Origin of the sequence: Xanthomonas sp. WHRI 10204, assembly GCF_040202875.1 — a bacterium.
Taxonomy (GTDB): domain Bacteria; phylum Pseudomonadota; class Gammaproteobacteria; order Xanthomonadales; family Xanthomonadaceae; genus Xanthomonas.
Map to the genome: position 1 here is coordinate 173,015 of NZ_JBEGDW010000005.1, position 115,343 is coordinate 288,357.

The following is a 115,343-nucleotide window of genomic DNA, read 5'->3' on the forward strand; positions in this document are numbered from 1 at the left end:
TGCAGCGCCGCACCTACACGCGTTAACTCAGCGACGGCCGCGCACGGATGCTGCCGATAAATGCGCTACGCGCGATGCCGTGGACGATGACAGCTTCGTACGCGATGCCTGGGCGCAGCGCCGTCAACAGCAGATTGCAGACGACTGATCGCAGCCAACGCGATGCGTGCGCGGTAACTCAGCGCATGCGTTCACGCGCTGGATCAGCAGCTTGCCAGTCACAGCAAGCAGCCTGCGGCTCCCAACGACCTCACCAGCGCTCTCGCAAAGATCCGCAGCATCACGCAGCACGCTTACGGCGGCTGGGCTTGGGATTGGGCTTCGGCGTAGCCGCCTTGCCTGGCTTGTTGGCCTTGCGTTGCTTGCTGCGCGAGTCGGTCAAAAAGCGCAGCGTGGCCGCTTCCCACTGGCGCTCGCCGCGCACGCCGCTGGCCATCGCCTGCAGTTGCCCGGCGCGCCAGCCTTCGAACACGCAGGGGTCGATGTAGGCCTTGCGACACACCGATGGCGTGTTGCCCAGCGCATCGGCTACCTCGCGGATGACATCGTTCTGCACCTGCATGAGCGCGCGTTCGCTGCTGCGCTCGGGCAGCGGCAAACGCGCCAGGCGCTGCAAGGCGGCCAGCGTGCCGCCCCAGGTGCGGAAATCCTTGGCGGTGAAATCCTCGCCCATCGCTTCGCGCAGATAGTCGTTGACCTCGCCTGAATCCACGGGCTGCAGGGTGCCGTCGTCGTCGCGATACTGAAACAGCGATTGCCCCGGCAGCTGCTGACATTGCCGGATCAGTTTGACCAGGTGCTTGTCGTCCACTTCGATGTCGTGATCCTGGCCGCTCTTGCCGCGGAATTTGAGCCGTGCGCGCCCGCCTTTCAAAAATTCCATGTGGCGGTTGCGTAGCGTGGTCAGCCCGTACGAGCGATTGCTGCGCGCGTATTCGGCATTGCCCACGCGCACCAAGGTGTCGGCCAGCAGCGCGACCACAATGGCCAGCACTTTCTCACGCGGAAAGCCGGGCAGCGCCAGATCGCGTCGCAAACGCCGCCGCAGTTTGGGCAGTGCCGTGCCGAAGGCGATCACGCGCTCGAACTTGCCTTCGCCACGCACCTGCGCCCAATCGGCGTGATAGCGGTACTGCTTGCGCCGCCGCGCGTCGCGCCCGGTGGCCTGCAGGTGACCGTTGGGTTTGGCGCAGATCCAGACTTCGGTATAGGCCGGCGGAATGGCCAACGCGCGGATGCGCTGCAAGGTATCGGCATCGGCGATGCACTGCCCGTCGGCACTGCGGTAGCTGAAGCTCTTGCCCGCCTTGCGCCGGCTGATGCCTGGCTGCTGATCGTTGACATAGGTCAGCCCCGCCGCCCGCGCGGTGGCCTTGGCCTGCGCCACCGCGGCCACGGTGGCGACGGCGGCCGTTGCGACGACCGCACCGGTGGCGGCGGTGGCGAGCGTGCCGGCGGCACTGGCCGTGGCGGCGACATTGCGAAGAACACGTTTGGCTTTCATTGCGCACGGATCGAAGGACTGGCACCGATTGTTGGGCCGCGCAGCGCTAGGCCGCGTCAACGCAACGACAACGCCGTGTGGGCAAGCGATGCCCGCGGCGCAACTTTGTGCTTATGCTTGGGCATCCCCCCTTTGCTGGAGTCATCGATGCGCGCTGTCCTGCCTATTGCCCGTCTGGCTTGCACCTTGGTCGTGCTGACTGCATTGACTGCCTGCAACAAACCGCAACCCGATGAGCAGGAAGCCGTCGCGGCCAACGCACAACAGGCGGCCGAACAAGCCTCCGCGCCGGTGCCCGATGCAGCACCGGAAGCGCCGCCGATCGGCAGTTGCGACGCCACCCAGGTGCAGTCGCTGGTTGGCCAGCCCATCACCGATGCGGTGGGCGAGCAGGCCCGCAGCGACGCCGGTGCCAAGTCGGTACGGGTGCTCAAGCCCGGCCAGATGGTGACGATGGAATTCAACGGCGAACGGCTCAATGTCGAAGTGGACGCCAAGAACATCATCACCGCGGTGCGGTGCGGCTAAGGGCAGCTAACAAACCGACTGTGCGCACCGCCAGGCGGGCGCGGGCGGTGCTCGGTGCGGCATGGTCCACGCGTACAAGCCAGTTCTGAGCGCGCCGTCCACACCCACCTGACGACTGCTCGCTACGTTTTGTTAGCCACTCTGAGGCTGCGCTGGCGCCTGTCGCCCGACAGGCGTCAAGCCAGCTGGCACAAGGGATTGCGACAGGCCTCGTTGCAGCTGTAACGGTGTATTGCGGCACCGCATCAACTGTGGTCTAGTCGATCATCCGGTGACCTCTTCGAAACGCTCCACGGATCGAGCGGTGCAACGTCGTCGCCGCTCTCCCAAGATCGCAAAGAGGCAGACATGGCCCCCCGCACTCGCCAAGGGCTCAACGACTACGGTCTCTACAACAGCGCGCGCGACGAACGCGACGCCTGTGGTTTTGGCATGGTCGCCCAGCTGGACGACCAACCTTCCCGTTCGCTGGTAGACACCGCGATTGCGGCGCTCTCGCGCATGACCCACCGCGGCGGTGTGGCGGCCGACGGGCTCACCGGCGATGGCTGCGGCCTGCTGATCCGCAAACCCGATGCATTCCTGCGTGGGCTGGCCCGCGATGCCGGCATCCCGCTGGGCACGCGCTATGCGGCCGGTGTGGTGTTCCTGCCGCTGGACGAAGCCGAGGCAGCGCGCTGTCGCACCGAACTGGAAGCGCAGCTGCACACTGCCGGCGTGCAGTTCCGCGGCTGGCGCGTGGTGCCCACCGACGACAGCGTGTGCGGCCAGCTGGCGCGCGACACCCTGCCACGCATCGAACAGGTGTTTGTGGATGCCGGTGCCGAACAGACCGAAGACGGCTTCACCCTGGCGCTGTTTCTGGCGCGCCGCCGCGCCGAGCAGGCGCTGCGCGAGGTGGAGAACTTCTATGTCACCACGCTCTCGCCCAATGGCATCAGCTACAAAGGCATGGTGCTGCCGGACAAGCTGAGCACGTTCTATCCGGATCTGCAGCGCAGCGATCTGTCGTCCAGCGCGATTGTGTTTCACCAGCGCTTTTCCACCAACACGCTGCCGCGCTGGCCGCTGGCGCATCCGTTCCGCCTGCTCGCGCACAACGGCGAGATCAACACCATCGAAGGCAACCGCCGCTGGGCGCAGGCGCGCAGCAAGGTGTGGCAGACCCCGCGCTTCGATATCGCCGAGTTTGATCCGGTGATCTCCATGCACGGTTCGGACTCGCAGAGCCTGGACAACATGCTGGAGCTGCTGATCGCCGGTGGCATGGACCTGCTGCAGGCGCTGCGCATCCTGGTGCCGCCAGCGACCCAGTCGCTGGAGTTCAAGGACGCCGATCTGGCTGCGTTCTACGAGTTCTACGGCCTCAACACCGAGCCGTGGGACGGTCCGGCCGGCATCGTGGCCTGCGACAGCCGCTATGCCGCCTGCATGCTCGACCGCAACGGCCTGCGCCCCGCGCGCTGGATGCTGACCTCCGACCGCCACTTCCTGGTGGCCTCCGAGGCCGGCGTGTGGGAGCTGCCGGCCGAGCGCATCACCCGCAAGGGCAAGCTGGGCCCGGGCGAGATGATGGCGATCGATCTCAAGCGCGGCGACCTGCTCGATTCCGATGCCATCGACCGCATCAACCGGGCGCGTGCGCCGTACAAGCAATGGCTGCAGCAGGGCGTGACCTATCTGCAGACCGAGCTGATCGACCCCTCGCTGGTGGAAGAACCCTTCAGCGAGCAGACCCTGCGCAGCTACCACAAGCTGTTCCAGCTCAGCACCGAGGAAGTGGAGCAGATCCTGCGCCCGCTGGCCGAGACCGAGCAGGAAGCCACCGGCTCGATGGGCGACGACACCCCGATGGCGGTGCTCAGCCGCCAGACCCGGCCGCTGTACGACTACTTCCGCCAGGCGTTCGCGCAGGTCACCAACCCGCCGATCGACCCGCTGCGCGAAGGCATCGCGATGTCGCTCACCACCCAGCTCGGCAAGGAGACCAACATCTTCCATGCCGGTGCGGAGACGGTGAACCACGTCATCCTGAATTCGCCGGTGCTCAGCCAGCGCAAGCTGCGCCAGCTGCTGAAGATGGAGCAGTACGTCGCCCGCAATCGGCTGATCGACCTGTCCTACAGCGTCGAAGAAGGCCTGAAGGCCGGCCTGGAACGCATCTGCCAGGAAGTGGAAGCCGCCGCCCGCGACGGCGCGGTGATGCTGCTGCTGTCCGACCGCTACCCGGTGCCGGACCGGCCGATGGCGCATGCGCTGCTGGCCACCGGTGCGGTGCATCACCACCTGTGCAAGGTGGGCCTGCGCTGTGACGTCAACCTGATCATCGAAACCGGCACCGCGCGCGATGCGCACCACATGGCCTGCCTGCTCGGCTTCGGCGCCACCGCGGTGTACCCGTATCTGGCCTACCAGACCCTGTTCGACCTGGGCAGGCGCGGCATCCTGCAGCTGAGCAAGGGCGGCGAGCAGTCGCAGATCGGCCGCCGCTACCGCAAGGGCATCTACAAGGGCCTGTCCAAGATCATCTCCAAGATGGGCATCTGCACCATCGCCAGTTACCGTGGCGCGCAGCTGTTCGAGATCGTCGGGCTGGACCCGGACGTGGTGGAGCTGTGCTTTGCCGACACCCCCGCACGCATCGGTGGCGTCAATCTGGCGCGGCTGGACACCGAGGCGCGCGAGCTCACCGCACGCGCCTGGAACGACCAGCTCAAGCCGGAAGTCGGCGGCCTGCTCAAGTACGTGCACGGCGGCGAGTACCACATGTACAACCCCGACGTGGTCATGACGCTGCAGCGCGCCACCCGCACCGGCGATGCCGACGACTGGCAAAAATATGTGGACGCGGTGCACTCGCGCCCGGCCTCCACGCTGCGCGATCTGGTCCAGCTCAAGCGTGCCGACACCCCCACCCCGCTGGACGAGGTGGCCCCGGCCGAAGATGTGTTGCGCCGCTTCGACACCGCCGCGATCAGCCTGGGCGCGTTGTCGCCCGAAGCGCACGAAGCGCTGGCCATTGCTATGAACCGCCTGGGCGGGCGCAGCAATTCCGGCGAAGGCGGCGAAGACCCGGCCCGCTATGGCACCGAGAAGCGCTCCAAGATCAAGCAGGTGGCCTCCGGCCGCTTTGGCGTGACCCCGGAATACCTGGTCAACGCCGAAGTACTGCAGATCAAGGTCGCCCAGGGCGCCAAGCCCGGCGAAGGCGGCCAGCTGCCCGGCCACAAGGTCAACGAGCTGATCGCCCGCCTGCGCTATGCCAAGCCCGGCATCGGCCTGATCAGCCCGCCGCCGCATCACGACATCTATTCGATCGAAGACCTGGCCCAGCTGATCTACGACCTCAAGCAGGTCAACCCGACCGCGCTGGTGTCGGTGAAGCTGGTCGCCCATGCCGGCGTCGGCACGATTGCCGCCGGCGTGGTCAAGGCCGGTGCCGATCTGATCACCGTGTCCGGCCATGACGGCGGCACCGGCGCCAGCCCGGTCAGCTCGATCCGCTATGCCGGCGTGCCGTGGGAACTGGGCGTGGCCGAGTCGCACCAGGCGCTGGTGGCCAACGACCTGCGCGAGCGCACCATCCTGCAGACCGATGGTGGCCTGAAGACCGGCCTGGACGTGGTCAAGGCGGCGCTGCTGGGCGCCGACAGCTTCGGCTTCGGCACCGCGCCGATGATCGTGCTGGGCTGCAAATACCTGCGCATCTGTCACCTCAACAACTGCGCCACCGGCGTAGCCACCCAGGACGAGCGCCTGCGTGCGAACTACTTCACCGGTCTGCCGGAGCGCGTGGAGCACTTCTTCCGCCTGCTGGCCGAAGAAGTGCGGCAGTGGTTGTCGTACCTGGGCGTGCGTTCACTGGATGAAATCGTCGGCCGCACCGACCTGCTGGAACAACTGGAGGTCTCCCCGCGCGCAGGCGTCAAGGTCGATCTGTCGCGCCTGCTCACCCATGCGCGCTACGACGGCAGCCATTGCGCCGCCCAACGCCTGTACGAATCGCCGGACAGCCTGGCCACGCAGATGGACGGCCTGCTCGCCGATGCCATCGCCAACAAGACCGGCGGCGACCATCGCTTCTTGATTCACAACACCGACCGTTCGATCGGTGCGCGCCTGTCCGGCACCATCGCGCGCGCGCACGGCAACCACGGCATGAGCGATGCGCCGTTGAACCTGCGCTTCCGCGGCACCGCCGGGCAGAGCTTTGGCGCGTTCAACGCCGGTGGCCTGCAGCTGGAGCTGGAAGGCGAAGCCAACGATTACGTCGGCAAGGGCATGGCCGGCGGCCGGCTGGTGGTGCGTCCGCCGCGTGGCGCGCGCTTCGAGGCGCGCAGCACCCCGATCGTCGGCAACACCTGCCTGTACGGCGCCACCGGCGGCGAGCTGTTCGCCGCAGGCCGCGCCGGCGAGCGCTTTGCGGTGCGTAACTCCGGCGCGCTGGCGGTGGTGGAAGGCGCCGGCGACCATTGCTGCGAATACATGACCGACGGCGTGGTGCTGGTGCTGGGCAAGGTAGGCCTGAACTTCGGCGCCGGCTTCACCGGTGGCCTGGCCTACGTGCTGGATATCGAACGCGACTTCGTGGACCGCTACAACCACGAGCTGATCGACATCCACCGCGTCTCCGCCGAGGGCTTCGAGAACCACCGCCAGCATCTGCATACCCTGATCAGCCGCCACCGCGAGCTGACCGGCAGCATCTGGGCGCAGCAGATCCTGGACGAGTTCCGCGACTACATCGGCAAGTTCTGGCTGGTCAAACCCAAAGCAGCCAGCATCGAGTCGCTGACCGAGTCGCTGCGGCGCGCCGCCTGAGTTTTTGCTCGCCTTCTCCCGTACGCGGGAGAGGGGGTGGGGGTGAGGGCAGTGGCCTGCAACCCTCATCCGCCCCTTCGGGGCACCTTCTCCCGCACACGGGAGAAGGACGCCTGCAATCGCAATGCTGACAGCACATCGTCAGAGTCATCGCAGCACTCTCCTCTCCCGCCTGCGGGAGAGGGGTCGGGGGGTGAGGGCTTATGGCCCGCAACCCTCATCCGCCCCTTCGGGGCACCTTCTCCCGCACACGGGAGAAGGACGCACGCAATCGCAATGCTGACAGCGCATCGTCAGAGTCATCGCAGTACTCCCCTCTCCCGCCCGCGGGAGAGGGGTCGGGGGTGAGGGCTCAGGCCCGCAACCCTCATCCGCCCCTTCGGGGCACCTTCTCCCGTACACGGGAGAAGGACGCACGCAATCGCAATGCTGACAACACATCGTCAGAGTCATCGCAGCACTCCCCTCTCCCGCCTGCGGGAGAGGGGTCGGGGGTGAGGGCACAGGCCCCGCCGACCCTTATCCGCCCCTTAGGGCACCTTCTCCCTTACACGGAAGAAGGGAATCAGCCACGGATTTTCTTATGAGCCGCAAGCAAGCCTTCCAATTCCTCGACCTGCCGCGGACCATGCCCACCCGCATCCCGGTGGAACTGCGCACGTCCGGCGACTGGGGCGAGTTGTACGGCAAGTTCGACAAGGCCGACGCGCAGTACCAGTCCGGCCGCTGCCTGGACTGCGGCAACCCGTACTGCAGCTGGAAGTGCCCGGTGCACAACGCCATCCCGCAATGGCTGCAGCTGGTGCAGGAAAACCGCATCGAAGAAGCCGCCGCGCTGTGCCATTCCACCAACCCGCTGCCGGAAGTGTGCGGGCGCGTGTGTCCGCAAGACCGTCTGTGCGAAGGCAGCTGCACGCTGGAAGAATTCGGTGCGGTCACCATCGGCGCGGTCGAAAAGTACATCGTCGACACCGCCTTCAAGATGGGCTGGCGCCCGGACCTGGGCAACGTGCAGCCCACTGGCTGGCGCGTGGCGGTGATCGGCGCCGGCCCGGCCGGGCTGTCGTGTGCGGACAGGTTGGCGCGCGCCGGTATCGAAGCGGTGGTCTACGACCGCTATGAGCAGATCGGCGGGCTGCTGCAGTTCGGCATCCCCAGCTTCAAGCTGGACAAGTCGGTGATCGGCAAGCGTCGCGAGATCCTCGAAGGCATGGGCGTGCAATTCCGCCTGGGCGTGGAGATCGGCAAGGACGTCAGCATCGAGCAGTTGCTGGGCGAATACGATGCCGTGTTCCTGGGCACCGGCGCCTACCGCTACACCGATGGCGGCCTGCCCGGGCAGGACCTGAAGAATGTGCTGCCGGCGCTGCCGTTCCTGGTGCAGAACAGCCGCATCGTCAGTGGCAACGACCCGCACGGCCGCCCGATCGCCGGCTGGGAAGACCAGATGGCCCTGCCCGACCTCAACGGCAAGCGCGTGGTGGTGCTGGGCGGCGGCGACACCGGCATGGACTGCGTGCGTAGCGCCATCCGCCTGGGCGCGGCCAAGGTCACCTGCGCCTACCGCCGCGACGAAGCCAGCATGCCCGGCTCGGCGCGCGAAGTGGCCAATGCGCGCGAAGAAGGCGTGCGCTTCCTGTTCAACCGCCAGCCGCTGTCGATCGAATCCGGCGCCGACGACGAAGCCATAGGCGTCACCGTCGTGGAAACCAGACTCGGCGAACCCGATGCCAACGGGCGCCGCAATGCGGTGCCGGTGGAAGACAGCGAATCGCTGCTGGAAGCGGACGTGGTCATCATCGCCTTCGGCTTCTCCCCGACCCTGCCCGACTGGCTCGCCTCGCAAGGCGTGGAAGCCGGCAGCAACGGCCGCATCGTCGCTCCGGCCGATACCAACAACGGAGACCGCCTGCCCTACCAGACCACCAACCCGCGCCTGTTCGCCGGTGGCGACTGCGTGCGCGGCGCCGACCTGGTGGTGACGGCCGTGGCCGAAGGCCGCGATGCGGCAGCAAGCATCGTGCAGCTACTGGGCGTCAAAGCGCAGGTCAAGGAGCCGGCTGCGGCGTGATCATTGAGGTATTGCAGTGAGCCTTTCGACATTCTCGGCAGAAGAGATTGCAGGCAATCAGTTGCTTGCAGCAATTCGGCTATGGCAAACGAAAGATTATTTATCCTCGCTCACGCTTGCCGGCGCTGCAGAAGAAATTCTGGGTAAGCGCCTTCGCAAGCTCAATCAAGATCCTTCATTCGATCAGTTGCGTAGCCTCGTCGTGGCCGTCGCCCGCTCGGAAGGTGAAACCAATCCGGATCTAGAGAAGATCACTGGTAACATGCTCAACAACACCCGCAATACGCTCAAACATTATTGTGGAGATGACTCGCTCACGTTTGATCTCCGTTCTGATTGCCTTGAAATGCTTAAGCGTGCAATTGCGAACTATGAAGCTCTAACGGGTACATTTCTAGCTGAGGCAATGCTTGTGTGGGAGAGCGAGCGTGAGAACTAAGAACTTATTCAAGTATTAGCTCGCAAGAAAACCCAAATAGCGACTTGCAGTGGATTTGGCATCGCTCAGAAAATATCTACGCTTTCAGTAAACTCGGCTATATGTCCGCGCAATGGCCGCAATCCAACAGGCTCCAGTACGATCGCCTGTTGCTCAACAATTTAGATATGGTGGTCGTTCGTTTATTTATTGGCGAAGCACTGATAACGCTTGCGCCGAAGAACGACGCAAACGCTAGCATTAGAACCTAACGCAACAACCAATCAGGCCGCCTTATCCAGCGTAGCCATGTCGATCACGAAGCGGTACTTCACGTCGCTCTTGAGCATGCGCTCGTAGGCCTCGTTGATCTGGTCGGCGCGGATGGTTTCGATGTCCGAGACGATGTTGTGCTTGGCGCAGAAGTCCAGCATTTCCTGGGTCTGGCGGATGCCGCCGATCAGCGAGCCGGCCAGGGTGCGGCGCTTCATCACCAGGTTGAACACGGCCGGCGACGGGTGCGATTCCTCGGGCACGCCCACCAGCACCATGGCGCCGTCGCGCTTGAGCGCATTGATGAATGGGTCCAGGTTATGCGGGGCGGCCACGGTGTTGAGAATGAAATCCAGGGTGTTGTATTGCGCCGCCATCTGCGCCTCGTCCTTGGAGATCACCACTTCGCTGGCGCCCAGGCGCATCGCATCGGCGCGCTTGTTCTCTGAGGTGGTGAACAGCACCACGGTGGCGCCCATCGCCTTGGCGATCTTCACGCCCATGTGGCCCAGGCCACCCAGGCCGACCACACCCACCTTCTGCCCCGGGCCCACCTTCCAGTGCGCCAGCGGCGAATAGGTGGTGATGCCGGCGCACAGCAGCGGCGCCACGGCAGCCAGGTTGTCGGTGTGCGAGATGCGCAGCACGTACTTCTGGTCGACCACGATATGGTCGGAGTAACCGCCGTAGGTGTTCTCGCCGCCGCCGAACATCGGGCCGTTGTAGGTGCCGGTGAAGCCGGCTTCGCAGTACTGCTCCTCGCCTTCCTGGCAGGAGGCGCAGCTGCGGCAGCTGTCGACCATGCAACCAACCCCAGCCAGGTCGCCGACCTTGAAGCCGGTGACGGCGCTACCGACGGCGGTCACACGGCCGACGATCTCGTGGCCCGGTACCGCCGGATACCGCGTGTTGTGCCACTCATTGCGTGCGGTATGCAGGTCCGAGTGACACACGCCGCAATAGGCGATGTCGATCTGCACATCGTCAGGGCCGGGCGCGCGGCGTTCGAACGCGAACGGGGCAAGCGGCTGGTCGGCGGCTTGGGCGGCAAAGGCGTGGGCTTGGCTCATGGGAGGCTCCGGGCGTGATGTCATTCGCATATGCGAACAACAGAAGAAAATGGAAGCGGTAGCTTAAGACAGGGGCCCGTCGCGCTCCTGCGACAGTGCGTCTTGTGTGTCGTGTTGCGGACGCTACCGGAGCAGCATCATGCGCTGCGCAGGTGTTCGATCCCGATCAAATCCATGTTGCACGGCGTGAATGGGGCGCTAACGCCTGAGCTTCTAGGCTCATCAGATACCCGATCGCCCTGCACCATCCCAGCTGGCCGTGCCCTCCCCCCGCGGCCACCCACGTCGATGCCGAAGGAGGCTTCCATGTTCCGCGCTCCCAAAAAATTCCCCAGTCTGCGTAGCGCTGCGCTCGCACTGACCTTGCTCGCAGCAATGCCGCTGGCGCACGCCAAAGAGCCCAATGGTCCGAAGAAGGAGTCCACTGGCCTGAAGTATGTCGGCGTCAATCTGTCCGGCGCCGAGTTCAACTCACGCAAGAAGCCCGGCACCTTGTTCAAGGACTACACCTACCCGGCCGCCTCGGATTTCAGCTATTTCGCCGGCAAGGGCATGAATACGATCCGCCTGCCGTTTCTGTGGGAGCGTCTGCAACCCGAACTCAACGGCGAGCTGGATGCAGCGCAGTTGGGGCTGATCAAGAAATCGCTCGAAGCGGCCAAGGCGAACAAACAGTTCCTGATCCTGGATCTGCACAACTACGCCAAATACAACGGCAAGCGCATCGGCACCGACGAGGTGCCCCCTGCCGCACTGGCCGATCTGTGGCGCCGGCTGGCGCTGGAGTTCAAGGACGACAAGGCGGTGATCTTCGGGCTGATGAATGAGCCCAACGGCATCTCCGCAACCGACTGGGCCACGGCTGCGCAAGGCGCGATCAACACGATCCGCAAGACCGGCGCTCGCAACCTGATCCTGGTGCCGGGCACCGCGTATACCGGCGCGCACAGCTGGCGCAGCAGCAGCTACGGCGTCTCCAACGCCAAGGCGCTGGCCATCCTCAAGGACCCCGGCAACAACCTGGCCTTCGAAGCGCACCAGTATCTGGACAACGACTACAGCGGCACCAAGCCGCAATGCACCAGCGACAGCGTGGGCGAAGAAAAGCTGCGCGGCTTTACCGACTGGCTGCGCGAGAACAAGCAGAAGGGCTTTCTGGGCGAATTCGGCACCGCCAACAATCCGGTCTGCGACAAGGCGCTGGAAGGCATGCTGACCTACATGGAAAAGAACAGCGACGTGTGGCTGGGCTGGACCTGGTGGGCCGCGGGCGCCTGGTGGAAACCGGACTACTTTTTCACCGTGCAACCAGGCAAGGACGGCAGCGACAAGCCGCAGATCAGGATTCTGAGCAAGTACGCACGCCGCGCGGGCAAGCACTGACGGCAGCGATCTAAATCAATAAGACGCGGGCGACGCTGGTAGGTCGCCCGTTTTTTTTGCGTCGCAGTGCAGTGCCCACGGTTACCGCTGGATATCGGGCGGGACTGCGGCTGATTGATGACAGCCATGCGGTGGATGAACATTGGCGCGATATGGACCTCGCCACGCCGCTGCTGCAGGTCCGGTTTCGGTGGATGCAGCTGCCGTCGTCGCCGAGAGCGTTGTCTCGAAGATGGATCCATCGCCATCGACCACGATCATGGCAGTGGATCGCGCGCTAGCCGCGCAAGGCACAATCGCCCTACTCCGTGCTACGCAATTGCAGTGCTCGACGCATGCAGGCACGTCTGCGTCCGCGCGTTGCGTCATGCGTGTCCGTGCACGCCAGCATTGGCGCGGTCGCTGTCATCGCATCAACGCCGATGCATTGATGCGACCAATACCATTGCGAAGTTGCAGCAGAGCCGCTGATTCAAGGCATTCTCGCAACACGCGCAGTGCATCGACAAAAACAGCTTGCAACTGCGAAGCACCGCACAGCTTGATGCAGTGATACCTCGCATCCGTAGTTGCGCGCGGCAGATACGCATAGGCTGAGGTCGATGCGTTGTGCATGCGAACAACTGCGATGCAACGCATCTCCCCCCGTAGATGCTTCAGGAGTTCCCCATGTCCCCCTCCCCCATCTGGCCACGCCAGCTGCTGTGCTGTGCGCTGGCCGTGCTGTTGCTGGCGGCGCTTCCGCGTGCGCAGGCACAAAGCGGTGCGTTGCGTCTTGCAGGTATCAATCTGTCCGGCGCAGAAATCGCCTCGGCAAAACGCCCCGGCGTCGTCAATGTCGATTATCGCTATCCCACTCCCGGCGAATACCAGCACTTCGCCAACACCGGCATGAACGTAGTACGCCTGCCCGTTTTGTGGGAGCGGCTGCAGCCGAAGCCACAAGGCCCACTGGACCCCGCACAACTTGCACTGATCCGGCAGGCCGTGACCAACGCCAAGGCAGCGAACATGGTGTTGATCGTAGATATCCACAACTACGCCAAATACTACGGGCAGAAGATCGGCACCCCGCGCGTGCCGATCAGCACCTTCACCGATGTGTGGAAGCGGTTGGCGGTGGCCTTCAAGAACGATAACGCGGTGATCTTCGGGCTGATGAACGAGCCCTACGACATTGCGCCGCAGAATTGGGCCGCCGCCGCACAGGCAGCGATCGACGGTATCCGCGCTACCGGCGCCAACAACCTCATCCTGGTACCCGGCGCACTGTGGTCCGGAGCACACAGTTGGTATTCCACCATCGCCGGGCAATCCAACGCAGTTGCGCTGGCCTCTCTCCGCGACCCGCTCAACCGGTACGCCATCGAGGTGCACCAATATCTGGATACCGATTCCAGCGGCACCAGTGCCGGTTGTGTGAGCGCTACCATCGGTGCCGAACGCTTGCGCAGCTTTACCGGTTGGTTGCGTACCCAGCGCAAGCGTGGATTCTTGGGCGAATTTGGCGCCTCAACCAACCCCACCTGCATGCGCGCGCTGGATGGCATGCTGCGGTATCTGGAGGCAAACCGCGATGTCTGGCTGGGTTCCAGCGCCTGGGCCGCCGGCGCCTGGTGGCGTGGCGATTACCCCTTTACGTTGCAGCCCGATCGTAACGGACGCGACAAACCGCAGCTGTCCATCCTGAGTGCGCACGCACGTCGCATCGCGCGCTGATTCAACCCTGCGTGCTTTACCAGCGGTGCCGTTTTCGTAACGGCACCGCTTTTGTGGATATCGGAAATGACCGCGCCACCGAGATGGCGCCATGCAACTGGCACATTGCCAAATTCCGCCAGCATCTCGGCACATACCCGTGCGTATCGCGAGAATCACGGCACTTTAGTGATAACCGATATGCACGCATAAACGTGCTCTTCCATATTAAGTGCGCAGTGGTTCGCACTTCCTGGCGTATTCATTGATTTACCGCTCTTTGGCACACGTGATGCATCGCAACACGCAGATGCAGCGCACCTTGCGCCGATCGCACGCCATTGGGGCGGCGACGCATCTTACCCGCCCAGGAGTTGCTTCATGTCACGTCCATCTTTTCCACTACGCCACCTTGCTGCGTGCGCCCTGTGTTTCATGTTGCTTGTCGGGACGTCGTGCGCGTACGCGCAGACACGCGCACTGACGTATGCCGGCGTCAATTTATCCGGTGCCGAATTTGCGTCATCCAAAAAACCCGGCGTGCTCAATAAAGACTATATGTACGCCTCGGCCAACGATTACAGTTATTTCGCCGGCGTCGGAATGAATACGATCCGCTTGCCGATCTTGTGGGAGCGTCTGCAACCCAGCGCGCGCGGCGAGCTGGATCCGGTGCAGCTGGCGCTGGTGCAACAGGCGGTGGCGCGTGCCAAGGCCTCGGGCATGTATCTGGTCATCGATATCCACAATTACGCCAAATACTACGGTTACAGGATCGGCGGACCGGAAGTGCCGGTGGCCACCTTTACCGATCTATGGCGCCGTCTTGCAGTGGCATTCAATGGCGACAACGCGGTGATCTTCGGGCTGATGAACGAGCCCAACAACATCTCGTCCAGCGAATGGGCCGGCACTGCGCAAGCGGCCATCGATGCGATTCGCAGGACCGGTGCCAATAATCTGATCCTGGTGCCCGGCGCCTTGTGGACAGGTGCGCACAGCTGGTATTCGCCCACCAGTGATGGCTACTCCAACGCCACTGCGCTGGCGGCCATCAATGACCCGCTCAACCGGTACGCATTCGAAGTGCATCAGTATCTGGACGCCGATTCCAGCGGCACCAGCAGCGTCTGCGTCAGCTCCACGATCGGCGCCGAGCGTTTGCGCAATTTCACCGAATGGCTGCGCACCAATCGCAAACGTGGCTTTCTGGCCGAATTCGGTACTGCCAACAACCCTGTCTGCAATGAGGCGCTGCAAGGCATGCTCGGCTACATGGAAAGCAATGCGGACGTGTGGCTGGGTTGGACGTGGTGGGCGGCAGGTTCGTGGTGGAATCTCTCCTACGCCTACAACGTGCATCCGAACAAGGACGGCACCGACAAACCGCAGATGACGATCCTCTCGCCGCAGGCCGCAAGCGCAACCCGTGCACCCGGCACCGCCGCTGCACGTGTAGCCGCACCTGCACCTGCAGCGCGCACCACGCGCTGAACACACGACACGACAAGCCGCCGCAAGGCGGCTTTTTTATTGGATGACTTGAACATCGTGGTCGACATCTGCAATGCAATGCCTGCGCACCGGAATCAAAATGTAAATCCAACGTGCAGAAGCGATGAAGAGCGATCACCACTTTCAGTTAACTGAATTTCTCTAACTGGATTTTCCATGTTTTCACCCAGCCACGATCCCAAGGCGGCGAGCATGGCGGCACTTCACAGCAGGAGCCTCTCATGGCACATCGCATGATGACCACCGCATTGATCGGCGCGCTGACGCTTGTTTCGCAGGGTGCGTTTGCGCAGGACGCCGCCAAGCCCGCCAAGGCGCTCACCTCCAACGAGGTGACCAGCATGTTGACCGCCAAGGGCTACACCAAGGTGCACGACGTCAAATTCGAGCATGGCGTGTGGACCGCCGATGCCCGCAGCGGCGATGGCAAGGATGTGGATGTCCACATCGATCCGGTCACGGGGCGCGTCTATGGCGACCAGACCGCATCGCGACTGAGCGAAGCCGACGTCCGCGCGGCGCTGTCCACTGGCGGCTACGCAGACGTGCACGATCTCAAGTTCAAGGATGGCCTGTGGAAGGCCGACGCAAAGCACAACGGGCAGAAGGTCGAGTTGCACGTGGATCCCGACGATGGGCATGTGGTCAGCGTCGACAACGATTGAGTGTGCTTGAACGCGTGTACGTCGGGCGGGCTGGGCAGTGCGCTGGTTGAAGTGCACAGTGAGCAGCCGTTGCAGCCGGCATCGAATTTGATGCGACATTTAGCGGCGTCGCGGGGTCTGCTGGCCAACGCGCTGTCGCCACCCACGAAACACGACTAAAAACGGAGGGCCTCCAATTGGAGGCCCTTTGTCTTGCACGCAACTCGCTTCAGCTGCCAGCGCCGGCACGACAGCGCAGGCAGCATCCCTCACCGCACGAACAGCGAGCTCCTTGCACGCCTCACCGCGCAGGCGCGGCGTTCTTTGCATCCGCCTCCTTGGCGTTGCTTGGCTTGGCATTCTTCGGATCGGCGTTGCCTGCGACCGGCTGCGCTGCCGCGGCGCCAGCGCCCGGCTTGCCGGCCAGCATGCGGTCGCGCGCGGCCTTGAACGGATTGCCGGGGTACCAGTTGGGCCAACGGTCGCCCGCGGCCACGTCCTTGCCGACGCCATACACCGCTTGCAGATCTTCGATGGTGCCGTCGAGCTTCCAGGTGGCCGCATCGTACTCATCGCCGGGCGCGTGATAGCGATTGCGGCCGTAATCCTGGGCGGCCGCACGTCCGGCTGCGGTGCCACCGTCGCGCAGGTCTTCGCCGCCATCGGCATACAGCGCCGGCACGCCGGCCTTGGCGAAGTTGAAGTGGTCCGAGCGGAAGTACGAGCCGCTTTCCGGCGTGGCCTCAGCGTGCAGCGTGCGGCCCTGCATCGCGGCGATCGGTTTGAGGATGTCTTCCAGTTCCGAGCTACCCATGCCCACCACGGTGACATCGCGTGCGCGCCCGGCCACCGACATCGCGTCCAGGTTGATCACCGCAGCGATCTTGTCCAACGGGAAGCTCGGGTTGGCCACGTAATACTTGGACCCGAGCAAGCCGGATTCTTCCAGCGTCACCGCCACGAACACCACCGAGCGCGCCGGCTTGGGGTCCTGATGCGCAAAGGCATCGGCGATTTCCAGAATGCCGGCCACGCCGGTGGCGTTGTCCACCGCGCCGTTGTAGATGTTGTCTCCGGTTTCGCCCGGATGCTTGCCCAGGTGATCCCAGTGCGCCATGTACAGCACCGCCTCATCGGCGTGGCTGCTGCCGGGCAGCACACCGACCACGTTGCGCGAGGTCTTTTCGGCGATGCTGCTCTTCAGATCTACCGACCAATTGGCCTTCAACGGCACCGGCTTGAAGCCGCGCTTGCTCGCGTCCTTGTAGGCCTGTGCCAGGTCCAGCCCGGCGTTGGCGAACAATTGCTTGGCGGTGTCGGCGCTGATCCAGCCCTGCACCGGCAGGCGCGGGTCCGGGTCGTCCTTGGCAGGCAGATCGTATTGCGGGCCGGACCAGGAGTTTTTGACCACGTCCCAGCCGTAACTGGCGCCGGGCGTGTCGTGCACGATCAACGCCGCCGCTGCGCCCTTGCGCGCGGCCTCTTCGAATTTATAAGTCCAGCGCCCGTAATAGGTCATGCGCTTGCCGTCGAACAACTTGGCATCGCCGGTATGGAAGCCAGGGTCGTTGACGAACATCACCACCGTCTTGCCTTTCCAGTCCTGGCCGGCGTAATCGTTCCATTGCTGCTCGGGCGCATCCACGCCGTAGCCGACGAAGACCAGCTCGCTGTTGTCCAGCTTGACCTCGGGCTGGCCGGTACGCGTGCCCACCACGATGTCGGTGCCGAAGGCGAGGGTGCGGGTCTGCTCGCCGCTGCGCAGGCTGGGGGCGGTGGCCGCGTCGGCGGTGGTTTCCACCATCGGCACCTCCTGGAACCAGCTGTCCCCATTACCCGGCTGCAAGCCGATGCGCTGCATCTGGTCGCGGATATAGGTCACGGTCTTTTCTTCGCCGGGCGTGCCCGGGCCGCGTCCTTCGAAGTCGTCCGAGGCCAGCGTCTTGACCAGCTCGGCAAAGTCGCCGGTGCTCAGCTCCGGCGAAAACGCGTGCCGGCTGACCGGTGCGCTGGGCGTGGCATCGGCCGGCGTTTGCGCCGCCGGTGCGGACGGCGCGTCGGTCGATTCGCGTTTGCAACCGGCCAGGGCCAGGGTCGCGGCCAGACACAACAGGATCTTGCGGGGCATCGGAACTCCTCGTGCAACGGAGTCCCGATCTTAGAACGTGCGCGTGGTGAGCGCGTCAGTCCTTGGGCGCCACGTCCGACTCGAAGCTGCGTGCGGTGGCACCGGTGACCGCGCCGATCTTGGCGGTGCGATGCACGTACAGATCCACATCGCGCTCGAAGTTGAGCGGCCCATCGACCACCGCCTTGGGGCCGATCACCACGCGCGGTTTGCGCGAGGGCTTGAAGGAAAAGCTGAAGTTCGGCTTGGTCACCTCGATGCCGCCATGCACATGCGAGCCCACGCCAACGGTGATGTCGCCGTTGACCGTCTCGATGTCCTTGCCGAGCTCGGTTTCGACCAGGCCGATACTGCCGTTGACGGTTTCCACGCCACCGCTGACCTGGCTGCCGCGCTCGACCAACACGCTGCCGTTGACCGTTTCCAGGCCCCCGGAGACGGTGACCTTGCGGCCCAGGGAAATCGCGCCGTTGACCGTGGACACGCTGCCGGTGCGGGCTCCATCGCCGATCGTGATACCGCCGTTGACGGTTTCCACATCCTGGGTCTGCGCACCGGCGCCGATCTCGATGGAGCCGTTGACCGTTTCCAGGCCGCCGTAGGTCTTGCCGGCCTCGGCGCTGATGCGGCCGTTGACCTTGCTGATGCCTTCTTCGGCCCCGGCGGTTGAGCAGGCCAGGGACAATGCCAGGAGAAGATACTGGAGCTTCATGCTGAACCTCGCGCGGTGGCGTCTGTCGTGGGCGTGGCGGCGATCACACCATGCTTGGCTACAATCGCGCACCTGCCTGAAGTCACTGGACCTTTCGTTGCCCCCTTCGCCTGCACCGCTGCCGCGTCTGCCGCTCGTCTCCGCCACCGGCGTCGGGCGCAGCTGGCTGGCCACGACCGCGTTGGTCTGCATGCTGCTCGGCAGCACCGGCGCGGGCGCGCAGAACCAGCGCGAGACCGAGCGCAAACTGCAGCAGCTGCGCGATGAGCTCAAGACCATCAGCGCCGACCGACGCGAGCTGGAAGGCAAGCGCGGCACCGCGGCGCAGCAACTGCGCCAGGCCGACGAAAAGGTTGCCAAGACCTCGCGCGCCCTGAGCGAAACCGAAGCGGCGATGCGTGCACAGGAACAGCATCTGTCCACGCTGCAACAGGACCGCGCGCAATTGCAGCGCGGCCTGCAGAACCAGCGCGTGCAGCTGGCCGCATTGCTGCGCGCCGCCGATCAGGTAGGCCGCAACGCGCCGTTGAAGGTCTTGCTGTCGCAGGACACGGTAGGCGATGCCAACCGCATGCTCGCCGATCACCGCTACGTGCAGAACGCACGCGCGCAGCGGATCCACGCGCTGACCACGCAGCTGGATGCGCTGACCAAGGTGGAACAGGACATCGCCACCCGGCGCCAGGCGCTGGATGCGGCGCGCGCGCAACAAAAGGCGCAGGCCGCCACCTTGCAGAAGGACCGTTCGCAGCAGGCGGCTACCGTGGCGCAGCTGGACGATCGCTACAAACAACGTGCCGAGCGCGAAAAGGCGCTGGGCCAGGATGCCAAGTCGCTGGAGCAACTGCTCGCCAATCTGCGCGCGGCCGCGGCCAAGGCCGAAGCCGAACGCCGCGCGGCTGCAAAGCGCGCGGCCGCCGAAGCCGCCGCACAGGCCAAGCGCGGCAAGACCGATCGCCCGGAGCGTCCGGGCAAGACACCGCCCAAGGTCATCGCCAGCGCACCGGCGCCCAAGGTCGGTGGGCTCAGCTGGCCGGTGGCGGGCAATCTGCTGGCACGCTTCAACGCCACACTGCCCGACGGTCACACCAGCAAGGGCGTGCTGATCGGCGCGCCCAAGGGCAGCACGGTCACCGCCGTGGCCGACGGCACGGTGGTGTTTTCCGACTGGATGACCGGCTACGGCATGATCCTGATCGTGGACCACGGCAACGGCTACATGAGCCTGTACGCGCACAACGACACCTTGCTGCGCGATGCCGGTGCGGCGATCAAGCGCGGCGAAGCGGTGGCCAAGGTCGGCAGTTCGGGCGGGCAGGGCGTGCCGGCGCTGTACTTCGAATTGCGCCGCAATGGGCAGCCGGTCGACCCATCGAGCTGGTTGCAACGGCGCTAGTCGCTGCGTGCGGTGAGCGGGTGCCGACGCGGCGCATCGCGGAGCTCGCAGCCGTGATGCCGGTCGCTGCCGCGGTCGATGATCAGTGTCTGTGCGTCCTCGCAGCGCGCCACGGTCACCGCTGCGGCCAGGCGCTGCTCACCAGCACGTGGCGGCGACATCGCAGCGATGCAGCGCGTTTCGCCGCTGCGGCTTTGCCGGCCACCCCGGCAATGCTTTCATCGCGGCACTGTCCGGCTGCACATCGAAGCAGCGCATGGCGCCGCAGTTGGCGGTTGGCGGCCGGATGCGAGCAGACACCCGTGCGCTGCACGCTCGCCGCACTCGAGTTGCAGATGCCCGGCCGCACCAATGCGTCACACATCCGTGCTTCGGTCGCCAGCCAGCTGGCCGCCACCGAACTGCCCACGCAACACGCGCGTAATTCAACGCGGATTTACCGCTGCTTCGCGCATAATCCGGTCAGCTCCGTCGTGCGGAGCGTCTTATCTCTTTGTCGGAGTGCTTCATGCGCGTAGCCGTCCTGTCCGTTGCCCTGTCGCTGGCCTTGTTCGCGTCGCCTGGTTGGGCGCAGACCGCCCGTCCCGCCGCCGCCCAGGCCGCTGCGGACGATCCGGAAGCCAATGAAGCCGCTGTCTCCAAGGTACCGCTGGACGAAATCCGTCGCTTCGTGGCGGTGTACAACGCGGTCAAGCAGGCCTATGTCGACCCGGTCGAAGACAAAAAGCTGATGCACGCCGCGGTGCGCGGCCTGCTCTCTGACCTGGACCCGCACAGCACCTATTTCGACAAGGAAGATGCCGAAGCCTTCGACGAACAGGCCACCGGTGCCTATGACGGCATCGGCGTGGAGCTGCTGCAGCAGCAGGACAACACGCTCAAGGTGATCGCACCGATCGACGACACCCCGGCGGCGCGCGCCGGCATTCGCGCAGGCGATGTGATCGTGGCCATCGACGGCAAGCCGATCGACGCCAGCAAGGCGATGGAACCGCTGCGCGGCGAATCCGGCAGCAAGGTCACCCTGACCATCGTGCGCGACAAGGCGCCCAAGCCGTTCGATGTGACCCTGCAGCGCCAGACCATTCGCGTGGCCAGCGTGCGCAGCAAGCTGCTGGAGCCGGGCTACGGCTACATCCGCATCAGCACCTTCCAGGCCGATACCGGCGCCGATTTCCAGAAGAACCTCAAGCAGCTGCAGGCCGGCGGGAAACTGCGCGGGCTGGTGCTGGATCTGCGCAGCAACCCGGGCGGTCTGCTGACCTCGGCGGTGCAGGTGGCCGACGATCTGCTCGACAAGGGCAACATCGTCAGCACCCGCGGGCGTATCTCGATCAGCGACGCCAAGTTCGATGCCACCCCGGGCGACCTGCTCGGCGGTGCACCGGTGGTGGTGCTGGTGGACGCCGGCTCGGCCAGCGCCTCCGAAGTGCTGGCCGGTGCGCTGCGCGACAACCAGCGCGCGCGCATCATCGGTAGCCGCACCTTCGGCAAGGGCTCGGTGCAGACCGTGCTGCCGCTGGATAACGGCGACTCGGTCAAGCTCACCACCGCGCGCTATTACACCCCCAGCGGCAAGTCGATCCAGGCCAGCGGCATCGTGCCGGAAGTGATGCTCACTCCCGAACCGCAACCCGGCGATGCCGACGTGCCGGCCAGCCTGGCCGATTTCAGCGAAGCCACCTTGCCGGGCCATCTGCGCGGCGATGCCGAGGGCGAAGAGGGCTATAGCGCCGGCGATGTATTGCCTGGCGATGGCCCGATCACCGCAGCGCTGGCCGAGCTCAAGCAGCCCGGCTCGGCCGCCAAGGCGCAAGCCGCGCTCAAGGCAAAAGCCCAGTCCGCACAGAAGGCGAGGGCGGCCACCAAGGCAGCCTCCGAGCCGAAGCCGGCAGCAGCGCATCCGGCGAGCACCGACAAGGCCAAGCCAACTGACCCAGCCAAGCCGGCAGCGCCTACGGAAAAAACCAAGCCAGCCACCCCGGCTGACCCGGCCAAGCCCGCAGCACCTGCCGACAAGCAGACACCTGCCGAACCGGCCGCGCCTACGGATAAGCCGGCACCGGTCGAACCGACCAAGTAAGCGCAGCCAGCAGGGTGCGAGCGCGGGTCGGCTGGATGATGCCGGCGACGCGCTCGTCACACGCGGCGCGCACGACGATGGTGCGCGCGGCGTGTCCGATCAAGCTTGTCCATGCATTGCATGACGCGCGATGCGTGCTGCGTGCTGCGAATTTGAAGCCGCATCCCTCAGTGACTCCAGTGCAGTGACTCCAGTGCAAAGCACGCGCTGTGCGCGCTCGCGTCGCTATGTCTACGACGAACGTCATTGTCTAAGTCAGTGACAGCACCGATCGCTCGCACGGCGCCGGACGCTGTTCGATCCGGTGATCGCTATAGCGCAGGCAACCTCGCTGCACACCACGCCCAGATCTTCGCGGGTAAACGAATGCCGCGTATGTGCGTCATTCAATCACCCGCTCGCTCAGACATGCGTTGATTGGGCGATCATCGCTCTGTGAGGATCGACCAGTTGCATGGGTTGCCTGCGACATGCAGCGCCGTGTCGGGCGCCGGTTCAGAGCAGCTAACAAAGGGACTGTGCAGCCGCCAGGCGGCAGGTGCTCGGTGCGGCATGTACCACGCGTTCACTCCGGTTCCTCCGCGCCGTCCACGCCCACCTGACGCCTGCTCGCTACGTGTTGTTAGCCGCGCTTCGTCCTACGCAATACAGCGCCTTTGCAAACCCTCAATGCGTTCGCGTGCGTGTCGCTGCGCCATTCGCGTGCATGGGTCTTCGCGCATGCGTGGTCCGACTCACCACGCAGAACGCGCTAGCGCATCATCGCCAGCACTTCCGGATTGACCAGATTGCGCGGGGTACCGGCGGCAAAGGCCAGCACATTGTCGAAGGCCGCTTCGAAATACAGCGCGTAGCTGTCGCGTTCCACATACCCCAGGTGCGGTGTGGCCAGCAGGCGTGGGTGCTGCAGGAGCGGGTCGCGCGGGTCCTGCACCGGCTCGCGCTCAAACACATCCACCGCCGCCTGCCCGGGCCGGCCGGCATCCAGTGCGGCCAGCAATGCGCCGGGTGCGAGTAATTCGGCGCGGCTGGTGTTGACCAGCAAGGCATCGGTGCGCATGTGGCCCAGATCCTGCGCGGTCACCTGATGGCGCGTCTGCGCAGTGAGCCGGCGATGCAACGACAGCACATCGCTGCGCTCGAACAGCTCCTGGCGACTGGCCGCAATCGCGTACCCATCGCGCGCCGCCTGCGCGCACGATGCTTCGCCGCCCCAGACCAGCACCTGCATGCCGAACGCGCGCCCGAACCCGGCCACGCGTTGACCGATGCGCCCATAACTCCATATGCCTAGCTTGCGCCCATGCAGCGACCGGCCCAGACCGGGGTCGCCCACCGCCTGCCAGCGGCCCTGGTGCAACGCGCGCTGATACTCGGTCAGGCGGCGGCTGGCCGACAGGATCAGCGCCCAGGTCAGCTCGGCCGGCGCCACCGGCGAGCCGACGCCCTCAGCCACCGCCACCCCGAACTCGGTGCACGCGGCCACATCCACATGCGTGCCCACGCGCCCGGTCTGGCTGATCAGCTTGAGCCGCGGCAACCGGCGCAACAGCGTCGCATCCACGCGGGTGCGCTCGCGGATCAGCACCAGCGCATCGGCTTCGACCAGGCGCTCGGCCCATTCGTTGGGATCGGTGGCCAATGCACCGAGCACCTGCACATCGTGGCCCTGCAGCCGCTGCAGACAGGGCAGCTGACGCACTGCGCCCTGGTAATCGTCGGGCACCAGAATGCGCATCAGCGTGGCTTGGTCGGCACCGGAAAGGCCACCACCTTGTCGCCGGTGGTGGCATCGCGGATCACCGACTGGCCTTTCTTTTCCACTTCTTCGATACGCACGATGCTCTGCATCGGCAGGTGCAAGGTCTTGGTATTGCCGAACTCTTCGCGCAGGCGTTCTTCGGTGGGATCCACCACCAGGCCGTCGTGCACGTCGAACACCAGCTCGCCGATCTGGTTGAAGCCCCACAGATGGCTGCCGGTCACTTCGTGCGCGTAGAGCTCGTACACCTTGCCGTGATTGAGAAAGGTGACTTTGTACAAGGGCTTGGACATGCACCGATTATAGGCGCGCCATCGCGATGGACGCAGCGTACGCGCGTTGACCCGCCACACGCCTGCTTCCCCGATGCGTCGCTTGCCGCGCTAAAACCCGTGGCGCTTGCGCAACCGTCGCGCGATGGCCGCACGCACATACAGCCCGTAGACGATGCCGAACAGGAAGCCGGCGATGTGCGCCGACCACGCCACCATGCCGAACGCCGGGCCGATGTAGGCGAACACCACCTGCAGCAGTGCCCAGGCACCGATCAGCAGCGGTGCCGGCACGCGGATGAATTCCAGAAACAAGCCCAGCGGCAGCACCACGCCCAGCTTGGCGCCGGGGAACAAGGCCAGGTAGGTGCCGATCAACGCCGACACCGCGCCGGAGGCGCCGATGATCACCCGGTCCGGTGTGCCGATCGCAAAGATCGCCGCCAGGTTGGAGGCCGCGCCGCCCACCAGAAACAGCAGCAGCAAGCGCCACGGCCCCAGGATGCGCTCGGCCGGCAGCCCGAAGATCAGCAGGAACACCAGGTTGCCGAGCAGATGCGACCAATCGGCGTGCAGGAACAATGCCGTGAACAGCCGCAGCACGCTGCCATCGCGCAAGGTCGCCCACCAGTCGCCCAGATTGGAGACGCCACTGGACAGCGCGCCCCAGTCCAGCCACAGCGTATTGCGCGCTTCGCCCGGCCGGCTGATCGACCATAGATAGGCCAGCCACACCGTGGCGAACAACAGCGGCACCGCCCAGCGCGGGGTGGGTTTCTTGCGGGAGGGGAGGGAAACGAACATCGGAGACGCACAATAGCCGGTCCACGGGCCTGAACCCAGCCCCAACCCAACCGCGTGTTCAGGACGCAAGTCGTTATTGTTCGGTTAATCGTGGTGGGTATACTGCGTACGGCGTCGTATGTCGGGGGGGGGTCTCCGGCGCGCTCCAGGCACTGGATTGGTGCTGGGCGCGGGCGCTGAACCGACCATTGCAGTCTTTATCCGGAGAGCTACAACTCATGTCTACCGCTTCCACTCTGAGCCGCGCCACCCTGCTGGCTGTTGGTATCGCTGGCGTTCTGGCCGTTGGCCAGGCGCACGGCGCCGCATTCCAGCTGAAGGAAAACAGCGCCAAGGGCCTCGGCCGCGCATTCGCAGGTTCGGGCAGCGCCCCGGACGACGCCTCGATCATCGTCAACAACCCGGCCGGCATGCGCCAGCTGGACGGTCGCCTGTTCCAGGCCGACGTCAGCGCCATCCACTTCTCGGCCAAGTTCAAGCCCGAGAGCGGCAACTACGCCAACGGCGCCCCGGTGTCCGGCGGCAACGGCGGCGACGCTGGCACCATCGCGCCGGTCCCGGCGATGTATTTCCACGTGCCGTTCGGCGAGAACAACAACATGCACCTGGGCACCTCGCTCACCGTGCCGTTCGGCTTCAAGACCGAATACGACCGTGACTGGGTGGGCCGCTACCACGGCACCAAGACCGAGCTGCAGGCGATCGACTTCAACGTCGCGTTCTCTTACGACGTGAATCCGTACGTGTCCTTCGGCGCCTCGGTGTTCGCCGAGCGTCTGGATATCGATCTGGGCAACGCGGTGGATTTCGGCAGCATCCTTGCCGCGCGCCGCGTGCCGGGCTTTGCGCCGGGCAGCGCCGACGGCTACTCGCGCATCAAGGGCAACAGCACCGAAGTGGGCTTCACCCTCGGTGGCTTGTTCAGCATCGATGAGAACACCCACATCGGCTTCAGCTACCGCTCGGAAGTGGAGCACAAGATCACCGACGGTGATGCCGACTTCACCACGCCGGGTAATGCCGCTGCCGTGTTGGGCGTCGCCGCACCGGGCACCTTCATCGACACCAAGGGCCGTGCCACCGTCACGCTGCCTGCCAGCGCCACCGCCAGCTTCACGCACAACGTGAACGAGCAGTGGTCGATCATGGCCGACGTCACCCGCACCGCCTGGAGCAAGTTCGACCAGGTGACCGTGGACTTCGCGTCCAATCAGCCCAACAGCGTGCTGGACTTCTCCTACCGCGACACCACCTTCGCCTCGATCGGTGCCGACTACCGCATGAGCGAAACGCTGACCCTGCGTGGCGGCCTGGCCTACGACCAGACCCCGACCACCGCCGAGCACCGTGACGTGCGCGTGCCCGATGCCAGCCGCAAGTGGGTCTCGCTGGGTCTGAGCTGGCGTCCGTCGCAGCAGGCCGAATACAACTTCGGTTACACCCACCTGTTTGTCAGCGACCCGACCAGCGACACCCGCAGCGCCACCGGCGACCGCCTGGCGGGTAGCTACGATGTGCAGGGCAACATCCTGGCTGCCTCGATCAACTACAAGTTCTGATCGTCGCAAACCGCGTTGTGTGATGAAAAACCCCGCTTCGGCGGGGTTTTTCTTTGGGCGGCTGTGCGTTGGGATGGTGCGTGAGCACACTGGGCGGCTGGGCCGATAAGCTGCATCGACAGAAGCGTTGCGCGGTGATCTTGTTGCTGGCCGTTCGGGGCTACGTCATCTCCGCAATCACAGCGCGATGCCGCCGACCTAACAAAGCGACGGCGATCAGTGATGGGCGACATTCCGCCGACGCAGCACGGTGATCGAAGGCGCGCGGACTTCCGAGCGTCAATGCAGGAGGCCCGACGCATTGGAAATCCTTTGATCACGCTGCTTACCGCAGCGCGTCTACATTGCTATGGTCGTGCGCATGAGCCAACCCGACTTTATCCAGATCACCGACAACGCCGTGGCGGCCGCCGATTGCGCGGCGATCGTGCAGCGCATGCGCGACAGTCAGCAGCTGCATCCGGGCCGCATCGGCGGCGGCGTGTTTCCCGAACTCAAACACAGCCGCGATCTGCGCATCAGCGGTGTGGCCGAGTGGGCCGAAGTGGAAAGCCGCCTGCAACAGGCGGTGTTCGACGGCGTGCTGACCTATCTGCGCCAGTATCCACAGGCGCTGATTTCGCCGTTGATGCTGCAGGTCACCACCGCCGACGGCACACCGCATCGGCTGGTGGCCGAGGACATCGCGCAGATGAGCGACCAGGCGCTGGGCGATCTGGCGCGCACCTGCCTGCGTCCGGGCGCGATCAATTTGCAGTGGTATACCGCCGACCAGGGCGGCTACCCGTATTGGCATTGCGAGCTGTATCCACGCGATGCCAGTGCCGACACGCTGCATCGGCATCTGCTGTGGACGCTGTATCTCAACGAGGACTTCGAACAGGGCGAAACCGAATTCCTGTTCCAGCAACGCAAGGCCCGCCCGCGCACCGGCAGCCTGTTGATCGCCCCCACTGCCTTCACCCACACCCACCGCGGCAACCGCCCGGTCGGCGGCGACAAATTCATCGCCACCAGCTGGATCCTGTTCCAATCGGCGCAGGCGCTTTACGGCGGGGAATAGGGAATCGGGAGTGGGGAATCGCAACGGCACCAGCGGCGCGTCGTTGCTGTTGCCTGTCGGCTTTCATTCCTATGGCTGATTGCTACTGCCAGAACAGCTATGTGGATTGATACGCGCTGCCGTAGTGACGACAACACTTCATCGTGATCAACCAGATCGCCCCAGACATCGCAAACGTTTCATATCAGCCAAGCGGAACTGATCGGTAGAAGCGCCGTTGCCGTTGCGAATCCCCAATCCCCACTCCCCAATCCCGGCAGCTAAAACAACTGCCCCTGCGGCGAGTCGGGCACCGGCTTGGCCGGCGGAGCAGGGCGGCGGAAGGCGCTGCAGTCCAGTGCCGGCATCGCGCGCGTCTCGAATCCTGCGCGGCGATGCGCGAGCGCAAAGCGGCGCGCCAGCAGGTCGGCATACACGCCTTGCCCACGGAAGCGGGTGCCGAAGCTGCTGTCGTAGTCCTTGCCGCCGCGTAGCTGCTGGATGGTGCTCATCACATGCGCGGCGCGCTGCGGGTGATGGGTCTGCAGCCAGTCGCGGAACAAGGGCGCCACTTCGTGCGGCAGCCGCAGCAGCACATAGCCGGCACTGCTCGCACCCGCGTCGGCAGCGGCCTGCAGAATCGCTTCAAGCTCATGGTCGTTGATCCACGGGATCACCGGCGCGGCCATCACGCCCACCGGCACGCCGGCCTCGTGCAAGGTGCGCATCGCGCGCAGACGCGCATGCGGTGCGGAGGCGCGCGGCTCCAGCTTGGCCGACACCTGTGGGTCCAGCGTGGTCACCGAAAAATACACGTTGACCAAATTCTCGCGCGCCAACGGTGCAAGCAGATCCAGATCGCGCGTCACTAACGCATTTTTGGTGATCAGCGTGAACGGGTGCCGCGTTTCCCACAGTACTTCGATCAATTGCCGCGTCAGTGCGCGCTTGCGCTCGATCGGCTGATACGCATCGGTATTGATGCCCAGCGCGATCGGGCTGGGCACATAGCTTGGCCGCGCCAACTCACGCCGCAGCAGGTCCGGCGCGTTGATCTTGGCAAACAGCTTGGTCTCGAAATCCAGCCCGGGCGACAGATTGAGATACGCGTGCGAGGGCCGCGCAAAGCAGTAACTGCAGCCGTGCTCGCAGCCGCGATATGGGTTGACCGATTGCGAGAAGCCGATGTCCGGCGACTGGTTGCGGCTGATGATGCTGCGCGCGGTTTCCTCGGTGACCTGCGTGCGCAGCACGCCCGCAGCGAACTCCTCGTTGTCCTCCACGTGCCAGCCATCGTCCACCGCCTGCTCGGTGGTGACCTCGAACCGTCCGGGCAGATAACCGGTCGCACCCCGGCCCTTGATTGCGCTTGCCATCGGCGCATCGTACGGCCGGCAGGTCTCATACGCCGCGACCAGGCGTTCGACACAATGAAGCTTTCAGGCCGGTGTCGATGCACCACCGCATTGGCGCCACGGTCATCGCAGCACGGCGGACGCGCCGTAGAATTCGCGCATGCTCGCACTTGCTCAGGGCGCGTGGGATTGGCTGGCCAACATTCCCCATCTCGAAGCGCTCCTCCTCGCCGCCTACGTGCTCTACCTGCTGTGGATCGCCAGCTGGATCGTGCTGCAGAAGCGCGAGCCGGTGGCCACGCTGAGTTGGGTACTGTCGTTGGCCGCGCTGCCATACCTGGGGCTGCTGATCTATTACTGGCTCGGCCCGCAAAAAGTGAAGCGCCAGCGGCTGCGGCGCGGGCGCTCGCGTTCGGGCATGGAAAGCTACAGCAGCGTCTGTCCGCCGGATGCCGATTGCACCGAGCTGGCCAAGATCGCCCAGTCCACCACCGGGCTGGCGCCGAGCAGCGCCACCGAAGTGCATTGGCTGGTGGATGGCGCGGCGACGTATGCGGCCATCATCGAAGCGATCCGCAGCGCCCGTGACCACATCCATCTGGAGTACTACATCTTCCAGCCTGACCACAGCGGCACCGCGATCTGCGACGCGCTGATGGAACGAGCCCGCGCCGGGGTGAAGGTGCGCCTGTTGATGGACGCGATCGGCTCCTCGGCGATGACCCGGCGCGCGCTGCGCACGCTGCGCGATGCGGGCGTGGAAACCGCCTGGTTCCATCCATCGCAGTTCCTCAAACCCTTCAAGCGGCCGTGGCTGAACCTGCGTACCCACCGCAAGCTGCTGGTGGTCGATGGCCGTATCGGCTTCACCGGCGGCATCAACGTCACCGACGAAGAGAACGAGCAGGTGCGCAGCGATGCGTATCGCGACCTGCATGTGCGCCTGCAGGGCCACGTGGTGCGCAGCCTGCAGCTGGTCTTCCTGGAAGACTGGCTGTATGCCACCCGGCAGGAGCGCGCCGCCTTCCACGGCCAGCAGCTCTGGCCTGAAGACGTGCCCACGCGGGCGCAGGGCACGGTGGATGCACAGGTGCTGGTGTCCGGCCCGGATTCCTCGTGGGAAGCCATCCACCGCCTGATGGTCGCCGCCATCCACGAGGCCAAGCACCGGGTCTGGCTGGTCACGCCGTATTTCGTTCCCGGCGAGGCCGCGCGCATGGCGCTGACCTCGGCCGCGCTGGGCGGCCTGGACGTGCGCCTTCTGGTGCCGCGCGTCAGCGACTCGCGCCTGGTCACCTATGCCGCGCGCTCGTATTTCGACGAACTGCTCGAAGCCGGCGTGCGCATCTACGAGTACGGCCCGCGCATGCTGCACACCAAGGCGCTGCTGGCCGACGACGAGGTCTGCATTGTCGGCAGCGCCAATTTCGACAGCCGCAGCTTCCGGTTGAATTTCGAGCTGTCGATGCTGTTCCGCGACCAGGCGGTGTCCGCCGAGCTGGCCGGGATGATCGACACCGACATGCAACAGGCGCAGGAAGTGCGCTTTGTGCATCGCCGTCCGCTCTGGCGCTCGCGCCTGCCCGAAGCCTTCGCACGGCTGCTGTCGCCGTTGCTCTAAGCCGCGCCCGTCCCACGTGGAACCAGAGCGGGCGCGGCGCTACACTGCCGCCACTCATTGGGGAGCTCGTCATGCACTGGCTGTTTCTGCTTATGGCACTGGGTGCGCTGGTGCTGGCTTTCAGCACGCCGCACGTGTGGTTGCTGGTGGTGTCGCTATTGGTGGCGTTGCTGTTGCTGCTGTTGTGGACCCGCGGCTGGTTCGCCGCGCGCATGGACGATACCCAGCGCGACACCAGCAGCATGATCGACCCGGCCGAACTGCGCCGGCTGCGCGAGCTGGCCGAGGCCCGCAAGGCCGCGTCGCTGGCAGCATCCCGCGACGGCGAGCCGCAAGCGCAGAGAACGATGTCGTGACCACCCAGCTCAGCGTCAACGTCAACAAGATCGCGGTGGTGCGCAACTCCCGCGGTGGGCACGACCCGGATGTGGTGCAGGCGGCCCGCACCTGCATCGCCGCCAGTGCGCACGGCATTACCGTGCATCCGCGTCCGGATCAGCGGCATATCCGCGCCGATGATGTGCTGGCACTGAGCGCGCTCACGCGCGAGCACGGCGTCGAGTTCAATATCGAAGGCAACCCGTTTGCACCGCCGCGCGCCGGCTATCCGGGGCTGCTGGAGCTGTGCGGTGCCACACGCCCGGAGCAGGTCACCCTGGTACCCGACAGCGATGGGCAGCTGACCTCCGACCACGGTTTCGATTTTGCGCAGGACACCGCTCAGCTGTGCGAACTGATCACTGCGTTCAAGGCGCTTGGCAGCCGCGTCAGCCTGTTTGTGGATGCCGGCAATCCGCGTCTTGACCAGGCTGCCGCACTGGGTGCAGACCGTATCGAGTTGTACACCGGTCCGTACGCGCACGCACATGCCAGCGGGCAGCCGCAGACCGAACTGGCCCTGTTTGCCGACGCCGCGCGACGTGCCACCGCCGCAGGCTTGGGAATCAATGCGGGGCATGATCTGTCGCAAGCCAACCTTGGCGATTTTCTCGCCGCCGTGCCCGGCGTGCTGGAAGTGTCGATCGGCCACGCGCTGATCAGCGAGGCCTTGTATGCAGGCCTGGATGCGACCGTGCGGGCGTATGTGCAGCTGCTGCGCGGCGTCGGCAGGCAGGCGTAGGCCACTGCGCGCGGGTTTCGTAGCGGTATTTTCCTATTCGGTGTTTGGTTTGCCAACGTTGCGCGGCGCACTGGCTGGTGGCGGTAGGCGATGCACATTGCAGCGACGCTTGCGTGCACCTTCCAAAAACTGCCAACAGAACGTGGTGAGCAGTCGGCAGATGGGTGTGTACGGCGTACTCAGAACCGCAATGCACCCGTGGTACCTGCCATACCAAGCACAAGCCGCGCCAGCTGGTTGGCTGCGCAATCGATCGTTTGCCGCGCTAGTCTGTTAACCGCTCTAGGTCTGCCAAATGCTCACGCAACGCCATCCTGCCGGTTGGCCGAAGACCGGCCAGGGCAGGGTGGAACGCCCGCTGGCGCCACAGCGGACGATGGACACCCCGCTACTGCTGCTGAGCATCAACCCACACAGCGTGTAACCGCCGGCCCATCACGCTGCCAACGATGCGCTACGGCAGGCCAGTGAGATAGGCAAGCGGCGCTGCACTTCCTCCACATTCATCGCAATGCGGCTCACGCAGCGCATCGAGAGACGCCGCGTAAGCCTGTTGGTGGCCTGCACCGCACGGCGCAGGTACCTCTGCGCTCTATTGCACGAAAGCGATGCGCTCTACCTGCGCGTTCTTGGCTGCTGCCAGCACCTTGGCCAGTACCGCATATTCGGCCTCCTGGTTGGCAGCGATACGTAGCTCCGGCTGATTGCCGGCTGTCTCGCGCATCTGTTCGATCAAACGCGGCTGCAGATCCTGCAAGCTCACCGGGCTGGCATTCCAGAACACCTGGCCGTCGGCATCAAGCCGCAAGGCGATCGGTGCAGTCGGCTCCAGCGGCACGCGCGGCTGGCGGGTGGGCTGCGGCAGATCCAGCGTCATCGTGCGCGTCACCATCGGCGCGGTGACGATAAAGATGATCAACAACACCAACATGACATCCACCAGCGGCGTGACATTGATCTCCGCCAGTGGTCCCCGAGTCCCTGCTGTACTGAAAGCCATGACTGCCTCCGGTGCTGTGATCGTGGGTGCTGCATGGCCGAGCATACACCTGGAAAGACGCCATGGAATAGGCATCGAGTAGGTCTCAGCACTAACGGCCTTGAACGTGGGAGCGGGGTGTTTCTGCGAAGAACCACGTGTCCAAGCGGACGCACAGCCAATGGCATAAACGTGTGCGTTCGTGGTCCGGCCGCATGCAATGTGTTGTTGTTAGCTAGCTTCTAGCTGATCGCCTAAACGTGTTGATCCGTGATGCGTACATGTCTGAGGCTGCTCTCTAACTGGCTTTTATTTGGCTCTGCGTAACGCCAGACGTCTGTACATGCATGCACCGTCCTGCCCGCATGATGGGTAATCGCCACCACCTCAACGAGCGTTGCGGATGAAGCAAAGGGGATCTCGAAGCGAGAAAGTCGGTTCGGTTCGCACGTATCTGCAACGAATAATCTTCTGCATCAAACGCTGCTGCAGATTCTCGGTATCTCGCATTGCAAGGCGAAGTGTCCATCTGCTGTTCGCACGCGATCGCGTCGGTGAGATCGCAGATTCGCAGGCACCTGCCCACAGGAGCAGGCACAAAAAAACGCCACCGTTTCCGGTGGCGTTGCAGTCGCGTCATGACTGTTGTGTTGCGGTATTGCAGATGCGTTTACTGCTGCATGAAACCGATTTTCTTCATCTGCGAGTTCTTCGCAGCGGCCAGCACCTTCGCCATCACCTCGTACTCCGCATCCTGATTTGCATCGATGCGCAGTTCCGGCTGATTGGTCGGATCGGCCTGGACCACTTCTTCCATCTTCTGCTGCAACTGATCAACCGGCGTCGGGCTGTTGTTCCAGAACACCTGGTTGCTGGCGTCGATACGCAACTCGATCGGCGGCGGCGGCTCAGTCGTCTGCGGTGGCGGGTTCAGCACCCGCTGCGGCAGATCCACGGCGATCGGATACGTCATGATCGGCGCGGTCACAATGAAGATGATCAGCAGCACCAGCATCACGTCCACGAGGGGCGTGACGTTGATGTCGGCCATCGGCCCACGGCCTCCACCAGTACTAAATGCCATGGCTTACTGCCCCTTCACTTTGGTTGCAACAAAACCGACGTCCAACATGCCCTGACCCTGCGCGATCTTGGTGATCTCGTTGATCGTACGCATTTTGGTCGTGCGGTCGCCGCGCAGGTTGAGCGGCGGCTGCGGGGTCTGCTGTGCTGCAGTGGACAGGCGCGACTCCAGGGCTTCCTTGGAGATCGGCTCGTCGTTCCAGTACAGCGACCCATCTTCCTTGACGGCCAGAGTGATCGGCGCGGCGCGTTTCTCCGCATCTTCCTTCTGGATCAAGTTGGCCTCTGGCAGCTCCACCTTGACCTTGTGGGACATCAGCGGTGCCGTAATGATGAAGATGATCAGCAGCACCAGCATGACGTCCACCAGGGGCGTCACATTGATGTCGGCCATCGGGCCACCGCTGTTTCCACTACTGAAGGCCATAACGGGCTCCGTCTAAATCGTTGCGAAGGCGTTCTTTACTACCGGATTAGCGAACGCGCGAACCGGTGGCGAAGAAGTCGTGCAGGTCGTGTGCAAAGGTGTCGAACTTGGCGATCACCGAGCTGTTGACCTTGGAGAAGAAGTTGAACGCGAACACGGCCGGGATGGCGACGAACAGACCGATCGCGGTCATGATCAGCGCTTCACCCACCGGGCCGGCAACGGCGTCGATGGAGGCCGAACCGGTTGCGCCGATCTTGATCAACGCGCCGTAGATGCCCCACACGGTACCGAGCAGACCGACGAACGGCGCGGTCGCACCGACGGTGGCCAGCAGGGTCATGCCCGACTGCAGCTTGGTGCTTTCGCGGGTCACGGCCTGACGCAGGGCGCGGTCGACAAACTCCGAACGGCTCAGGCTCTCGCCCAGACCACCGGTGCTGCCTTCGGCACGCTGGTGGTGAGCAGCAGCCTGGGCTGCGTCCAGCGCGATCTTCGAGAACGGCTCGGAAGCCGGCTGTTCTTCCATGGCGCGAATCGCGTCCTGCGCATTCGGGGCATCCCAGAACGCGGTGGTGACGCGGTCAGCCGCGCTCTTCAGGCGGGTGGCGCGGAAGATGTTGATGACAGTCCAGTACCAGGAGGCGGCGGACATGGCGATCAGGGTGATCAACACGACCCAAGACACGGCAAAGTCGCCCGGGCTCGAGGTCATTTCGGTGATCAGGTGCTCGAAGCCCATCTGCGAAAGTGCGGCCGACGGATTGGAGCCCCCTGCAGCGGCGGCGATAAAGAATTCCTGCAGCATGACGCTTACCTTTGTTGTGTGTGGTGATGAAGGGTGGAGCGAAAGGAAGACAGGATCCTGGGCCGGCCGTGGCCGGCCCGTGGGATCAGTTCAGAGCAAAGTTGACCGGGACGCGGACACGTCCGGCGGCTTTCTGCCCGTTGACAGTGGAGGCGTTGAACTTCCACTTGCGTGCTGCGTCCATCGCGGCACGGTCAAGGTCGCGGTTGCGGCTGGACTTTTCGACCGACACATTGGTCACGTTGCCGCTCGCATCCACATCCACGATCAGGATGACCTCACCTTGGACGCCGGCACGGAACGCTGCTGGCGGGTACTTCGGCGGGTTCATGTTCTTGGACGAGATATCGACACTGGCGCCGATGTCACTCGGCGGTTGCGGCGGAGACGGTGGGCTCGGCGGCGTGACGATATCGCTAGGACGCGGTTCGGGAACATCGACGACCGGTGCTTCCGGCGGCGGCGGAACCGGTGACGGCTTCGGCGGCGACAGATTCTTGACCGGCGGTGGCGGCTTGTCTTCCGGCGGCGGCGGCGGCGGCGGCGGCGGGGGAGGAGGCGGTGCATCCACCAGGGTAACCATGGTGGTGCGCTCCTTCTCTGCCGGAGCCTTCGGCGCCACTGCAGGAATCAGCAACATCATCAGTGCAGTGAGGTGCAGGGCAATTACAAAAGCAATACCGATAATGCGGGCCCAGCTCAGACCCTGGTTCCCGGCATCATAGTCATGCCTGTGGATAACGAGTTGTTCCGTCATGCGCCAATGGCTCTTTCAGTGGGGGCCCGGATCACTGTGATGATCCCCAGGTTTTCGGACGGCTTTGACACCGCAGGAACTCCCAAGCTTATACCAATCCCGAGTCCTGTAACCACTAAAAACACAGGGATTTCGGGGGTTTATTTTCTTTTTTTACTTCAGGTTGATGATCTTCTTGGCGTCTTCGGGTTTTTTAACGCCCTTGGCGATCGCCTGCTGTGCGGCCTGCTTGGCCTCCGGGATGCGACCTTCCGAATGCAGCACCTTGGCCAGATTCAGATAGGTCTCGCCGTCCTTGGAAAGCGGTGCGGCTTTCTGCCAGTTCTCGATCGCCTTCGGCACGTCTTCGCCGTAGTAATAGGACTGAGCCAGCGCAAGGTATGTCTGATAATCAGGCTTGAGGATGCCTTTTTGCATACCTTCATTGATCACCGCGATGACATCCTTTTCCTTGTTCTCGGTGTTGGCGTAGATGGAATACAACTGCTTGTATTCCTTTTCTTCGGTCAACTGCCCGGCGGCGCGCAGCTTGTCCATGACGCCGGCGGCCTTGTCCATCTGATCGGCCTGCATGTACATGCTGGCCAGATTGAGCTGGGCCTTCTTGTCGTTGGGCGTCTTGGCGGCCAGCGCCTCGGCGGCAGCCACGGCTTCACCGGTCTGGCCGGCTTCGGCGTAGGACGCCATCAGGAGCTGGTTCCAGGTGTCCTTCGGCTCGGGCGAGGCGGCGATGGCCTGCTTCAGCACCGGAATCGCTTCCTTGTAGCGCTCGGCCTGGTACAGCGCCTGCCCCTTGAGGATCAGGTCTTCCGGACGCTGCGACTTGCTCTCGTCCAGATACTTGTCCAGCGTGGCCAGACCTTCGGCCTGCTGATCGTCCTGCATCTGCAACTGCGCCAGCATCAGCATCGACTGGAACTGGCCGTTGTTGTCCAGCGCATTCAGGCCAATGGCCTGCTGCAGGTACTTCTTGGCGCCAGCGGTATCGTCCAGGTTGTAGGCGGCCTGCGCAGCGAGCTGGGCGGCGAGCGCCTTGTCGGCTTCGTTGGCAGCGCTGTTGGCCAGGATTTCATCGGCCTGGCTGCGCACGCCCGGGTAGTCCTCGCCCTTGTTGAAGGTTTCGATCAGCTTCTGCAGCTTGCTGCTCAACTTGGACGACGGCTTGATCGTCGGTGCCTGACGGGTCGACTGCGGGTACAGCTCTTCGGCCTTGCCGTTGCCCTTGGACTTACGCGCGGCGCGCTCGGAAGAGCGGTCCGACTGCGCGACCGCATCGGTGACGACAGCCCCGCCCAGGGACGCTGCGATGAACAGGGACAACAGGGCTTGCTTGCGGTTGAGCAGTTTCATGTTTCACCTCGGACGAGCCGCCGTCGGGCGGTACGAAAAGCGGAATGGAAGCTGTACGAAAAATCTGAGCCGGCAAACTTAGCAGAAAGTCTCAGTTCCCGAAAACGGTTTCCATGTTGTGGTGCGTCAATCGGGACAGGAGACAGTTGCTTAGGGCGGCTAACGGTAAGACATCGGAAGTGAGCGTGCGGTGGGCACTGCGCGCCGATGTAAGAGGCGGATACAGCGCCAACCTTGGCGATTTTGAATGCCCGATAGCATCGATTGCAGCGTCACCGCGGCAGGACCTAGCCGCATCGTGGGGCGCGTCCGGCCTGCCGTGCCTGCTGGTACACCGGTTCGAGCTGGTTGACGTCGGCCTGCAGCTCGCGGATGCGGTTGGTTGGGTCGGGGTGGGTAGACAGCCATTGCGGCTGACGGTTACCGCTGGCAGCCATCATGTTCTGCCACAGCGTGACCGCCTGAGCCGGATCGAAGCCGGCCTGCGCCATCAAGCGCTGACCGACCACGTCGGCTTCGCTCTCCTGGGTCCGCGACCCGGGCAGCAGGAACACGGTCTGCGCGGTCATGCCGCCGACCTGATTCACCGCGCTGGCCGCGCCGTCGCCGTAGGCCGCACCAGCGAGTGCGCCAATGATGCCCAGGCCGGTCTGTGTGCCGAGCTGGCGGGTGATGCGCTCCTCGTGGTGGCGCGAGATCACGTGCCCGATTTCGTGTCCCAGCACGGCGGCCAGTTGGTCCTGGGTCTTGGCAACGGTGAAGATGCCGGTGTTGACCCCGACCTTGCCGCCGGGCAGGGCAAAGGCGTTGGCCTCGTCGTCGACGAACAGCGCCGTCTCCCACTTGGTGTCGCGCCACTGCGGTGGCAACTGCGCCACCAGTGCATTGACCACGCACTGGACGTAAGCGTTCTGCTTGCCGTCGGTGCTGACTTTTTCCTTGGCCTTGGTCTGCGCGAACGACTGCGCGCCCAGCTGGTCGAGCTGTTCTTGCGACACACCACCCACCACCTGTCGGCGGCCGGTTGGCGACGTAGTGGTGGCACATGCCGTCAACGCGAGGACGGCAACAACGATCAACAACCTGGCTTTCATTCGATCCCCCTGAATCATACGGACCATTTTGGCAGGCTCGTCTTAACTTTTCGTCAAACGGCCTGGATCGGCCAGCAAAACGTGGCAAACAGCCATCAGATAAACGCCAATGACGCGCTCGGCATCGCGATGTGCGGGGGGGACGGACGGATCGCAGGCACTGACCGCAACGGTCTGACGCCGGACGAGTCGCAGCGCTGGCTTACCCGATTCCGAAAAAGTACAGGGCAGCCAGAGCAGTGGCGTTGTTGATGCCGTGCGCGGCGATGGGCGCCCACAGCGTGCCGGTGCGCCAATACAGCCAGGCAAATGCCGCGCCCATGCTGCCGTAGATCAGCCAGAGCTGGGCGATGGCGGCCGGGCCATTGCCGCTGATGCCGGGGACTTCATGCACCAGCGCGAACAGTGCGCCGCTCAAGACGATTCCCAGCCAGGGGCGGCCGGCAGCCAGCAGGCGGCCAAACAGGACGCGACGGAACAGGAGTTCTTCGTAGGCTGGAGCGATGACCACCGCAAACAGCGCCAGGGCCAGCGGCCACTGCTGGATGGCTTCTTCCATCAGTGGCAGGTTGGTGGGTACGGGTTTGATGCCCAGTGCCGAGGCGGCCACGCTGACCAGATTGCTGAGCACAAAGACCGTGGCGGCGATCAGGGCGGTCCAGCCCCAGGTGGAGGTCCGTCGCGCAGCAGCCCGCGAGGCCGCCTGTTCGACAGACGTGGCGCGGCGACGCCAGTAGTACAGCAGCACCGCTGGGGTGGCGGTGCTGACCAGGGCGGTGAGCAATTGCACCATCACCCCGGGTTGGCCGATGGCGGCCATGACGTCGGCAGAGGAGGGCGTCAGACCCTGCGCCTTGGCGGCCTGCGCATAGCCGATGCCACGTATCGCACCCCAGATCGCAAAGCCGGCCACGCTCAGGCTGAGCAACAGGCCGACGGCGATCAACACGTCGATCGCGAAACCGAGCAGCACGGGCGGCAACGGAGAGCGGCCGGTCGCGGGGGGCGGTGCCGCTAGGGTGGAAGGGTCTGTGCTCATCGTCGTCCTGCGGACACCGGGCCGCCGGCACAACGCTGCTGCGTTGCGCCGGTGCGACGCGGGCGGCTCAGATATCCAGGTTGGACACCTTCAGCGCATTGTCCTCGATGAAGTCGCGACGCGGTTCCACCACATCGCCCATCAAGGTGCTGAAGATCTGGTCGGCGGCCACGGCGTCCTCGATGCGGACCTGCAACAGCCGGCGCGTGTCCGGGTTGACCGTGGTTTCCCACAGCTGCTCGGCATTCATTTCGCCCAGGCCCTTGAAGCGCTGCACCTGGCGGCCGCGCTTGGCCTCTTCCAGCAGCCAGGCATGTGCCTGCGCAAAACTGGTGATCGGATGGGTCTTGTTGCCACGCACGATCTGAGCGCCTTCGCGGATCAGGTCGTTCAATGCCAGCGACACTTCGCGCAGCGGACGCAGCTCGCCGCTTTCGAACGCGCCCATCGGCAGCACCTGGGTGAATTCCTCGCCCATGTGCCGGCGGATGGCAACCAGGGTTGCGGCGGTGTTTTCCGTGGCCGGATCGAAGCGCAACTGGTAACGCGCGGTGCCCAGGGTGCCGCGGTTGAGCACCGCCTGCAGCGCATCCAGGGTGGGATGCACATCGCCTTCGGCTTGCAGCTGCACCACATCCAGCGGCGGCAGGTCGATCAACGCGGTCAGCAGGGCCGGGTCGTAACGATGCGCGTTGCGGGCAATCGCCTCGTTGGCGCCGGTGTACAGCAGCAGCAGCTTCTCCAGCGCTTCGCCAGTGATCGGCGGCTCGTCGGTGGCGGGAATCAGCGCCGCGCCTTCGACCGCATTGCTGGCCAGGTAGGCATTGAGCGCCGCGTCGTCCTTCAGATACAGCTCGCTCTTGCCCTGCTTGAGCTTGTACAGCGGCGGCAGGCCGATGTAGATGTAGCCGCGCTCGATCAGCTCCGGCATCTGCCGGTAGAAGAACGTGAGCAGCAGGGTGCGGATGTGCGAGCCGTCCACGTCGGCGTCGGTCATCAGGATGATGCGGTGATAGCGCAGCTTGTCCGGGTTGTACTCGTCGCGGCCGATGCCGGTGCCGAGCGCGGTGATCAGCGTGCCGACCTGGTCGGAGGCCAGCATGCGGTCGAAGCGCGCGCGCTCGACATTGAGGATCTTGCCGCGCAGCGGCAGCACCGCCTGGTTCTTGCGGTTACGACCTTGCTTGGCCGAGCCACCTGCCGAGTCACCCTCGACGATAAACAGTTCCGACAGCGCCGGATCCTTTTCCTGGCAGTCGGCCAGCTTGCCGGGCAGGCCGGCGATGTCCAGCGCGCCCTTGCGGCGGGTCAGATCGCGCGCCTTGCGGGCGGCTTCGCGCGCACGCGCTGCATCGACGATCTTGCCGGTGATGGCTTTGGCTTCATTCGGATTCTCCTGCAGGAACTCCTGCAGGCGCGCACCGAAGGCGTTTTCCACCGCCGGGCGCACGTCCGAGCTGACCAGCTTTTCCTTGGTCTGCGAGGAGAAGCTGGGGTCGGGCACCTTCACCGACAGCACCGCGATCATGCCTTCGCGCATGTCGTCGCCGGTCAGCGCGACCTTGGCCTGCTTGGCGATGCCGTTCTGCTCGATGTAGTTGCTGAGCACGCGTGTCAGCGCGGCGCGGAAGCCGGCCAAGTGGGTGCCGCCATCCTTCTGCGGGATGTTGTTGGTGAAGCAGTACATGGTTTCCTGGTAGGCGTCGGTCCATTGCAGGGCCACGTCCACCACGATGCCGTTGTGCTCGCCGGTCACCGAAATCACGTTGGGGTGCAGCGGCGACTTCAGCTGCGCCAGATGCTCCACGAAGCTGCGAATGCCGCCTTCGTAATGGAAATCGTCGCGACGGCCTTCGCCGCGCTCGTCGATCAGCGCGATCTTGACGCCGGAATTGAGGAACGACAGTTCGCGCAGGCGGCGCGCCAGGATGTCGTAATGAAACTCGACGTCGCTGAAGATCGCCACGGCCGGCTTGAAGCGCAACGTGGTGCCGCGCTTGGTCGAAGCTTCCAGCTGCTTGAGCGGGTACTGCGGCTCGCCCAGCGCGTATTCCTGCTGGTAGTGGAACCCGTCGCGCCAGATGTCCAGCCACAGGTGCTCGGACAGTGCGTTGACCACCGACACGCCCACGCCATGCAGGCCGCCGGAGACTTTGTAGCTGTTGTCGTCGAACTTGCCGCCGGCGTGCAGCACGGTGAGGATCACCTCGGCCGCCGAGACGCCTTCTTCCTTGTGGATGTCGACCGGCACACCGCGGCCGTTGTCCGACACCGCCACCGAGCCATCGACCAGGATTTTCACCACGATGTCGTCGGCGTGGCCAGCCAAGGCTTCGTCGACGGAGTTGTCGACCACTTCGAACACCATGTGATGCAGGCCGGTGCCGTCATGGACATCGCCGATGTACATGCCGGGGCGCTTGCGGACGGCTTCCAGGCCACGCAGCACGGTGATCTTGCTGGAGTCGTAGGTGCCGTTGGGAGTAGGCGAGGTGTTCTGTTCGTCGGTCATGCGTGTGCCGTTAGCTCCACAACACGGAACGGAAACGGCAGGAGCCGCATCGCACCGTGGGAAAAGGGGGATAGCCCGTCAATTATACCAGTCGGCCCGCTCTGGCCGTCGGGCTTAGTCAGCCGCGACTTGAGACGCGATCGTTCCGTGTTCCACGTGGAACCGGTGCAGAAGTTCGCCGGCATCGGCCAGGCCGGGCGGTGTCTCCGTCGCCGTGATCAGCACTTGTGCCGGTGCAGCGGCCAGACGCTGCAACACGCTGGCCTGGTGGTGCCGATCAAGCTCCGAGCCGAGGTCATCCAGCGCTATCACTGGCCACTCTCCGCGTTCGTGGGCGAAATCCTCCGCTTGCGCAAGCAGACAGGCCAGCGCGGTCAGCTTCGCCTGGCCTCGCGATAAGGCATCCTTGCCGGGAAGGGCGTCGAAACGGGGTACCCAGTCGGCGCGATGCGGGCCTTGCGAGGTGTAGCCATTCTGGCGGTCGCGTTCGCGCGCCAGCAGCAATGCATCCGCAAGCGAGACCTCATGGCGCTTCCAGCCTGGTGAAAACTCCAGGGCGGACAGGCCCAACGATGGCGCGATCGCAGTGGCGACCGGAATCAGGCGCTCCTGCAGGCGCTCAAGGTAGCGCAACCGTCTAGAGGTCAAGGTTTCTCCCGATTCGGCAAGCTCGTGGTCCCAGGCATCCAGCATGCGCGGCTGCGCCCCCTGTTTGAGCAGGGCATTGCGCTGTTTGAGCGCTCGCGCATAGCGCCGCCAGAGCGCGAGGAAGTCAGGTTCCACGTGGAACAAACCCCAATCCAGGAACCGGCGGCGCGGCTCACCACCACCGCTAATCAAGACGTGGCTTCCCGGCTCGAACGTGACCACGGCCAACGCGGCGCAGAGCGAACCAAGCTGCGCGACATCTTCGCCATCCAGCCGCCCCGTCCATTCCTGCCCGCTATGGCGAAGCCCGGCACGTCGTGTGCGTTCTGCGGCCTCACCCATGCGTTCGCGCCATTCGACGAACACTTCCAGATCGCTGGCACCTTGCTGGATCAGTCCATCGCGCACTCGCCCACGAAAGCTGCGCCCATAGGCCATGAGATGCAATGCCTCGAGCACGCTGGTCTTGCCTGCTCCGTTGTCACCGGTCAGCAGGTTCAGGGAACTGGCGGGGTAGAGGTCGACTGTCTCGAAGCGACGAAGCCGATGTATGGACAACCGCACTACGTGCATCGATCAGTCTGCTCCGGGCTGTGATCCGGGTCCCCGGCCGGTCCGCAGCATACGTGATTGGTCCACCAACCGCGCGGTGGCACCGAGAACGCGCGACAGGACTTCCTGGGGATAAGTTGGGGACAAAATTAGCGGTTAGACGGCTGGTTAGTCTTATCCACAGGTTGCAGGGGGGAAGACGGGGGTTAAAACACAGGGTTTCGCGCCTATAAAAACCATTTAAAACAACAACTTGACCTACTTTCAGGCGAAATCTGGCCCTACCATCACCACCAAGCTCTTAAGTTATTTCTATTTTTTAAAGCAAAGCTTGATGTGCATAAGTCCAAAACTGCCGTTTCGAAACAGCAAGGTGAGCGTTGCTGAGTGAACCTCGGTACGCGCCAGTGTTCCCCGCTGAACGGGTTTATTTTCTAGGTCCGAATTCACGAAAGACACGTCAGGCCAGAAATTGTCCGGTCTCGCGGAGAAATGAGATTAATGACGGCTGGCGCTGCTAGTCATGTTGCCGACCTCACGCAGCCGAGAACGCCAAGTTACTTTTTGCAATGCATCTGCACTGCATCGCTGGCAACCGGCTCCCCATCGGATCAATGACCCATTGTGGTAGCAGCAGGGCAGTAGACATCCGCAGCGCGTCCTTGCACGAACTGCGACGCAAGGATCTGCCAAACGCGGGTGCGACGCTCGCTGATGGCGGTCAGTGCTCTTGAGCCGCCCATCGGCATGTCCCCACACGCGCCGTGGCAGCTGTGAGCCGATTCAAGCACCAAGGCCAGCTGTGGATCCACGAGACGGCAACGGGGATGCGGGGATCTTCGCCACTGACGCGTTGGCAAGAGCCCCGAATCCATCCCCGCCGCCTGGGCCTCTGCTAAGCACCTAACCACCAGCTTCTGACCGGAACACTGACAAACGCTGTCCCACACCCCGGCAAAGCCTCACTGCGTCTTGCCTGCGCGCTTGCGAGCACGAGACACAAAAAAGCCCGACTCTCGCCGGGCTTTCGTGTTCCACGTGGAACGCAACGTCAGAGACGCAGCGGCATGACCACATGGCGGGACTTCTCGCTGCTCGCCTCACGCACCAATGCAGACGAATTTGCGTCGCGCAGCTGGATCACCACATGCTCGTCGCGCAGTGCCGACAACGCATCCAGCAGGTAATTCACGTTAAAGCCGATCGCCAAGTCGTCCACCTTGGTGTCTGCCTCGATCTCTTCCTGCGCCTCTTCCTGCTCGGGGTTGTGCGCGCTGATTTTCAGCTGCCCCGGAGACACCTCGACGCGAACGCCACGGTACTTCTCGTTGGACAGGATGGCAGCGCGCTGCAACGACGCACGCAGCGCCTCGCGGTCGACCTTGACCTCACGGTCGGCGCCAATCGGAATCACTGCTTCGTAATCAGGAAAACGACCATCGATGAGCTTGGAGGTGAAGGTCACATCGCCACGCTTGACGCGGATATGACTACGACCGACTTCCAGTTCGACCTCACGGTCGGCCGCTTCCAGCAAGCGCAGCAGCTCGGTCACGCCCTTCCGCGGCACGATGATCTGGCGCTTGGCGCCGCCGGACTTCTCCAGCTCGGTTTCGCACAACGCCAGACGATGTCCGTCGGTGGCCACGCAGCGCAGCAGGCCATCACGCAGGTCGAACAGCAAGCCGTTGAGGTAATACCGCACGTCCTGCTGGGCCATTGCGAACGCCGTGCGCTCGATCAGCTCCTTCAACGCTGCTTCCGGCACGGCAACGCGTTCGGTCGCTTCGACTTCGTCCACAGACGGAAAGTCATTGGCTGGCAGCGTCGCCAGCGTAAAGCGGCTGCGCCCCGCCTGCACGGTGACCTTGTCGCCGGTCTGCGAGATGGTGACGCGGCTGCCATCGGGCAGGGCACGCAGGATGTCGAACAACTTGCGCGCCGGGATCGTGGTTTCACCATCCTGCGCGTCTTCCACCATCGTGCGCGAGATCATTTCCACTTCCAGGTCCGTGCCCGTCAAGGACACCTGGCCGTCCTTCACCTGCACCAGCAGGTTTGCCAGGACTGGCAGGGTTTGACGGCGTTCGACCACATTGACCACCTGGGCCAACGGTTTGAGGAAGGCTTCGCGCTGCAGTGTAAAACGCATGTGGTTCCGTGCCCCTATGCTTTAAAAAATAATGGATAAATCAAAAGCTTGGTGGTGATGGTAGGGCCGTTTTCAGCGGATAACCACCATAACTCTCTGTTTCCAAAAGAATTTCAGCACCTGAAAGCCGTTGGACTAGTGCCCCTGGTCTGCTAGGAAAACCTGTGGATAGTTTTCCGCCCGGATTGCAGGGCAACGTTATCCACAGATTCTCCCGCATTTGACCCCAACTCATCCACGCTTTTTTCCCGGCATGCCGAGAAGGGCGTCAACGACTCACTCGCTGAGCTTGCGAATCAGCTTTTCCCAGTCCTCGCGCAGCTTGCCGTCGGCCTCCATCAGCGTGCGGATCTGCCGGCAGGCATGCAGCACGGTGGTGTGGTCACGCCCGGCAAACGCGTCGCCGATCTCGGGCAGGCTGTGCTCGGTCAGTTCCTTGGCCAACGCCATCGCGACCTGGCGTGGGCGTGCCAACGAACGGGTGCGCCGCTTGGAGAGCAGGTCCTTCATCTGCAGCCCGTAGTAGTCCGCCACGGTCTTCTGGATGTTGGGGATGCCGATCGCCTGCTGCTGGGCCCGCAACAGGTCGCGTAGCGTCTCCTGGGCGAACTCCACGGTGATCGCACGGCCGGTGAAGTTGGCGCGCGCCACCAGCGTGTTGAGCGCGCCTTCCAGATCGCGCACGTTCGAGCGCATCTTCTTGGCGATCAAAAACGCCACATCGTCGGGAATGTCGGCACCGCGCTCGCGCGCCTTGGCCAGCACGATCGCCGCGCGGGTTTCGAAATCTGGCGGATCGATCGCCACCGACAGGCCCCAGGCCAGACGCGACTTCAGCCGCGGCTCCAGACCCTCGACTTCGCGCGGGTAGCGATCGCACGTCAGGATGATCTGTTGGCGGCCGTCGAACAGCGCGTTGAAGGTGTGGAAGAACTCTTCCTGCGTGCGGTCTTTGCCGGCAAAAAACTGGATGTCATCGATCAACAGCGCATCGATCTGCTGAAACTGGCGCTTGAACTGGTCCATCGCCTTGTCCTGCAGCGCTCGGATCATCGCGCTGAAGAACTGCTCCGAGCGCAGATACATCACCTTGGCGGCCGGATTGGCCTGCCGCAGCGCATTGCCGGCCGCGAACATCAGGTGGGTCTTGCCCAGCCCGGTGCTTCCGTACAGCAGCAGCGGGTTGTGCGCACGATCGCCTGGCTTCTGCGCCGCCTGGATGGCAGCCGCCAGACCGAGCTGGTTGCTACGGCCTTCGACGAAATTGGCGAAGGTGTAGTGCGAATCCAGGTTGCCGGCAAACGGCACGATCGGTGCGGCGACCGGCACGCTGGGCGTGGCCATCGGTGCCGGCAACGGATCGGGCGCACGGGGGCGCGAGCCCACTGCCAGCGCCACCTCGCCATTGCCAGCGAAATACGCCAGCAATTCGCGGATCCGCGGCAGGTAGCGTTCACGGACCTGGTCGACGATGAAGGCGTTCGGCGCGTACAGCACAATGCTGTCGCCGCGGTCTTCGGCCTGCAGGGGTTTCAACCAGGTGTGGACATCTTCGGGCGGGAATTCAGCTTCAAGACGTTCCAGACAGCGGGGCCAAGCATCCATCAAAGTGTGATCATCTGTTGCTGGCTGCGGCGCGCAGCAAGGCGCCGTGCACGCAGCCCGGAAGTGAAAAGAGGATGGGCCAGACTAGCACCGCAGTCAGGCTTTTCCCAGAGTTATTCACAGGTCCATCCACAGGGCGTGCGCAGGCTCACGGTTGGTAAAGCAACGGGGGAGTTGACCCGGCCCGGGGCGGTCCTATAGAATTTCCGGTTCTATTCGTCTCCATCCATGCAGAGGGCCCCATGGCCACCAAGCGTACTTTCCAACCCAGCAACCTCAAGCGAGCACGCGACCATGGCTTCCGCGCACGTATGGCAACCGCCGACGGCCGCAAGATCCTGGCTCGCCGCCGCGCCAAGGGCCGCAAGCGCCTGAGCGCTTGATTGCCGCGCCGCTCTCCGCGGCCGAGGCAAGTCCTACCGTGAACGCATCGAACCCGTGCAGGCGATTTCCTCGCTCTGCGCGGGTTCGTACGCGTGCGCAATATACGGTCGTCTTCGATACCGCGCGTCGCACCTCGGATCCGCTGCTCAGCCTGCATTGGCGCACCGGCGATACGCCGCCGCGCTTGGGCATGGCGGTGTCGCGCAAGGTGGACACGCGTGCGGTCGGACGCAATCGCATCAAGCGCGTCCTGCGCGATGCCATGCGGCATCTGCTGCCCGAGCTGGCCGGTGGCGATTACGTCATTGTGGCCCGCTCCGCAGCCGCCAAAGCGACCAATCCACAGATTCGCGACGCCTTCGTGCGTCTGCTGCGCCGTGCCGGCGCATTGCCCCCACCTGCTGCGCCCGGCACAATGCCGCCCGCCAGGACGATGCACCCATCCTCCCTTTCCCCGACAGAGCCGGAACTGTAGTTCCGACTGAGCGAGTTGCTGCCCGATGAACCAGACCCGTGTTTTCCTGATCTTTGCCTGGCTGATGGTCGCGGCGCTGCTGTGGATGGAGTGGGGCAAGGACAAGGCGGCCGCCAACGCACCTGCCGCAGTCGCCACGCAATCGGTACCGGCTGCGCGCGACCTGGATGCCAGCGCGCCGGCGGCCAATGTGCCCGCCGCCCAGGCTATCCCGCAGGCAGGCGTCCCGGGCGCCGCACCGGCGGCAACCAGCACCACCACGGCCACGCCGGCAGCCGCGGGCGCCGCGCCGGTGGTTACGCTGACCTCGGACGTGCTGCGCCTGAAGCTGGATGGCCGCAGCGTGCTGGATGCCGAACTGCTGCAGTTTCCGCAGACCAAGGACGGCACCGCGCCGGTCGATCTGCTGACCGAAGATGCTGTGCACCCTTACAACGCCACCAGCGGTTGGGCCAGCGAACATTCGCCGGTGCCTGGCGTAGGCGGCTTCCGCGCCGAACAGCCGGGGACTGCATTCGAGCTGGCCAAGGGTCAGAACACCCTGGTGGTGCCGTTCGTCTGGAACGGTCCCAATGGCGTGTCGATCCGCCGCACCTTCACCCTGGAGCGCGGCCGCTACGCGATCTCGATCAAGGATGAAGTGATCAACAAGAGCGGTGCGGCGTGGAACGGTTATGTGTTCCGCAAGCTGAGCCGGGTGCCGACCATCCTCAGCCGCGGCATGACCAACCCGGATTCCTTCAGCTTCAACGGGGCGACCTGGTATAGCCCGCAAGAGGGCTATGAGCGTCGTGCGTTCAAGGATTACATGGACGATGGCGGCCTGAATCGCCAGATCACCGGTGGCTGGGTCGCGCTGCTGCAGCACCACTTCTTCACCGCTTGGATCCCGCAGAAGGATCAGGCCTCGCTGTACGTACTGAATCAGGATGGCCCGCGCGACGTGGCCGAACTGCGTGGCCCGGCCTTCACCGTGGCGCCCGGCCAGACCGCCAGCACCGAGGCGCGCCTGTGGGTGGGCCCGAAACTGGTCAGCCTGATAGCCAAGGAAGACGTGAAGGGTCTGGACCGCGTGGTCGATTACAGCCGCTTCTCGATCATGGCCATCATCGGCCAGGGCCTGTTCTGGGTGCTGAGCCACCTGCACAGCTTCCTGCACAACTGGGGCTGGGCCATCATCGGCCTGGTGGTGCTGCTGCGTCTGGCGCTGTATCCGCTGTCGGCCGCGCAGTACAAGTCCGGTGCCAAGATGCGCCGCTTCCAGCCGCGCCTGGCGCAGTTGAAGGAGCGCTATGGCGATGATCGCGCCAAGTACCAGCAGGCGACGATGGAGTTGTTCAAGAAGGAAAAGATCAATCCGATGGGCGGCTGCCTGCCGCTGCTGATCCAGATGCCGATCTTCTTCGCGCTGTACTGGGTGTTGGTGGAATCGGTGGAGCTGCGTCAGGCACCGTGGCTGGGCTGGATCCAGGATCTGACCGCGCGCGATCCGTACTTCATCCTGCCGGTGCTCAACATTTCCATCATGTGGGCCACGCAGAAGCTGACGCCGACCCCGGGCATGGACCCGATGCAGGCCAAGATGATGCAGTTCATGCCGCTGGTGTTCGGCGTCATGATGGCCTTCATGCCGGCCGGCCTGGTGTTGTACTGGGTCGTCAACGGCGGCCTTGGCTTGCTGATCCAGTGGTGGATGATCCGCCAGCACGGCGAGAAGCCGAGCAAGATCATCCAGGCCAACGCCAAGTAAGTCTAAGAAAGGTTCAAGAAGGCCCGCCGCAAGGCGGGCTTTCTGCATGCAAGCCCCTCTCCGTTTGTCGCCATTGCCAAGGACGCCGTCGTGAAGCCATCGCCGTTGCATCGCCTGTTGCTGTGCGCAAGTTGCGCGGGACTGCTGGCGCTGGCCGGCTGCGGCAAGCGCGATGCCGGTACCCAGGCATCTGCTTCGGCTCCGCCGGCCGGAGGCACTGCCACTGCCGCCGCACAAACGGGCGACGCCGCCAAGGCGCGTGCGCTGATTGCACAGCTGCGCGAACAGCTGGATCGGCACCGCCGCATCATCGTGTTGCTGGCCGACGAGAACAAACAAAGCCCGCGCGATCGTGCTACTTCCAGCAGCGTGGGGCAGCAGCTGTTCCATGAAAATCTGGAACAACGCGAACGCATAGCCGCCGCGTTTGAAGCCGTGCTGAGCTCGCGCGACTCAAGCCGCTTCGCTGCGATCGCCACGGTGCTGGACGAAGTGGAATCGGCGCCGGATCTGTTCGATGCCGACCGCCTGGCATTTCGCGAGGTGCTGCGCGAGCTGCATGCGCGTATCGGCAAGGATTCGGCGCTGCCGGCAGTCAAACTGCATCAACGCATCGGCGAGGATCTGGAAGCGCTGGACGAGATCGAGCGCAGTTACAACACCGAACTGACGCAGATTTTCAGTCGCTTCGATCGCACCCGGGCCATCGTGCCCAAGCGCGAAAAGTGGGACGACTACGTGGCGCATTTGCGCACCTTGTACACACGCGAAAAGATCCTGCGCGATCATGGCGTGGTGGAGCCGTATCCGTTCTCCGCGCGCGATAGCGACAGCGAAGTGTTCGGCCGCGATCTGCCGCCCAAGACGGTGGTGCTGACCTTCGACGACGGCCCGCACAAGGCCTACACCGAAGAAATTGTGGCGATCCTCAAGCGCTACGACGTGCCCGGCGTGTTCTTCGAAGTAGGGCGGAATCTCGGCAGCCTGGATGCCGATGGCAAGCCCAAGCTGGCGCCATTGTCCAAGATCAGCCATACGCTGATGGAGGAAGGCTATGCGGTGGGCAATCACAGCCTGACCCATGCGCAGTTGTCCAAGACCACTGGCGATGCATTGCGCAGCCAGGTGCTGGATACCGACACGCTGTTGCGTGCGGTGGATGACAAGCGTGCTCCGCTGTTTCGGTTTCCGTATGGCGCGCGCAATGCCGAAGGGCTGCAGCTGCTGGGCGAAGCCGGCTTGAAGTCGATCATGTGGAACATCGATTCACTGGACTGGGCCGACCCGGTGCCAGAGTCGATCGTGCAACGCGTGCTCGACCAGGTGAACAAGGAACAGCGCGGCATCGTGCTGTTTCATGACATCCACGACCGCGCGGTGAAAGCCTTGCCGCAGATTCTGGACCGGTTGATCGCCGACGGGTATCAGTTTGCCGGCTGGAACGGCCGCGATTTTTCGGTGGCGCGTGCACCCAGCGCCGTGGCCGACGCAACGGTGACCACCGGCTATGCCAAGTCGTGGGCGATCGTGATCGGCATCGATGACTACGCGCACTGGCCCAAGCTCGAATATGCGGCCAACGATGCGCAAGCGATCGCCAGCACCTTGACCGGCCCGCTGGGCTTTCCGTCGTCGCAAGTGATCGTGCTGAAAAACAGCGAAGCCACGCGCAACAATATCCTCGCCGCCTTCCATGACCGGCTTGGGGAAGGGCGCGCGCAGACCAACGACCGCGTGTTCGTGTTCTTCGCCGGCCACGGCGCCACGCGCCGGCTCGCCTCCGGGCGCGACCTGGGCTACATCATTCCGGTCGACTCGGACCCGGAGCATCTGGCCAGCGATGCGATTGCGATGAGCGACCTGCAGAACATCGCCGAAAGCCTGCAGGCCAAACACGTGTTGTTCGTGATGGACGCGTGCTACAGCGGGTTGGGTCTGACGCGCGGCGGGCCGACCTCCAGTGCGTACTTGCGCGAGAACGCGCGCCGCATCGCGCGCCAGATGCTCACCGCCGGCGGTGCCGATCAACAAGTGGCCGATAGCGGGCCGAACGGGCATTCGGTGTTTACCTGGGTGCTGCTGCAGGCGCTGGCCGGCAAGGGCGATCTCAATGGTGATGGCTTGATCACCGGGACTGAGTTGGCTGCGTATGTCGCACCAGCGGTGTCGGCGGTATCGGCGCAGACGCCGGCATTCGGCAGCCTGCCGGGATCGCAAGGCGGCGAGTTCGTATTCCAGGTGCCCAGCGGCGAAGAATTCCTGACCGCCGATACCGCGCAGTTGTCGGCCGATGCGATCGCACTCAACGGACGCGTGGATGCCGCGCGTCCTGCTGCTGCGACTACCGGCGCTACGGTGGCGGCTGCGCCGGTCACGGTCAAGACCTTGCAAGGTGGTGAAGCCAAGCTGGTCTTGCCGACCGCAGTGAAGAGCAGCGATCGCCAACGTGCGCAATTGGCCAACGAGCGCGGTTTGCAGTTGTACAAGGAAAAACGTTACGCCGAAGCCGCCGAACAATTTGCCGAAGCCTTGAAGCTGCGCCCGGATTTTGCGCTGGCTGCGAACAATCTTGGGTTTGTGTATTACCGCCAGGAGCGCTTTGCCGAATCGGCGCGCTGGTTGGAAAACACGCTCAAGATCGATCCATCGCGCGCGGTGGCGTATCTCAATCTTGGCGATGCCTACGCCAAGGCCGGCGATCGCGATAAAGCGCGCAAGGCGTATTCCACCTATCTGGAACTGCAGCCGCAAGGCAGCGGTGCGGCGCAGGCGCGCGCGCAGTTGCAGACGCTTTGATGCACAGTGGCGGGCACACCATCCAGGACAGGCCTGCGCCCAGATGGACGCGTGCCAGCTAACGCCCGAGCATCGGCCACACGGCTGACGGCTGTGCAGGCATTTTGATCGTCACCCATTTGGTTCCAATCCACGCAAGAGCAGTGCCCATGTCCTCTTCCACGTCCACCATCGTTGCCATCGCCAGTGCTGCCGGAACCGGCGGCGTGGGCATCGTGCGGCTGTCCGGGCCGCAAGCGGTGCAGATCGCAACGCAGCTGGGCATTGCGCCGTTGCAACCGCGGCATGCGCACTACGCGCGCTTTCGCGATGCGCAGGGCGAGGTCATCGACGACGGCATTGCGCTGTGGTTCAACGCGCCACGCAGCTTTACCGGCGAAGACGTGGTGGAGCTGCAGGGGCATGGCAGCCCGGTGGTGTTGCGCCAACTGGTCGCACGTTGCGTTGCACTGGGCGCACGCCAGGCACGCGCTGGCGAGTTCAGCGAACGCGCCTTTCTCAACGGCAAACTCGATCTGACCCAGGCCGAAGCGATTGCGGATTTGATCGCTGCCGGCGATGTGCGTGCGGCGCGTGCCGCGCGGCGCTCGCTGGACGGTGTGTTCTCGCGCCGCGTCGATGCAGTGAGCGACAGCCTGACGCGCTTGCGCGTGCATGTGGAAGCGGCGATCGACTTTGCCGACGAACCGCTCGATACATTGGGCGGTACGCAGGTGCGCGAAGGATTGCAGCAGGCGCGCACATTGCTGGCGCAACTGCTGCGCGATGCAGAACGCGGGCGCAAGCTACGCGACGGCCTGCATGCGGTGTTGATCGGCCCACCCAACGCGGGCAAGAGTTCGTTGCTCAACGCGCTGGCCGGCAGCGATCGCGCCATCGTCACCGATGTGGCCGGCACCACGCGCGACACCTTGCATGAAGCGATCCAGCTCGATGGCTTCGAATTGACGCTGGTCGATACCGCCGGACTGCGCGATGGCGGCGATGCAATCGAACGCGAAGGCATGCGCCGCGCGCGTGCCGAATTGCAGCGTGCCGATCTGGCGCTGGTGGTGCTCGACGCACGCGACCCGCAAGCCGCGCGCGAGGCGATTGGCGATGCCATCGACGCCGTCCCGCGGCAGCTGTGGATTCATAACAAATGCGATCTGCTGGACAACAGCGCACCGCTGCTCGATACCAATGCAGTGGCGGTTTCGGCAACCACCGGCCAGGGATTGGAACAGCTGCACACCCGCCTGCGCGAGCTCGCGTTAGGCGATGGCGTTGAAAGTGTGGACGGCGAATTCTCCGCACGCACCCGGCACGTGGATGCATTACGACGTGCCGAGCAACATGCGGATGCGGCCGATCTGGAACTGGGATTCGAACAACTCGAACTGGCTGCAGAAGAGCTGCGCCTGGCGCATGCAGCGCTGGGCGAGATCACCGGCAAGCTGAGCGCCGATGAGTTGCTGGGCAAGATCTTTTCGAGTTTTTGTATCGGTAAGTGAAGCGCCTCTGCGCGATGCGCCGCCAAGAGCCTCGTGAGCCGACAAATAAAAATCCGGCCTTTTCAGGCCGGATTCGTAACGCACACAGTGATGCGACACTTTAAAAGTCGTAGCGGGCAGTCAACCGGAACGAGCGCGGCGTCTGATAGTTCTGATCGTTCAGATAGTTCGGGCTGATCACATCACGCGAGGCTTCACTGAACTCGTCGTACTCGGTGACTCGGTCGTTGTTGAACAGATTGAACACGTCGAGCTTGATGCGCAGCTTGTTATCGGCCCAGTTGGGCACATAAGCGGCGGCCAGATCGAAGGTCCAGGTCCACGGCGTGCGGCCTTCGTCGCCACGTTGGCGTAACACGCGGGTACCGTCTGCGTTCAAGCAATAAAAGCTCGAGCCGCTGTAGCCGCTCAGGGTGCCCTGGTCAGGCTGCGGGATGTCGTCCAGCGGGATATAGCCCTGACAATTGATCGGGCGCCCGGACTGAAGCACCAGATTTCCGCCAAGCTGCCATTCCGGCGTGATCGTATAAGCACCGAACAGCTTGAGCGTGTGCTGACGATCGTTCGGGGTCGGCCCATAGGTGCCATCGGTGAACAGGCGGTGGTCGAAGTCCTGGGTGAGGCCGGCGTCCTCCTGTTCCAGCGTGGAATTGACGTAGCCTTCCACGTTGCCGCGTGTCCTGGCGAACGTATACGAGCCCTGGAAGTTGAACTTCTCGCCAGTGCGCTCCCAGAAGAATTCCAGAGCGGTATGCAGGCGGCGATATTCCGGCAGGCCAAGATACGAGGCCGGCAAGGTCGCCAGTTCCAGTTCGCCATCGCCATTGAGATCGACGTTGATGGTCACATCGCTGCCGGGATTCAAGAAGTAGCAGCTGGGCACCGAGCCCGGATCGAAATCCGGAAAGCCATTATCCGCCGCCCAATCGATCCACGGATTGGTGGTGCAGGTGTCGTCCATCCCGGACTTCACTTCGCGGCGGATCATGCGCACACCGGCCATCCAGTTTTCCGTCAACTGCAGTTGGCCACCGAGGATGATCTCGTCCTGGTACATCGGCGACAGGTTGGTGGACGCGACAGAGGCCGGATTGGGCGCAGTGAGCGAGCCATTGGTCTGGGTCTGGCCGATTTGCGCGCCTTGGCCCACCGGCGTGCCATCGGCTTCGCTCCAGCCATTGACGAAGTACCAGTTGGACACAGTCGATTCGGCGCCGGTGGCACGGATACTGGAGTTGGTCGCCACCGGAATGTAATAGCGGCCTGCGGTACCGAACAGCTTCAAGCTGGAATCGCCCAGCACATCCCAGGAGAAGCCCAGGCGCGGGGCCATTTTGTAATCGGATTCGATCCAGGCAATGCCATCGCCGTTCTTGTTTTCGAACTTCTCACCGCGCAAGCCGAGCACGGCGAGGAAGTTTTCGGTGACCTGCCAGTTGTCTTCCAGATAAAACGCGCTGTTGGTGTTTTCGTAGGTGGAGCTGCTGCTCTGGAACACGCGCGAACGTGCATACAGCGCGCCGCGCGGCACCAGCTGGCCGTTGACCGTGCGGCCGGGCCGGCCTGCAAACGCGCCGGTGGCCACCGAAGTGCCGGGCACCGTGTAATACGCCCAGTTGATGCCACCGGCGTAGGTCTGGCCACGGTGGCTGGATTCGTACTTTTCCTGATCCACGCCGAAGCGCAACCGATGATCGCCCAGCACCCATTCGCCATCGACACGGAACGCTTTGCGGATGTCTTCGTCCGGCTCGGCATTGCGGTCGGCGATGGTGCTGATCGTGCCCGGGTTGCAGCCGATGTAACGGTCGACCACGCTGGTGGTCAGGCCGAAGCTGTAGGCCCATGGGCACTCGCCGCCCGCAGGATTGGCTGGCAGGCGGGAGTCGATCAGATTGCTCAGGTAGCCGTATTGTGCCGACAGCGTGAAGTTGTCGGTGAAGTAGCCGGTGTACTTGAGGATGCCGATCTTGCCGCCGTTTTCCATCTCGTACTGCTCGATCGGCACCTCGTGCCGGCCAACGTTGTAGCGGTTATCGCCGTTGGCGTCGGTGGCATATTCGTACGTGCGGTATTTGGTCTTGGCCTGGTTGTAGATGCCGGTGAATTCGACCAGGTTACTGTCGTTGATATACCAATCGAGTTTGACCATGCCCTGCGGGGTCGTGTCACTGACGCGCCGGCTGGTCAGCGCGTAGAAGTTGTCTTGACTCTCCTGGCGGCCTTCCACCATTGCAAAGAAGAACAAGCGGTCCTTGATGATCGGGCCGCTGGCATAGGCAGAGTAAATGGTGCTGTCGAACTGATCGTCGCTGCGGTACTGGTACAACGGGTCTGCCGCATCAGGATCGCGCTCGCGGACGTTTTTACCTGCCGCAGCACCCCAGTCCGGCGCCCATTCCACGCTACCGCCGTAGTGCCATTCGTTGGAGCCTGCCTTGGTGACGATGCTGACGATGCCGCCCAGCGAGCGGCCGTATTCGGCGCCGTACCCACCGGTTTTGACCTGCAGCTGGCCGATGCTCTGGAACGGCAGATTGGCGAACGACAGGAACGTGCGCATGTTGGTGACGTCGAAGCCATTGATGTAGTAGCCGTTTTCGGCAACCGACGATCCGCCGAACGAGGCAAGGTTGCCCGCACCCAGCCCGCTATCGCCGCGGACCGCGCCCGGCGCGAGCAGCGCGACCGAAGAGACGTCACTGGCCACCGGCAGCGAGACCATCTGCTCGGCAGTGAACACGGTGGTCGATTCCACCGAAGAAACGTCGATGGGGTTGAACGCCTGCGCGCCCACCACTTCGATCCGGTCAAGCGTTTTGGCCTGACTGCCGAGCATCACTTGCGAGCCGCTGCCAACCTTGACCTCGACCTCGCGGGTCACTCCATCGGAGGTGATGATGTACTTGCCCGGAGGCAGCTGACTGAAGGTGAATCTGCCATCTGCGGCGGCGGTCGCCGAGCGGCTCACGCCCGTCTGCGGGCTCTGGATGGCGATGGTACTGCCGGGCTGCCCACTACCGAAAATGGAGCCAACCGCGCTCTGCGCCTGCACCCCACCGATGACGCACATGCCCAGCGCCAGGCTCAACGCGCTGCGCTTGATGTTGCGCGATAACGAACTACGAACCCCTGGACGCGTCATTCCTCTCTCTCCTGATGAATTCGGTCACGGATACTGCAGACGTGGGACTCGACTGCGAGCGCAGTCGAGGGGGAGCTGGGTTTCAGGACACGATGTCGACAACCTGAACGGATGTCACATTCCTGAAGCCTGTCTGAAGATTAATCGAAGATGTACGGAAATGTCATCATCCGGCAACGATTGCCAAATTCGGTACTTCTGGGCCGAGATTCGCACGCGCAGATGCTGTACCGGAATGAAGTATTCAGCCGTGAGGTACCAGCGCTGGACAGGCGGCATCGCTACAGGGGGCCGGGTCGTCGAAGCGGAGCGATGCCAGGACCCCGGGACTTGTAGCGTCAGGCGTTGCAAGACAGGCGTCGTGCTTGCCCAGGCGGTGTGTGGATGCCGGATCGCCACGGTCACTGCATGATCAAGAAGGCGTAGCGCGCCGATAAGGGCTGCAAGGCCGCTTCACGACTCCGTTGAGAACGCGCAGGTGCTGCTGCACCCCGGGTTATTGGAGCGCCTGCCGCAAGGCCTACGACGCTGCCCGGCCTGACGCCGGTTCTGCGTGCTCGGGGCGGTAGGGGCCTGCTTGGATCCGCGTACCAGTGGCGCATAGGCTCACGCTAAGGCGCAGTTTTCCGCGTTCCTCGTGCATGACGCGGCTCTTCGCTTTGTTGGTGTCGCACGTGCATCGGCCGCAGGTCGGTGGGCTGTCGCCGGCCGACGTTCGGTAAGACCGCTGCGCACAGGCCAGCGCACTTCAAGCCGGCATGGCCGTTCCAGTCAAACAGGGCAACGTACGCTGTTGCCTACATCGCGCCCGGCAACACTGTCTGCAAAGCCGCTGTTTCCGCTGCGCATGTGGCCGAATCCGCAGGCTTGGCCTTTGCGATTTCGCGGCGTGCAGCGATCAGATCCTTTTCAAACCCCGGGTTGTCGTGCAGTGCGGCGACGGTGGCTGCGCCCATCATTCGGCCTTGCAGGACATCGCTTTGCCAGTGCACGTTGCAGACCAGGCGGCTGTCGCCGAAGGCGCGGCCGCGTGCCAGGAGCGCGTTGCGTTGGGCGGGAGCGATCTCGGACAGGATCAGGCTCCAGGTCCAGCCGATAGCGGTGTGACCGGACGGGTAGGAGCCGTTCTTGCGCAGTGCCGCATCGTCAGCCGGGGTGCACATCGGCTGCGCGTTGCGCATGAACGGGCGCGGGCGCTGATAGCGCGCCTTGGCGGCGCTGGTACTGCTGCTGGCGTCGCGCATGCTGCGCTCGAGCAGGCGCAGCAGATGCGGCGTGCTGGTCTGATCGATCTGCACGCCCAGCGCGCAGCTGAAATGGCTGGCGGCGTCGGGAAAGCTCAGGACCGCGTCGCGCGCAGCCAGGTCCCAGCGCGGTGTGCCGCGCAGCGCGAGCATGGACTTGGCGATGGCTTCGTCGTTGGCGAGCGCGGCGCTGCCGTCCTGCGGCGGGGGCGGAACCAGCTGCAGGCTGTCGGGCAGCTGCTGTTTTTCCAGGTATCCACGCGCGTCGGTGGCAAGCACCGAGTCCACCGGCTTTGCCGGTTGCCGGGCACTGGCCACACCGCTGCCGATCACCAAGGCAGCAATGGCGACGCTTGCCAGCGTGCGTTGCGAATGGCGGGCGATGCGGTGGGCCATGGACGATTCCTCGAAAGCAGTACGACGGGAAGAGTCGCGCAGATTACGACGTACAGATGACACGCGCATGCCAGCACAACGCAGCGACAGCGCGGCATGCGCAGTAGCTGTCTCGGCACTGTCATCTCAGCGTCGCATCGACGCAAGACAGCTGTCGCACGCTTGCCGTCATCTTTTGACTCGTCCCCCACGCCACTCATGCCCAAGACCCATCTCTTAAGTGCCGCCGTTCTCACCGCGCTTGTGTTGTCGCCGGCCGCGCATGCCGCCGATACGCCGGCCGACGTGTCCGCCGACACCGGCTCCACCGTGCAGCAGCTCGATGCGGTGTCGGTGATTGGCCAGGGCGAAACGCGTCAGGTGCAGCGCATCACCCAGCAGGACATTCCGGTGCTGCCGCCGGGCACCAGCATCCAGAAGCTGCTCAACCGCATGCCGGGCGTCAACGTGCAATCCAACGATGCCTTCGGTGCCAATGAAGAATCGCAGACGATCAGCCTGCGCGGCTTCAACGGCACGCGTCTGGGCTATACGCTCGACGGTCTGCCGCTGGGCGATAATGCCTATGGCAACTACAACGGCCTCAACATCAGCCGCGCGTTGATCGCAGAAAACTTTGGTGGCGTGGAGCTGGCCTCGGGCATCGGTGCGTTGGGCACGGCGTCCACCAGCAACCTCGGCGGCACCATCCAGTACTACTCGGCCGACCCGTCCAGCGTGTTCGGCGGACAGGTCTCGCAGACGCTGGGGTCCGATGCCAACCGTCGCACCTTCCTGCGCGTGGATACCGGCGATTACAACGGGTTTTCTGCGTATCTGTCGGGCATCGAAGCCACCGCGGACATGTGGGCGCGTCCGGAATCGCCGACCACCACGCGGCAGTTCAACGCCAAGGGCGTGTACCAGTTCGACGGCGGCAAGCTGACTGCTTTCGCCGATACCTCGCGCACCTCGCAGGCCGATTATTCCTATCTGTCCAAGAGCGGCATGGCACGTGGTCTGGGCTGGGACTGGAATCTGTACGCACCAGATTGGAACCGTGCACTGGCGGCCGCGTACTGCGCACCGGCCACGCGCAATGCCGCGCGTTGCGGCTTCAGCGGTGGCGTGGATAACGTCGACGATGCGTACTACCAGAGCCGTGCGCTGCGCGACGACGATCTGTTCTATGTCGCCGGCGACTTCCAGCCCAACGATGCGATCAGCCTGCACACGCAGGTGTATCACCATGAAAACAAGGGGCAGGGCCATTGGTGGTCGCCGGGCCAGGCCTCCAATCCGGGCACACCGCAGGCACTGCCGATCTCGATCCGCAGCACCAATTACTGGATCAACCGCACCGGCGGCATCGCCTCGCTGGGTTGGGATCTGGGCCCGCATCATCTGGAGGCCGGGCTGTGGTACGAGCGCAATCACCACGATGTGGAGCGCAATTTCTACTGGATCACCGGGCCGGTGGACGACGACAAATTTCTGCAAAATCCCAATCGTCGGCTGTTCTCGCAGAACTACGTGATCACCACCCGGCAGTTCTACGTGCAGGGTAATTTCAAGTTTCTCGACGAGCGCCTGAGCCTGGATCTGGGCATCAAGAGCCCGAGCACCGAAATGACCGCACGCGAGACACCGGGCATCGCGGTGGAAGCGCCGGTGGCGACCGGGTCGATCAAGGCCAGCGAGTCGGTGCTGCCGCAGATCGGGCTGGGTTATCGGCTTGCCGAAGGCCAGGAAGTGTTTGCCTCCTACGCAGAAAACATCGCTGCGTTTCAGGGCGGCGGCGCCGGTGGTCCGTTGCTGGTGACGCAGGCTTCGTTCGATGCCAGCGTCGGTGCGCTGGAGCCGGAAAAGTCGCGCACCATGGAAGCCGGTTACCGCTTCGTGCGTGATCGCTTCGAGGCCTCGCTGGTGGGCTATGACGTCACCTTCGACAACCGTCTGCTCTCGCTCAATCCCTGCGCCAGCATCCAGCAGGGCACCACGCCGGCCTGCACCACGCGCTTCTTCAACGTGGGCTCGGTGAGCAGCCGCGGTGGCGAACTGACCGTGATCTGGAAGCCCACCAGCTACCTGCAGTGGTACAACTCGGCCTCGATCAACCGCTCCACCTACGACGACAACTACGTGCAGAACGGGGTGACCATTGCCACCGCCGGCAAGACCACGGTGGATACGCCCAAGCGCATGTTCGCGAGCGAAATCGCCTTCAATTACGCCGGTTGGAACGTCAACCTGCGCGGCAAGTACACCGGTGAACGCTTCTACACCTACACCAACGATCAGGGCTTTGGCGGTTACACGTCATTCGATGCCGGTGCCGGCTATGAGTTCGGCCAGGTCAGCGTGCTGCAGTCGCTCAAGCTCTCGCTCAACGTCACCAACCTCACCGACAAGCGCTACGCCTCCAACCTCACCGCGTTCGCCAACAGTGATCCGAATGGGCGGCAGTTGGCGTTCCACGCCAGTGCGCCGCGGCAGGTGTTTCTGACGCTGGATGCCAAGTTCTGAGGACGGGATTTGGGAGTGGGAAATCGGGAATCGTAACAGCGGGTCTGGTTGCTGCTTTATTGATTTCCGATGTTGATCGACGTGAATAGTCTTAGAGTGGCTGACACCACCTAGCGAGTGATTGTCGGGCGGGTGCGGACGATGCGGAGGAAGCGGGATGCACGGGCGTGCATCTCTGCTTGATCGTCGGCCAAGCTGGCCTGGCGATGACGCGGTGGTGTTGATGGCTGCTTTTTCGTTGGAGAGAGGCATGATGCAGTTCCACCGTGCGTTGGTGTTGGGAGCGATGATGGTCGGCATGAGCGGGCCCGCGTTGGCCGAGGCACCGTTGGCCAAGACGGTGCAGATCTTTGCGCACCGTGGCGCCAGTGCGTTGCGCCCGGAACACACCTTGGCCTCTTACGCCAAGGCGATCGTCGATGGCGCCGATTTTGTCGAACCGGACTTGGTGTCGACCAAAGATGGCGTGCTGGTGGCGCGCCATGAAAACGAGATCGGTGGCACCACCGATGTGGCCAGTCACCCGGAGTTTGCTGCGCGCAAAACCCGCAAGACCATCGATGGGCAATCGATGGAAGGCTGGTTCACCGAAGACTTCAGCTTGAACGAGTTGAAGACGCTGCGCGCGCGCGAGCGGTTGCCGCAACTGCGTGGCAACCGCTGGGACGGGCAGTTTCAGATCGTGACCTTCGATGAGATCATCGATTTCGTCGCGGCCGAATCTGCCGCAACCGGGCGCACGATCGGGCTGATTCCGGAAATCAAGCATCCGAGTTATTTCAGTGCGCTCGGTTTGCCGATGGAAGACAAGGTGCTGGCCGCCTTGCACGCGCATGCGTATACGCGCACGGCGCCGGTGGTGATCCAGTCGTTCGAGACCGGCAATCTGCGTTACCTACGCGGCAAGATCGGGCGGCAAAGCAACATCGGCCTGCTGCAGTTGCTGGGTGGCACGCAGATGCCGTTGCCCGATGCGGGCAAGGGCGACGCGCCCGGCACCTATGCGCAGTTAATGACCCCGGCCGGGCTCAAGCAGGTGGCCAGCTACGCCGATGCGATCGGGCCGGACGTCCGCGCCATCATTCCGCTGGATGCGCAGCAACGGCTGGGCATGCCGACCAGCCTGGTGCGCGATGCGCATGCAGCCGGATTGCAGGTGCAGCCGTATACATTCCGTCCGGAAAATTACTTTCTGGCCGCCGATAACCGCAGTAGCGGCGCGGTGACCGAGCGTAACGACGCAGGTGCCTTGGCCGAGCTCAAGGCCTATCTGGACACGGGTATCGATGCGTTCTTTGCCGATGATCCGGGTCTGGCGCGGCGTGCGTTGCGCGGGCAAGCGCCGCGATAGGTAGCGCGCTAGTAGGAGCGTGCCTGCGCGCGACGGGCATCACCGGGATAGCTGCATCGCGCGCCCATTCGCGTGCGATGCGATGACGAGGCACTTCGTGTTGCAGCAACGCTCTTACGTTGCGTGATCCGCGGGTACCCACCGTGCCGGGCATCGTCGGTAACGCCCCGTCGCGCGCAAGCACGCTCCTACGTAACGCGGTGTAGCGGCCCGATTAGTTGGATGTTGACCTTACGAGAGGCGCTACTTGCCTTCGCGAGACGTGCAGCACCACGTTTGTAGGAGCGTGCCTGCGCGCGACGGGCATGACCGGGAAAGCATCAGCGCGCTACAACCCGTTTGTACGCAATGCGATGACGATGCATTTGGCGATGCAACACCGCTCTTGCGCTGCATGACCTTCGGGTACGCACCTTACCGGGCATCATCGGTAATGCCCTCGCGCGCAGGCACGCTCCTACGTGATTGGGCAGAACGCCATTGATTGGTCTGATGTTCGCCTGACGAGATGCGCCGTGTGCCCGGCGGACGCTCGCGCGGTCGGAAATGCAGCGACCACGGTTGTGGGAGCGTGCCTGCGCGCGACGTGTGGCGGTTCTGGTAACGCCCCGTCGCGCGCAGGCACGCTCCTACGGGAGCTCAGCATCGTTTCGATCATCGTTTCATGCAGGTACTAGGTACCTGGCGGGCGCTCGCGCGGCGGGAAATGCAGCACCACGTTTTCCGAGCCGTCGTCCTGGCGTTGCCACAGCACCGGTACCTGACGTGGCGGCGGCGGTTCCAGCATCGCGTGCTCGGCGTCGCGCACTTCCCAGGCGGCGTCTTCGTCCTCGTCTTCCCAGCTGTAGCGCGGCTTGGCCTGCTGCGGGTCGCGCAGGCGTAGCAGCAGCGCGGCGATCAGGCCGGCCACCGCGCCGCCCAGATGCGATTGCCAGGACACGCCGGCTTCGTGCGGCAGGATGGTCACCAACATGCCGCCATAGAACAGGAAGGCGATCATGCTGGTGGCGATCGCCGGGCGGTCGCGCCGTAGCAGGCCCAGCACAAACACCAGAAACATCAGGCCGTGGGTGACGCCGCTGGCGCCCAGGTGGCGGCTGCCAGGCTCGCCCAACAGCCACGCGCCCAGCCCCGAGCCCAGCCACAGCAGCGGCAATGCCATGGCGGTGGCGCGCGGGTACACGCTGCCGGCCAATGTGCCCAGGATCAGCAGCGCTGCCGCATTGGCGCCCAGATGCGCGAGCGAGCCGTGCAACAGCGGCGCAGTGAGGATGCCGATCAGACCGTCGGCCTGCAGTGGCGCGACCGCCCAGGCGCGCCAGTCGAACATGCCTTGCGCGGTGAACACCGCCACCAGCAGCAACACGGCGGCCAGGCTGATGTTGAAGGCGCGCAGGACCCGCGAGCGGTCCACGCGGCTCTGGGTGGTGGTATCGGAGGCAACAGAATGCGGTGTCATACAGTCACGGATGGCGGCGTGGTTTTGCCTTTGCAAGCCCCGTTAGCGCGGGATAACCGGATCCGGCGACGGGACAATCCCGCCGCCTGCCGGGCTGATGCAACGCCCGGCAGGCAGGCCGCGGCGGCAAATTCACCGCAGATGATCGGGTGGCAACCAGGGCGCGGCGCCGATGTTCCGGTATCGCCTGTGGTGCGCTGCGGCCCAGCCGAGCAGTGGGCGGCGTAGCCACCAATCAAGGCCGAAGACCACGACCGGGCTCAGTGGCAAGAGACGAAGCGAAACCGCGGCGTCCCTTGCACCACCATCTGCAGCAAAGCACGCCTCCGATTCCCGATTCCCGGCCCGTCAGTGCCCGGCCGGCTTGGCCGGGCGCAACAGGCTCAGCATGATGGTGGCCACCAGGATCGTGACCACGACCGCCAGCGAGACCAGCACCGGGATCTTGTACAGATCGATGATCATCATCTTGGTGCCGATGAACACCAGGATCACCGCCAGGCCGTACGGCAGCAGGTGGAAGCGGTCGGCCATGCCGGCCAGCAGGAAGAACATCGCGCGCAAACCTAGTACCGCAAACACGTTGGAGGTCAGCACGATGAACGGGTCGGTGGTGATCGCAAAGATCGCCGGTATGCTGTCCACCGCAAAGATCACGTCGATCACTGCAATCAGGATCAACACCACAAACAGCGGGGTGAACCAGCGCTTGCCATCCTTGATCACGCTGAGCAGGTTGCCGTGGTACTGCGGGCTCAGGCGCAGATGACTGCGCATCCAGCGCAACACCGGGTTGGTCTCCAGATCCGGCTCCTTGCCGGCAGAGAACCACATCTTGATGCCGGTCAGCAGCAGAAACGCACCGAACACGTACAGCAGCCAATGGAACTTGGCCAGCAGCATCGAGCCGGCGAAGATCATGATCGCGCGCAGCACGATGGCGCCCAGTACCCCGATGATCAGCACGCGCTGGCGCTGTTCTTCGGGCACGCCGAAGTAGGTCATGACCATCAGGAACACGAAGATGTTGTCGACCGCCAGCGATTTTTCGACCAGGTAGCCGGTCAGAAACTGCAGCCCGATCTGATCGGCCCGCGCATCGCCCATGGTGCCCTGCAGGTACCACCACAGCCCGGCATTGAAGGCCAGCGCCAGCAGCACCCAGCCGATGCTCCACCAGGTGGCTTCCTTGAAGGTGACCTTGTGGGCGCCGCCATGGCGCATCAGCACCAGATCGATCAGCAGCGCGGCGATCACCACCGCCCCGAAACCGCCCCATAACCAGACATTGCCAATGGTTTGCATAAAAGAATCCCGAAAAGTGAAACGACCTGGACAGCCGGTTGGGCTGAGGCCTTGTGACACGGAAATCGTGGATTCCGGGTGACGGACCTTCGCCTGCGCGGCGAAGGTCTCGCTCGCAACCGGCCAGACCGGTTGCCGTTGCACCGGAGCGTCTGCCGGAGCAGGACTCGTAATGACGGCGACAACGTTGGGAGCTACTCCCCTTCTGGAGCCGATTCTGCGTGCCGGGGACGGGCACGTCAATCCAGCCGGATACAATAGGTGAATGAATACTCCTGTCCCCGTCGTCCGACTCAAGAATGCGTGGCGTTCCAGCCACCCGTGGATCTTCCAGAAGCTGGTCGAAAAGCCCATCGCCAAGCCCAAACCCGGCACCATCGTCGATGTGGTCGGCGTGGATGGGGAATGGATCGGCCGCGGCTTCTACAACGGCCACTCGCGCATCGCCGTGCGCATCCTGGAAACCGACCAGTCGGTGCCGGTGGATGCGGGCTGGTTTTCGCGCAAGATCGCCGCGGCGGTGAGCCTGCGCCGCGACTGGCTCAAGCTCGACGGTGTCTCCGATGCCTGGCGCGTGGTGCATAGCGAAGGCGACGGCCTGTCCGGCCTGGTGGTAGACCGCTACAGCGACCTGGTGGTGGTGGAGTTCTTCGCCGCCGGCATGTTCCGCCATCGTGAGTGGATCTACGAAGCGCTGCGCGAGCAGTTCCCGGGTTGCCGCTTCCATAGCTTTGCCGACGAACACGTGCAAAAGCAGGAAAGCTTCGACTTCCACAGCAACACCACCACCGAAGCGTCCGTGATCACCGAGCACGGCATCAAGTTCCGTGCCGACCCGGCCGGCGCGCACAAGACCGGGTTCTTTGCCGATCAGCGCGACAACCGCCAGTGGCTGAGCGAGCAGGTGGAAGGCAAGACCGTGCTGGACCTGTGCTGCAACACCGGTGGCTTTGCGGTGTATGCGGCCGCGCGCGGTGCGGCCGAGGTGCTGGGCGTGGATATCGACGAAGACGTCATCGCCATTGCCAAGGGCAACGCCAAGCTCAACAACGTGCGCCCCAAGTTCGTGCAGGCCGATATCTTTCCATGGCTGCGCGATGCGGCCAATCGCGGCGATCAGTTCGATGTGGTGATCCTTGACCCGGCCAAGATGACCCGCGACCGCGAGCAGGTGATCCCGGCGCTGAAGAAGTACCTGGACATGAACAAATTGGCGCTGGGCGTGGTCAAGCCCGGTGGACTGTTCGCCACTTTCTCGTGCACCGGCCTGGTGGCCGAGCAGGAGTTTCTGGACATGCTGCGCCGCGCCTCGTATTTCTCCGGCCGCACCATCCAGATCCTGAAAGTGGCCGGTGCCGGTCCGGATCATCCATTCATGGCGCACGTGCAGGAATCGCGTTATCTCAAGGCCGTGTTCTGCCGCGTGATGTGACAGCGCTAGTGATGAGGCAGCGGGCGATGCGTAGCGCCCGCTGCGTGGTTGGGCACCGGCGGTGGCATTACAGTCGTGGCCGCCCAATGACGCCGCCGCTGTGTGGCTGCGTTGCACTGCAGGTAAGCGTTGCACGGCGGGTGCTCGCATCTGCCGCCGCCGCGCGTGGCGTGCGCTGTTCCATGTGGTGCAGGTGAGGCGGTACGGTCATCGTCATCGCGCAGCGGATGCAGGTCTGTGCACGATGGCAATGGGTGATGGCTGCGCACTGCAGCCGGGACTTCAACGCAGACATTCACTAGGGAGCGGCAGCCGATGACGTCCAGCGACGAAGACGAACGCAAGGCCTTGCGCCGGTTGCTGCGCGAGATCGAGCGGCCCAATGCCAGCCTGCTGGCCAGCAACTGGCCAGTGTTTGGCGTGTGGCTGCTGTTTTCCGGGGCGTTTATGTATCTGTTCCAGACCGGTACCGGCTCGCCGCTGCACCCGTTGCTGCTGGCGCTGGGCTCCACCTGTCTGGGTGTGTTCGGGGCGTGGATCGTGTTCCGCTCGGTGTGGGCGCGGCAATGGCCGCATGTGCGCGAGCACATCGATGTGGAAAGCCTGCGCGCACGGCTGGCCGAACTCGACGATTGAGCCTGCGTTGGACGTGCAGCGTGCACGGCAGCGTCGATGTGCAGTGCTGGTGTGCATGCGGCCATAGCACCGCATGCAAGCGCACGCCTGCATGCGATCGCTCTCAAACCCACTCGCCACACAGGACCACGCGCTGCTTTCAACAGGTTGCAACTGTGGTGCGGTGACGTGGTCATAACAGCCAAATCAGACGCGAGGCGCAATGCCAAACAAACGGCACGTGCCAGTGACGCGCGCAAGCGGCGTGAGCGTTGCGTGCGTCCACCGATGGCCGTCCCTGGCCTGTGTGTGGAGTCTTCTTGCGCTGATGCGCAGCTACTTGCTGCAGCTGCGCAAGATCACCAGCCGGCTGGCCGCGCGGTGATTTCCGGCACCGCCTGGCGCAGGTCTGCACCAAACTCCGGGTTGGTCATCGTGGCCGGATCGACAAACCCGTAGAACACGCCCTGGGTGGGCGAGGCGCCTTGCTCTTCGACATCGCCACGCAGCTGTGCGGTGCCGCCGACGTTGATGGCGCCGAACGCACCCGGGCCCATGAACACGGTATGCGCCTGCGCAGTGGCACCGATGGTGGCGCCCGGATGCCACACGGTGAGCCCGCCGAGCACCGCATTGCCCTGCACCGTGCCGCCCATCACCGTGGCGCGGCCATCGATGCGTGCATTGCCCAGCACATTGCCGGCCAGCACGCGTGCGCGTGGCCCCACGTAGGCGGTGGAGGCGACATTGGCGGTGTTGGCGACCCAGCCGCCGCCGTTGGCATGACGACGTCCCACCGGGGTGGGCGTGGGCGCATTGGGCTGGCTGCCGGCTGGCGCGGCATTGGTCAGCGTCACGCTCCACGGGTAGCGGTAGATCGCGTAGTACGACTGGTCCCACTTGATCTGCTGCATGGTGCTGGGCGCGCCCATCACCATCAGATACACCGCGCGGTCGCCGCTCTTCAGCGGCATGCTGACGCTGGCCTTGGCGCCGCGCTGCAGCGTGCTGTAACGCGCCTTGCCGGCACTGTCGATGGCTACCACGCCCCAGCGCCAGTCCGAGTCCGGGGTGGGAATGCTGGACGGATCGTTGAGCAGGCCGGGCAGGCTGGTGACCGCTGCTGCGCTCTGCACCTGGCCCTCGAAGGCGACCTGGATCGTGGTGGCGCCGCTGGCGGGGATCAGCTGCACCAGGTTGTAGCCCCAGCGCTGCGGTGCCCATTCGAACGGCACGCGATAGCGGTTGGCCTGGCCGGCCACCGGGTCGAGCACGGTCATGCGCAACGCGCGGTCGCGGTTGTCCCAGTCCTGGGTGCGCTGCGGGTCGAACGACAGATTGCTGCCGTAGCGCGCGCGATACAGCACGCCCTGGTCGCTGCCGTCGGGATTGGTGTAATCCCAGTTGACGTTGCGCATGGCCCAGTCGCCGAACACATCGTTCAGTTGTGCCTGCGTCCAGCCCATGTTGGTCTTGATGACCGAAAACGGATCGGCGCTGCGACGCGCCGGGTTGTCGATGCGCGGCGCCTTGCTCCACATGTCGTTGATGATGGCGTAGCCGTAGCGGTTCTTCAGATACTCCATGAACTGCCAGTTGCAATAACGGTCGCGCGTGGAGCCCAGATACACGTGCGGGTAGTTCACCAGCATGCTGGAGCAATGCACGTCGCTGCTGTGGAATTCCGGCAGCTGATGGGTCATCCAGTTGGCGTGCGATTCCCAGATCCAGCCGGTGTATTCGGACTCCTGCAAGCCGCCAGCCTGGTACTGCAGTGCGTGTGTGAGTTCGTGCGCCAGACCCCAATGGTCGCGCAGGCCGCCCGGCGCCATCCACATGCCCATGCCGCCACTACTGGTGGCACCGCCGCTCAGGCCAAAACTCGGGTCCAGATGCAGGTTGGCCTTGTACTTGGTGGCGACATTGCAGAACGGCTCGGGAAACTGCAGGCGATTGATGAAGGTGTCCCAGACCATTTCCAGATGCGCGCCGGCCGCACGCACATCCGCGTCGGAGACACCGTTGCCATTCCAGCGGAAGGCGAAATGCGCGGTTTCGTAGCGCACCGGCGGCATGCCGATTTCATTGACGCGCGCCGTCCAGGTGCCGGCGGTGCAGGCCGCACTCGCGGTGGAGGCCGCGCCAAGGCCGGTGGCGATCAAACCAAGGATGAGCAAGCGCCGGGGCAGCGCACGCGATGCGATGGACATAGAGGGATCTCGCCAAAAAGGGAAGGTGTTGCGCACACCCGCACGTCGCGCGCTGAAAGCACGGCGATTTGCGGGTATCGGGAGTGGGGGATGCCGCCAGCGACGGCCGCGCAAGTGTGCGCAGCGCCGACCGCCGCGCAATTGCTTTGGCAGTGTATTTTTTAGAACTGCAACGCGTTCGGCGCTCGTGGTGTGGCGCTGGTTGAACTTGTGCGTGCCATGACCGGGCCATTTGCGTGCACAACGCGAAGCCAGCGCGCGGCCGCGCTGCGGCTATGATCGGATGACCCCACCTGCCTGCGAGCGCGCATGAATCTGCAACTGCGATGTGTGGCCGTGTTGCTGAGCCTGGCTGGCTCGGCGCATGCGCTGGAGTTTTCCAAGGCCGAGTTGACGCGCGCCACTGCGCTGCAAAAGCGCCTGGTCACCCTGGATTCGCATCTGGATACGCCGGCCAATCTGGAGCGGCCCGACTTCGATATGTTGCAGGCGCATGCCGGCAATCGCCTGTCGCAAGTGGATTACCCGCGCATGGTCGACGGCGCGCTCGATGGCGGGTTCTGGGCGGTCTACACCGGCCAGGGCAATCGCAGCGCCGCCGCGCATCTCGATGACCGCGATGCCGGGCTGCAGCGGCTGATGAAGATCCATCAACTGCTGGCCGCACAGCCGCAGCGGTTTGCGTTTGCGAGCACGCCCGCCGATGCGGCGCGCATCAAGGCCGATGGCAAGCGGGTGGTGTACATCAGCATGGAAAATGCCAGCCCGCTGGTCGCCGACCCCACGCTGCTGCGCTTCTATTACGCGCAGGGGCTGCGCCTGATGAGCACGGTGCACTTTCTCAACAACGAGTTCGCCGACTCGGCCACCGACCCCAAGGGTCCGGAGTGGAAGGGCTTGAGTCCGGCCGGCAAGCAACTGGTGCAACAGGCGCAGACGCTGGGCATCGTGATCGATCAATCGCACGCCTCCGATGCGGTGTTCGATCAATTGATGGCGCTATCGCCGGTGCCGATCGTGCTCTCGCACAGCGGCGCGCGTGCGGTGTACGACCATCCGCGCAACATCGACGATGCACGCTTGAAGGTGCTGGCCGAGCACGGTGGCGTGATCCAGGTGAACTCCTACGGTGGCTATCTGGTCGACAGCGGTGCCAGTGCCGAGCGTAAAGCCGCCGAAAAGGCGCTGACCGATCAGTACGGCGGCTGGGAACACGTCAAGATCGCCGACGGCACCGCCCTGAGCGCCGCACTCAAGGATCTGGATGTGCGTTACCCAATCAAGCGCGCCACCGAAGAGGATTTCTTTGCCCATCTGGAACACGTGCTGGCCGTGGTCGGGCCCGACCACGTGGGTATCGGCATGGATTGGGATGGCGGCGGTGGTGTGGTCGGGCTGGAAGATGTTTCCAAGCTCCCGCGCATCACCGCCTGGCTGCAGCGCAAGGGCTATACCGAACCGCAGATCGCCGGCATCTGGGGCGGCAACCTGCTGCGGGTGATGCAACAGGCGCAGGACTACGCGGCCAAGCAGGCCAAGGCGACGTAGGGCGATGCGCCGCACCTTGCAGGTGGCATTGCCGCAGCGCATCGCCGCGGCCGCACCTTGTCCTCTATCGCAGGCGCGTCGTTGGTGAGAGTCGTCATCGCCCCGGATGCGTACAAGGAGAGCCTGTCCGCGCGCGCGGTGGCGACGCAGATCGAAGCCGGGTTTGCCGAGGTGTTCCCGCAGTGGCACTACACCACCGTGCCCATGGCCGATGGTGGCGAAGGCACCGTGGATGCGTTGGTCGCTGCCACCGGCGGGCGGGTGATCGCATGCACGGTCAGCGGCCCGCTCGGCACGCCGGTGCAGGCCTTCTTCGGTCTGACCGGCGACGGCGCCACCGCGGTGATCGAAATGGCCGCCGCCAGCGGGCTGGCCCTGATACCGCCAGCACAGCGCGCGCCGCTGCACGCCAGTACTGCCGGAGTGGGTGCGTTGATCCTGGCCGCGCTGGATGCCGGCGCGCGGCGTTTCATCATCGGCATCGGCGGCAGCGCCAGCACCGATGGCGGCGCCGGCATGGCACAGGCGCTGGGCGCGCGGCTGCTGGACGCGCACGGTGCGCCGATCGGCTCCGGCGGTGGGGCACTGGCGGCGTTGGCGCGCATCGACACCGCTGGCCTGGACGCGCGGCTGCAGCAGTGCCACATCGAGGTGGCCTGCGATGTCGACAACCCGCTGATCGGGCCGACCGGTGCCTCGGCAGTGTTCGGCCCGCAAAAGGGCGCCACCCCGGCGATGGTGCGCCAACTCGACGCCAACCTGCGGCACTACGCCGATGTGGTGCAGCGCGAGCTGGGCGTACGCCTGCACGCGCTGCCTGGCGGCGGCGCGGCCGGCGGGCTGGGCGCCGGGTTGGTGGCGTTCCTGGGCGCGCAGTTGCGTCCGGGCGTGGAGGTTGTCGCCCAGGCGCTGAGGCTGGAAGCGCTGATCGCACAGGCCGATCTGGTGATCACCGGCGAAGGCCGTGTCGACAGCCAGAGCCTGCGCGGCAAGACTCCTGTGGGCGTGGCACGCCTGGCGCAGCGGCACGGTATCCCGGTCATCGCCATTGCCGGATCGCTGGGCAACGGCGCTGAACAGCTACACGCGGAGGGCATCGCTGCGCTGTTTTCGGTGGTGCCTGGCGCCTGCACGTTGGAGCAGGCGTTGGCCGATGCTGCCCGCAATGTCGGCGTCACCGCACGCAACCTGGCGGCAGCGCTGCAGGTGGGCGGCGCGTTGACGCAGCGGTCTGCCGCCGACCGCCGCGAATGAGGGATCACGTGGACCAGGCCAAGCGGGCGCCCCCCCCTGCACAGCGGCCGCAGCGCATCCTGTGCCCCGGCGCACGGATGCGCCGATTGGCACTCATGCACAGTCCGCTAGACTGGGCGGATTGCACGGGCACGAGCGAGCTTGCCGTTGAATCAGCGCGATACCGTTGTGTCATCCACCACCACCAGCGAAGCGCAGCGTCTGGCGCGGCTGGCGTTGTTGCAGGTGATCGATACCGAATCCGAACCGTTCTTCGATGCCCTGGCAGCCGCCGCGCAGGCCATCGCCGGCACGCCCATCGCGCTGGTGTCGCTGGTGGACGAGCATCGGCAATGGTGGAAGGCCAACATCGGCTTGCCGGGCGTGTCCGAGACTCCGCGCGAGCTGGCGTTCTGCGCCCACGCCATTCAGGGCGATGCGGTGATGGAGGTGCCCGATGCCCCGGCCGACCCGCGCTTCTGCAACAACGCCCTGGTCACTGATGCACCCGGCATCCGCTATTACGCCGGCGCCCCCATCGTGCTGCCCGATGGCCTGCGCATGGGCACGGTGTGCGTGATCGACCAGCGCCCGCGTCAGCTGCAGCCGGCCCAGCTGGCAGCTCTGCAACAGCTGGCCAAAGTGGCCTCCGAAGGCCTGGAGCAGCGCCGGGTGATGCTCGAGCGCGCCGACATCAACGCCCAACTGCAGCAGCGTCTGCGCGAGAGCGAAGCGTTTCTGGAGCGTACCGGGCGGGTGGCCGGCGTCGGCGGCTGGGAAGTGGATGTCGGCACCAATACGCTGACCTGGTCCGACGAAACCTGCCGGCTGCACGACTTGCCGCCGGGCTACCAGCCCACGCTGGGCGAAGCCATCACGTTCTATCCGCTGGAGGCGCGCGCGGTGATCACCGAGGCGGTGGAACTGTGCGTGCGCGACGGCACGCCCTGGGATCTGGAGCTGCCATTGATCAGCAGCACCGGCCGCCGCCTGTGGGTGCACAGCACCGGCGCGGTGGAACATGTCGACGGCCGCATGCGCCTGATCGGTGCAATCCAGGACGTCACCGACCGCCATCGCGCGGTGGATGCGCTGGCCGCCAGCGAGCGCAAGTTCCGCAAGATGTTCCAGTACAGCCTGGGGCTGATCTGCACCCACGACATGGATGGCCACCTGGTCAGCGTGAACCCGGCGGCAGCGCGCTCGCTGGGCCGCAGCGTGGGAGAGATGGAGGGCCGCTCGCTGTTCGAGCTGATCCGCCCGGAGCGGCATGACGGCGTGCGCGGCTACCTGTCGCGCATGGTGCTCGACGGCCAGGATTCCGGCGTGATCGAGCTGGTGGCCGGCGATGGCAGCCTGCGCCACTGGAAATACCACAACGTGCTCGACGTGGAGTCTGACGCCACCATCGTCCTGGCCCACGCCCAGGACGTCACCAACCAACATCAGCAGGAAAAACAGCTGCTGGAATGGTCGTTCACCGACCCGCTGACCAACTGCTTCAATCGCCGCTTCCTGGACGACCTGGACAGGCGCGATGCCAGCGTGCGCTGGGGCTGCGTGGTGGTGGACCTGGACAAGTTCAAACTGGTCAACGACACCTACGGCCACCAGCGCGGCGATGAAGTGCTGGTGCAGATGGCCTGGTTTCTCAATGCCCCGTTGCGCCGGCAGGACCACCTGGTCCGGCTGGGTGGCGATGAATTTCTGGTGCTGCTGCACCAGGCCAGCGAGCAGCAGCTGCAAGAGCTGGTGCGCACCTATACGGCGGCCGGCGACGATGCGCCGATCCTGTTCACGCTGGGCACGGCCTTGCGCCAGGAAGGCGAAGCGCTGACCGCGGTGGTCGACCGGGCCGACCATTCGCTTTACGCCATCCGGCGCGCGCGGCGCGGGTCCGGGATCGGCCAGCAGCGTTAGCGGCTGCCCGCGCGGGACGTTCGGGTGGCCGGGCAAGGCCGGTTGTGCGTGGCTGGCGCCCTGCAACGCTGCAGAATCTGCCCCGAAACACGTGCTCCTGAATACGCGATCGCCTATCATGTAACCGTTTTCAACTACATGGATTGGAATGGATACCTTCGATCGCACCCAACTCAGCCCCAAGTGGCAGTTTCGCTTCGACTTCTTCGACCGTCACGGCAGCCCCAAGGAGCCGTCCTACAAGGAGGCACTGAAGACGCTGAGCTTCGGTGACAAGGTCAAGATCGGCATGAATTTCTATGCCTTCTTCTTCGGCTGCATCTATTTCTTCATCATCGGCCTGTGGCGCAAGGCGTTGAGCCTGATTGGCATCAGCCTCGTGCTGGGCATCGTGGCCTCGTTCCTGCCGGCCGCGTTCCAGAATGTGCTGTGGCTGCCGATGTCGTTGTTGACCGGCATGATCGCCAACTACGCCTATTACCTGGACAAGGCCAAAGGCAGCACCAGCTGGAACCCGTTCGAAGGCATGCGCTGGATCTGACGTCACCGCAACACCGCAACACCGCAGCGCCGGCCCCTCCCGCCGTCGCCAACGTGTGGCCAATCCCGGTCCGATGACCGGGCTTTTTTGTGGACGCCGAAAAAGCAGGCGAGGCGTCGCTTGTCTGCGCGCCCCGCACTGATTCAAATCTACCGATTAGCCCTGACCTTCAGTTGTGGCACCTCCGCGCTTATCGCTAAATCCGCCCAATGCAAGGCCGCGATGAGGTCCTGGCTGAAACAACTTCGGACCGGCTCCTCGCGTCAGCGGCGCCGAGAGCGGACATCAAGGAAAACACCGGGAAAACCAAGCTATTTGCAGGACTGCAACAAACATCCAGTTGAGGGTCAGGGCTAATCAGGCAGATCTATGGCATGGCAGTAAGCTATCCAGACTTCAAGCACCGGAGTGTTGGCTATGGATTCTCTTCGCCAAGGGCACCGCATTGCCAAAGTTGTTTCGACCAGCGCTTTGCTGCTGGTATTGGCCGCATGCGCGGAGCCGTCGAATGCCCATCAGGAGAAGGCAATCCAGGATGTCACCTCCGCCGACCTTAAGCGCGAGCAGGACCGCGTCGCCGCACTTGTCGATGCCGCCCCTCCTGAGCGTTCGGCGCCAATGATGACCTGGGACGGCTATCCCGCATTGCAACCAGGGGATGAGCACACCCCAGAGCAGCTTTTGAAGCAGATCGAGGCACTCGCCAAGGCTCTCCATGTCCAAGCAGACTCCGACCCCGCCAATGTGGAGCGCGTGTTGGGAATCGCGCTTCCTCCCGACGCCAAACATGAGCGCAGAGGGGTGACTGGCAGTGTGGGGCAGGGCAGTTACGAGTGGGCGGTGTGGAAGCCATCACCCAAGCACCCTGGGCACCGGGTGGAACTGACACTCACCCCAAACGCCTGCCTTGCCTACGAGGGGCTGAAGAAGCAGATGGAGGCTGATCGGTTCCAGGTGTATGTGCCCACGTTTGGCGATGATCAGCGAATCACGTTCCACAAGGTCGTCGGCCCGTCGCTTGGGCTCTACATTGCCGCGACTCCTGACCGACGGGACGCACCGACCTGCGTGACGATCGTCCGCTTCGAGATGGAGCGCAGCGATGCCTGATACCCGCATCGAGCGCATGCTCCCAGCAGGCCGAAACCACCAGGCAGGATCAGGTCCGCCAGCAGGCGTTGGAACAGACGCAGCAGCAAAATCAGCAGCAGGAGCAGGGGCCAAGGATCACCATGGGCGGTCCTTGAAAGTGCTCACCGACGTGGCTGCCTCTAATTGAGAGATCACCGCCAGCCACGCCCACCTGCAATCGCTTAACGCGCCAAGCGCCTGATCTGCCGCCCGAGCGTCGGCCTGCAATGGTTGCTGGTCGACAACCTGTTGCTGCGCAGCAGTTAGGCCGCCAGTTTCCGTGCCCCGGACATGCATTCCCGGCTCGGCCAACCCAGCTCGGCGCAGGTGCGCACCCTGGATCACTCCCGTTGCATCGCCAGACGGGCACAGCCGCTTTTCGGAATCGCGGTGTTCGGAATCGGCATGCACCACTTGTAGACTCGGACTCCGGTACGCCGTCAGCACGCAACTGGCGAGGATTCACCTTAGTTTTACCGGCTGTTCCTAGTCGTCGTTCGAGCACCGTCGTCATGCTGATCGCCGCGTCTTGCAGCGGTCGGTGCGCGTCATTCCACCTGCGGCCTCGGCCGCTCTCCCCCGAGGTGTCTTGCATGCTCTCTGCCGTTGCATCCGATCGCTCTTTGTTGCCTCTTCCATCAACCTCGCTGTGGCGCCGCGTCGCTGCCCTTTGCCTGTTCGGCATGGCGGTTGCGCCGCCGCTGGCCGCGCAGGACCCGGCGCAGGTCAACACCTTCATCGGCAGCAAGGACGACGGCAATACCTATCCCGGCGCGTCCGCTCCGTTCGGCCTGATCCAGGTCAGCCCGATCGGCGCGCACTACGCCGGCTGGCGCTACGACGACCCCAACATCCGCGGCTTTGGGCATTCGTTTTTGTCCGGCGCCGGTTGCTGGGAGCAGGGCGGGCAGGTGTCGATCCTGCCGGTGACCGGCAGCATCGGCCCGGGCGGCGATTTCGACACCGCCGACGCCAAGACCTTCGACCAGAAACGCTATGCAGCGCGCTATACGCATGCCGGCGAAGTGGGCCAGGCCGGTTATTACAAGGTGCGGCTCACCGACTACGGCGGCATCGACGCCGAAGCCACTGCACTCACCCGCGCCGCGGCCGAGCGCTATACCTTCGCGCCCGGCGCCGACACCGGCCACCTGCTGATCAACGTGGCCCAGGCCAACGACCGCCACGTGGTGATCGGCAGCCAGGTGCAGCTGGTCGGCGACCGTGTGGTGGAAGGCAAACTGGTCACGCAGAGTTTCTGTGGTGGCCACGAATACACCACCTGGTTCCGGCTGGAATTCGATCGCCCGTTCACCGCGCACGGGGTGTGGGGCGAAGACGGCGGCGTGCCCGGCGCGCGTCACGGCATGGGCGGCGAACTCAAACCCAATGGCGCCTGGCTCAGCTTCCCGCTGGGCAAGGGCAAGGACGCGCGCGCGGTGACCGTGGTCAGCGCCATCTCCCATGTCGATGCCGACGGCGCACGCAGCAACCTGCGCGCCGATGGCATGCAGGGCGGCACGCTGCTGAGCCTGGAGCGGATGCGCCAGCGCGCGCAGCAGGTCTGGCGCACCGAACTGGCCAGCCTGCAGCTGGACGGCGCCAGCAAGGACGACCGCAGCGTGGCCTACACCGCGCTCTACCACGCCTTGTTGCAGCCGCTCACCGGCAGCGATGCCGATGGCCGCTACCGCGGCTATGACGATGCGATCCATCGTGTCGAGGGCTGGACCTACTACGAGTACTTTTCGCTGTGGGATACCTATCGCTCGCAGAATCAGTTGCTCGCCTTGCTGCGCCCGCAGCGCGCGCGCGATATCGGCCGCTCGCTGCTGGCGATCCATCAGCAAGGCGGCTGGCTGCCGCGCTGGGGCTACGCCAACTACGACACCAACATCATGACCGGCGATCCGGTGACGCCGTTCCTGGTCGACCTGTGGCGCTTCGGCGCGCTGCAGGGCAACGAGGCCGAGGCCTACGCCGCGCTACGGCAGAACGCCTTCGGCCAACCGCCGATCAACTCGCGGCATTCCGGGCGTTCGGGCAACGCGAGTTATCTCGCCAATGGCTTCGTGCAATACGACCGCGCGTTTCCCTCCAAGGGCATGGACGTGGACCCGCACCACGGCGGCTCGGCCACGCTGGAATACGCCCTGGCCGATTGCGCGCTTGCACAGATGGCCCAAGCCCTGGGCCATGCCGACGACAGCACGCAACTGCGCGCGCGCGGCGGCAACTGGCATCACGTCTGGGACGCCACGGTGCGCGATGCGGACACCAGCTTTGCCGGCTTCCCGCGTCCACGCCTGGAAGATGGCAGCTGGTACGCGCCGTCCAACGACCAGTACAGCCCACGCTCGCAACACGGCTTCCACGAAGGCACTGCCTGGCAATACCAATGGCTGGTGCAGCAGGACATCCCCGGCATGCTGCAGGCCATGCATGGCAGCGACCAGGCAGGCAAACGCCTGGACACCTTCTTCGCCTATGACGACCTGCTCAAGGACCCGCTCAACGGTGCGCGCACGCATTGGGTGGTCGGCCCGTACAGCTATTACAACCAGTACCGCTACAACCCCAACAACGAGCCCGACCTGCACGCGCCGTGGATGTACACGCTGATCGGCCAGCCGTGGAAGACCGCCACCGTGGTGCGCGCCGCGCAGCAGTTGTTCACCAATGCGCCCAACGGCGTCACCGGCAACGACGACCTCGGCACGATGTCGGCCTGGTATTTGTTCAGCGCCTTGGGGCTGTATCCGGCGGTGCCGGGCAGCGGCGAGTTCCTGTTGCACACGCCGCGTTTCAAGCACGCCACGCTGGACCTGGGTAACGGCAAACGTCTGCGTATCGATGCCCCCGGCGCCGATGGCCGCGCGCTGCAGTATGTGCAGGGCGTGCGCTTGAACGGCACGCCGCAGACCAAGGTCTTCCTGGATTGGGCCCAATTGCAGCAAGGCGGCACCTTGTCGTTTGCGCTCACCAAGCAGGCGCCCACGCAAGGCTGGGGCACGCAAGCGGATGCACTCCCAACCTCGTTCTGCGCCACGCCTGCAGCAGCGCCTTGAGCCAAAGCTTCTCCCCTGGTTGCGGGGAGTGCGAGGGAAAGCCCTGACGTTGCCGGAGCATGTACTAAAGCCCCTCTCCTGCGGGGCGATAAGGCACAGCTTGCGCGCCACTGGCGCGCGTGCCTGGGAGCGCCCGCGCTGCTAGCGCGGGCCGGGGCGCGGGTACGGAGCGAAGCCCCTGACCAAGTTGGATAACACCAGGCTTCGCCCGTCCCCTCATCCGGCCCTTCGGGCCACCTTCTCCCGATGGGAGAAGGGAGTGGTCAGCGCGCATCCGCAAGCAGTCGTGCAGCACAGGACTGCTACCGCCAAGACTTTCCCGTCGACGATTCAACCTGGAAGGCGCGTGGCGACGCGTTCGTCATGCATGGCACTGAAAGATCTCTGGGGCGCCCCTCATCCGGCCCTTCGGGCCACCTTCTCCCGATGGGAGATGGAACTACCCAACCTTCGCCAAGCGGCTATTCCGCCGCCCATACGCCAGATAGACCACCACGCCCAACACATTCCACAGCAAGAACCACAGCTGCGTCTTGCTCGGCAGGCTCCAGAACAGATACAGGCAGCCCAGGATCGCTACCGGTCCCACCACCCAGGCCAGCGGCGTGCGGAACGCCCGCGCACGGGTGGGTTCGCGCACGCGCAACACCAGCAAACACGCCGCCACGGCAGTAAACGCGGCCAACGTGCCGGCATTGGCCAACGCAGCGATTTCGTCCAGCCGCGCCACACCCGCCAACGCCGCCACCAGCACCGCGGTGAACAAGGTGATCGCCACCGGCGTGCCGGTGCGGGCGTTGACCTTGGACAAGCCACGCGGCAACAGCCCGTCGCGCGACATCACAAAGAAGATCCGGCTCTGCCCGTACAGGAACGCCAGCAGCACCGTCGGCAGCGCGATGATCGCCACCGCACCGATCACCAACGCCGCCTTGCCGTGACCCAGCTCGCGCATGATCAACGCCAACGGCTCCGGGCTCTTACTGAACACGGTGAAGCTCAACGCGCCCACTGCCGAAAGCGCCACCAGCACGTAGATCAGCGTGCAGCCGATCATCGAACCGACGATACCGATCGACAGATCGCGCCCCGGGTTCTTGGTCTCTTCGGCGGCGGTGGAAATCGCATCGAACCCATAGAACGCAAAGAAGATGATCGCTGCCGCCGCCATCACCCCGCGCTCCACACCGTCCGGCCCCATCGCCTTGGAGAAGCCATACGGCATGAACGGCTGCAGGTTGGCGCTGTTGAAGGCCGGCAAGGCGATCGCCACGAACACAGCCAGCGCAATGATCTTCAGCACCACCAGCACCGCATTGAGCGTGGCGCTCTCCTTGGTGCCGGCCATCAACATGCCGGCCACCAAAAAGGTGATCACCACCGCCGGCAGGTTCACGATACCGCCCGCGTGCGGCCCGGCAATCAATGCATGTGGCAGGTCGACTCCCACCCACTGCAGGAACCCGACGAAATAGCCCGACCAGCCCACCGCCACGGTGCTGACCACCAGCGAATATTCCAGCACCAGGCTCCAGCCCACCACCCAGGCGATGCTCTCGCCCAAGGCGGTGTAGCTGTAGGTGTATGCACTGCCGGCAGCCGGCATCATCGTGGCCATTTCCGCATACGCCAGCGCCGCGCAGGCGCACACGATGCCGGCGGCAACGAAGGACAGCAGCACGGCCGGGCCGGCCTTGTCCGCGCCCACGCCGATCAGCGTGTAGATGCCGGTGCCGACGATTGCCCCGATCCCCAGCGCAATCAGATGCGGCCAACTCAGGCTGCGCACCAGTTGCCGGCCGGCCTCGTGCACGGTGACCTGATCGATGGATTTGCGCCTGAGCCAAGACGACATGCGGACCTCGAAGGAACCAAAAGAATCGCCGAGTGTCGCCCAACGCGCTGCAGCAAAGCTATCGGTGGTGATGCGATTCGGGTTGAGGCGATGCGGCTGCGTGTCCTGAAGCTACGCAAACAGATGACCCATAGGCCGCCACAACGGCACCGCTAAGCCACCCCATTACACCCATGCCGCTGAAACCCGGCGCGCAGTCCGAGCTGCGCGTAATACGCCTCCACCGCAGGCAACTCCGGCCGATCGATCGGGCTGGCAAACCAGCGCTGCGTCGATAAGCCCAGCACGATATCGGCCAGGGTGAAGTTTGCCCCGAGTACGAACGGACCGCCGCGCTGCAGCTGTGCGTCAAGGATGGTCATATGCCGATTCCACTCGCGCACGCTGGCTGCGATCGCCTGCACATCGGTATGCGCCGCATTGCCACGCACCGTCGCCATGAACGCGTAACGCCATGCGTTGTTGAGCTCGGTTGCCTGCCAATCCATCCATTGCTCGACCAGTGCACGTGCAGCGGGCGCAATCGGCAGCAGATCGTCGCGGTGGCTGCGCGCGGCCAGATACCGGCAGATGGTGTTCGATTCCCACAGCACCACAGTGCCATCGCGCATCACCGGCACCAACGCATTGGGATTGAGCGCGCGAAACGCCGACGTGTCCACCGAGGCAAAACCGCTGCCATACGCATGCAGCGTGTAGTCCAGCGCCAACTCCTCGCACAGCCACAGCACCTTGCGCACATTGATGGAGGTCGGCTTTCCGTAGAGTTCGAGCATGGTCTGTCGCAGATTTGGCAGGCTGCTCACCTTAGCGTGTCATCACTTTTTCGCGCAGTGATCCAGGCAAACCCATGCACGAGCTCGACGCCCGCGTCGCAGCTACCGCCGCCCGCCGAGTGCGAACCTGCGCCAACCCACCGGGCACCGCGCCATGCCCCCGCACCGATGCATCCAGTCGCCAAGCCACTGGCGCAGCTGTTGCGACCGGCCCCGTTACACTGCGCGCATGTCATCCGAATCCCTGATCCTTCTCGGACTGCTCGTCGTAGTCCTCGTGCTGCAGCTGCTCGCCCTGCTGCGGCGTCCTTCCACCAGCGGTCTGGAGCTGGCGCTGCGCGCCGAACAACGCGACGGTCGCGGCGAACTGCGCGAGCAACTCGAAGGCCTGTCGCGGCAGCAGGATGCGCGTCTGGAAACCTTCGCGCGCAATCTCACCGAGTTGTCCACCCGCACCGATCAACGTCTGGACTTGCTGCGCGATGCCCTTGGCGAAGATGCCCGCAAGGCGCGCGAAGAAAGCGGCCTGGCCCAGCAACGCACCGGCGAATTGCTGACCCTGCGGCTCACCGAACTACGCACCCAGCTCGAAGGCTTCGGCCAGCAGCAGGAAACCCGCATCCACGTGTTCGGCCAGCAACTGACCGACCTGATCGCACGCACCGACACGCATATGGCCGCGTTGCGCGAAGCGCTGGCCGAGGATGCGCGCAAGGGCCGCGCCGAAGCCGGCGAGTCGCAGCAACGCTTCACCGAAGCGCTGAGCCAGCGCCTGAGCGAACTCACCCAGCGCAACGAACTTCGCATCGGTGAGATGCGCGCCACGCTGGAACAGCAGCTGGCCAGCCTGCAAAGCGACAACGCCAGCAAGCTGGAGTTGATGCGCGCCACCGTCGACGAAAAACTGCAGACCACGCTCAACACACGCCTGGATGCGTCCTTCAAGCTCGTCTCCGAGCGCCTGGAACAGGTGCAGCGCGGCCTGGGCGAAATGCAGCAACTGGCCACCGGCGTGGGCGATCTCAAGCGCGTGCTCAGCAACGTCAAGGACCGTGGTGGTTGGGGCGAAGTGCAGCTGGAAAACATCCTCGAGCAGACGCTGACGATGGAGCAGTACGCGCGCGGCGTGCGGGTCAAACCCGATAGTGCCGAAGCGGTGGATTTTGCGATCCGCCTGCCCGGGCGCGGCGACGACACGGTGGTGTGGCTGCCGGTCGACGCCAAGTTCCCGCGCGAGGACTACGAACGCCTGATCGACGCGCAGGAAAAGGGCGACCTGGACGCGATCAAGCAGTCGACCGCGCAGCTGGAGCGCGCCATCCGCGTGCAGGCCAAATCCATCAGCGACAAGTACGTCAGCCCGCCTCACACGACGGATTTCGCGGTGATGTTTCTGCCCACCGAGGGCCTGTACGCCGAAGTCATCCGCCGCGCCGGCCTGGTCGATCTGCTGCAGCGCGAACATCGCGTGGTACTGGCCGGCCCGACCACGTTCACCGCCCTGCTCAACAGCCTGCAAATGGGCTTCCGCACGCTGGCCATCGAAAAACGCTCCAGCGAGGTCTGGCAGGTGCTGGGCGCAGTGAAGAGCGAGTTCGGCAAGTTCGCCGGCATTCTGGAGAAGGCTGAGCGGCAGATCAGCACCGTCGGCAAGAGCCTCGGCGAAGCCAGCCGCAAGACCCGCACCATCGAACGTCGCCTGCGCGGTGTGGAAACCTTGTCCGGCGACCAATCCCAAGCGCTGCTGGACGCTGCCGACAACGGCAACGACGACGAAATCGGCGACGAGCAAGAGTGATCCACCCGCAGACGCCAGCCAACAGACAGCAAACGTAGGAGCGCACCCGGGCGCGACAGGGCATTACCGGTAACGCCTCATCGCGGCCAGGTCCGCTCCTACACCACCAGCCGCAAGACGCGCACGCCTGCGCAGCGCAGAAGTAGTTCGACCGCAAACGGCGATGCAGCAGCGCCCCTACCCAAGAGACAGCAGACCGTAGGTAGGAGCGCACCCGGGCGCGACAAGGCATTACCGGTAACGCCCAATCGCGGCCAGGTCCGTTCCTACACCGCCAGCCGCCAGCCACGCACCCTCGAACGCCGCCTGCGCAGCGCAGAAGTAGTTCGACCGCAAACGGCGATGCAGCAGCGCCCCTGCCCAAGAGACAGCACACCGTAGGTAGGAGCGCACCCGGGCGCGACAAGGCATTACCGATAACGCTTCATCGCGCCCGGGTGCGCTCCTACAGCAGCAGGGTCGAAGCGTCATCTTTCTGCGCCCTATGCCAAGCACACCACGCAGACATCGGCATCGCGATCCTGCGTACCTGACCTTTCAAAGAGAACTGGTATGTCGACCCGTTGGATCTACGCGGCACTGTCCGCGCTGCTGCTGGCTGCCTGCAGCAACTCACCTGCGTCTCGTGCAGAGGCCGCATCCGCGAGCACGCCCGCATCGCAAACCGCAAACGCCGACGCAGCCGCCTGCACCGCAAAAGGCGGGCAGCTGCACCCGGTGGGCCGCATGCAGATTCCGCGTTGCATCGTGCCGTATGCCGATGCCGGCAAGACCTGCACCGACAAGGCCGATTGCAGCGGCGATTGCCTGGCCACCAGCATCGTGCCGGCCGGTACCGCCACCACCGGCACCTGCCAGCGTGACAGCGATCGCTTCGGCTGCCGTCAGGCTGTAGTGGGTGGCAAAGGCCAGGCGGCGCTGTGCATCGATTGACCGGCTGATATGCGCGCGGGCGACATCGCTCGCGCGCACCCGGCGGTTTATGCTCTGGCGCTTCCCGCCAATCAGGACGCACCCATGACTTCGAGCATCCACGCCATTCCGGTGACACGCATCGATGGTGCACCGGCCAGCCTGGCCGACTACCGCGGCAAGGTACTGCTGGTGGTCAACGTCGCCTCCAAGTGCGGCCTCACCCCGCAATACGAAGGCCTGGAAGCGCTGTACCGCGACAAGCATGCGGCGGGCCTGGAAGTGCTGGCGTTCCCGGCCAACGACTTCAACGGCCAGGAACCCGGCAGCGAGGCGGAGATCGCCCAGTTCTGCCAGCTCACCTACGACGTCACCTTCCCGATGTTCTCCAAGATCGCCGTTACCGGTGCAGACACCCACCCGCTGTACCAGGCCCTGACCAGCGCGCGCCCGAGCGCCACCGGCGATGGCCCGATGCGCGAGAAACTCGCCGGCTATGGCATTGCCGCAAACCCCGCACCGGGCGTGTTGTGGAACTTCGAAAAATTCCTGATCGGCCGCGACGGCGCCGTCATCGAGCGCTTCGCCCCCGATGTGCCGGCCGACGATACGCGCCTGCGCGCAGCCGTGGATGCCGCATTGGCTGCGGCTGCATAAAGCAGGCAGCCGTCCTTCAATGCCAGGCAAGACACGCGTTCGAGCCGGTGTTCTGATGCTGATCTTGATCAGCGTGCTTGCCTGCGTCACCGGTCTGGCGCTGTGGTACCACAGCCGCCTGGCCAATCCATGTCCTGATGGCGCGCTCATCAATGGCGAGCCGGCAACGTGCTTTTACCGTATCGAATGGATGGAAAAGTGGCCAATGATTGCGGTTGTGCTTGTGGTCGGCTTTGCGTTTTGCCTGTTGGCTTCCTGGCTATCGTTCAAAATCCCAAGCCTCCGCAAACGGATGTGACCACGCGCAGATGATGCGTCGATTTTCTTGCGATTGAAGATGACAGTAACCGCCTGCATCGAGCACGTCCTGCCAAACCAGGCACGCGAATCAAGCGCGGCCGCGGCGAGGCAGGCGAAATGATGGAGATCCGCGCGACGCCAACGAATCACCTACGCCTCGCAACGACAGCGCACCAGCAGTAGACGCGGCGTTGGGAGACGAGCACTTGCTGCGCCGGCTGATAACGAGCGACTGGCCTGGCGTCTTTTCGAAGGAACCCTGGATGACCGACGACCTCACCCAGCTTTTTGATCGTGCGACCATCACGCGCACGGCATCTGCCGACGAGATCTCAGACCTCCAAGCGCAGATCGGCCCGCTGCCGCCTTCCTACGCGCTGTTTGCACGCACATTCGGCTACGGCACGACCAACGGCCTTTTCGTCATCGAGATGCCCTTCAGCATGTTCGGCAATGACGGTCTGCTCGTCCGAGGTGTCGAACTCCACGATCAGGTTCATTCGCTGGTCGACCAATACCTGGAAGACGGCATCGCGATCGGCGATCTCGATTGCCTTGAACCCCATGACGACGAAAGCCGTGACATCGCCCACTTCTTCGACGCGCTTCGTTTCTACGGCAGCAGCATCAACGGTGAGTATCTGTGCTGGCGGCGCGATCAGGACGATTTCAAGTTCCATGTCATCGACCGCGCCTGCTTCTCGATCCGTTGTGCCGGAACGAGCCTCATCCAGTTCATCCGCAAAGCGCAGACCAGCGAGATTAAAACGGTGCTTGGTTCCGGTTATCAGGCACTGCCGCGCATCTTCGAAGGCGCCACTGCCGAGGGCTGAGTACAACGTCATCCGGGTCTGCTGCGGACGCGCATTCTCAATCGGTTTCAGATCTAACGGCGGCCAGTCATCTTTTGCGCTCACCGGCGGTGCGCAGCCGCTGCCCGGCACCGGCATACACCACCTGTGCGCTCCGGTGCCGAGCGCACGACTGACGGCTACTTGCCGGGTGGTGTTGGCCGCGCTAAAAACACGCAGCAATCAAGGCGGGCGTGCTGGACACTGGCGCACGTCATCATCTGCATGATCTTCACAACGCAAAAAGCCCGGGATCGCTCCCGGGCTTTCGCGTGCAGATCACACCACAGCGCAACCGATCAACGAATCCACTGCGGAATCGGCATCGCGTCCACCGGCACGGTGCTGTCCTTGTCTTCGCGCAGATAGTCCGGCAGTTCGCCGTCTTCGGTACGTCGGCTGCGCAGGTCGCGCACGATCTGATAGTTGCGGCGCTGCATCCAGGCATCGCGGGTCAGCGCGTATTCGTCGGGAGCCTGGTCGCGCAGCGAATCCAGCGACATCAGCTGCGAACGCGTATCCACCAGCTGCAAGCCCTGCAGGGCAAAGCGCGCACCGCCGTCGTCGACCTGGCGCACCCACGACAGCGGAATATCGCCACCCAGGCCAACGGTGTCGCGCACGGTGCGTGGGCCAAACAGCGGCAGCTCGAAGTAACGCGAGTTACGCCAGCCCCAGGCACCCAGGGTCTGCCCGAAGTCTTCGCTGCGGCGCGGAATGCCGGCGGCGGAGGCCGGGTCGAACAGACCGGCAACGCCCAACGTGGAGTTCATCACGAAGCGGCCCAGCGACTGCACCGCAAAGACCGGGTGGCCCTGCAGCAACTGGTTGACCATGGTCAGCGGCGTGCCGAGGTTGTCGAAGAAGTTGGTCACGCCCAGCCGCGCCGGTTGCGGCACCACCTTGGTGTATGCCGTCGCCAGCGGACGCGCCACGCCACGGTCCACCGCCAGATTGAAGCGATGCATGCCGCGGTTGTAGCGCTCCCACGGGTCGTAGGCGGGGGCGCCTGGCTGCGCAGGCGCGCCATTGGCACCGGCCTGCGGGGTCGTCGCACCGTACAAGGCATCGAAGTCGTCTTCGGCCGAGGTCGGCTCACCTGCAGTTGCAGCACCGGCATCGCTGCCGGCAGCGGACTGCTCGGCAGGCGCGGCGGCCACGCCGGCAGGCAGTGCATCGGGTGCGGCGAAACCCGCAGCGGCCGGTTGCGCGGTCACCCCGGCATCGTCACGCACCGGTGTTGCTGTGCTGGGTGCGGTATCGGCACTGGCCGACGGCGGTGCCGACTTCGGCGCGTGGCTGGCGCAGGCGCCCAGCAACAGGCAGGCCAGCAAGGGGAGGGTGCGTAACTGGGTCATGGCGTGGCGCTCAGGCCTGAAAATCGAGAGTGGGGGACAAGCGATAGGCGGCGCGCAATTCGTCCAGACCGGACGTCTCACCCACCACCGCCGCAGTGCCGTTACCGCGCAACCGCGCGGCCAGTTCGGCCAGCATCGCAACGCCGGCACTGTCCAGGCGTTGTACACCTGTCAGGTCCAGCGTGCGCACGCCATCCAACTGGGCGATCGCCTGCGGCCAGGCCGCAGTGACCGCCGCACGGTCGAGCACGCCGGTCAACGCCAGCGTGTCGCCGTTGCGTTGCACGGTGCTGTTACTTGCCATTGGCCGGTGCCGCGCCAACCTGCAGGTTGCCGCTGCGCAGTTCCGCGGCGACCTTGGCGATGCCCTTCTCGCGCAACGGGCCGTCGAACTGGGTCTTGAAGGTCTGCACGTAGGAAATGCCTTCGATCATCACGTCGAAGATCTTCCACTGGCCACCGCTGTTGCGCATCAGGTAGTCGACCGGGGTCGGGTCATTGCCGGCGCGCAGCAGGTCGGTGGAGACCTTGACGCCGCGGTTGCCCGGCAGCGCGCTTTCGGACTTGGCGCGGAAGGTCGGCTTGCCTTCGAAGTTCAGCAGCGCGGTGCCGTAACGCTGCATCAGGTTCTCGGCCAGCGCGTCGGCAAACAGCTTGATGTCCGCGTCCGAGGCGCCACGGCCGTGCACGCCCAGCACCAGACGGGCCGAGTAGTCGCGGTCAAAGGCCTTGTTCAATTCGCCATTGATGTACTGGCGCAGGGCGGCCGGATTGCCGCGGAACTCGGCGCGGCGCTGGTCCAGCGTGGTCAGGATGCGGGTGCTGCTGTCGATGACGGTCTTGGTGGCCGCGCCTTGCGCAGGCGCGCTGGCGGCGGCGGGCTGGGCCAGTACGGTGGCCGGTGCGCACACCAGCAGGGTCGAGGCCAGGATGGCGGAGAGCAGGGTGGTTTTCATTGGTGGTGAGGTTCCGTAGAGGGAGAAGCGGGCTGGGCAGGCGCGGGCGTCTGACCATCGGTGGCGGCCGGGGCATTGCTGCCACCACTACCGCCACCACTGAACATGTACTTGCCGACCAGCTGCAGCAGATCCACTGCCGGCTGGGTGAAGCCGATCTCTTCGCCCGGCTTGAGCGTTTCCGGGTCGCCGCCCGGCTGCAGACCGATATAGCTCTCGCCCAGCAAGCCGCTGGTGAAGATGCCGGCCGAGGTGTCGGCGGGCAGATCCTTGTATTTGGTGTCCAGCGACAGCGTCACCACCGAATCGAACTTGGTCGGATCCAGGTTGATCTCGGACACCTTGCCGATGGTCACGCCGCCGATCTTCACCGGCGCCTGCGCGCGCAGCTGGCCGATCTGGCTGAAGCGCGCGATCAAGGTGTACTGGCTGGAACCGAAGCCCCAGCGCTGATTGGTCGAGGCCACCGCCAACACCAGCAGCGAAGCCAGGGTCAGCAGCAAAAAGGCGCCAACGGCGAATTCGAGTCGTGGTCCACGCATGGCCATGGGCTATCTCACCTAAACAACATTGCAGAAAGGACGAAGTTGAACATCAGCACCAGCAGCGAGGCGTTGACCACCGCGCGGGTGGTGGCGATCGAGGTGCCTTCGATGGTCGGCTCGGCATGGAAGCCCACATAGGCGGCCACCAGCGCAGCCGTGCCGCCGAAGATCGCCGACTTGAGCATCGCCACGCCGAAGTCGTCCCAGAAATCGACACTGTTGCTCAGCCCCGACCAGAATGTGCCGTTGTCGATGCCCAACACGTGTACGGCTTCGAAGTAGCCGCCGGTAATGGCCAGCGAGCAGAACACGCCGGTCAGCAGCGGCACCGTCAGCACCGCCGCCCAGAACCGCGGCGCCACTGCCTTGGCCACCGGGTCGATGGCCATCAGTTCGAGCGCCTTGATCTGGTCGGTGGCGCGCATCAAGCCGAGTTCGGCGGCGATCGAGCTGCCGGCGCGGCCGATGAACAACAACGCAGTCAGCACCGGTGCCAGCTCGCGGTACAGCGACAGCCCCAGCAGCGTGGACAGCGCGTCCGACGCACCGTAGGTGGTCAGTGTGCGGTAGCCCTGCAGCGTCAGCACCAGGCCGACGAAGGCGCCGCCCACGGCGATGATCGGCAATGAACGCGCGCCGACCTTGTAGATCTCGCGCACCAGCTCGGCGATGAAATCGCGCGTCGGCAGCGAGCCGCGCAGCACGGTCAGCGAAAACAAGCCGGCGCGGCCGAAAGCGCGGATCGATTCAACCATGGCCATCAGGCAGCACTCCGGTCGCGGCGCGGTGCGGCATCGAAGGCGATCGGGCCATCCGGCTGGCCGTGCAGGAACTGCTGCACCAACGGATCGGTGCTGTCCTGCAATTGCGCCGGGGTGCCGGCGAACACGATGCCGCCATTGGCGATGACCACCGCCTGGTCGCAGATCGGCAGCGTCTCGTGCACGTGGTGGCTGACGATGATGCTGGTCAGACCCAGGCTGTCGTTGAGGCGCTGGATCAGGCTCATGATCACGCCCGAGGCGATCGGGTCCAGCCCGGTCAGCGGCTCGTCGTAGATCATCAAGGGCGGGTCCAGCGCCAGCGCGCGCGCCAGCGCCACACGTCGCGCCATGCCGCCGGACAACTCGCGCGGCCAGGCATCGGCGGCAGCAAGCAGGCCCACGGCGTGGAGCTTCATCTGTACCAGCCGCTGCAGCACCGGCGCCGGCAGGCGCGTATGCGTGCGCAGCGGCAGTGCGACGTTATCGGCCACGCTCAGGTCGGTGAGCAAGCCGTTGCCTTGCAGCAACACGCCAACATTACGGCGCATCTCCAACAACGCCCGGCTGCCATGCGGGATCGGGCTACCGAACAAGGTCACCGTACCGGCGACCGAGCGCAGTTCGCCGGTCAACGCTGCCAGCATCGTGGACTTACCGCTACCGGAAGGACCGAGCACAGCGGTAATGCTGCCGCGCGGCACATCGAGCGAAACGTCGCGCAAAATCGTCCGCCCGCCGCGATCGATGCGGACACCGGACAACTGCACGACAGGAGAGGCGGACGCCGTCATCGAAGCCTTTAACAGAATTCCAACGCAATAGAGTAGCCGTCACACGGCTGAACATAACCGAACCGCTGCGTGCAGTATTGTCGCATTCATGCGGCAAGCGATGTGGCTGAGCATGTCGCCATCTGCGTAACAGCGTGTCCCGTAACGCAGGGACTGAAGCACCGCATGTCATCGCTGTTCAACGTACGCAGCAGTAGGGTGATTAGCGGGTATCGCTCGGCACACCTGGCGATACCTGCACCGTCGTGTCGTTTCTCGCGGTCAGGTGTTTCGTCTGAGGTTTCCTGCCGGTTCTTCCGATCTGTCGAGTGCGTCGCGTTGTTGGCATCGCCGTCTTGTGGTGCCAGCGCAAAAGACGCGAGGATCCAGCTCTATCGTCGCCAAGGAATCATCCATGGAGTTGCTGACGCTTGAACACTTCGCCGGGAGTGTCAATGAAACCTTCGCTGCGTCATTGAACGAGGGCGAGGTGCCGTTTGTGTTGGTGGAAGCACGGCCGCTGCAGGACGCACGCAACGCGCAACGCGCGCCGTTCTCGCTGTTGTTCCGCAATGGCTCGGCGTTTCTGTTTCCGCAGCAGACCTATCAGATGCGCCATGCGCGGCTGGGCGAGATCGGCATCTTTCTGGTGCCGGTGGCACGCGAGCGCGATGGGTTTCTGTATCAGGCCGTCTTTAATTGAGCGCGTTCAACTGACCAAGTGATCGTGCGGATGCCACTGCATCTGCAGATGGGTCTGGTTGCTGCTGCCTGCAACGAATCCATGACGGACGTACAGGCGCTGCGCGGCGGGATTGGCGTGCAGCACATGCAACGACAGCGCGCATCCCGCCTCGTGGGCGCGTGCCTGTGCGTGGGCAAGCAGGTGCGAGCCGATGCCGCGGCCACGCCAGTCCGGTAGCAGGCTGATGTCGATCAAGGTGTGCTGGGGCGCAGTGCAATGCAGATAGAGCCGGCCGACACGCGCGTCGTTGGCCTCAACGATCAGAAAGTCGGCATCGGCAAAATGCTGCCGGTAATGCGCGCGCTGCAGGTCGAATTGCTGGTCCAGAAACGCACGCTTGGTCGCTTGCGGCCACGGTACGCAAGCAAGCTCGTCGCTGCGCGTGCTGGCGTATAGCTCCTGCAACCATGGCAGGTCGGTATCGCGTTCCGAACGCAAGACGACGGCCTGCGTACCAGACCCGACCGCGTGGCCGTGGCCGAACGCTGCCGTCGCCGCCGTGTTGGAGAGCCGCTGGGCCATGGCCTCAATCGAACGCCGGGTAGGTGCCCTGTAATGCGATGCAGAAGTTCACCGCCAGATAGGGCTGCTGGTTCTGGTGGGCCAGGCCGTTGCCGGTGGGCAACAGCATGCTAGGGAAGAATTGCTTGTCCGGCGCGACTGCAAAGAACGGGCGCTCGGTGTTGACGCTCAGCGACGATAGGGCAACACCACTGGCCGGCGTGCCCGTCTTCTTGGTCAAGTCCGGCTGCGAAAACGCGTTGGCGCCGTGCTGGTGCATGGGGATCTGCGTGCTCAGCAGGCTTTCCGAGGCGGAGCCGAAGTTGCTGCCCAGCGTTTGCGGGGTCAGCCCCGGCCCAGCGCCCTGCTGGCAGCCAGCGCGTGAGGAAAAGTTCGGCAACTGGAAGGTGCTGCTGCCGTTGCCGCCATAGGCCACGCCGAGCAGCGAGTACAGCGTGGTGTTCTGCGTGATCGGCAGGGTGGCGCCATTGCAGAACGCCCAGCCAACAGGATTGAAATCGAAGCCGAACAGCTGGATTTCACCGATATAGGGTTCGGTCATGAACAGATTCCTCCGATGAAGCGGATGCGGGCTGCGGCCTGATCGGCGCGGCGCGAGGGATATCAGGGCTGCTGCGGAAAGATGCCGGTGGTGGCGATGCAGTACTGCACCGTCAGCGTCGGCATGAGGTTGTCGTGCGGCTGGCTGCCGCCAGAGAACGAGGTGCTCTGCGCGGACATCGCCAGCGTGGTCGCGCCGTTGACGTCGCTGACATAGAACGTGCTGCCGCTGACCGCCGCCGGCAACAGCCCCGCGGGTGCGGTAGCGGTCGCCGCGCTGGTGGTGGCCTGGGCGGTATGCGTGTGCGCCGGCATCTGCAGGTCGATCAACGTCACCGTCTCGGTGCCGGAGCGCTGGGCGAGCACATAGTTGCTCAGCCCGGGGCCTTGGCCCTGGTGGATCGGCACGCGGCCGCGCAGATCCGGCACCGCGAATGTGGTCATGCCATTGCCGCCGTAGGCGGTACCGAGCAGCATGTACAACGTTTCGTAGTCGGAGATCTGCAGCAGCGAGCCGTCGCAGGCCTGCCAATTCTGGGGAGTGCGGCCAAAGCCGAACATGCGGATTTCGCCGATGAATGGAGTGCTCATGAGGTCCTTCCTGGTCGATGAGACGCCACGCGCACACTGCGCGCTAAGCGCCCGGATATGCGTGCGCCTAGCTGCGCGAGGGGAAGATGCCGTTCAGCGCGATGCAGAAATTGATTGCGGTGTACGGCTGCATATTCGGATGCGCCTGGTTGCCGCCGCTGTTGGCGACCGTGCCTTGGGACAGCGGCACCATCGCGCCAGGCGCGGCATACAACGCGTGCGCGGTTCCGGTGGTGATGTTGTTGTTCGCGAACAGGCGCCCGGTCGGGACGCGGTTGTCGCCGTTGGCGCTGCTGCAATCCATCAGGTGGCTGTGCGCGGGAAGGTTGTCCGCCACCAGCGTCACCGTCTCCGCACCGGCAGCCTGCGCCATCGGCATTGCAGGGGGCTGCCAACTCGGATCGGCCGACGGCCCGTAACCCATCGGCGTACGTCCGCGCATATCCGGCAACGCGAACGTGCTGCTGCCATTGCCGCCGAAGCGGCTGCCAAGCAGGCTGAACAGCGCCTGGTTCTGATTGACCGGTAATAGCTGGCCGTTGCATTGCGCAAAATATTTGGGTGCGAAAACGAAACCGGTCATCATGATCTGACCGACAAAGAACTCGCTCATGCAGATCTCCCCGCGTAGGTACGCCGCCGAACGGATGTCGGGACTGCGGTACAGATACCTGCCGAGCTTGCGCACCACAAGCCATCAGCCTTCAAAACTGGAATGAAGTATTAATTTTTCATCCTTTAACTGGCAGTCAGTTCCTGTTTAAATAGCGCCGCAGTCCAACTGTATGCCCTGAACGGCATCGCGTTGCGCTGATCTGAGGCACCAGGACCGATGCCGACGCCGGGGTGGCGTGCTTTTTTGGGGAAAACTTATGTCCACGACTTTCGCCGCCTTGGGTGGCGTGCGCCCGCTATTGCGTTGGATGTTGGCGCTGTTGTTGTTGGCGACGTCTCACGTTGCCCTGGCTGCCTACTGCCCGAGTCCGAAAAGCGCCACCATCAACTCCGGCGGCTCGGTGTCCTTCGAAGTTGGCGACTGCGACGGCCCTTCCAACATCGGCATGTTAGATCCCGGTATACCTCCTGCGCATGGCAGTTACAGCGCTCCCGGTCAGAATCCCGACAGCACCGAACAGGTGACCTATTTCAACAACGGGGACGGCGCCACGTCGGACTCGTTTTACCTGCTTGACGAAGACAACAACCAGGTCGTCTTCAACATCACCATCAATCCGTCGCGCACCGCCAGCATCGCGGTGAGCCCGGCCAGTCGCAACGAAGACACCGGTTTATCGTTCACCTATACGGTGACGCTGAGCCAGACCAGCGGTACGGCCACCACGGTAAACCTCAGCCGTAGCGGCACCGCCACCAACGGCGTCGATTACACCGGCTCGGTGAGCAGCGTCGTGGTGCCCGCCAACACCGCCTCGGCCAGCTTCGCCGTCACTCCGGTCTCCGATACCACGGTGGAGGCAGACGAGACGGTCGTGGTCAGCGTAGCCAGCGGCACCGGCTATGGCGTCGGCAGCCCGTCCAGCGCCACCGCAACCATCCTCAACGACGATCTGCCCACCGCGTCGATCACCTTGTCGCCGGTCAGTGTGGCCGAGGACGGCGCCACCAATCTGGTCTACACCGTCACGCTCGACCAGGTGCCGGCGAGCGCAGTGTCTGTCGCTTACAGCGTTGGCGGCAGCGCGACCTCGGGCACCGACTACGCGGCCGTGAGTTCGCCGCTGGTGATCGCTGCCGGCCAGACCACGGGCACCATCACCATCAACCCGACCGCCGACAGCACCGTCGAACCCGACGAGACCGTCGACATCAGCCTGAGCGCAGGCAGCGGCTACAGCGTGGGCTCGCCCAACAGCGTCACCGGCACCATCCTCAATGACGACCAGCCGTTGCTGTCGATCAACGACGTCTCCGTGAACGAGGGCAACGCCGGCACCACCAATGCCACCTTCACCGTGTCGCTTAGCCAGCCGGCCGGCGCCGGCGGGGTCAGCTTCGACATCGCCACCGCCGACGGCACCGCTACCGCAGGCGTGGACTACTCCGCTTCCAGCCTGACCGGGCAGACCATTCCCGCTGGCAGCAGCAGCTATACCTTCACCGTGCTGGTCAACGGCGACACGCTCAGCGAGCCCAACGAAACCTTCTTCGTCAACGTCAGCAACGTCGCTGGCGCCGCCGTCAGCGACGCGCAGGGTCAGGGCAGCATCGTCAACGACGATACGCTGCCTGCGCTGTCGATCAACGATGTCAGCGTGAACGAAGGCAATAGCGGGTCCACCCTGCTCACCTTTACCGTGAGCCTGAGCGCGGCCAGCGGCCAGACCGTGTCGGTCAACTACTCCACCGCCGACGGCACCGCCATTGCCGGCAACGACTATGTCTCCCGCTCGGGCACGCTGACCTTCGCGCCGGGCGTCACTGCGCAGAGCTTGATCGTCACCGTCAGCGGCGACAACACTGTCGAACCCAATGACACCTTCACCGTGGGCCTGTCCAGCGCCAGCAACGCGTCCATCGCGCGCGCCACCGGCACCGGCACCATCGTCAACGACGATGCGGTGGTCACCGTCGCACCGGCGTCGCTGCCGGCAGCGACGGCAGGCAGCGCCTACAGCCAGACGGTGTCGGCCAGCGGCGGTACCGCGCCTTATACCTTCGTGATCACTGCCGGTGCGTTGCCACCCGGGCTGACCCTGAGCGCTGCGGGCGTGCTGTCCGGCACTCCCACCGCCTCCGGCAGCTTCAACTTCACGGTAAGGGCGACCGACAGCGGTGCCCCGACGACCGGAAGCCGCGCTTACACCCTGGTTGTTGCGGGCGCCACCGTCACGCTTCCGGCAACCTCGCTGGCCGCCGGCACCGCCGGTCAGGCCTACACGGCGGCCATCACGCCGGCGAGCGGCGGCATCGCGCCGTATGCCTACACGCTCAGTGCCGGTGCGCTACCGGCGGGTATCACGCTCAATAGCGGGACCGCTGCGCTCAGCGGCACGCCCACGGCACCTGGCACCTACAACTTCTCCCTGACCGCCACCGACAGCACGACCGGTACGCCGTCCACTGCCACCCAGAGCTACACGCTGACCATCGCCGCGCCCACCATCGTGCTGGCGCCCTCCACGCTGCCCGCTGCAACCCGCGGTACGGCATACAGCCAGGCGTTGAGCGCCAGCGGCGGCACTGCGCCTTACAGCTACACGATCGCCGCTGGCGTGTTGCCGGGTGGCCTGACCCTGGCCGGCAACGGCACGCTGTCGGGCACGCCGACGGTGGAAGGCACCTTCAACTTCACGGTTGAGGCGAGCGATGCCAACAGCTTCACCGGGACGCGGGCGTATGCGTTGACGGTGGCCGGCCCGACCCTGCTGCTGCCCGCATCCACCTTGCCGGCAGGCACGGCAGGGCAGGCGTATACGGCAGCGATCAGCCCGGCCACCGGCGGCACTGCGCCGTACAGCTATGCGCTGAGCGCCGGCGCGTTGCCGGCGGGCATCGTGCTGGATACGGCGACCGGCGGTCTAAGTGGCACGCCGACGGTGTCGGGCAGCTTCAACTTCACCCTCACTGCGTCCGACAGCACGCCCAGCCCTGCGGCGCAGGCCTCGCGCAGTTATGTGTTGACCATCGGCGCAGCCACGCTGGTGATCGGGCAGAACACGCTGCCACCGGCAGTCACCGGCACCGCGTATAGCCAGACGTTGACCGTGTCCGGTGGCGTGGCGCCTTACAGCTTTGCGGTGACCAGCGGCACCTTGCCGGCTGGTTTGACTCTGGCCGCCAATGGCACGCTGTCGGGCACGCCCAGCGGTGAAGGCGTCAGCAACTTCACCATCACCGTGACCGATGCCAGTGCCGCCAGCGCTGCGCAGGCCTATAGCTTCAGCGTGGGCAGCGCCGCCCCGGTGGCGGTTGCAGACACCGTCGCGACCATGGATGGCACGGCAGTGACGGTGGCGGTGACCGGCAACGACACCGGCACCATCACCGCGATCGCCATCACCACCGCACCCACCAACGGCACTGCCGTGGTCGATGGCCTGCAGATGGTCTATACCCCGACCGCCGGCTTCATCGGCACCGACGTGGTGAGCTACACCGCCACCGGCAGTGGCGGCACCTCGGCGGCGACCACGCTGACCATCACGGTCAATGCGCGGCCGGTTGCGGTGTCGGTGACCGCAGAGGCGGTGCCCGGCGAAGCGCAGCAGGTGGATATCACCCGCAACGCCACCGGCGGGCCGTTCGTGGCCGCCGCGGTGGTCTCGGTGCTGCCGGCCTCGGCCGGTACCGCCACCATCACCCGTGTCGGTGGTGCCGCCACCGCATCGGCGGCACGCGCTTCCGGTCTGTCGCCGGCCGCGACCGCGATGGCCGAAGTGCCTACCTTTACGCTGACCTTTACGCCCAACTCGGCATTTGTCGGCCAGGCGACGGTGCAGTTCACCTTGTCCAACGCGTTCGCCACCTCGGCGCCGGCCAGCGTGGTGTTCAACATCGCACCGCGCCGCGACCCGAGCCAGGATGCGGAAGTGCGTGGGTTGATCGATGCGCAGTCCGAGTCCACACGGCGGTTTGCGCGCGCGCAGATCGACAACTTCCAACGCCGTCTGGAGGCCACCCATCGCGGCGGCGGCAGCTTCAGCAATGCGGTGAGCTTCCAGCCCACCTCGCATTGCCGCCAGGCCGAGCGCGGTGTCAGTGCGCAGCCGTGCAGCCCGGACACGCAGGATGCCGATAACGACTTCCGCGATGCGCCGGCAGTGGCGTCCAGCGGCACCGCGCAGGCGCAGGGGCAGGGCGATCTGGGTCTGTGGATCGGCGGTGCGATCCGCTCGGGCAGCTTGAACCGGCAGGCCAGCAGCAACGGTGTGGACTTCCAGACCGACGGCTTGAGCGTCGGTGCGGATTACCGGGTGGCGCAGTCGCTGGCGATCGGTGCAGGCCTGGGTTGGGGCCGCGACGACAGCGACGTGGGCAACAACGGCAGCCATAGCAAGGCCAACGCGTACACCATGGCCGTGTATGCCAGCTTCCATCCGGGCAAGGCGTTCTTCTTCGACACCCTGGTCGGTTACCAGTTGTTGTCGTACGACCTGCGCCGCTATGTGACCGACGATGGCTCGCTGGCCGAAGGCAACCGCGACGGCAAGCAGTGGATCGCGTCGCTGTCGACCGGTGCGGACCTGCAGCGCGACAGCCTGCAGATCACCCCGTATGCGCGGCTGGATGTCTCGCGCGCCACCCTGGACGGCTATAGCGAAGACGGCGTGGCACCGTTCGCGTTGCGCTATGCCGACATGGATGTGGCCACCACCACCGGTAACCTGGGCCTGCGTCTGGAATGGCGCCGCGAAGTGAGCTGGGGCCGCCTGACTCCGCAGCTGCGGGTGGAATATCAGCGCGACTTCCAGGGCCGTGGCGATGCCACCCTGAGCTATGCCGATCTGTCTGGCGGGCCGTTCTATCGCACCGGCCAGAGCGCGTTCGATCGCAACCGCTTGATGGTGGGCATCGGCGCGGCGTTGCTGACCGAACAAGGCCTGTCCACGCGGCTGGAATACCGCGGCATCACCGACGGCGACAGCGGCAACGACCAGACCTGGATGATCAATCTGGAAAAGAAATACTGATCGCGCCACGCGCGCCGCAGTAGAGGCAATGCGATGGGCCGGGCACTGCTCGGCCCATCGCGTTTGTGGCGCGTGCAGGAGTGGCAGGTAGGGCGCTCCGAGGTGCGTGTCGGTTGCGGTTGGCTTACATGCACAGGGCAGGCGACACGTCGCGCGCAGCATGGCTCGCATGACGCTGCGTAGGCTGCACGGCCGCAAGCGATGGCGACACCGATCCCTGCCACGGGCCGCGCTCGCCTGAGCGCAGTTGCCATGTTGCGGATGTCGCGCCTCTGCGCAGCACGTGCAGGCGCATCGGCCTGCGCCGGCACAGGCATCGAGCGAGGTACTTGTCGCTTGCTGTTGGCTTACACATGCACAGAGCAGGCGACACGTCGTGCGCAGCATGGTTCGCATGACGCTGCGTAGGCTGCACGGCAGCAACCGATGGCGACACCGATCCCTGTCACTGGCCGTGCTCGCCTGACCGCTATTGCCATGTTGCGGACACCACGCCTCGGCGCAGCACGTGCACGCACATCGACTGGCGCGCATCGGGCAGGTCGACAGCGCATTCCCTCGCCATCCGGCACAATGCCGCACGCATGCACGCCACCTCCGCGCCCGATTTTCGTCTCTATCCTTCCAATGCGCTGGATACCCTGGCTGCCTTGCTCGCGCAGGAGCTACGTCGGTCAGTGCCCGGGCAGCCGGTATTGCAGCCGGAGGTGGTGCTGATCCCGCAGGTGGCGATGCGGCGTTGGCTGCAGTCCACGCTGGCCGCCGAGCATGGCGTGGCGGCCAATCTGGAATTTCTCACCCCGGGCGAATTCGTGGCGCGCGCGCTGGAGCGCAATCTCGGCCCGGCCGACGATGACCTGGACATGGCGACCACGCAGTGGCGCCTGTACGCGACGTTGCAATCGGATCTGGGCAGCGACGCCGCATTGGCGCCGCTGGCCGGCTATCTGGCCGATGGCGATGCGCTCAAGCCATGGGCGTTGGCCGGCGAGTTGGGCAACGTATTCGAGAAGTACCAGGCATGGCGACGCGACTGGCTGCTGCGCTGGGAGGGCGGCGCCGATCCGGACGACCCGCAGGCACGGCTGTGGCGCAGCATCGCAACCGGGCGGCAATACCGCGCGCGTCGCATCGGCCAGTATCTGGACCGTTACGCGCGCGCCGATGGGCCGTTGCCGCAGGGCTTGCCGACGCGCCTGTTCGCCTTCGCCATCCTCAATATCTCGCCCGACGTGCTGCGCGTGCTGGCCACGCAAGCGCGCGTGGGCACGCTGCATTTCTATCTGCCCACGCCCACGCAAGGCTATTGGGGCGATCTGCAGACGCTGTGGCAGCGCCGCCGCGAAGACGGCGCAGTGCAGCTATTCGTCGATCAAGTGCAGGAAAACCCGTTGCTGCAGGCGTGGGGCGCGGCCGGGCGCGATTTCATGGCGCTGGTGGGCGATTACGAGGTGGTGCATCCACTGGCCGAGATCGCCGCCTACGCCGACCCGCTCGACACCGGCCGTCGCGCACTTGCCGATGGCGGCGTGGGCGACAGCCTGCTGCGGCGTATGCAGAGCGATCTGTTTCATCGTCGCGCACCCGCCGTGCCTGCGGCATTGCCGGCGGTGAATCTGCACGACCCCAGCCTGCAGGTGCATGCCTGCCACACGCGCTTGCGCGAGTTGCAGGTGCTGCACGACCAGTTACGCGCCTTACTCGACGACCCGCGCTTCGACCCGCCCTTGCAGCCACGCGAGATTGCGGTGTTGTCGCCCAACATCGACCCGTATGTACCGTATCTGGAGGCGGTGTTCGGCAGCCATGGCAGCGACGATGCATTGCCGTACGCCTTGGCCGACGCCAGCCCGTTGGCGAGCGAGCCGCTGGCCGAGGTGTTTTTGACCTTGCTCAAACTGCCGATCGCACGCTTTGGCTTGCATGAAATTCTCGACCTGCTGGCCAGCGCGCCGATCGCCGAGGCCGCCGGACTGGACGCCGCCGGGCTGGAACGCCTGCGCACCTGGCTGCACGCGGCCGGCGCGCGCTGGGGGCTGGATGCGCTGCATCGGCGTCAGCATCAGGCGCCCGGCGATGACGCTTACACCTGGCGTTTTGCGCTGGACAGGCTGCTGCTCGGCCATGCCAGCGGCGCCGACGACGACATCGATGGCGTGGCGCCGTGGCCGCAGCTGGAAGGCAGCGCACTGACCGCACTCGACACGCTGATGCGGTTGCTGCGCGTGCTCGAACGCCATCAGTCCCTGCTGGCCGAGCCGATGCCGCCTGTCGACTGGCGCGAGCGTTTGCTCGAACTGCTGGATGCGTTGATTCCCACCGCGCCATCGGCCCCGCGTGCGCAGCGCGCGCTGGATCGGTTGCGCAGCCTGATCGATCAATTCGCCCGCGATGCGCAGCGCGCGCACTACGCCGGCAAGGTGCCGGCCGAGGTGGTGCGTGCGCATTTTGAAGCGATACTGGGCGAGTCGGACACGCGTGCGCCGCTGCTGACCGGCGGCATCAGTTTCGGCCGCATGGTGCCGATGCGCTTGCTGCCGTTCCGCGCAATCTGTCTGCTCGGCATGAACGATGGCGATTTCCCGCGCCGCGACCCGGCCGCCGGGCTCAATCGGCTCACCGCAGAATTGGGCACCGAGCGTCGCCGGCATGGCGACCGTTCCACCCGCGAAGACGACCGCTTTTTGTTTCTGCAGTTGTTCGCCTCTGCGCAGGATGTGTTCTATCTGAGCTATCTCGGCGCCGATGCGCGCGATGGCAGCGTGCGCGAGCCGTCGGTGCTGGTCAGCGAATTGTTGGCGAGTGCGGCGCAGTACCACGCCGACCCAACGGCGATCGACACGCTGGTGGTGCATCACCCGTTGCAGCCGTTTGCCGCCGCCGCATTCGGTGCGCTGGGCGATGACGGCGCAGACCCGCGGCGTTTCAGTTATCGCCGGCAATGGCGCCCGGCCGTGGACAGCCTCACCGGCCAGCGCCAGCCGCTGGCGCCGTGGGTGGCCGGTGCGCTGCCGGCCGATCACATCGCCTTGCCCACCAGCGTGTCCATCGACGATCTGCGCCGCTTGTTCGGCGACCCGGCCGGGCAGTTTTTGCGTCATCGCTTGGGCATGCGCTTGCCCGACCCGGCCAGCGAAGACAGCGATCTGGAACCGCTGCTCGCGCCCACGCGCGGGCTGGATCAATACGGCTTGCAGCAGCAGGTGTTCGAAGCGGCGTTGGCGGGTGAAGTGGACGGGTTGTACGAGCGGCTGCGCGCCCGCGCGTTGCTGCCATCGGGCCCGCTCGGCCGCCGTCAACTCGACGAGCGTGTGGCGCAGCTGCGCCCGTATGCCGACGCGTTTCGGCAATGGCGTGGCGATGCGCCGGCGCAGTCGCGCCGCTTGCAGGTGCAGATAGGCGATATCGACGTCCACGGCCGCGTGCCCGGCTGGTATGCCGATGGCGTGGGGCGCGTGCAGGTTGGCGCGCTCAGTGGCCGCAGCGCGATTCGCCACGGCCTGGAATGGTTGCTGCTGCGCGCCGCCGGCGAGCGCGTGCCGTATGTGCGTTTCTTCGAGCAGGACGACGGCCTGGGCCCGTATCCCATCGATGCCGAACCGCTCTCGCAGACGCAGGCGCAACACGCCTTGGGCGAGCTATTGCAGCTGTATCGCCACGGCCTGCAAATGCCGCTGGCATTTGCGCCGTACAGCAGTTGGAAATACCACCAGGCCGCACGCAGCGACGATCTGGACAAGGCCATCAAGGACGCCGCCGGGCAATGGCAGGCCAGCTTCGGTTGGAGCGAGTCGCACAGCCCGGAATTACGCTTGGTCAATCGCGGCCGCGACCCGTTCGCCGATGCGCAGCGCTTTGCCGACTTCGCCACCACCAGCCATCGCGTGTACGACTTGCTCGAACGCGGCAACACCGACACCACGCTCGACCCGGAGCGTCTGATCGACAGTTGGCGGCATTGGCACGGCGCCCAGGACGACGCCGAATGAGCGCGCCTGTGAGCGACCCGTATCTGCAGTTGCCGCTGCACGGCGTGCGCCTGATCGAGGCCAGCGCCGGTACCGGCAAGACCTTCACCCTGGCCACGTTGTTCACCCGGTTGGTGGTCGAACGCGGCTTGCGCATCGGCCAGATCCTGGCGGTGACCTTTACCGAAGCGGCCACGCAGGAATTGCGCCGCCGCATCCGCGAACGCCTGGTGCTGGCCGCGTCCCTCGTAACCGACGCCGTCGTAGAAGCGGACCTGGCCGCGACCAAACCAGCTGCAACGCAGGCATCCAACGCTCCATCAGCGTCTATAGGAGCGGCGTCGGCCGCGACCGACCTCGCCGACGTCCCGTCGCGGCCAAGGCCGCTCCTACAGGAAGCGCCCGACGTCCTGCTCACCCGCGCCATCCTCACCGCGCATCTGGCCACCGGTGATGAAACCCCGGCCGCGTTGCGTCGCCGATTGCAGCAGGCGGTGGAAGAAATCGATCTGGCCGCCGTGTTCACTATTCACGGCTTCTGCGCGCGCGTGCTGCGCGAACATGCGCTGGAAAGCGGCCAGGCCTTCGCCGCGCCGCAACTACTCGCCAACGATCGCGAACTGCTGGGCGAAGTGGCCGCCGATCTGTGGCGCCAACGTGCGGCCGATGCGGTGATGGCCGAAGACTTGATCGCGCTGTGGTCGGGCGGCCCGCCTGCGCTGGCCACCGATCTGCGCGCGTTGGTGCGGCACGCGGCGATCCTGCCGGCAGCGTCCGATGCCGGCAGCGACGATGCCGCCGCATTGCTGCAGGCCGTGCACGATGCAAGCCACGCGCTGGCAAGCGCATTCCACGCGCATGGCACGGCATTTTTCGAATCCATCATGTCCGCCATCGATGGCGGCATCTTGAGCAAGGTCAGTTACAAACCGGAGTGGCTCACCGCGCTGTGGCACTGGTTCGACAGCTTCGCCGCCGTGCCAACGCACGACAGCGCCCCGCATCCCAAGCTGCTCAAGTTGACCGCGGCCGAACTGGCAACGGGCACCAACAAGAAGTTCGTCGATCGCACACCGGCCTCGCCGATGAGCCACGAAATCGATGGCTATCTCACGGCGCTGGCACGTGTCGAAGAATGGCGCACACGCCGCCGCATCCGTCTGCTGCACGCGCTGCGCGGCGATGCCATCGCACGGCTCGCGCTGCTCAAGCGCCAGCGCCGCGTGCAGACCTACGACGATCTGGTCGATGGCGTGGCGCACGCGCTGCAAGGCCCGCAAGCCGATGCCCTGGTGCAACGCCTGCGCGCGCAATACGCCATCGCGCTGGTGGACGAATTCCAGGACACCGACGACCGTCAGTGGTCGATCTTTTCCACCGTGTTCGGCGAAGGCCCGCTCGCACGTGCGGCCGGTCTGGAGCCGGCGCTGTTTTTGATCGGCGACCCCAAGCAGGCCATCTACGGTTTCCGTGGTGGCGATGTGCGCACCTATCTGGCCGCCGCAATCACCGCCGAACTGGCGCCACCGCTGAGCCACAATTTCCGCTCACGCCCTGGCGTGCTGGCCGCGATCGATGCGCTGTACGCGCAGGCCGGCTACACCGAGGCCTTCCTCACCGACGGTATCGCCTTCCATCCGGTACAGGCCGGCACCAAGCGCAGCGATGCCGATTTGCAGCGCGATGGCGCCACCGCCCCGGCGCTGACGCTGTGGCGCGCGCCCGAACCGCCGCCGCCTCCCGCCGCGACAGCGGCAAAAACCAAGCACGCAGGAAAGCCCAAACCCTGGAGCGCCGGTCGCGCGCGCGAGCTGGCCACCGCCGCCTGCGTGGCCGCCATCCGCGGCTGGCTGGCCGGTGGCCGCGACGGCACCGCCACCATCAACGGCAACCCGGTGCAGGCCGGCGATATCGCCGTGTTGGTGCGTAGCCACGGCGAGGCCACGCGCATCCAGCAAGCGCTGGGCGCGATGGGCATTCCGGCGGTCGCCGCCGGCAAGCAGAGCCTGTTCGCCACCGACGAAGCATTGGAACTGCTGGCCCTGCTGCAGGCCTTGCTCGACCCCGGCGACGACAGCCGCCTGCGCGCTGCGCTGGCCACGGTGTTGATCGGCGAAGACGCCATCGCCATTGCCGCACTCGAACGCGATGGCGAACGCCATCGCCGCTGGCAGCAACATGCACTGGACTGGCGCGAGCGCTGGCAGCGCGGCGGCCCGCTGGCCTTGATCGGCGAGTTGGGCGCCACGCACGGGCAACGCCTGCTCGCGTTGGTCGATGGCGAACGCCGCCTCACCAATTACCTGCAACTGGCCGAACTGCTGCAGGAAGCCGACGTGCGCGCACTCGGCCCGCATGGTTTGGTCGACTGGCTGGCACGCCGCATCGCCAATGCCGACGACAACGACGAAGCCCAGCAACTGCGGCTGGAATCGGACGCGCGCCGCGTGCAGATCGTCACCCTGCACAAGAGCAAGGGCCTGGAGTATCCGCTGGTGTTTCTGCCGTACATCGGCATCGGCCGCAGCGACAAGGGCGCTGGCCGCCATTGCGTGGTGCATGCGCCGGACAGCGGCCGTCAGCTGCATTGGAACGTGTCCAAATGGAGCCGTGAGAAAGACGACCCGACCTGGAGCGCCGCCGAAGCCGCCTGGAAGCAGGAACAACGTGCCGAAGACGCACGCCTGCTCTACGTCGGCCTGACCCGCGCCGAGCATGCGCTGTGGATCGCCAGCGGCAGCTTCCATCAGCACGAACGCACTGCTTTGTCGGGCATGCTGCGCGCGCTCGATGCGTTGCAGGGCGCGGCAGGCGAGGGCGCGGTGGTGGTGGACACCAGCACCCCGCCAGCCAACTTGCCGCGCCTGCCGCCGCCGCTCGAAGCGCAGGTGCCGCCGGCGCGCAGTCCGCAGCGGCACATCGCGCCGGAATGGTGGGTCTACAGCTTCACCCAGCTGGCTAACGCCGACGCCGGCGCCGCCATCGACCCGATGGCCAGCGCCACCGTAGTCGGCAGTGGCGGCAGCGACGAACCGTCCGGCAGCGAGGCGGTGGCGGTTGCCGCAGTCACCGAGGCCGAACCGTTCGACCCGCGTTTTGCCGGCAACCGCTTCGGCGTGGTGATGCACGATGTGTTCGAGCGCTGCGACTTTGCCGCCTGGCACGCGTGGCAGCCCGGCCAACGTGCGCCCGAGGGCCAGGCTGCGCCGATCGTTGAGGCCCTGCAACGCGGCGGCTATGCCCAGGACGACCTCGACGACGGCCTGCGCGTGCTAACCGCCCTGATCGGCCACACCCTCACCGTGGTATTGCCCGAAGGCACCGCCCTGGCCGGCGTGCCCGAGCCGCAGCGCCGCAACGAAATGGAATTCCACTTCGCCATGCGGCCCACCCGCGTCGATGCGCTGCTGGCGTTGCTGCATCGGTTTGGTGTGGTCGGCGACCGCCAGGCGTTCGGCGCGCGCCACCGCCTGGAAGGCCTGATGACCGGCCTGATCGATCTCACCTACACCGTCGACGGCCGCTGGTACGTGCTCGACTACAAATCCAACCGCCTGCCCAGCTACGACGCCGACGCCCTGGCCCGCGCCATGGCGCACAGCGAGTACGAGCTGCAGGCGCTGATCTACACCGTGGCCCTGCACCGCTGGCTGCGCTTCCGCCTGGGCGATGCCGCCGACGGCGGCGGCTACGACTACACCCGCGACTTCGGCGGCGTGCGTTACCTGTTCTGCCGCGGCCTGGACGCTACCCGCAACGCAGCCGACCCCGGCTCCGCCAGCGCTGCCGTGCCAGGCCCGCCCGCCCCCGGCATCCACGCCTGGCGCTTCGACCCGGCCCTGGTCGACGCCCTGGACGCGCTGTTCGCCGGCAGCGCCCTGGAGCCGACCTCCAGCAACGCAGGCACGCCCAATGCCCACTAGCACACAGCCTCTTGCTGCCAACACACCAAAGCCCCTCTCCCCCCGGGGCGATAAGGCACTGGTTGCGCGCCACTGGCGCGCGTTCCCTGGAGCGCCCGCCCCACAAGCGTGGGCCTGGGCGCAGAGCCCAAGTGAATCTAATCGCAGGCCATCGCGCGAGACGCCTACCCCATGACCCGTCGAACCGCATCCTGCGCCAGCGGACCATCGAAGCCCCTCTCCCCCCGGGGCAATAAGGCACTGGTTGCGCGTCGCTGGCGCGCGTGCCCTGGAGCGCCCGCGCCGCTGGCGTGGAATGGGGCGCGGAGCGGGGGTTGGAGTGACGCTACGTCCGCGAGTCAGGCATCCACCTTATGAGCCACCCAACCCTCCTGACCGCCCTCAGCCAGAGCGGCGCCTTGCGCACGCTGGATCTGGCCTTCGCCCAAAGCCTGCAACGCCTGGCCCCAGACACCGACCCACAGGTACTGGCCGGCGCCGCCCTCGCGTCGCTGGCAGTCACCAGCGGCCATGCCGGGCTGGACCCGGCGCGCGCCGCCATGCTGCTGGACCAGCGCGACGGCCCATCGCCCGCATTCCCGGACCCTACCGACTGGCAACGCACCCTGGCCGCCTCGCGCTGGGTTGACCAACCGAACCCCGACGACCCGGCCGCCGCCGACTGCCCGCTGGTCCTCGAACACGGCCTGCTCTACCTGCGCCGCTACCGCGAGTACGAACGCCGGCTGGCCCTGGGCCTGCAGCGCATCGCCGCCCAGCCCATGCCGGCGTTCGACGCCAACGCGCTGGCGCCGTTGTTCGCACAGCTGTTCCCAAACGCGACCCCAACCGCTCAGCCCGTGGACCCAACCCCTTTCCCCCCGGGAGAGGGTGCCCGAAGCGCGGGTGAGGGGTCGGGCCTGCCCGCGCCATCCCACCACCAAGACGGCACGAAGCCACCGGCCCCGTCCCACTCCCCTGACCGCCAGGCCCAAGCCGCCGCGCTGGCCCTGCGTCGCGCGCTGCTGCTGATCACCGGCGGCCCCGGCACCGGCAAAACCACCACCATCGCCCGCTTGCTGCTGCTGCGCATCGCCCAGGCCCATGCCGCCGGCCACCCGCCGCCACGCATCGCCCTGGCCGCGCCCACCGGCCGCGCCGCCGAGCGCATGGCCGAAAGCCTGCGCGCCGCCGTCGCCCGCGCCATCGCCGCCGGCATCCAGCTGCCGCCCCATCCCAACGCAGCCACGCCCAGGCCAACGACACAATCGCCGAACTCCGCCACGTCTCATCTGCATCCAGCGACAGAGGCAGCAAACCTCGGTGCTTCACCTCTCCCGCAAGCGACAGAGACAGCAGACCTGCATGTTTCCCCTCACCCGCAAGCGGAGGCAGCAAGCCCTTATGTTTCCCCTCGCCCGCAAGCGGAAGCAGCAAGCCCTGATGTTTCCCCTCTCCCGCTTGCGGGAGAGGGTGCCCGAAGGGCGGGTGAGGGCCCGCCACTGCCCTGGGAATCCCTCCTCCCCACCGGCGCCAGCACCCTGCATCGCCTGCTCGGCGTCATCCCGGATTCGCCAAACTTCCGCCATAACGCAGACAACCCGCTGCCGTTCGACCTGATCGTCGTCGACGAAGCTTCCATGGTCGACCTGCCGCTGATGTGCAAGCTGGTCGAAGCCGTGGCCGATGGCACCCAGCTGATCCTGCTCGGCGACGCCGACCAGCTGCCTTCGGTGGAAGCCGGCGACGTGCTCGCCGCCATCCTGCAGGCCGCCGGCCCCAGCGATGCCCTGCAACCGCACGACGCCGACGCGCTGCAACCGCTGCTCGGCAGCGCGCCCACTGGCAGTACGCCTGCCAGCATCCAGACCGTTAGCCACACCATCAGCCACACCCACAGCAGCGGCCTGGCCGGCCACCGCGTGCACCTGCTACGCGGCTATCGGCAAGCAGAAAACTTCGCACTCGCCCCACTGGCCGACGCCATCCGCGCCGGCGACGCCGACACCGCGCTGGCCCTGCTGCGCAGCGGTGAGCTGGCCGGCGTGCACTTCCACGAAGACGGCGACGACCCGCTCACCCTCGGCCGCGACGCACTGCTGGCCCACTGGCGCGCGCTGGCCGATGCGCAAGACCCCGCCGCCGCCCTGCGCGCGGCCAGCCGCCTGCGCCTGCTCACCGCCGTGCGCGCCGGCCCGCAAGGCGCGCGCGGCCTCAACGCCCGCATCGAACAACTGCTCGCCGACACCGGCTCCGGCGCGCGCAGACTCGGCGGCGCCTCGCCCTGGTTCCAGGGCCGCCTGCTGCTGATCACCGAAAACAGCTACCGCCACGGCCTGTTCAACGGCGACGTCGGCATCTGTTTGCGCAGCGACGCGAGTCCCTCTTCGGGGCAAAGCGACGCAAATCCCTTCTCGGGGCGCGACAGCACAAGCGCCACCTCAGAGCGCAGCGATGCGAGCACCGTTACAGCGCGCAACGACGCAGTGCCGTTTTCCGGCCCAAGCCACACCAGCGGCACCGCAACCCGCGCCGACCCCGCCGCCGACCGACGTGCCCAAGCCCCCTTGGTCGCCTGGTTCGAAGGCGACGGCGACGGCCAGGTGCGCGGCTTCCACCCCGCCGCCTTGCCCGCCCACGAAAGCGCCTTCGCCATGACCGTGCACAAGGCCCAGGGCAGCGAATCCGACGACGTCTGGCTGCAACTCCCCACCCGCGACGCCCGCGTGCTCAGTCGCGAACTGCTCTACACCGGCATCACCCGCGCCCGCCGCGCCCTGCACCTGGCCGGCAGCGAAGCGGTCATCCGCACTGCGCTCGCCCGGCACGCCGCGCGCATTTCGGGACTGGCGTGGCGGTTGGGTGCGCAGCAGCAGGCGGCACCCGCCAAGCCAGCAACAGAACCATCCACCGCGTCGCCCGTGCAGGGATCGTTGTTCTGATGGACGCAAGCCGGCGCGATGACAGGATGACCTACGGCAACGCGGCACGTTCGCCTATTACTATCACCGGGCATGCCCGGATAGCATCGTGGACGAAGAAAACCTGGTTGTGCGGTATCGCCAGCATGGGAGGCATCAATGGCGGAAAAGCATGAAATCTCGCTCGTCCGCTCGTCGGCGGCCGAATACCTGACCTTCGTGGCCGCCGCCGGCGAGGACGGCGTGCAGGCGGCGTACGCCGACGAAAACGTCTGGCTGACGCAGAAGATGCTGGCGCAGCTCTACGATGTCGAAACCCACACAATCAACTACCACCTAAAAAAGGTGTTCGCTGACAACGAGTTGCAGCCAGATGCAGTTATTCGAAATTTTCGAATAACTGCGACCGACGGCAAGAGTTACGACACCAAGCACTACAACCTCGCGACCATCATTGCCGTGGGCTACAAGGTCAATTCCGAGCGCGCGGTGCAGTTCCGCAAGTGGGCCACCACCATCATCGAGTCCTTTACGATCAAGGGCTTCGCGATGGACGACGAGCGCCTGAAGAATGACGGCACGGTGCTCGGCAAGCGCTATTTCGAAGAGCAGCTGCAGCGCATCCGCGAGATCCGTCTCTCCGAGCGCAAGTTCTACCAGAAGATCACCGACATCTACGCCACCGCCCTCGACTACGACGCGGCGGCGCAGGCAACCCAACGGTTCTTCGCCACAGTGCAGAACAAGCTGCACTGGGCCATCCATGGGCAAACCGCGGCGGAAGTCGTCTACCACCGTGCCGATGCCGGCAAGCAACACATGGGTCTGACCACCTGGACCGACGCACCGCGAGGGAAGATCCAGAAGTTCGATGTGGCTGTCGCCAAGAACTACCTGACCACCGGCGAGATGGCGCAGTTGCAACGCCTCGTATCGGCCTATCTGGACCTGGCCGAGGACATGGCATTGCGGCAGATTCCGATGACTATGCAGGATTGGGAAACACGCCTGAATCGTTTCATCGAAGCGACCGACCGGCAGGTGTTGCAGGACGCAGGACGCGTCACCGCCGAGATCGCCAAAGCGCATGCGGAAAGCGAGTTCGAAAAGTACCGCATCGTGCAGGACCAGCTATTCGTAAGCGATTTCGATCGCGTGTTGCAGCAGCTTGATGCAGGAGACCGGGTGGACGGTACCAACGAGGACTTGCACGAAACGGAGGCGGTGCAGGAAGTGCGGAAGCGTCAGGTCCCCAATAGAAAGCGCGAGCCAAAGCCATAAATCGGTCGCGGTCCATCCGTTTGTGCCTTATCGGGAGCAATCGGAATCAAAAAGCAAAAGCATCCCAGCCGATATGACTTCTCTGAAGACTGCTACACCCAACATCATCGAGATCACTCCTCGATAGGTCTGCGATGTACCGGCGAACCTGCGCCTGGCCCCAGCGTGCCGAGGTATAGCGGATGATCCCGCGCAGATCGCCTTCGGCTGCGTCGGTGAGGACGTAGCCGTGCATCAATCGCGATCGCCCTCGGTCAATTCTTCGTCCAGGATCGTGCTGATGCTCTTGCTGGATACCTTGCCGGCAAGGCCTTCCTCGACACGTCCCCCAAGAAGGGTTTTCAATCCTTGCCATGCTTGGTCGGTGTCTATGTCACCAGGAAAGAGACGTTCAAGCGCGTATTGCTTGATGGTCTTGCCCTGCAAAGCGGCCAACGCCTTGAGACTTTGGTGCTGCTGGGCGCTCAGATCGATGCTCAAACGGCTCATGACGAACTCTCAAATCCCATACACCCACATTAGGGTATATGCTGCAGCCAGTTGCCTGGTTGGCCGGTTGCAGAGCTTGGGGATGCCAGCGCGGGTTACACCGTGCGTTGTTTTGACGGAAACTGCGCTCCCGAAACAGGACCACACCGATGGACCGACGTCGTCGCAAACGGATGGAGCGTTACTGGGCGCGGGCAGAAGCCAAGGCGCGCGCAGCGGTCGACCGCTTGGATCCGGAAAGCTGGTTCGATCTGTGGCATACGCATGTGGACTGGAATGGCCGCGGCCACTCCTCTGCTGAGCATCGGCAGATGGTCAATGCGGTTGCAGTGCGTGTGCTGTGCTACCTGGAGACACGTCTGGCGCATCGTGGTGCAGCGGTGCAACTGTGGGCGGACCTCAGTCCGGACACGATGGATACCGGCATCTACGCGCACTCTGCCAACCCGAACGGCACGACCTTCCCCGCGACCTTTCCCAACCTGGATTGGCAGCAGGCTCTCCCTAGGGAGGTCGCAGCGATACTACCCGCCACGCATCAGGCCGGCACCGCGTCATGCGATGGCAGTACCTGGTATGTCGTGCAGCGTCAGCCCGATGCGGCAGGCACGGGCGGCCGCCAATGAATTACACCGACAAAGCCCACCGCACCGCAGTGCGTTACGCAGTTGGTGCCCGTCAGCCGCGGAGAGCGAAGCCGCCTGTCACCGGCGCCACCTAACGCCTGGCGCACGCCTGCTTCGGGTGCCGCAGAAGTCTCAAGATTGCGCCGCGCGACCAAGTGGCCCCGTGCCCTGGCTGCGGCCAAGCGCTGTGCGTGATAGGGCGCTCTTTCAAGGCGCCGCCGGCCCGCAACCATGCGCAGTGGATCAAGGTCGAGCGGCTGTACCGCGCGGGCTTTCGGTTCTTCAGTTACCGCAGCCACCTGTGCGCTCCGCTGCCCGCCAAGCTGTCGGAGGTGGATCGCTTCATCCGTGAGCATCTTACGCACCCGTTACGCCTGGGCGGTGCTTGAAGCCCCTTGTACAGCGCTTCTCTCAAAACGCGAGGTCAGGCGATCCACCTGACCCCGTTTTGCCGTCTGGCAGGCCGGGCGGCTTACTTGCCCTTCTTTTCCTGCTTGGCCGCGCGCTTTTCTTTCAGCGTCTTGGCCGGCTCTTTCTTCTGACTCTTCTTCTGGTCCATCCCCTTGCTCATGACACCCTCGTAGTTGCTGGATTGATCGGTCGGGCAGCGCCATGACCCTGGCGTGCCTGCGCACTTTACGGCTTGTGCGCCCTGGAATGGGAGGGGGGAGCGAGGCCGGGGGACAAGCGGCGTGTCAGGCGCAGCATTTTCCAGGAGCGGCGCCGGCAGCTCCCGCAGCGGCCGGCAGCCCTAGAACGCAAAACGCCCGCTTGCGACGGTCACCGTCTGCACGCGGGCGCTGGCGGCAACGGCCTTACTTGGCCGGCACGCGCTGGTACTGCTCGCCACCGGTGTTGAGGTGGCCATTGGTCTCATCAATGGCGAAGTTCACCGTCTCGCCATCGTTGGTGACCTGCAGCGCACCGTCCTTGTACACGGCCGGGTAGCTCTCGGTCTTGGGCTTGCGGCTGAAGAACTTCGGCGTGGTGCTGCGGACCATGAAGGTCTCGCCATTGCGCGCGATGTCCATCGTCTCTTCCTGCGTCTGCACGTTGACCCAGTGGCCAACGAACTTCTCGCCCTCCACCTTGGCGCACCCGGTCACCAGCAACGCCGCGGCCAGCGCGGTACCCATCCACTTCATCATCGTGTGTTCTCCAGTTGAGGCTGTGGCGAGGATGACGGGTGGGGGATGTATTGGAGGTCAAAGTCATCTGTTATGGCATAAGTCGGCACTCAGTGGACCACAGCACTTCAACGGAATAGGTGCTCTTTTGATTAGTGCCAGCAGTTGAAAAGCTTGAACCGATGCATATTCAAAGCAAGGTGCGCAGCCCCGTCACGCTACATATGACTTATTTAATGAAAACTGTGGCAAAAAATGCTTTCTTAATGTTATAAATGTAGTGCAGTTTTAAATGTAACATAGATATTACGCCGAAATAAGGGGGGGCTGTGAAGCACACGGAAACACTCGGAGTAGACACGGGGGCAGAGGGGGTCATCTTTCTCGCGCAGTGCTTGGACGAAATGCTTTACGAATACACTGCCGCGAACTATAAGCCTCGGGTGGTGGGCCTGCAGGCCCTAACAATAGAAGCTGAGGCGGTAATCGGTAGAGTAGAAGCCGGTGCAATGGATCGCGCTCGCCTTTATCCGATACTAGACGAGCTTCGTAATAGGCTGCACAGCGACTCTGTAGCTAAAAGCTTGCTCTCCTTTCAATTTGATTACTATTGTTCATACCTAAGGGAAGAGCCTTTAAAAGCTATTTCCGTACGGCTGGGATTATTGAAAAATGCCCTCGGTCGAGGCCGTTATCGCAAGTCTTTAGAGCATGAGATAATTAGGCTCTGCGTAAAACCAACTGAAAAATTTCTCATTATTGATTCCTTGAGGCAATGGGTTTCTACTGTCAGTCGAATGGGATTCTCTGGACGATTTTTAAGATCAAAAGTACTAACTGAATTTTTTGAGCCTACGATAAAATACAGGTCCGCCGCCGATTTGGCTATATTTTTTAGAATATTTGACGCCCCAAATTCTAAATTTGAGATTGTATTTTTTGCTAGCAGAATTGTGGATGATCTATCATCGGTAATGAGTAGATTTTCATTTGTTCTGGTTGAATCATCTGGCCCTATATTTGTTGCAGATGACGGCACTGAAGTGATTCTTAGTGAAAATGAGAGAGTGGTCAAGGTATCTGGCGTCGAAGCACGAGATATTTTTAGTGCCCGAAATCTTGCAGAACATCGTCTAGAACATCTCTCCGACATGTTTGCGCTGTTTCACCACAAAAATCGTCTAAGTTGGCGAGCAGAATCTGTTGTTAAAGAAGATGGGGGATCTTCTTGTGTGGTTCAAGCTAGGCCAACTAGTGTCAAGCGCTCTCGAGATAACTTCCCGAGACGTGCATCCGAAAAAATGGCAGCAAAAATCAGTGATTTAAGTTTCTCTGATAGGGAATCAGTCAGTAGGTTCGTTAGCGTGGTTCGTCTACATGGTGCGGCGCTTGAAGCTGCAAGCCCCCAGGCACAAATCGTTAATCTCTGGACTGCTATGGAAGTTTTGGTTTCAAGAGATTCTGACTCAAAGCTTCGTGGCGTTAAAAAATGTCTGATGCCATTCTTGGTTCATGGTTATTTTGATCGCCTGTTATTTGGGCTTGCTGGTGATTTATATCGTTGGAAGAGAAGAGCTGTTTCAAAGCTGTTAAAAAAAGTAGATCTTCCCGGCTGGTCTCAGCACCACAAACTGGCATTGCTGCTTCTTGGCGGCGATCTAGAGCCGGAACGAGATTCTTTGTACACCCTTGTGAGTGCATATCCTTTATTAAGGAACCGTGTTTTTAAAATTTCAAGAACAATAGCCAAGCCAGAGAGTTTGATGGCTGTTATGGATGGACATCGGGAGAGAGTTTATTGGCAGATTGAGCGAATTTATAGGGCTAGAAACTTTATTGTTCACGATGGTTCGGCTCCACCTCACATAGATGCACTGGCCGAGAATTCACATGAGTACTTAGATGCTTTTGTAGATCGATTCATGATTCTTTGCGCGGATTACAAGGTTGTCTCGACTCTCGATGAAGCAATTTCCCATCAAACCAAAATGTACGAGGATTGGATATCTGTTTTGACATCAGCAAAAGGAAAAGAGATTACTAAGGAAAATATAAGGTCTTTATGCGCCCTTGACTCTAAAGCTTCTAGAGACTGAGTCTTGGGAGGACGCCGGAGGCGGACCGGCAGCTACGCGGAGCAGTGCTGTTCGTAGAGCAGGCAGACGTGCTTGTGCTAAACCTCTGCAGTGATAATCGAGATGCTATAAACTGGTTAATCGCTTTCGGGAAAACGGCGTCAGCTTCACTTATGCAGTTCCTTTGCATTTCGGAAACTGGCTGCAGCCTAGGAAGTGTTCGCTGGTGCGTCGGTTCCTTCTTTGTACAAGCGCGCTGCCGCAGCGCGGGCAGCTTGTGATGGCAACAGTCGCGGATGCAGTGGAATCAGGTGAAGCAAAGACGGGCTCCATCCGCGCGGATGTCGCCGTCGGCTGCGCTGTGGCTTGCTGTTGCACCGCTCGGATCATGTCCAACAACTGTTCGCCGCCAATCAATTCAATCGGCTTGCCTTCGGCAAAGCGCTCAGCATCCTTCGTATAGGTGCCGATACAGACGATCTTGACCGCATGGGCCTGATGGTGCGCAAGCAGGCCGAACATTTCGCGCACGACGCTGACGCCGACCTGCTGGCGCTTCCATTGCTTGCATTGCACC

General features: G+C 64.4%; 87 protein-coding genes and 4 other RNA genes (2 of these 91 running past the window's edge). 47 read left to right on the forward strand and 44 right to left on the reverse strand.

From position 1 onward, the window contains the following. Positions 1-26 carry the final stretch of a class I SAM-dependent methyltransferase gene (locus tag ABQZ00_RS23055; RefSeq protein WP_349777727.1) on the forward strand. It extends 553 nt beyond the left edge of the window, so only the last 26 of its 579 coding nucleotides appear in the window; its start codon lies beyond the left edge, outside the window; its stop codon occupies positions 24-26. A 254-nt stretch (positions 27-280) separates the two neighbouring features. Here ABQZ00_RS23055 and ABQZ00_RS23060 read toward each other — a convergent pair whose 3' ends face one another. Continuing rightward, positions 281-1,594: a DNA topoisomerase IB gene (locus tag ABQZ00_RS23060; protein ID WP_323539247.1), complete on the reverse strand. Its 1,314-nt coding sequence runs from the start codon at positions 1,592-1,594 to the stop codon at positions 281-283. A gap of 57 nt (positions 1,595-1,651) precedes the next feature. Here ABQZ00_RS23060 and ABQZ00_RS23065 point away from each other — a divergent pair, with 57 nt between their 5' ends. The 5 genes from ABQZ00_RS23065 (at position 1,652) to ABQZ00_RS23085 (ending at position 9,363) form a co-directional block, all read left to right on the forward strand. Continuing rightward, positions 1,652-2,032 (forward strand): I78 family peptidase inhibitor, encoded by a 381-nt coding sequence (locus ABQZ00_RS23065; protein ID WP_055852636.1) that lies wholly within the window; start codon positions 1,652-1,654, stop codon positions 2,030-2,032. A 61-nt stretch (positions 2,033-2,093) separates the two neighbouring features. Beyond that, a non-coding RNA gene (locus ABQZ00_RS23070) (sX9 sRNA) lies at positions 2,094-2,170 on the forward strand. Between the two features lie 210 nt (positions 2,171-2,380). Continuing rightward, positions 2,381-6,853 (forward strand): glutamate synthase large subunit, encoded by a 4,473-nt coding sequence (gene gltB, locus ABQZ00_RS23075; protein WP_323539138.1) that lies wholly within the window; start codon positions 2,381-2,383, stop codon positions 6,851-6,853. A 583-nt stretch (positions 6,854-7,436) separates the two neighbouring features. Then, entirely contained in the window at positions 7,437-8,924 is a 1,488-nt protein-coding gene (locus ABQZ00_RS23080; protein WP_115552398.1) for a glutamate synthase small subunit GltD family protein, read from the forward strand. A 16-nt stretch (positions 8,925-8,940) separates the two neighbouring features. Next, entirely contained in the window at positions 8,941-9,363 is a 423-nt protein-coding gene (locus tag ABQZ00_RS23085) for a hypothetical protein (RefSeq protein ID WP_323539137.1), read from the forward strand. Between the two features lie 263 nt (positions 9,364-9,626). Here ABQZ00_RS23085 and ABQZ00_RS23090 read toward each other — a convergent pair whose 3' ends face one another. Further along, positions 9,627-10,685 carry an NAD(P)-dependent alcohol dehydrogenase gene (locus ABQZ00_RS23090; RefSeq protein ID WP_115514793.1) on the reverse strand — a complete coding sequence of 353 codons (1,059 nt, stop codon included), beginning with the start codon at positions 10,683-10,685 and terminating at the stop codon, positions 9,627-9,629. 306 nt (positions 10,686-10,991) lie between these two features. Here ABQZ00_RS23090 and ABQZ00_RS23095 point away from each other — a divergent pair, with 306 nt between their 5' ends. Then, on the forward strand, positions 10,992-12,068 hold the full coding sequence (locus ABQZ00_RS23095; protein ID WP_115559387.1) for a glycoside hydrolase family 5 protein: 1,077 nt from the start codon (positions 10,992-10,994) through the stop codon (positions 12,066-12,068). A gap of 405 nt (positions 12,069-12,473) precedes the next feature. Here ABQZ00_RS23095 and ABQZ00_RS23100 read toward each other — a convergent pair whose 3' ends face one another. Beyond that, positions 12,474-12,683, reverse strand: a complete 210-nt coding sequence (locus tag ABQZ00_RS23100; RefSeq protein WP_323539136.1) for a hypothetical protein — start codon at positions 12,681-12,683, stop codon at positions 12,474-12,476. Between the two features lie 54 nt (positions 12,684-12,737). On the opposite strand from ABQZ00_RS23100, the gene ABQZ00_RS23105 reads away from it, so the two are divergent. The 3 genes from ABQZ00_RS23105 to ABQZ00_RS23115 all read left to right on the forward strand — a co-directional run bounded on the left by ABQZ00_RS23105 (position 12,738) and on the right by ABQZ00_RS23115 (position 15,946). Next, positions 12,738-13,787, forward strand: coding sequence for a glycoside hydrolase family 5 protein (locus ABQZ00_RS23105; protein WP_323539135.1), 1,050 nt, complete (start codon positions 12,738-12,740; stop codon positions 13,785-13,787). Positions 13,788-14,147: 360 nt separating this feature from the next. Then, positions 14,148-15,260 (forward strand): glycoside hydrolase family 5 protein, encoded by a 1,113-nt coding sequence (locus ABQZ00_RS23110; RefSeq protein ID WP_503064316.1) that lies wholly within the window; start codon positions 14,148-14,150, stop codon positions 15,258-15,260. A gap of 242 nt (positions 15,261-15,502) precedes the next feature. Next, on the forward strand, positions 15,503-15,946 hold the full coding sequence (locus ABQZ00_RS23115; RefSeq protein WP_323539134.1) for a PepSY domain-containing protein: 444 nt from the start codon (positions 15,503-15,505) through the stop codon (positions 15,944-15,946). 280 nt (positions 15,947-16,226) lie between these two features. Here the strand turns inward: ABQZ00_RS23115 and ABQZ00_RS23120 are convergent, their stop codons facing one another. Together ABQZ00_RS23120 and ABQZ00_RS23125 are read right to left on the reverse strand one after the other, a co-directional pair. Then, positions 16,227-18,053 carry a M28 family metallopeptidase gene (locus tag ABQZ00_RS23120; RefSeq protein WP_323539133.1) on the reverse strand — a complete coding sequence of 609 codons (1,827 nt, stop codon included), beginning with the start codon at positions 18,051-18,053 and terminating at the stop codon, positions 16,227-16,229. 55 nt (positions 18,054-18,108) lie between these two features. Further along, a complete protein-coding gene (locus ABQZ00_RS23125) occupies positions 18,109-18,765 on the reverse strand; it encodes a DUF4097 family beta strand repeat-containing protein (protein ID WP_323539132.1) in 657 nt (218 codons plus the stop codon). 97 nt (positions 18,766-18,862) lie between these two features. On the opposite strand from ABQZ00_RS23125, the gene ABQZ00_RS23130 reads away from it, so the two are divergent. Then, a complete protein-coding gene (locus ABQZ00_RS23130; RefSeq protein ID WP_055852602.1) occupies positions 18,863-20,161 on the forward strand; it encodes a murein hydrolase activator EnvC family protein in 1,299 nt (432 codons plus the stop codon). On the opposite strand, the gene ABQZ00_RS23135 is transcribed toward ABQZ00_RS23130, so the two are convergent. Next, positions 20,158-20,322, reverse strand: a complete 165-nt coding sequence (locus ABQZ00_RS23135) for a hypothetical protein (RefSeq protein ID WP_323539131.1) — start codon at positions 20,320-20,322, stop codon at positions 20,158-20,160. The two genes, ABQZ00_RS23130 and ABQZ00_RS23135, sit on opposite strands and share 4 nt — an antisense overlap. Positions 20,323-20,669: 347 nt before the next feature. On the opposite strand from ABQZ00_RS23135, the gene ABQZ00_RS23140 reads away from it, so the two are divergent. Next, positions 20,670-22,244, forward strand: a complete 1,575-nt coding sequence (locus ABQZ00_RS23140) for a S41 family peptidase (RefSeq protein WP_323539130.1) — start codon at positions 20,670-20,672, stop codon at positions 22,242-22,244. A gap of 552 nt (positions 22,245-22,796) precedes the next feature. Then, positions 22,797-22,872: non-coding RNA, sX9 sRNA (locus tag ABQZ00_RS23145), on the forward strand. Positions 22,873-22,995: 123 nt separating this feature from the next. On the opposite strand, the gene ABQZ00_RS23150 is transcribed toward ABQZ00_RS23145, so the two are convergent. The 3 genes from ABQZ00_RS23150 to ABQZ00_RS23160 form a co-directional block, all read right to left on the reverse strand. Further along, positions 22,996-23,982 (reverse strand): D-2-hydroxyacid dehydrogenase family protein, encoded by a 987-nt coding sequence (locus ABQZ00_RS23150; protein WP_323539129.1) that lies wholly within the window; start codon positions 23,980-23,982, stop codon positions 22,996-22,998. Then, positions 23,982-24,299, reverse strand: a complete 318-nt coding sequence (locus tag ABQZ00_RS23155; RefSeq protein WP_055852962.1) for a DUF1820 family protein — start codon at positions 24,297-24,299, stop codon at positions 23,982-23,984. The genes ABQZ00_RS23150 and ABQZ00_RS23155 overlap by 1 nt, the downstream gene beginning before the upstream one ends. A gap of 90 nt (positions 24,300-24,389) precedes the next feature. After that, a complete protein-coding gene (locus ABQZ00_RS23160; RefSeq protein ID WP_046962787.1) occupies positions 24,390-25,082 on the reverse strand; it encodes a rhomboid family intramembrane serine protease in 693 nt (230 codons plus the stop codon). Between the two features lie 218 nt (positions 25,083-25,300). Here ABQZ00_RS23160 and ABQZ00_RS23165 point away from each other — a divergent pair, with 218 nt between their 5' ends. Then, positions 25,301-26,641 (forward strand): outer membrane protein transport protein, encoded by a 1,341-nt coding sequence (locus tag ABQZ00_RS23165; protein ID WP_323539128.1) that lies wholly within the window; start codon positions 25,301-25,303, stop codon positions 26,639-26,641. 361 nt (positions 26,642-27,002) lie between these two features. After that, positions 27,003-27,704, forward strand: coding sequence for a 2OG-Fe(II) oxygenase family protein (locus ABQZ00_RS23170; protein WP_055852961.1), 702 nt, complete (start codon positions 27,003-27,005; stop codon positions 27,702-27,704). A 260-nt stretch (positions 27,705-27,964) separates the two neighbouring features. Here the strand turns inward: ABQZ00_RS23170 and ABQZ00_RS23175 are convergent, their stop codons facing one another. Continuing rightward, a complete protein-coding gene (locus ABQZ00_RS23175; protein ID WP_323539127.1) occupies positions 27,965-29,059 on the reverse strand; it encodes a PA0069 family radical SAM protein in 1,095 nt (364 codons plus the stop codon). Positions 29,060-29,198: 139 nt separating this feature from the next. On the opposite strand from ABQZ00_RS23175, the gene cls reads away from it, so the two are divergent. The 3 genes from cls to ABQZ00_RS23190 all read left to right on the forward strand — a co-directional run bounded on the left by cls (position 29,199) and on the right by ABQZ00_RS23190 (position 31,779). Next, on the forward strand, positions 29,199-30,659 hold the full coding sequence (gene cls, locus ABQZ00_RS23180) for a cardiolipin synthase (RefSeq protein WP_115552388.1): 1,461 nt from the start codon (positions 29,199-29,201) through the stop codon (positions 30,657-30,659). A gap of 71 nt (positions 30,660-30,730) precedes the next feature. After that, the gene (locus tag ABQZ00_RS23185) at positions 30,731-31,015 is read left to right on the forward strand and encodes a hypothetical protein (protein WP_323539126.1); all 285 of its coding nucleotides are present in this window, start codon (positions 30,731-30,733) and stop codon (positions 31,013-31,015) included. After that, entirely contained in the window at positions 31,012-31,779 is a 768-nt protein-coding gene (locus ABQZ00_RS23190) for a pyridoxine 5'-phosphate synthase (protein WP_323539125.1), read from the forward strand. Before ABQZ00_RS23185 ends, ABQZ00_RS23190 begins: the two co-directional genes overlap by 4 nt. A 130-nt stretch (positions 31,780-31,909) precedes the next feature. On the opposite strand, the gene ABQZ00_RS23195 is transcribed toward ABQZ00_RS23190, so the two are convergent. The 13 genes from ABQZ00_RS23195 to dnaA all read right to left on the reverse strand — a co-directional run bounded on the left by ABQZ00_RS23195 (position 31,910) and on the right by dnaA (position 46,785). Further along, positions 31,910-31,986: non-coding RNA, sX9 sRNA (locus tag ABQZ00_RS23195), on the reverse strand. A 385-nt stretch (positions 31,987-32,371) separates the two neighbouring features. Next, entirely contained in the window at positions 32,372-32,779 is a 408-nt protein-coding gene (locus tag ABQZ00_RS23200; RefSeq protein WP_323539123.1) for an ExbD/TolR family protein, read from the reverse strand. 649 nt (positions 32,780-33,428) lie between these two features. Next, a complete protein-coding gene (locus ABQZ00_RS23205; RefSeq protein WP_055852577.1) occupies positions 33,429-33,842 on the reverse strand; it encodes an ExbD/TolR family protein in 414 nt (137 codons plus the stop codon). A 3-nt stretch (positions 33,843-33,845) separates the two neighbouring features. After that, entirely contained in the window at positions 33,846-34,268 is a 423-nt protein-coding gene (locus ABQZ00_RS23210) for an ExbD/TolR family protein (RefSeq protein ID WP_005912447.1), read from the reverse strand. Between the two features lie 46 nt (positions 34,269-34,314). Then, on the reverse strand, positions 34,315-35,076 hold the full coding sequence (exbB, locus tag ABQZ00_RS23215) for a TonB-system energizer ExbB (RefSeq protein ID WP_005912445.1): 762 nt from the start codon (positions 35,074-35,076) through the stop codon (positions 34,315-34,317). 85 nt (positions 35,077-35,161) lie between these two features. Then, the gene (locus ABQZ00_RS23220; protein ID WP_033897859.1) at positions 35,162-35,833 is read right to left on the reverse strand and encodes an energy transducer TonB; all 672 of its coding nucleotides are present in this window, start codon (positions 35,831-35,833) and stop codon (positions 35,162-35,164) included. A gap of 153 nt (positions 35,834-35,986) precedes the next feature. Next, on the reverse strand, positions 35,987-37,183 hold the full coding sequence (locus ABQZ00_RS23225; protein WP_055852575.1) for a tetratricopeptide repeat protein: 1,197 nt from the start codon (positions 37,181-37,183) through the stop codon (positions 35,987-35,989). 287 nt (positions 37,184-37,470) lie between these two features. Then, entirely contained in the window at positions 37,471-38,277 is an 807-nt protein-coding gene (locus tag ABQZ00_RS23230; protein WP_055852573.1) for a M48 family metallopeptidase, read from the reverse strand. 202 nt (positions 38,278-38,479) lie between these two features. Continuing rightward, a complete protein-coding gene (locus tag ABQZ00_RS23235) occupies positions 38,480-39,316 on the reverse strand; it encodes a CPBP family intramembrane glutamic endopeptidase (protein WP_323539122.1) in 837 nt (278 codons plus the stop codon). A 67-nt stretch (positions 39,317-39,383) separates the two neighbouring features. Next, on the reverse strand, positions 39,384-41,828 hold the full coding sequence (gyrB, locus tag ABQZ00_RS23240) for a DNA topoisomerase (ATP-hydrolyzing) subunit B (RefSeq protein WP_115552383.1): 2,445 nt from the start codon (positions 41,826-41,828) through the stop codon (positions 39,384-39,386). 114 nt (positions 41,829-41,942) lie between these two features. Continuing rightward, positions 41,943-43,049, reverse strand: a complete 1,107-nt coding sequence (recF, locus tag ABQZ00_RS23245) for a DNA replication/repair protein RecF (RefSeq protein WP_323539121.1) — start codon at positions 43,047-43,049, stop codon at positions 41,943-41,945. A gap of 1,030 nt (positions 43,050-44,079) precedes the next feature. Next, positions 44,080-45,180, reverse strand: coding sequence for a DNA polymerase III subunit beta (dnaN, locus tag ABQZ00_RS23250; protein WP_055852563.1), 1,101 nt, complete (start codon positions 45,178-45,180; stop codon positions 44,080-44,082). Between the two features lie 276 nt (positions 45,181-45,456). After that, positions 45,457-46,785: a chromosomal replication initiator protein DnaA gene (gene dnaA, locus ABQZ00_RS23255; protein ID WP_311240095.1), complete on the reverse strand. Its 1,329-nt coding sequence runs from the start codon at positions 46,783-46,785 to the stop codon at positions 45,457-45,459. 242 nt (positions 46,786-47,027) lie between these two features. Between dnaA and rpmH the strand changes: the two genes are divergently transcribed. From rpmH to mnmE, 5 genes are all read left to right on the forward strand, one after another. Then, a complete protein-coding gene (gene rpmH, locus ABQZ00_RS23260) occupies positions 47,028-47,168 on the forward strand; it encodes a 50S ribosomal protein L34 (RefSeq protein ID WP_002805908.1) in 141 nt (46 codons plus the stop codon). Between the two features lie 38 nt (positions 47,169-47,206). Continuing rightward, positions 47,207-47,644 (forward strand): ribonuclease P protein component, encoded by a 438-nt coding sequence (gene rnpA / locus ABQZ00_RS23265; protein ID WP_055852557.1) that lies wholly within the window; start codon positions 47,207-47,209, stop codon positions 47,642-47,644. A 25-nt stretch (positions 47,645-47,669) separates the two neighbouring features. Continuing rightward, positions 47,670-49,394, forward strand: a complete 1,725-nt coding sequence (gene yidC, locus ABQZ00_RS23270; RefSeq protein ID WP_323539120.1) for a membrane protein insertase YidC — start codon at positions 47,670-47,672, stop codon at positions 49,392-49,394. Positions 49,395-49,484: 90 nt separating this feature from the next. Next, positions 49,485-52,190, forward strand: coding sequence for a polysaccharide deacetylase family protein (locus tag ABQZ00_RS23275; protein WP_323539119.1), 2,706 nt, complete (start codon positions 49,485-49,487; stop codon positions 52,188-52,190). 149 nt (positions 52,191-52,339) lie between these two features. Further along, positions 52,340-53,683 (forward strand): tRNA uridine-5-carboxymethylaminomethyl(34) synthesis GTPase MnmE, encoded by a 1,344-nt coding sequence (gene mnmE, locus ABQZ00_RS23280; RefSeq protein ID WP_323539118.1) that lies wholly within the window; start codon positions 52,340-52,342, stop codon positions 53,681-53,683. Between the two features lie 100 nt (positions 53,684-53,783). Here the strand turns inward: mnmE and ABQZ00_RS23285 are convergent, their stop codons facing one another. Both ABQZ00_RS23285 and ABQZ00_RS23290 read right to left on the reverse strand, forming a co-directional pair. Continuing rightward, positions 53,784-56,828 (reverse strand): TonB-dependent receptor, encoded by a 3,045-nt coding sequence (locus ABQZ00_RS23285; protein ID WP_323539117.1) that lies wholly within the window; start codon positions 56,826-56,828, stop codon positions 53,784-53,786. A 797-nt stretch (positions 56,829-57,625) separates the two neighbouring features. Next, the gene (locus tag ABQZ00_RS23290) at positions 57,626-58,468 is read right to left on the reverse strand and encodes an acid phosphatase (protein ID WP_323539116.1); all 843 of its coding nucleotides are present in this window, start codon (positions 58,466-58,468) and stop codon (positions 57,626-57,628) included. Between the two features lie 198 nt (positions 58,469-58,666). Here ABQZ00_RS23290 and ABQZ00_RS23295 point away from each other — a divergent pair, with 198 nt between their 5' ends. Further along, complete coding sequence (locus ABQZ00_RS23295) at positions 58,667-60,973, forward strand: TonB-dependent receptor (protein WP_115559378.1); 2,307 nt, start codon at positions 58,667-58,669, stop codon at positions 60,971-60,973. 98 nt (positions 60,974-61,071) lie between these two features. On the opposite strand, the gene ABQZ00_RS23300 is transcribed toward ABQZ00_RS23295, so the two are convergent. After that, positions 61,072-61,146, reverse strand: a non-coding RNA gene (locus tag ABQZ00_RS23300) — sX9 sRNA. A 77-nt stretch (positions 61,147-61,223) separates the two neighbouring features. Here ABQZ00_RS23300 and ABQZ00_RS23305 point away from each other — a divergent pair. Next, entirely contained in the window at positions 61,224-62,324 is a 1,101-nt protein-coding gene (locus ABQZ00_RS23305; RefSeq protein WP_323539115.1) for a glycerophosphodiester phosphodiesterase, read from the forward strand. A 673-nt stretch (positions 62,325-62,997) separates the two neighbouring features. On the opposite strand, the gene ABQZ00_RS23310 is transcribed toward ABQZ00_RS23305, so the two are convergent. Continuing rightward, complete coding sequence (locus ABQZ00_RS23310) at positions 62,998-63,783, reverse strand: rhomboid family intramembrane serine protease (RefSeq protein WP_311240088.1); 786 nt, start codon at positions 63,781-63,783, stop codon at positions 62,998-63,000. A 348-nt stretch (positions 63,784-64,131) separates the two neighbouring features. Continuing rightward, a complete protein-coding gene (locus tag ABQZ00_RS23315; RefSeq protein WP_055852529.1) occupies positions 64,132-65,088 on the reverse strand; it encodes a TerC family protein in 957 nt (318 codons plus the stop codon). A gap of 265 nt (positions 65,089-65,353) precedes the next feature. Between ABQZ00_RS23315 and ABQZ00_RS23320 the strand changes: the two genes are divergently transcribed. Then, positions 65,354-66,520, forward strand: coding sequence for a class I SAM-dependent rRNA methyltransferase (locus ABQZ00_RS23320; RefSeq protein WP_055852526.1), 1,167 nt, complete (start codon positions 65,354-65,356; stop codon positions 66,518-66,520). 315 nt (positions 66,521-66,835) lie between these two features. After that, the gene (locus ABQZ00_RS23325) at positions 66,836-67,156 is read left to right on the forward strand and encodes a hypothetical protein (protein ID WP_115514768.1); all 321 of its coding nucleotides are present in this window, start codon (positions 66,836-66,838) and stop codon (positions 67,154-67,156) included. A 338-nt stretch (positions 67,157-67,494) separates the two neighbouring features. Here the strand turns inward: ABQZ00_RS23325 and ABQZ00_RS23330 are convergent, their stop codons facing one another. Further along, positions 67,495-69,345: an Svx/AvrXca family virulence/avirulence protein gene (locus ABQZ00_RS23330; protein WP_323539114.1), complete on the reverse strand. Its 1,851-nt coding sequence runs from the start codon at positions 69,343-69,345 to the stop codon at positions 67,495-67,497. 309 nt (positions 69,346-69,654) lie between these two features. Between ABQZ00_RS23330 and ABQZ00_RS23335 the strand changes: the two genes are divergently transcribed. The 6 genes from ABQZ00_RS23335 (at position 69,655) to ABQZ00_RS23360 (ending at position 78,786) form a co-directional block, all read left to right on the forward strand. Further along, the gene (locus tag ABQZ00_RS23335) at positions 69,655-70,893 is read left to right on the forward strand and encodes a dipeptidase (protein ID WP_323539113.1); all 1,239 of its coding nucleotides are present in this window, start codon (positions 69,655-69,657) and stop codon (positions 70,891-70,893) included. Between the two features lie 84 nt (positions 70,894-70,977). Next, entirely contained in the window at positions 70,978-72,147 is a 1,170-nt protein-coding gene (locus tag ABQZ00_RS23340; protein ID WP_323539112.1) for a glycerate kinase, read from the forward strand. A gap of 147 nt (positions 72,148-72,294) precedes the next feature. After that, the gene (locus ABQZ00_RS23345) at positions 72,295-74,046 is read left to right on the forward strand and encodes a sensor domain-containing diguanylate cyclase (RefSeq protein ID WP_323539245.1); all 1,752 of its coding nucleotides are present in this window, start codon (positions 72,295-72,297) and stop codon (positions 74,044-74,046) included. 148 nt (positions 74,047-74,194) lie between these two features. Further along, on the forward strand, positions 74,195-74,587 hold the full coding sequence (locus ABQZ00_RS23350) for a DUF2628 domain-containing protein (RefSeq protein WP_115514765.1): 393 nt from the start codon (positions 74,195-74,197) through the stop codon (positions 74,585-74,587). Positions 74,588-75,004: 417 nt separating this feature from the next. Then, positions 75,005-75,697, forward strand: coding sequence for an acetolactate synthase small subunit (locus tag ABQZ00_RS23355; RefSeq protein WP_323539111.1), 693 nt, complete (start codon positions 75,005-75,007; stop codon positions 75,695-75,697). A gap of 614 nt (positions 75,698-76,311) precedes the next feature. Continuing rightward, the gene (locus tag ABQZ00_RS23360; RefSeq protein ID WP_323539110.1) at positions 76,312-78,786 is read left to right on the forward strand and encodes a GH92 family glycosyl hydrolase; all 2,475 of its coding nucleotides are present in this window, start codon (positions 76,312-76,314) and stop codon (positions 78,784-78,786) included. 439 nt (positions 78,787-79,225) lie between these two features. On the opposite strand, the gene ABQZ00_RS23365 is transcribed toward ABQZ00_RS23360, so the two are convergent. Together ABQZ00_RS23365 and ABQZ00_RS23370 are read right to left on the reverse strand one after the other, a co-directional pair. Next, positions 79,226-80,641: an amino acid permease gene (locus tag ABQZ00_RS23365; protein ID WP_115552372.1), complete on the reverse strand. Its 1,416-nt coding sequence runs from the start codon at positions 80,639-80,641 to the stop codon at positions 79,226-79,228. A gap of 152 nt (positions 80,642-80,793) precedes the next feature. Continuing rightward, on the reverse strand, positions 80,794-81,417 hold the full coding sequence (locus ABQZ00_RS23370; protein ID WP_323539109.1) for a glutathione S-transferase family protein: 624 nt from the start codon (positions 81,415-81,417) through the stop codon (positions 80,794-80,796). A gap of 277 nt (positions 81,418-81,694) precedes the next feature. Here ABQZ00_RS23370 and ABQZ00_RS23375 point away from each other — a divergent pair, with 277 nt between their 5' ends. From ABQZ00_RS23375 to ABQZ00_RS23395, 5 genes are all read left to right on the forward strand, one after another. Continuing rightward, entirely contained in the window at positions 81,695-83,215 is a 1,521-nt protein-coding gene (locus tag ABQZ00_RS23375; RefSeq protein WP_323539244.1) for a DNA recombination protein RmuC, read from the forward strand. A gap of 552 nt (positions 83,216-83,767) precedes the next feature. Further along, positions 83,768-84,148: a hypothetical protein gene (locus tag ABQZ00_RS23380; protein WP_323539108.1), complete on the forward strand. Its 381-nt coding sequence runs from the start codon at positions 83,768-83,770 to the stop codon at positions 84,146-84,148. A gap of 84 nt (positions 84,149-84,232) precedes the next feature. Next, positions 84,233-84,784 (forward strand): glutathione peroxidase, encoded by a 552-nt coding sequence (locus ABQZ00_RS23385; protein WP_323539107.1) that lies wholly within the window; start codon positions 84,233-84,235, stop codon positions 84,782-84,784. A gap of 55 nt (positions 84,785-84,839) precedes the next feature. Then, the gene (locus ABQZ00_RS23390; protein WP_104615525.1) at positions 84,840-85,082 is read left to right on the forward strand and encodes a hypothetical protein; all 243 of its coding nucleotides are present in this window, start codon (positions 84,840-84,842) and stop codon (positions 85,080-85,082) included. Between the two features lie 265 nt (positions 85,083-85,347). After that, positions 85,348-85,917 (forward strand): hypothetical protein, encoded by a 570-nt coding sequence (locus tag ABQZ00_RS23395; protein WP_323539106.1) that lies wholly within the window; start codon positions 85,348-85,350, stop codon positions 85,915-85,917. A 317-nt stretch (positions 85,918-86,234) separates the two neighbouring features. Here ABQZ00_RS23395 and ABQZ00_RS23400 read toward each other — a convergent pair whose 3' ends face one another. The 6 genes from ABQZ00_RS23400 to ABQZ00_RS23425 are packed head-to-tail and all read right to left on the reverse strand — an operon-like array spanning position 86,235 to position 90,349. After that, positions 86,235-87,293, reverse strand: a complete 1,059-nt coding sequence (locus ABQZ00_RS23400) for an MlaA family lipoprotein (RefSeq protein ID WP_323539105.1) — start codon at positions 87,291-87,293, stop codon at positions 86,235-86,237. 10 nt (positions 87,294-87,303) lie between these two features. Then, positions 87,304-87,597, reverse strand: a complete 294-nt coding sequence (locus tag ABQZ00_RS23405; RefSeq protein WP_055852476.1) for an STAS domain-containing protein — start codon at positions 87,595-87,597, stop codon at positions 87,304-87,306. Next, complete coding sequence (locus ABQZ00_RS23410) at positions 87,587-88,249, reverse strand: MlaC/ttg2D family ABC transporter substrate-binding protein (protein ID WP_115552364.1); 663 nt, start codon at positions 88,247-88,249, stop codon at positions 87,587-87,589. The genes ABQZ00_RS23405 and ABQZ00_RS23410 overlap by 11 nt, the downstream gene beginning before the upstream one ends. Continuing rightward, a complete protein-coding gene (gene mlaD / locus ABQZ00_RS23415; RefSeq protein WP_055852472.1) occupies positions 88,246-88,797 on the reverse strand; it encodes an outer membrane lipid asymmetry maintenance protein MlaD in 552 nt (183 codons plus the stop codon). The genes ABQZ00_RS23410 and mlaD overlap by 4 nt, the downstream gene beginning before the upstream one ends. Positions 88,798-88,805: 8 nt before the next feature. Further along, positions 88,806-89,555, reverse strand: coding sequence for an MlaE family lipid ABC transporter permease subunit (locus ABQZ00_RS23420; protein WP_055852470.1), 750 nt, complete (start codon positions 89,553-89,555; stop codon positions 88,806-88,808). Continuing rightward, positions 89,555-90,349: an ABC transporter ATP-binding protein gene (locus tag ABQZ00_RS23425; RefSeq protein WP_323539104.1), complete on the reverse strand. Its 795-nt coding sequence runs from the start codon at positions 90,347-90,349 to the stop codon at positions 89,555-89,557. Before ABQZ00_RS23425 ends, ABQZ00_RS23420 begins: the two co-directional genes overlap by 1 nt. Before the next feature lie 394 nt (positions 90,350-90,743). Here ABQZ00_RS23425 and ABQZ00_RS23430 point away from each other — a divergent pair, with 394 nt between their 5' ends. Continuing rightward, on the forward strand, positions 90,744-91,031 hold the full coding sequence (locus ABQZ00_RS23430) for a DUF6916 family protein (protein ID WP_055852465.1): 288 nt from the start codon (positions 90,744-90,746) through the stop codon (positions 91,029-91,031). A gap of 6 nt (positions 91,032-91,037) precedes the next feature. On the opposite strand, the gene ABQZ00_RS23435 is transcribed toward ABQZ00_RS23430, so the two are convergent. The 4 genes from ABQZ00_RS23435 to ABQZ00_RS23450 form a co-directional block, all read right to left on the reverse strand. Then, positions 91,038-91,595, reverse strand: a complete 558-nt coding sequence (locus ABQZ00_RS23435) for a GNAT family N-acetyltransferase (protein WP_323539103.1) — start codon at positions 91,593-91,595, stop codon at positions 91,038-91,040. Between the two features lie 4 nt (positions 91,596-91,599). Beyond that, positions 91,600-92,136, reverse strand: a complete 537-nt coding sequence (locus ABQZ00_RS23440) for a phage tail protein (protein ID WP_323539102.1) — start codon at positions 92,134-92,136, stop codon at positions 91,600-91,602. Between the two features lie 62 nt (positions 92,137-92,198). Continuing rightward, complete coding sequence (locus ABQZ00_RS23445) at positions 92,199-92,726, reverse strand: phage tail protein (protein ID WP_115552361.1); 528 nt, start codon at positions 92,724-92,726, stop codon at positions 92,199-92,201. 67 nt (positions 92,727-92,793) lie between these two features. Next, a complete protein-coding gene (locus tag ABQZ00_RS23450) occupies positions 92,794-93,339 on the reverse strand; it encodes a phage tail protein (RefSeq protein ID WP_115552507.1) in 546 nt (181 codons plus the stop codon). Positions 93,340-93,598: 259 nt separating this feature from the next. Between ABQZ00_RS23450 and ABQZ00_RS23455 the strand changes: the two genes are divergently transcribed. From ABQZ00_RS23455 to ABQZ00_RS23475, 5 genes are all read left to right on the forward strand, one after another. Further along, on the forward strand, positions 93,599-98,377 hold the full coding sequence (locus ABQZ00_RS23455) for a putative Ig domain-containing protein (protein ID WP_323539101.1): 4,779 nt from the start codon (positions 93,599-93,601) through the stop codon (positions 98,375-98,377). A 584-nt stretch (positions 98,378-98,961) separates the two neighbouring features. Then, complete coding sequence (gene recC / locus ABQZ00_RS23460; protein WP_323539100.1) at positions 98,962-102,366, forward strand: exodeoxyribonuclease V subunit gamma; 3,405 nt, start codon at positions 98,962-98,964, stop codon at positions 102,364-102,366. After that, entirely contained in the window at positions 102,363-106,268 is a 3,906-nt protein-coding gene (locus ABQZ00_RS23465) for a UvrD-helicase domain-containing protein (RefSeq protein WP_323539099.1), read from the forward strand. The genes recC and ABQZ00_RS23465 overlap by 4 nt, the downstream gene beginning before the upstream one ends. Before the next feature lie 353 nt (positions 106,269-106,621). Continuing rightward, positions 106,622-109,189, forward strand: coding sequence for an AAA family ATPase (locus ABQZ00_RS23470; RefSeq protein ID WP_323539098.1), 2,568 nt, complete (start codon positions 106,622-106,624; stop codon positions 109,187-109,189). A gap of 138 nt (positions 109,190-109,327) precedes the next feature. Then, entirely contained in the window at positions 109,328-110,449 is a 1,122-nt protein-coding gene (locus ABQZ00_RS23475; RefSeq protein ID WP_323539097.1) for a virulence RhuM family protein, read from the forward strand. A gap of 234 nt (positions 110,450-110,683) precedes the next feature. Here the strand turns inward: ABQZ00_RS23475 and ABQZ00_RS23485 are convergent, their stop codons facing one another. Beyond that, positions 110,684-110,938, reverse strand: a complete 255-nt coding sequence (locus tag ABQZ00_RS23485) for a type II TA system antitoxin, ParD family (RefSeq protein ID WP_323539096.1) — start codon at positions 110,936-110,938, stop codon at positions 110,684-110,686. A gap of 149 nt (positions 110,939-111,087) precedes the next feature. On the opposite strand from ABQZ00_RS23485, the gene ABQZ00_RS23490 reads away from it, so the two are divergent. Both ABQZ00_RS23490 and ABQZ00_RS23495 read left to right on the forward strand, forming a co-directional pair. Beyond that, the gene (locus ABQZ00_RS23490; RefSeq protein WP_323539095.1) at positions 111,088-111,564 is read left to right on the forward strand and encodes a hypothetical protein; all 477 of its coding nucleotides are present in this window, start codon (positions 111,088-111,090) and stop codon (positions 111,562-111,564) included. A 191-nt stretch (positions 111,565-111,755) separates the two neighbouring features. Further along, positions 111,756-111,953 carry a hypothetical protein gene (locus ABQZ00_RS23495; RefSeq protein ID WP_323539094.1) on the forward strand — a complete coding sequence of 66 codons (198 nt, stop codon included), beginning with the start codon at positions 111,756-111,758 and terminating at the stop codon, positions 111,951-111,953. 426 nt (positions 111,954-112,379) lie between these two features. On the opposite strand, the gene ABQZ00_RS23500 is transcribed toward ABQZ00_RS23495, so the two are convergent. Further along, a complete protein-coding gene (locus ABQZ00_RS23500) occupies positions 112,380-112,712 on the reverse strand; it encodes a hypothetical protein (RefSeq protein ID WP_055852432.1) in 333 nt (110 codons plus the stop codon). Between the two features lie 308 nt (positions 112,713-113,020). On the opposite strand from ABQZ00_RS23500, the gene ABQZ00_RS23505 reads away from it, so the two are divergent. Then, the gene (locus tag ABQZ00_RS23505; RefSeq protein WP_323539093.1) at positions 113,021-114,787 is read left to right on the forward strand and encodes a hypothetical protein; all 1,767 of its coding nucleotides are present in this window, start codon (positions 113,021-113,023) and stop codon (positions 114,785-114,787) included. Positions 114,788-114,937: 150 nt separating this feature from the next. On the opposite strand, the gene ABQZ00_RS23510 is transcribed toward ABQZ00_RS23505, so the two are convergent. Beyond that, positions 114,938-115,343, reverse strand: partial view of a restriction endonuclease gene (locus ABQZ00_RS23510; protein ID WP_323539092.1) — the final stretch only. 431 nt of this gene lie beyond the right edge of the window; the window shows 406 of its 837 coding nt (coding positions 432-837); its start codon lies beyond the right edge, outside the window; its stop codon occupies positions 114,938-114,940.

Bases quoted from the DNA above. Each gene is read 5' to 3' on its own strand.
- ABQZ00_RS23500 (WP_055852432.1), bottom strand. From the start codon at position 112,712: ATGATGAAGTGGATGGGTACCGCGCTGGCCGCGGCGTTGCTGGTGACC.
- mnmE (WP_323539118.1), top strand. From the start codon at position 52,340: ATGTCCTCTTCCACGTCCACCATCGTTGCCATCGCCAGTGCTGCCGGA.
- cls (WP_115552388.1), top strand. From the start codon at position 29,199: ATGCTCGCACTTGCTCAGGGCGCGTGGGATTGGCTGGCCAACATTCCC.
- ABQZ00_RS23330 (WP_323539114.1), bottom strand. From the start codon at position 69,345: ATGTCCATCGCATCGCGTGCGCTGCCCCGGCGCTTGCTCATCCTTGGT.
- ABQZ00_RS23450 (WP_115552507.1), bottom strand. From the start codon at position 93,339: ATGAGCGAGTTCTTTGTCGGTCAGATCATGATGACCGGTTTCGTTTTC.
- ABQZ00_RS23155 (WP_055852962.1), bottom strand. From the start codon at position 24,299: ATGTCCAAGCCCTTGTACAAAGTCACCTTTCTCAATCACGGCAAGGTG.
- ABQZ00_RS23290 (WP_323539116.1), bottom strand. From the start codon at position 58,468: ATGGCCCACCGCATCGCCCGCCATTCGCAACGCACGCTGGCAAGCGTC.
- ABQZ00_RS23485 (WP_323539096.1), bottom strand. From the start codon at position 110,938: ATGAGCCGTTTGAGCATCGATCTGAGCGCCCAGCAGCACCAAAGTCTC.
- gltB (WP_323539138.1), top strand. From the start codon at position 2,381: ATGGCCCCCCGCACTCGCCAAGGGCTCAACGACTACGGTCTCTACAAC.
- ABQZ00_RS23360 (WP_323539110.1), top strand. From the start codon at position 76,312: ATGCTCTCTGCCGTTGCATCCGATCGCTCTTTGTTGCCTCTTCCATCA.
- ABQZ00_RS23425 (WP_323539104.1), bottom strand. From the start codon at position 90,349: ATGACGGCGTCCGCCTCTCCTGTCGTGCAGTTGTCCGGTGTCCGCATC.
- ABQZ00_RS23165 (WP_323539128.1), top strand. From the start codon at position 25,301: ATGTCTACCGCTTCCACTCTGAGCCGCGCCACCCTGCTGGCTGTTGGT.
- ABQZ00_RS23200 (WP_323539123.1), bottom strand. From the start codon at position 32,779: ATGGCTTTCAGTACAGCAGGGACTCGGGGACCACTGGCGGAGATCAAT.
- ABQZ00_RS23385 (WP_323539107.1), top strand. From the start codon at position 84,233: ATGACTTCGAGCATCCACGCCATTCCGGTGACACGCATCGATGGTGCA.
- ABQZ00_RS23205 (WP_055852577.1), bottom strand. From the start codon at position 33,842: ATGGCATTTAGTACTGGTGGAGGCCGTGGGCCGATGGCCGACATCAAC.
- ABQZ00_RS23365 (WP_115552372.1), bottom strand. From the start codon at position 80,641: ATGTCGTCTTGGCTCAGGCGCAAATCCATCGATCAGGTCACCGTGCAC.
- ABQZ00_RS23185 (WP_323539126.1), top strand. From the start codon at position 30,731: ATGCACTGGCTGTTTCTGCTTATGGCACTGGGTGCGCTGGTGCTGGCT.
- ABQZ00_RS23325 (WP_115514768.1), top strand. From the start codon at position 66,836: ATGACGTCCAGCGACGAAGACGAACGCAAGGCCTTGCGCCGGTTGCTG.
- ABQZ00_RS23355 (WP_323539111.1), top strand. From the start codon at position 75,005: ATGGATTCTCTTCGCCAAGGGCACCGCATTGCCAAAGTTGTTTCGACC.
- ABQZ00_RS23285 (WP_323539117.1), bottom strand. From the start codon at position 56,828: ATGACGCGTCCAGGGGTTCGTAGTTCGTTATCGCGCAACATCAAGCGC.
- ABQZ00_RS23295 (WP_115559378.1), top strand. From the start codon at position 58,667: ATGCCCAAGACCCATCTCTTAAGTGCCGCCGTTCTCACCGCGCTTGTG.
- ABQZ00_RS23175 (WP_323539127.1), bottom strand. From the start codon at position 29,059: ATGGCAAGCGCAATCAAGGGCCGGGGTGCGACCGGTTATCTGCCCGGA.
- ABQZ00_RS23320 (WP_055852526.1), top strand. From the start codon at position 65,354: ATGAATACTCCTGTCCCCGTCGTCCGACTCAAGAATGCGTGGCGTTCC.
- ABQZ00_RS23370 (WP_323539109.1), bottom strand. From the start codon at position 81,417: ATGCTCGAACTCTACGGAAAGCCGACCTCCATCAATGTGCGCAAGGTG.
- ABQZ00_RS23150 (WP_323539129.1), bottom strand. From the start codon at position 23,982: ATGCGCATTCTGGTGCCCGACGATTACCAGGGCGCAGTGCGTCAGCTG.
- ABQZ00_RS23455 (WP_323539101.1), top strand. From the start codon at position 93,599: ATGTCCACGACTTTCGCCGCCTTGGGTGGCGTGCGCCCGCTATTGCGT.
- ABQZ00_RS23435 (WP_323539103.1), bottom strand. From the start codon at position 91,595: ATGGCCCAGCGGCTCTCCAACACGGCGGCGACGGCAGCGTTCGGCCAC.
- mlaD (WP_055852472.1), bottom strand. From the start codon at position 88,797: ATGGCCATGCGTGGACCACGACTCGAATTCGCCGTTGGCGCCTTTTTG.
- ABQZ00_RS23315 (WP_055852529.1), bottom strand. From the start codon at position 65,088: ATGCAAACCATTGGCAATGTCTGGTTATGGGGCGGTTTCGGGGCGGTG.
- gyrB (WP_115552383.1), bottom strand. From the start codon at position 41,828: ATGACCGACGAACAGAACACCTCGCCTACTCCCAACGGCACCTACGAC.
- ABQZ00_RS23105 (WP_323539135.1), top strand. From the start codon at position 12,738: ATGTCCCCCTCCCCCATCTGGCCACGCCAGCTGCTGTGCTGTGCGCTG.
- dnaA (WP_311240095.1), bottom strand. From the start codon at position 46,785: ATGGATGCTTGGCCCCGCTGTCTGGAACGTCTTGAAGCTGAATTCCCG.
- ABQZ00_RS23095 (WP_115559387.1), top strand. From the start codon at position 10,992: ATGTTCCGCGCTCCCAAAAAATTCCCCAGTCTGCGTAGCGCTGCGCTC.
- ABQZ00_RS23475 (WP_323539097.1), top strand. From the start codon at position 109,328: ATGGCGGAAAAGCATGAAATCTCGCTCGTCCGCTCGTCGGCGGCCGAA.
- ABQZ00_RS23160 (WP_046962787.1), bottom strand. From the start codon at position 25,082: ATGTTCGTTTCCCTCCCCTCCCGCAAGAAACCCACCCCGCGCTGGGCG.
- ABQZ00_RS23395 (WP_323539106.1), top strand. From the start codon at position 85,348: ATGACCGACGACCTCACCCAGCTTTTTGATCGTGCGACCATCACGCGC.
- ABQZ00_RS23140 (WP_323539130.1), top strand. From the start codon at position 20,670: ATGCGCGTAGCCGTCCTGTCCGTTGCCCTGTCGCTGGCCTTGTTCGCG.
- ABQZ00_RS23405 (WP_055852476.1), bottom strand. From the start codon at position 87,597: ATGGCAAGTAACAGCACCGTGCAACGCAACGGCGACACGCTGGCGTTG.
- ABQZ00_RS23220 (WP_033897859.1), bottom strand. From the start codon at position 35,833: ATGACGGAACAACTCGTTATCCACAGGCATGACTATGATGCCGGGAAC.
- exbB (WP_005912445.1), bottom strand. From the start codon at position 35,076: ATGCTGCAGGAATTCTTTATCGCCGCCGCTGCAGGGGGCTCCAATCCG.
- ABQZ00_RS23100 (WP_323539136.1), bottom strand. From the start codon at position 12,683: ATGCACAACGCATCGACCTCAGCCTATGCGTATCTGCCGCGCGCAACT.
- ABQZ00_RS23420 (WP_055852470.1), bottom strand. From the start codon at position 89,555: ATGGCCATGGTTGAATCGATCCGCGCTTTCGGCCGCGCCGGCTTGTTT.
- ABQZ00_RS23440 (WP_323539102.1), bottom strand. From the start codon at position 92,136: ATGACCGAACCCTATATCGGTGAAATCCAGCTGTTCGGCTTCGATTTC.
- ABQZ00_RS23210 (WP_005912447.1), bottom strand. From the start codon at position 34,268: ATGGCCTTCAGTAGTGGAAACAGCGGTGGCCCGATGGCCGACATCAAT.
- ABQZ00_RS23465 (WP_323539099.1), top strand. From the start codon at position 102,363: ATGAGCGCGCCTGTGAGCGACCCGTATCTGCAGTTGCCGCTGCACGGC.
- recF (WP_323539121.1), bottom strand. From the start codon at position 43,049: ATGCACGTAGTGCGGTTGTCCATACATCGGCTTCGTCGCTTCGAGACA.
- ABQZ00_RS23065 (WP_055852636.1), top strand. From the start codon at position 1,652: ATGCGCGCTGTCCTGCCTATTGCCCGTCTGGCTTGCACCTTGGTCGTG.
- ABQZ00_RS23125 (WP_323539132.1), bottom strand. From the start codon at position 18,765: ATGAAGCTCCAGTATCTTCTCCTGGCATTGTCCCTGGCCTGCTCAACC.
- ABQZ00_RS23225 (WP_055852575.1), bottom strand. From the start codon at position 37,183: ATGAAACTGCTCAACCGCAAGCAAGCCCTGTTGTCCCTGTTCATCGCA.
- ABQZ00_RS23230 (WP_055852573.1), bottom strand. From the start codon at position 38,277: ATGAAAGCCAGGTTGTTGATCGTTGTTGCCGTCCTCGCGTTGACGGCA.
- ABQZ00_RS23400 (WP_323539105.1), bottom strand. From the start codon at position 87,293: ATGACCCAGTTACGCACCCTCCCCTTGCTGGCCTGCCTGTTGCTGGGC.
- ABQZ00_RS23110 (WP_503064316.1), top strand. From the start codon at position 14,148: ATGTCACGTCCATCTTTTCCACTACGCCACCTTGCTGCGTGCGCCCTG.
- ABQZ00_RS23445 (WP_115552361.1), bottom strand. From the start codon at position 92,726: ATGAGCACTCCATTCATCGGCGAAATCCGCATGTTCGGCTTTGGCCGC.
- ABQZ00_RS23350 (WP_115514765.1), top strand. From the start codon at position 74,195: ATGGATACCTTCGATCGCACCCAACTCAGCCCCAAGTGGCAGTTTCGC.
- ABQZ00_RS23170 (WP_055852961.1), top strand. From the start codon at position 27,003: ATGAGCCAACCCGACTTTATCCAGATCACCGACAACGCCGTGGCGGCC.
- yidC (WP_323539120.1), top strand. From the start codon at position 47,670: ATGAACCAGACCCGTGTTTTCCTGATCTTTGCCTGGCTGATGGTCGCG.
- ABQZ00_RS23120 (WP_323539133.1), bottom strand. From the start codon at position 18,053: ATGCCCCGCAAGATCCTGTTGTGTCTGGCCGCGACCCTGGCCCTGGCC.
- ABQZ00_RS23390 (WP_104615525.1), top strand. From the start codon at position 84,840: ATGCTGATCTTGATCAGCGTGCTTGCCTGCGTCACCGGTCTGGCGCTG.
- ABQZ00_RS23305 (WP_323539115.1), top strand. From the start codon at position 61,224: ATGATGCAGTTCCACCGTGCGTTGGTGTTGGGAGCGATGATGGTCGGC.
- ABQZ00_RS23115 (WP_323539134.1), top strand. From the start codon at position 15,503: ATGGCACATCGCATGATGACCACCGCATTGATCGGCGCGCTGACGCTT.
- ABQZ00_RS23335 (WP_323539113.1), top strand. From the start codon at position 69,655: ATGAATCTGCAACTGCGATGTGTGGCCGTGTTGCTGAGCCTGGCTGGC.
- dnaN (WP_055852563.1), bottom strand. From the start codon at position 45,180: ATGCGTTTTACACTGCAGCGCGAAGCCTTCCTCAAACCGTTGGCCCAG.
- ABQZ00_RS23235 (WP_323539122.1), bottom strand. From the start codon at position 39,316: ATGAGCACAGACCCTTCCACCCTAGCGGCACCGCCCCCCGCGACCGGC.
- ABQZ00_RS23310 (WP_311240088.1), bottom strand. From the start codon at position 63,783: ATGACACCGCATTCTGTTGCCTCCGATACCACCACCCAGAGCCGCGTG.
- ABQZ00_RS23430 (WP_055852465.1), top strand. From the start codon at position 90,744: ATGGAGTTGCTGACGCTTGAACACTTCGCCGGGAGTGTCAATGAAACC.
- ABQZ00_RS23410 (WP_115552364.1), bottom strand. From the start codon at position 88,249: ATGAAAACCACCCTGCTCTCCGCCATCCTGGCCTCGACCCTGCTGGTG.
- ABQZ00_RS23135 (WP_323539131.1), bottom strand. From the start codon at position 20,322: ATGTCGCCGCCACGTGCTGGTGAGCAGCGCCTGGCCGCAGCGGTGACC.
- ABQZ00_RS23490 (WP_323539095.1), top strand. From the start codon at position 111,088: ATGGACCGACGTCGTCGCAAACGGATGGAGCGTTACTGGGCGCGGGCA.
- ABQZ00_RS23470 (WP_323539098.1), top strand. From the start codon at position 106,622: ATGAGCCACCCAACCCTCCTGACCGCCCTCAGCCAGAGCGGCGCCTTG.
- ABQZ00_RS23380 (WP_323539108.1), top strand. From the start codon at position 83,768: ATGTCGACCCGTTGGATCTACGCGGCACTGTCCGCGCTGCTGCTGGCT.
- ABQZ00_RS23080 (WP_115552398.1), top strand. From the start codon at position 7,437: ATGAGCCGCAAGCAAGCCTTCCAATTCCTCGACCTGCCGCGGACCATG.
- ABQZ00_RS23090 (WP_115514793.1), bottom strand. From the start codon at position 10,685: ATGAGCCAAGCCCACGCCTTTGCCGCCCAAGCCGCCGACCAGCCGCTT.
- recC (WP_323539100.1), top strand. From the start codon at position 98,962: ATGCACGCCACCTCCGCGCCCGATTTTCGTCTCTATCCTTCCAATGCG.
- rpmH (WP_002805908.1), top strand. From the start codon at position 47,028: ATGGCCACCAAGCGTACTTTCCAACCCAGCAACCTCAAGCGAGCACGC.